At 54.9% G+C, this 115,343-nt stretch carries 104 protein-coding genes (2 of these 104 running past the window's edge); 55 read left to right on the top strand and 49 right to left on the bottom strand.

Features of this window, described 5'->3' with window-relative positions:
• The 8 genes from MWH02_RS01890 to MWH02_RS01855 form a co-directional block, all read right to left on the bottom strand.
• A protein-coding gene (locus MWH02_RS01890; RefSeq protein WP_101764391.1) for a hypothetical protein crosses the window boundary here: on the bottom strand, positions 1 to 155 show its beginning. The gene continues 277 nt to the left of window position 1, outside the view; 155 of the gene's 432 nt are visible here — the first part of the coding sequence; its start codon is at positions 153 to 155; its stop codon lies beyond the left edge, outside the window.
• Between the two features lie 94 nt (positions 156 to 249).
• The gene (locus tag MWH02_RS01885; protein WP_061718879.1) at positions 250 to 459 is read right to left on the bottom strand and encodes a YMGG-like glycine zipper-containing protein; all 210 of its coding nucleotides are present in this window, start codon (positions 457 to 459) and stop codon (positions 250 to 252) included.
• A 202-nt stretch (positions 460 to 661) separates the two neighbouring features.
• A complete protein-coding gene (locus MWH02_RS01880; RefSeq protein WP_192411833.1) occupies positions 662 to 1,393 on the bottom strand; it encodes a YoaK family protein in 732 nt (243 codons plus the stop codon).
• 195 nt (positions 1,394 to 1,588) lie between these two features.
• Positions 1,589 to 2,449, bottom strand: a complete 861-nt coding sequence (locus MWH02_RS01875) for a DeoR/GlpR family DNA-binding transcription regulator (protein ID WP_101764389.1) — start codon at positions 2,447 to 2,449, stop codon at positions 1,589 to 1,591.
• A gap of 186 nt (positions 2,450 to 2,635) precedes the next feature.
• Positions 2,636 to 3,583, bottom strand: a complete 948-nt coding sequence (locus MWH02_RS01870) for a D-ribose ABC transporter substrate-binding protein (protein WP_271459778.1) — start codon at positions 3,581 to 3,583, stop codon at positions 2,636 to 2,638.
• A gap of 73 nt (positions 3,584 to 3,656) precedes the next feature.
• The gene (locus tag MWH02_RS01865; RefSeq protein WP_101764387.1) at positions 3,657 to 4,712 is read right to left on the bottom strand and encodes an ABC transporter permease; all 1,056 of its coding nucleotides are present in this window, start codon (positions 4,710 to 4,712) and stop codon (positions 3,657 to 3,659) included.
• Between the two features lie 22 nt (positions 4,713 to 4,734).
• Positions 4,735 to 6,273 carry a sugar ABC transporter ATP-binding protein gene (locus MWH02_RS01860; RefSeq protein ID WP_217546622.1) on the bottom strand — a complete coding sequence of 513 codons (1,539 nt, stop codon included), beginning with the start codon at positions 6,271 to 6,273 and terminating at the stop codon, positions 4,735 to 4,737.
• Entirely contained in the window at positions 6,270 to 6,923 is a 654-nt protein-coding gene (locus tag MWH02_RS01855) for a DUF2291 domain-containing protein (protein ID WP_271459777.1), read from the bottom strand. Before MWH02_RS01855 ends, MWH02_RS01860 begins: the two co-directional genes overlap by 4 nt.
• Before the next feature lie 423 nt (positions 6,924 to 7,346).
• Here MWH02_RS01855 and MWH02_RS01850 point away from each other — a divergent pair, with 423 nt between their 5' ends.
• From MWH02_RS01850 to MWH02_RS01825, 6 genes are all read left to right on the top strand, one after another.
• The gene (locus tag MWH02_RS01850) at positions 7,347 to 8,894 is read left to right on the top strand and encodes an FGGY-family carbohydrate kinase (protein ID WP_271459776.1); all 1,548 of its coding nucleotides are present in this window, start codon (positions 7,347 to 7,349) and stop codon (positions 8,892 to 8,894) included.
• A 10-nt stretch (positions 8,895 to 8,904) separates the two neighbouring features.
• Positions 8,905 to 10,431: a glycerol-3-phosphate dehydrogenase gene (locus MWH02_RS01845; RefSeq protein WP_271459775.1), complete on the top strand. Its 1,527-nt coding sequence runs from the start codon at positions 8,905 to 8,907 to the stop codon at positions 10,429 to 10,431.
• A gap of 10 nt (positions 10,432 to 10,441) precedes the next feature.
• Positions 10,442 to 11,380 carry a sugar phosphate isomerase/epimerase family protein gene (locus MWH02_RS01840; RefSeq protein WP_271459774.1) on the top strand — a complete coding sequence of 313 codons (939 nt, stop codon included), beginning with the start codon at positions 10,442 to 10,444 and terminating at the stop codon, positions 11,378 to 11,380.
• Between the two features lie 148 nt (positions 11,381 to 11,528).
• Complete coding sequence (locus MWH02_RS01835; protein ID WP_271459773.1) at positions 11,529 to 12,482, top strand: sugar-binding transcriptional regulator; 954 nt, start codon at positions 11,529 to 11,531, stop codon at positions 12,480 to 12,482.
• Between the two features lie 165 nt (positions 12,483 to 12,647).
• Entirely contained in the window at positions 12,648 to 12,995 is a 348-nt protein-coding gene (locus MWH02_RS01830) for a helix-turn-helix domain-containing protein (protein WP_110866164.1), read from the top strand.
• The gene (locus MWH02_RS01825; protein WP_271459772.1) at positions 12,985 to 14,232 is read left to right on the top strand and encodes a type II toxin-antitoxin system HipA family toxin; all 1,248 of its coding nucleotides are present in this window, start codon (positions 12,985 to 12,987) and stop codon (positions 14,230 to 14,232) included. Before MWH02_RS01830 ends, MWH02_RS01825 begins: the two co-directional genes overlap by 11 nt.
• 13 nt (positions 14,233 to 14,245) lie before the next feature.
• Here MWH02_RS01825 and MWH02_RS01820 read toward each other — a convergent pair whose 3' ends face one another.
• The 3 genes from MWH02_RS01820 to MWH02_RS01810 form a co-directional block, all read right to left on the bottom strand.
• Complete coding sequence (locus MWH02_RS01820; protein WP_192411823.1) at positions 14,246 to 14,986, bottom strand: DeoR/GlpR family DNA-binding transcription regulator; 741 nt, start codon at positions 14,984 to 14,986, stop codon at positions 14,246 to 14,248.
• Between the two features lie 42 nt (positions 14,987 to 15,028).
• Entirely contained in the window at positions 15,029 to 16,291 is a 1,263-nt protein-coding gene (locus tag MWH02_RS01815) for a DUF1479 domain-containing protein (RefSeq protein WP_271459771.1), read from the bottom strand.
• Positions 16,292 to 16,469: 178 nt separating this feature from the next.
• Entirely contained in the window at positions 16,470 to 16,982 is a 513-nt protein-coding gene (locus MWH02_RS01810) for a P-loop nucleotide/nucleoside kinase family protein (protein ID WP_217546602.1), read from the bottom strand.
• Between the two features lie 378 nt (positions 16,983 to 17,360).
• Here MWH02_RS01810 and MWH02_RS01805 point away from each other — a divergent pair, with 378 nt between their 5' ends.
• From MWH02_RS01805 to MWH02_RS01765, 9 genes are all read left to right on the top strand, one after another.
• Positions 17,361 to 18,386 carry a substrate-binding domain-containing protein gene (locus MWH02_RS01805; RefSeq protein ID WP_271459770.1) on the top strand — a complete coding sequence of 342 codons (1,026 nt, stop codon included), beginning with the start codon at positions 17,361 to 17,363 and terminating at the stop codon, positions 18,384 to 18,386.
• Positions 18,387 to 18,396: 10 nt separating this feature from the next.
• Entirely contained in the window at positions 18,397 to 19,905 is a 1,509-nt protein-coding gene (locus tag MWH02_RS01800) for a sugar ABC transporter ATP-binding protein (RefSeq protein WP_271459769.1), read from the top strand.
• Complete coding sequence (locus tag MWH02_RS01795; RefSeq protein ID WP_271459768.1) at positions 19,902 to 20,897, top strand: ABC transporter permease; 996 nt, start codon at positions 19,902 to 19,904, stop codon at positions 20,895 to 20,897. Before MWH02_RS01800 ends, MWH02_RS01795 begins: the two co-directional genes overlap by 4 nt.
• 13 nt (positions 20,898 to 20,910) lie before the next feature.
• The gene (locus MWH02_RS01790; protein WP_271459767.1) at positions 20,911 to 21,900 is read left to right on the top strand and encodes a sugar-binding transcriptional regulator; all 990 of its coding nucleotides are present in this window, start codon (positions 20,911 to 20,913) and stop codon (positions 21,898 to 21,900) included.
• Positions 21,893 to 23,647 (top strand): glycerol-3-phosphate dehydrogenase/oxidase, encoded by a 1,755-nt coding sequence (locus MWH02_RS01785; RefSeq protein ID WP_271459766.1) that lies wholly within the window; start codon positions 21,893 to 21,895, stop codon positions 23,645 to 23,647. Before MWH02_RS01790 ends, MWH02_RS01785 begins: the two co-directional genes overlap by 8 nt.
• Complete coding sequence (locus MWH02_RS01780; protein WP_210080679.1) at positions 23,631 to 24,470, top strand: class I fructose-bisphosphate aldolase; 840 nt, start codon at positions 23,631 to 23,633, stop codon at positions 24,468 to 24,470. Before MWH02_RS01785 ends, MWH02_RS01780 begins: the two co-directional genes overlap by 17 nt.
• Before the next feature lie 60 nt (positions 24,471 to 24,530).
• Entirely contained in the window at positions 24,531 to 26,015 is a 1,485-nt protein-coding gene (locus MWH02_RS01775) for an FGGY-family carbohydrate kinase (RefSeq protein WP_271459765.1), read from the top strand.
• 117 nt (positions 26,016 to 26,132) lie between these two features.
• Complete coding sequence (locus MWH02_RS01770) at positions 26,133 to 26,615, top strand: Xre family toxin-antitoxin system antitoxin (protein WP_154193487.1); 483 nt, start codon at positions 26,133 to 26,135, stop codon at positions 26,613 to 26,615.
• Positions 26,615 to 27,115, top strand: coding sequence for an RES family NAD+ phosphorylase (locus MWH02_RS01765; RefSeq protein WP_271459764.1), 501 nt, complete (start codon positions 26,615 to 26,617; stop codon positions 27,113 to 27,115). Before MWH02_RS01770 ends, MWH02_RS01765 begins: the two co-directional genes overlap by 1 nt.
• Positions 27,116 to 27,161: 46 nt before the next feature.
• Here MWH02_RS01765 and MWH02_RS01760 read toward each other — a convergent pair whose 3' ends face one another.
• Entirely contained in the window at positions 27,162 to 28,424 is a 1,263-nt protein-coding gene (locus MWH02_RS01760) for an acid phosphatase (protein WP_271459763.1), read from the bottom strand.
• Positions 28,425 to 28,499: 75 nt separating this feature from the next.
• Positions 28,500 to 28,739 carry a hypothetical protein gene (locus tag MWH02_RS01755; RefSeq protein WP_271459762.1) on the bottom strand — a complete coding sequence of 80 codons (240 nt, stop codon included), beginning with the start codon at positions 28,737 to 28,739 and terminating at the stop codon, positions 28,500 to 28,502.
• Between the two features lie 250 nt (positions 28,740 to 28,989).
• On the opposite strand from MWH02_RS01755, the gene hpxO reads away from it, so the two are divergent.
• Complete coding sequence (gene hpxO, locus MWH02_RS01750) at positions 28,990 to 30,147, top strand: FAD-dependent urate hydroxylase HpxO (protein WP_271459761.1); 1,158 nt, start codon at positions 28,990 to 28,992, stop codon at positions 30,145 to 30,147.
• A 24-nt stretch (positions 30,148 to 30,171) separates the two neighbouring features.
• Here hpxO and dcp read toward each other — a convergent pair whose 3' ends face one another.
• From dcp to guaD, 5 genes are all read right to left on the bottom strand, one after another.
• The gene (dcp, locus tag MWH02_RS01745; protein ID WP_271459760.1) at positions 30,172 to 32,220 is read right to left on the bottom strand and encodes a peptidyl-dipeptidase Dcp; all 2,049 of its coding nucleotides are present in this window, start codon (positions 32,218 to 32,220) and stop codon (positions 30,172 to 30,174) included.
• Positions 32,221 to 32,292: 72 nt separating this feature from the next.
• A complete protein-coding gene (gene xdhC, locus MWH02_RS01740) occupies positions 32,293 to 33,075 on the bottom strand; it encodes a xanthine dehydrogenase accessory protein XdhC (protein ID WP_271459759.1) in 783 nt (260 codons plus the stop codon).
• Positions 33,062 to 35,428, bottom strand: coding sequence for a xanthine dehydrogenase molybdopterin binding subunit (xdhB, locus tag MWH02_RS01735; RefSeq protein ID WP_271459758.1), 2,367 nt, complete (start codon positions 35,426 to 35,428; stop codon positions 33,062 to 33,064). The genes xdhC and xdhB overlap by 14 nt, the downstream gene beginning before the upstream one ends.
• Positions 35,418 to 36,860, bottom strand: coding sequence for a xanthine dehydrogenase small subunit (gene xdhA, locus MWH02_RS01730; protein WP_271459757.1), 1,443 nt, complete (start codon positions 36,858 to 36,860; stop codon positions 35,418 to 35,420). Before xdhA ends, xdhB begins: the two co-directional genes overlap by 11 nt.
• On the bottom strand, positions 36,857 to 38,185 hold the full coding sequence (gene guaD, locus MWH02_RS01725) for a guanine deaminase (RefSeq protein ID WP_271459756.1): 1,329 nt from the start codon (positions 38,183 to 38,185) through the stop codon (positions 36,857 to 36,859). Before guaD ends, xdhA begins: the two co-directional genes overlap by 4 nt.
• 384 nt (positions 38,186 to 38,569) lie before the next feature.
• On the opposite strand from guaD, the gene ydfG reads away from it, so the two are divergent.
• Positions 38,570 to 39,316: a bifunctional NADP-dependent 3-hydroxy acid dehydrogenase/3-hydroxypropionate dehydrogenase YdfG gene (ydfG, locus tag MWH02_RS01720; RefSeq protein WP_271459755.1), complete on the top strand. Its 747-nt coding sequence runs from the start codon at positions 38,570 to 38,572 to the stop codon at positions 39,314 to 39,316.
• Between the two features lie 127 nt (positions 39,317 to 39,443).
• Here the strand turns inward: ydfG and MWH02_RS01715 are convergent, their stop codons facing one another.
• The gene (locus MWH02_RS01715; RefSeq protein WP_271459754.1) at positions 39,444 to 39,773 is read right to left on the bottom strand and encodes a YnfA family protein; all 330 of its coding nucleotides are present in this window, start codon (positions 39,771 to 39,773) and stop codon (positions 39,444 to 39,446) included.
• Positions 39,774 to 39,903: 130 nt separating this feature from the next.
• Here MWH02_RS01715 and MWH02_RS01710 point away from each other — a divergent pair, with 130 nt between their 5' ends.
• The 4 genes from MWH02_RS01710 (at position 39,904) to MWH02_RS01695 (ending at position 42,420) form a co-directional block, all read left to right on the top strand.
• Positions 39,904 to 40,239 (top strand): DUF1283 family protein, encoded by a 336-nt coding sequence (locus tag MWH02_RS01710; RefSeq protein WP_101764357.1) that lies wholly within the window; start codon positions 39,904 to 39,906, stop codon positions 40,237 to 40,239.
• 52 nt (positions 40,240 to 40,291) lie between these two features.
• Complete coding sequence (locus MWH02_RS01705) at positions 40,292 to 40,588, top strand: DUF1161 domain-containing protein (protein ID WP_271459753.1); 297 nt, start codon at positions 40,292 to 40,294, stop codon at positions 40,586 to 40,588.
• A gap of 130 nt (positions 40,589 to 40,718) precedes the next feature.
• On the top strand, positions 40,719 to 41,288 hold the full coding sequence (locus tag MWH02_RS01700) for a hypothetical protein (protein WP_271459752.1): 570 nt from the start codon (positions 40,719 to 40,721) through the stop codon (positions 41,286 to 41,288).
• Positions 41,266 to 42,420: an AIPR family protein gene (locus MWH02_RS01695; protein ID WP_271459751.1), complete on the top strand. Its 1,155-nt coding sequence runs from the start codon at positions 41,266 to 41,268 to the stop codon at positions 42,418 to 42,420. Before MWH02_RS01700 ends, MWH02_RS01695 begins: the two co-directional genes overlap by 23 nt.
• 41 nt (positions 42,421 to 42,461) lie before the next feature.
• Here MWH02_RS01695 and MWH02_RS01690 read toward each other — a convergent pair whose 3' ends face one another.
• Positions 42,462 to 43,922, bottom strand: coding sequence for an MDR family MFS transporter (locus MWH02_RS01690; RefSeq protein WP_271459750.1), 1,461 nt, complete (start codon positions 43,920 to 43,922; stop codon positions 42,462 to 42,464).
• Between the two features lie 384 nt (positions 43,923 to 44,306).
• Here MWH02_RS01690 and MWH02_RS01685 point away from each other — a divergent pair, with 384 nt between their 5' ends.
• The 4 genes from MWH02_RS01685 to osmV are packed head-to-tail and all read left to right on the top strand — an operon-like array spanning position 44,307 to position 47,759.
• On the top strand, positions 44,307 to 45,023 hold the full coding sequence (locus MWH02_RS01685) for an ABC transporter permease (RefSeq protein WP_101764354.1): 717 nt from the start codon (positions 44,307 to 44,309) through the stop codon (positions 45,021 to 45,023).
• A gap of 16 nt (positions 45,024 to 45,039) precedes the next feature.
• Complete coding sequence (locus tag MWH02_RS01680) at positions 45,040 to 45,966, top strand: glycine betaine ABC transporter substrate-binding protein (RefSeq protein ID WP_008108905.1); 927 nt, start codon at positions 45,040 to 45,042, stop codon at positions 45,964 to 45,966.
• Positions 45,967 to 45,975: 9 nt separating this feature from the next.
• The gene (gene osmW / locus MWH02_RS01675; RefSeq protein WP_064738719.1) at positions 45,976 to 46,623 is read left to right on the top strand and encodes an osmoprotectant ABC transporter permease OsmW; all 648 of its coding nucleotides are present in this window, start codon (positions 45,976 to 45,978) and stop codon (positions 46,621 to 46,623) included.
• The gene (osmV, locus tag MWH02_RS01670) at positions 46,623 to 47,759 is read left to right on the top strand and encodes an osmoprotectant ABC transporter ATP-binding protein OsmV (protein WP_217546578.1); all 1,137 of its coding nucleotides are present in this window, start codon (positions 46,623 to 46,625) and stop codon (positions 47,757 to 47,759) included. The genes osmW and osmV overlap by 1 nt, the downstream gene beginning before the upstream one ends.
• A 140-nt stretch (positions 47,760 to 47,899) precedes the next feature.
• On the opposite strand, the gene MWH02_RS01665 is transcribed toward osmV, so the two are convergent.
• The 4 genes from MWH02_RS01665 to MWH02_RS01650 form a co-directional block, all read right to left on the bottom strand.
• On the bottom strand, positions 47,900 to 49,273 hold the full coding sequence (locus MWH02_RS01665; protein WP_271459749.1) for a nucleobase:cation symporter-2 family protein: 1,374 nt from the start codon (positions 49,271 to 49,273) through the stop codon (positions 47,900 to 47,902).
• Between the two features lie 178 nt (positions 49,274 to 49,451).
• Positions 49,452 to 50,153: a dethiobiotin synthase gene (bioD, locus tag MWH02_RS01660; protein ID WP_271460167.1), complete on the bottom strand. Its 702-nt coding sequence runs from the start codon at positions 50,151 to 50,153 to the stop codon at positions 49,452 to 49,454.
• A 105-nt stretch (positions 50,154 to 50,258) separates the two neighbouring features.
• Complete coding sequence (mlc, locus tag MWH02_RS01655; protein WP_110866191.1) at positions 50,259 to 51,476, bottom strand: sugar metabolism global transcriptional regulator Mlc; 1,218 nt, start codon at positions 51,474 to 51,476, stop codon at positions 50,259 to 50,261.
• A 134-nt stretch (positions 51,477 to 51,610) separates the two neighbouring features.
• Complete coding sequence (locus tag MWH02_RS01650; RefSeq protein ID WP_271459748.1) at positions 51,611 to 52,507, bottom strand: LysR family transcriptional regulator; 897 nt, start codon at positions 52,505 to 52,507, stop codon at positions 51,611 to 51,613.
• Between the two features lie 94 nt (positions 52,508 to 52,601).
• On the opposite strand from MWH02_RS01650, the gene ynfM reads away from it, so the two are divergent.
• The 3 genes from ynfM to MWH02_RS01635 all read left to right on the top strand — a co-directional run bounded on the left by ynfM (position 52,602) and on the right by MWH02_RS01635 (position 55,834).
• Complete coding sequence (gene ynfM / locus MWH02_RS01645; protein ID WP_110866193.1) at positions 52,602 to 53,858, top strand: multidrug efflux MFS transporter YnfM/SxtP(Kp); 1,257 nt, start codon at positions 52,602 to 52,604, stop codon at positions 53,856 to 53,858.
• A gap of 168 nt (positions 53,859 to 54,026) precedes the next feature.
• Positions 54,027 to 54,284, top strand: a complete 258-nt coding sequence (locus tag MWH02_RS01640) for a hypothetical protein (RefSeq protein WP_101764347.1) — start codon at positions 54,027 to 54,029, stop codon at positions 54,282 to 54,284.
• Positions 54,285 to 54,649: 365 nt separating this feature from the next.
• The gene (locus MWH02_RS01635) at positions 54,650 to 55,834 is read left to right on the top strand and encodes a sugar transporter (RefSeq protein WP_101764346.1); all 1,185 of its coding nucleotides are present in this window, start codon (positions 54,650 to 54,652) and stop codon (positions 55,832 to 55,834) included.
• An 82-nt stretch (positions 55,835 to 55,916) separates the two neighbouring features.
• On the opposite strand, the gene bhsA is transcribed toward MWH02_RS01635, so the two are convergent.
• Positions 55,917 to 56,174, bottom strand: a complete 258-nt coding sequence (bhsA, locus tag MWH02_RS01630; RefSeq protein ID WP_101764345.1) for a multiple stress resistance protein BhsA — start codon at positions 56,172 to 56,174, stop codon at positions 55,917 to 55,919.
• A 294-nt stretch (positions 56,175 to 56,468) separates the two neighbouring features.
• Between bhsA and MWH02_RS01625 the strand changes: the two genes are divergently transcribed.
• Complete coding sequence (locus MWH02_RS01625) at positions 56,469 to 57,122, top strand: TetR/AcrR family transcriptional regulator (RefSeq protein ID WP_271459747.1); 654 nt, start codon at positions 56,469 to 56,471, stop codon at positions 57,120 to 57,122.
• 67 nt (positions 57,123 to 57,189) lie between these two features.
• Here MWH02_RS01625 and rhaM read toward each other — a convergent pair whose 3' ends face one another.
• Genes rhaM through rhaB form a run of 4 tightly spaced genes read right to left on the bottom strand, consistent with a single transcriptional unit; the run spans position 57,190 to position 61,068 of the window.
• Complete coding sequence (gene rhaM / locus MWH02_RS01620) at positions 57,190 to 57,504, bottom strand: L-rhamnose mutarotase (RefSeq protein WP_008108878.1); 315 nt, start codon at positions 57,502 to 57,504, stop codon at positions 57,190 to 57,192.
• Positions 57,494 to 58,336: a rhamnulose-1-phosphate aldolase gene (gene rhaD, locus MWH02_RS01615; RefSeq protein ID WP_101764343.1), complete on the bottom strand. Its 843-nt coding sequence runs from the start codon at positions 58,334 to 58,336 to the stop codon at positions 57,494 to 57,496. The genes rhaM and rhaD overlap by 11 nt, the downstream gene beginning before the upstream one ends.
• 10 nt (positions 58,337 to 58,346) lie before the next feature.
• Positions 58,347 to 59,603, bottom strand: coding sequence for an L-rhamnose isomerase (locus tag MWH02_RS01610; protein WP_271459746.1), 1,257 nt, complete (start codon positions 59,601 to 59,603; stop codon positions 58,347 to 58,349).
• Entirely contained in the window at positions 59,596 to 61,068 is a 1,473-nt protein-coding gene (gene rhaB / locus MWH02_RS01605) for a rhamnulokinase (protein ID WP_271459745.1), read from the bottom strand. Before rhaB ends, MWH02_RS01610 begins: the two co-directional genes overlap by 8 nt.
• A 290-nt stretch (positions 61,069 to 61,358) precedes the next feature.
• Between rhaB and rhaS the strand changes: the two genes are divergently transcribed.
• Positions 61,359 to 62,180: an HTH-type transcriptional activator RhaS gene (gene rhaS / locus MWH02_RS01600; protein WP_222182158.1), complete on the top strand. Its 822-nt coding sequence runs from the start codon at positions 61,359 to 61,361 to the stop codon at positions 62,178 to 62,180.
• A gap of 15 nt (positions 62,181 to 62,195) precedes the next feature.
• A complete protein-coding gene (gene rhaR, locus MWH02_RS01595; RefSeq protein ID WP_271459744.1) occupies positions 62,196 to 63,062 on the top strand; it encodes an HTH-type transcriptional activator RhaR in 867 nt (288 codons plus the stop codon).
• Between the two features lie 27 nt (positions 63,063 to 63,089).
• Here rhaR and rhaT read toward each other — a convergent pair whose 3' ends face one another.
• Positions 63,090 to 64,124 (bottom strand): L-rhamnose/proton symporter RhaT, encoded by a 1,035-nt coding sequence (gene rhaT, locus MWH02_RS01590; RefSeq protein WP_101764338.1) that lies wholly within the window; start codon positions 64,122 to 64,124, stop codon positions 63,090 to 63,092.
• 366 nt (positions 64,125 to 64,490) lie between these two features.
• Here rhaT and MWH02_RS01585 point away from each other — a divergent pair, with 366 nt between their 5' ends.
• The 3 genes from MWH02_RS01585 (at position 64,491) to aldA (ending at position 66,565) form a co-directional block, all read left to right on the top strand.
• Positions 64,491 to 64,814 carry a hypothetical protein gene (locus tag MWH02_RS01585; RefSeq protein WP_101764337.1) on the top strand — a complete coding sequence of 108 codons (324 nt, stop codon included), beginning with the start codon at positions 64,491 to 64,493 and terminating at the stop codon, positions 64,812 to 64,814.
• A 14-nt stretch (positions 64,815 to 64,828) separates the two neighbouring features.
• Complete coding sequence (locus MWH02_RS01580; RefSeq protein ID WP_137385834.1) at positions 64,829 to 64,927, top strand: YoaK family small membrane protein; 99 nt, start codon at positions 64,829 to 64,831, stop codon at positions 64,925 to 64,927.
• Between the two features lie 201 nt (positions 64,928 to 65,128).
• Positions 65,129 to 66,565 carry an aldehyde dehydrogenase gene (gene aldA / locus MWH02_RS01575; RefSeq protein ID WP_271459743.1) on the top strand — a complete coding sequence of 479 codons (1,437 nt, stop codon included), beginning with the start codon at positions 65,129 to 65,131 and terminating at the stop codon, positions 66,563 to 66,565.
• Positions 66,566 to 67,164: 599 nt separating this feature from the next.
• Here aldA and MWH02_RS01570 read toward each other — a convergent pair.
• Both MWH02_RS01570 and MWH02_RS01565 read right to left on the bottom strand, forming a co-directional pair.
• Positions 67,165 to 68,439, bottom strand: coding sequence for an MFS transporter (locus MWH02_RS01570; protein ID WP_271459742.1), 1,275 nt, complete (start codon positions 68,437 to 68,439; stop codon positions 67,165 to 67,167).
• Positions 68,436 to 69,857, bottom strand: coding sequence for a M20 family metallopeptidase (locus MWH02_RS01565; protein WP_271459741.1), 1,422 nt, complete (start codon positions 69,855 to 69,857; stop codon positions 68,436 to 68,438). Before MWH02_RS01565 ends, MWH02_RS01570 begins: the two co-directional genes overlap by 4 nt.
• A gap of 148 nt (positions 69,858 to 70,005) precedes the next feature.
• On the opposite strand from MWH02_RS01565, the gene MWH02_RS01560 reads away from it, so the two are divergent.
• Positions 70,006 to 70,932 carry a LysR family transcriptional regulator gene (locus MWH02_RS01560; RefSeq protein ID WP_137385838.1) on the top strand — a complete coding sequence of 309 codons (927 nt, stop codon included), beginning with the start codon at positions 70,006 to 70,008 and terminating at the stop codon, positions 70,930 to 70,932.
• Position 70,933: 1 nt separating this feature from the next.
• On the opposite strand, the gene MWH02_RS01555 is transcribed toward MWH02_RS01560, so the two are convergent.
• Complete coding sequence (locus MWH02_RS01555) at positions 70,934 to 72,529, bottom strand: ABC transporter substrate-binding protein (protein ID WP_271460166.1); 1,596 nt, start codon at positions 72,527 to 72,529, stop codon at positions 70,934 to 70,936.
• 126 nt (positions 72,530 to 72,655) lie between these two features.
• Between MWH02_RS01555 and pepT the strand changes: the two genes are divergently transcribed.
• On the top strand, positions 72,656 to 73,882 hold the full coding sequence (pepT, locus tag MWH02_RS01550; protein ID WP_137385839.1) for a peptidase T: 1,227 nt from the start codon (positions 72,656 to 72,658) through the stop codon (positions 73,880 to 73,882).
• A 34-nt stretch (positions 73,883 to 73,916) separates the two neighbouring features.
• On the opposite strand, the gene MWH02_RS01545 is transcribed toward pepT, so the two are convergent.
• Both MWH02_RS01545 and MWH02_RS01540 read right to left on the bottom strand, forming a co-directional pair.
• The gene (locus MWH02_RS01545; protein WP_110866208.1) at positions 73,917 to 74,696 is read right to left on the bottom strand and encodes a transporter substrate-binding domain-containing protein; all 780 of its coding nucleotides are present in this window, start codon (positions 74,694 to 74,696) and stop codon (positions 73,917 to 73,919) included.
• 16 nt (positions 74,697 to 74,712) lie between these two features.
• The gene (locus MWH02_RS01540; protein WP_271459740.1) at positions 74,713 to 75,879 is read right to left on the bottom strand and encodes a methionine aminotransferase; all 1,167 of its coding nucleotides are present in this window, start codon (positions 75,877 to 75,879) and stop codon (positions 74,713 to 74,715) included.
• A gap of 126 nt (positions 75,880 to 76,005) precedes the next feature.
• Between MWH02_RS01540 and MWH02_RS01535 the strand changes: the two genes are divergently transcribed.
• Positions 76,006 to 76,848, top strand: coding sequence for a LysR substrate-binding domain-containing protein (locus tag MWH02_RS01535; protein WP_192233938.1), 843 nt, complete (start codon positions 76,006 to 76,008; stop codon positions 76,846 to 76,848).
• On the opposite strand, the gene MWH02_RS01530 is transcribed toward MWH02_RS01535, so the two are convergent.
• Positions 76,845 to 78,512, bottom strand: coding sequence for a methyl-accepting chemotaxis protein (locus MWH02_RS01530; protein ID WP_137385842.1), 1,668 nt, complete (start codon positions 78,510 to 78,512; stop codon positions 76,845 to 76,847). The genes MWH02_RS01535 and MWH02_RS01530 overlap by 4 nt on opposite strands.
• Before the next feature lie 213 nt (positions 78,513 to 78,725).
• Positions 78,726 to 80,243, bottom strand: coding sequence for a carboxylesterase/lipase family protein (locus tag MWH02_RS01525; protein ID WP_271459739.1), 1,518 nt, complete (start codon positions 80,241 to 80,243; stop codon positions 78,726 to 78,728).
• A gap of 192 nt (positions 80,244 to 80,435) precedes the next feature.
• Here MWH02_RS01525 and MWH02_RS01520 point away from each other — a divergent pair, with 192 nt between their 5' ends.
• Positions 80,436 to 80,870, top strand: a complete 435-nt coding sequence (locus tag MWH02_RS01520) for a DoxX family protein (protein WP_271459738.1) — start codon at positions 80,436 to 80,438, stop codon at positions 80,868 to 80,870.
• A gap of 54 nt (positions 80,871 to 80,924) precedes the next feature.
• Here the strand turns inward: MWH02_RS01520 and hglS are convergent, their stop codons facing one another.
• Positions 80,925 to 82,262, bottom strand: coding sequence for a 2-oxoadipate dioxygenase/decarboxylase HglS (gene hglS / locus MWH02_RS01515; RefSeq protein ID WP_271459737.1), 1,338 nt, complete (start codon positions 82,260 to 82,262; stop codon positions 80,925 to 80,927).
• Between the two features lie 88 nt (positions 82,263 to 82,350).
• Positions 82,351 to 83,685 carry an MFS transporter gene (locus MWH02_RS01510; RefSeq protein ID WP_271459736.1) on the bottom strand — a complete coding sequence of 445 codons (1,335 nt, stop codon included), beginning with the start codon at positions 83,683 to 83,685 and terminating at the stop codon, positions 82,351 to 82,353.
• A gap of 322 nt (positions 83,686 to 84,007) precedes the next feature.
• Between MWH02_RS01510 and MWH02_RS01505 the strand changes: the two genes are divergently transcribed.
• Positions 84,008 to 84,928 carry a LysR substrate-binding domain-containing protein gene (locus MWH02_RS01505; RefSeq protein ID WP_271459735.1) on the top strand — a complete coding sequence of 307 codons (921 nt, stop codon included), beginning with the start codon at positions 84,008 to 84,010 and terminating at the stop codon, positions 84,926 to 84,928.
• Here the strand turns inward: MWH02_RS01505 and smrA are convergent.
• The gene (gene smrA / locus MWH02_RS01500; protein WP_110866213.1) at positions 84,925 to 85,491 is read right to left on the bottom strand and encodes a DNA endonuclease SmrA; all 567 of its coding nucleotides are present in this window, start codon (positions 85,489 to 85,491) and stop codon (positions 84,925 to 84,927) included. The two genes, MWH02_RS01505 and smrA, sit on opposite strands and share 4 nt — an antisense overlap.
• A 296-nt stretch (positions 85,492 to 85,787) precedes the next feature.
• Here smrA and fnr point away from each other — a divergent pair, with 296 nt between their 5' ends.
• Together fnr and uspE are read left to right on the top strand one after the other, a co-directional pair.
• On the top strand, positions 85,788 to 86,540 hold the full coding sequence (gene fnr, locus MWH02_RS01495; RefSeq protein WP_271459734.1) for a fumarate/nitrate reduction transcriptional regulator Fnr: 753 nt from the start codon (positions 85,788 to 85,790) through the stop codon (positions 86,538 to 86,540).
• 118 nt (positions 86,541 to 86,658) lie between these two features.
• Positions 86,659 to 87,615, top strand: coding sequence for a universal stress protein UspE (gene uspE / locus MWH02_RS01490; RefSeq protein WP_101764321.1), 957 nt, complete (start codon positions 86,659 to 86,661; stop codon positions 87,613 to 87,615).
• Positions 87,616 to 87,693: 78 nt separating this feature from the next.
• Here uspE and pntB read toward each other — a convergent pair whose 3' ends face one another.
• Together pntB and pntA are read right to left on the bottom strand one after the other, a co-directional pair.
• Complete coding sequence (pntB, locus tag MWH02_RS01485; RefSeq protein ID WP_101764320.1) at positions 87,694 to 89,082, bottom strand: Re/Si-specific NAD(P)(+) transhydrogenase subunit beta; 1,389 nt, start codon at positions 89,080 to 89,082, stop codon at positions 87,694 to 87,696.
• Positions 89,083 to 89,093: 11 nt separating this feature from the next.
• Positions 89,094 to 90,623, bottom strand: coding sequence for a Re/Si-specific NAD(P)(+) transhydrogenase subunit alpha (gene pntA, locus MWH02_RS01480; RefSeq protein ID WP_271459733.1), 1,530 nt, complete (start codon positions 90,621 to 90,623; stop codon positions 89,094 to 89,096).
• A 539-nt stretch (positions 90,624 to 91,162) separates the two neighbouring features.
• On the opposite strand from pntA, the gene ydgH reads away from it, so the two are divergent.
• Entirely contained in the window at positions 91,163 to 92,119 is a 957-nt protein-coding gene (ydgH, locus tag MWH02_RS01475; RefSeq protein ID WP_101764318.1) for a DUF1471 family protein YdgH, read from the top strand.
• A 224-nt stretch (positions 92,120 to 92,343) separates the two neighbouring features.
• Positions 92,344 to 93,735: an amino acid permease gene (locus MWH02_RS01470; protein ID WP_271459732.1), complete on the top strand. Its 1,392-nt coding sequence runs from the start codon at positions 92,344 to 92,346 to the stop codon at positions 93,733 to 93,735.
• Here MWH02_RS01470 and MWH02_RS01465 read toward each other — a convergent pair.
• On the bottom strand, positions 93,732 to 94,145 hold the full coding sequence (locus MWH02_RS01465; RefSeq protein WP_222182189.1) for a hypothetical protein: 414 nt from the start codon (positions 94,143 to 94,145) through the stop codon (positions 93,732 to 93,734). The genes MWH02_RS01470 and MWH02_RS01465 overlap by 4 nt on opposite strands.
• 176 nt (positions 94,146 to 94,321) lie before the next feature.
• On the opposite strand from MWH02_RS01465, the gene rstA reads away from it, so the two are divergent.
• From rstA to MWH02_RS01440, 6 genes are all read left to right on the top strand, one after another.
• Entirely contained in the window at positions 94,322 to 95,047 is a 726-nt protein-coding gene (gene rstA, locus MWH02_RS01460; protein ID WP_176971912.1) for a two-component system response regulator RstA, read from the top strand.
• Positions 95,044 to 96,354 (top strand): two-component system sensor histidine kinase RstB, encoded by a 1,311-nt coding sequence (gene rstB / locus MWH02_RS01455; RefSeq protein ID WP_271459731.1) that lies wholly within the window; start codon positions 95,044 to 95,046, stop codon positions 96,352 to 96,354. The genes rstA and rstB overlap by 4 nt, the downstream gene beginning before the upstream one ends.
• A gap of 12 nt (positions 96,355 to 96,366) precedes the next feature.
• A complete protein-coding gene (locus tag MWH02_RS01450) occupies positions 96,367 to 97,854 on the top strand; it encodes a carboxypeptidase M32 (RefSeq protein ID WP_271459730.1) in 1,488 nt (495 codons plus the stop codon).
• Positions 97,855 to 98,024: 170 nt separating this feature from the next.
• On the top strand, positions 98,025 to 98,495 hold the full coding sequence (asr, locus tag MWH02_RS01445; RefSeq protein ID WP_271459729.1) for an acid resistance repetitive basic protein Asr: 471 nt from the start codon (positions 98,025 to 98,027) through the stop codon (positions 98,493 to 98,495).
• A gap of 81 nt (positions 98,496 to 98,576) precedes the next feature.
• A complete protein-coding gene (ydgU, locus tag MWH02_RS23130) occupies positions 98,577 to 98,657 on the top strand; it encodes a small membrane protein YdgU (protein ID WP_455843913.1) in 81 nt (26 codons plus the stop codon).
• Between the two features lie 116 nt (positions 98,658 to 98,773).
• Positions 98,774 to 99,580 carry a trypsin-like serine peptidase gene (locus MWH02_RS01440; RefSeq protein WP_137385851.1) on the top strand — a complete coding sequence of 269 codons (807 nt, stop codon included), beginning with the start codon at positions 98,774 to 98,776 and terminating at the stop codon, positions 99,578 to 99,580.
• Positions 99,581 to 99,736: 156 nt separating this feature from the next.
• Here the strand turns inward: MWH02_RS01440 and hrpA are convergent, their stop codons facing one another.
• Positions 99,737 to 103,633, bottom strand: a complete 3,897-nt coding sequence (hrpA, locus tag MWH02_RS01435; protein WP_271459728.1) for an ATP-dependent RNA helicase HrpA — start codon at positions 103,631 to 103,633, stop codon at positions 99,737 to 99,739.
• Between the two features lie 230 nt (positions 103,634 to 103,863).
• Between hrpA and MWH02_RS01430 the strand changes: the two genes are divergently transcribed.
• The 3 genes from MWH02_RS01430 (at position 103,864) to MWH02_RS01420 (ending at position 105,965) form a co-directional block, all read left to right on the top strand.
• On the top strand, positions 103,864 to 104,463 hold the full coding sequence (locus tag MWH02_RS01430) for an FMN-dependent NADH-azoreductase (RefSeq protein ID WP_110866220.1): 600 nt from the start codon (positions 103,864 to 103,866) through the stop codon (positions 104,461 to 104,463).
• A gap of 89 nt (positions 104,464 to 104,552) precedes the next feature.
• On the top strand, positions 104,553 to 105,257 hold the full coding sequence (locus tag MWH02_RS01425) for a GNAT family N-acetyltransferase (protein WP_271459727.1): 705 nt from the start codon (positions 104,553 to 104,555) through the stop codon (positions 105,255 to 105,257).
• Between the two features lie 48 nt (positions 105,258 to 105,305).
• Positions 105,306 to 105,965 carry an NAD(P)H-binding protein gene (locus MWH02_RS01420; RefSeq protein WP_101764309.1) on the top strand — a complete coding sequence of 220 codons (660 nt, stop codon included), beginning with the start codon at positions 105,306 to 105,308 and terminating at the stop codon, positions 105,963 to 105,965.
• A 5-nt stretch (positions 105,966 to 105,970) separates the two neighbouring features.
• On the opposite strand, the gene MWH02_RS01415 is transcribed toward MWH02_RS01420, so the two are convergent.
• From MWH02_RS01415 to MWH02_RS01400, 4 genes are read right to left on the bottom strand one after another with little or no spacing between them, the layout of a single operon-like run.
• Positions 105,971 to 107,284 carry an MFS transporter gene (locus MWH02_RS01415; protein ID WP_271459726.1) on the bottom strand — a complete coding sequence of 438 codons (1,314 nt, stop codon included), beginning with the start codon at positions 107,282 to 107,284 and terminating at the stop codon, positions 105,971 to 105,973.
• Between the two features lie 35 nt (positions 107,285 to 107,319).
• Complete coding sequence (locus tag MWH02_RS01410; RefSeq protein WP_101764307.1) at positions 107,320 to 107,640, bottom strand: YdbL family probable chaperone protein; 321 nt, start codon at positions 107,638 to 107,640, stop codon at positions 107,320 to 107,322.
• Between the two features lie 11 nt (positions 107,641 to 107,651).
• Positions 107,652 to 107,840, bottom strand: a complete 189-nt coding sequence (locus tag MWH02_RS01405) for a YnbE family lipoprotein (RefSeq protein ID WP_008106429.1) — start codon at positions 107,838 to 107,840, stop codon at positions 107,652 to 107,654.
• Positions 107,837 to 110,455: a YdbH family protein gene (locus MWH02_RS01400; RefSeq protein ID WP_271459725.1), complete on the bottom strand. Its 2,619-nt coding sequence runs from the start codon at positions 110,453 to 110,455 to the stop codon at positions 107,837 to 107,839. Before MWH02_RS01400 ends, MWH02_RS01405 begins: the two co-directional genes overlap by 4 nt.
• Positions 110,456 to 110,626: 171 nt before the next feature.
• Between MWH02_RS01400 and MWH02_RS01395 the strand changes: the two genes are divergently transcribed.
• Positions 110,627 to 111,619, top strand: a complete 993-nt coding sequence (locus MWH02_RS01395) for a 2-hydroxyacid dehydrogenase (protein ID WP_192233964.1) — start codon at positions 110,627 to 110,629, stop codon at positions 111,617 to 111,619.
• Between the two features lie 16 nt (positions 111,620 to 111,635).
• On the opposite strand, the gene MWH02_RS01390 is transcribed toward MWH02_RS01395, so the two are convergent.
• Positions 111,636 to 111,908 carry a putative hemolysin gene (locus tag MWH02_RS01390; RefSeq protein ID WP_061718809.1) on the bottom strand — a complete coding sequence of 91 codons (273 nt, stop codon included), beginning with the start codon at positions 111,906 to 111,908 and terminating at the stop codon, positions 111,636 to 111,638.
• 189 nt (positions 111,909 to 112,097) lie between these two features.
• Between MWH02_RS01390 and MWH02_RS01385 the strand changes: the two genes are divergently transcribed.
• Both MWH02_RS01385 and nifJ read left to right on the top strand, forming a co-directional pair.
• Positions 112,098 to 112,754, top strand: coding sequence for an MgtC/SapB family protein (locus MWH02_RS01385; RefSeq protein WP_061718808.1), 657 nt, complete (start codon positions 112,098 to 112,100; stop codon positions 112,752 to 112,754).
• Between the two features lie 138 nt (positions 112,755 to 112,892).
• Positions 112,893 to 115,343: the 5' portion of a pyruvate:ferredoxin (flavodoxin) oxidoreductase gene (gene nifJ / locus MWH02_RS01380; protein WP_271459724.1), read on the top strand. Its footprint extends 1,077 nt past the window's final position; only the first 2,451 of its 3,528 coding nucleotides appear in the window; it begins with the start codon at positions 112,893 to 112,895; its stop codon lies off the right edge, out of view.

Below are 115,343 nucleotides of genomic sequence, written 5' to 3'. Positions count from 1 at the left end.
TAGATATCGTCATCTCGCAGATGCGCTTTGGCTAATTCAGCGGCTGCACCCCATGAACAGGCTGCAGCCTGATGCTCACCCAGCGAATCAAGTGAAATACCTCGATTCGCTAAATCGAAGGCTTTCTCATGCCAGTTTTTACGGTGGAACTCCATGTCATCACCTCATTTTGCGGTAGGAACAGTATTGATATCCTATGCAGCATAAATGAGAGTGAAATAAAGTTCATAGTTACGCGAGAATATTTCCTTACCTGCTAACTTCGTGTCCGATTAAACCACCGATCGCCGCGCCACCCAATGTACCGAAGGTGCTACCACCGGTAAGTACCGCACCGCCTACCGCACCAACACCGGCACCAATCGCGGTATTTCTGCCACGATGCGACATGCCACACGCGGTAACAGAAAACATGACCAGTACGACAATAGCAATATTACAGCTGCGTTTTAAAAGCATACAAAGCCTCACTGCCATGAATAGATGGCATGCAAAAGTGTTTATTTGATTGTTGTTAAAATACCCAATCTGTTGTGACTGGCACTGCTCGTCGGCGTGAATTTAAGGTGTTTTATGATGAGACGGAAGGTAAAAATTCTTATTTGCGGCTGGCACTAGCGAGGCGGCGAAAAAGTCGCCGCCTTGCACACGCTCCATCATGTCAGGAAGCCGCTCGCTTTACCCGTGCCACCGTTCTCACCATCGCCAATGTGGCAACAATCAGCAGTATGCCGCCGACCATCGACATGGCTTTAAAACCTAGATGTTTAAACATCATCAGGCCGACAATCCCGCCGATCAGGAAGGAAAATATCGTGGTCAGATGCGTCCACAGCTGACGTTTCTGACCCGACAGCTGTTTCGACGGATCGCGGCGGAACAGCGCGGCTAATACCGATGCCAGCGAAATTCCTGCATCGGTCAGCGTGCCGGTAATATGGGTTGAACGTACGCGGCCATTGGATAACTGCGTAGAGGTTGAATTATGTACGCCCATCAGGAAGCCCAGAATGACAATAACTTCCCGGTTGTTGGCCGACGAATAAAAGAACATTTCAAACAGCGATAACGCTATTAAGGCCAGCCCTTCAACCCACAATATTTGGCAGAATATAATGCGATTGCCATTGGCTAATCCGCTGATCACCACCATTCTCGCCGTGACCGCACCACAAACAAAGGCAAACAGGATGGTGGCTAAAAAGGTGATATCACGGAAATTAACGTTCGATACTTCACTGGATAATTGAGAGGTATTACCTGACATATGCGAGGGGAAAAAGCCAAACGCCCCCAAGGCGATTGCATTGAGCACACCGGCGGCCGTGGCGAGCCACATTGCCAGATTCCTGTCCTCATCATGCGTTCGTGTGCGTTTAAGTTTAATCAGCATCAGATACCTCATTATTCTGAACCAGGGCCGAATAATAACCATAGAGCACTACGCGGCGTACATAACCAGGAAATCCCCGAATAAGACGCTGAGCAGATTAAAGAAAGTAAAAAAAATCAACGAGGCGGGATATATTTAAATTAATGTAAAGATTGGCACGTCATATAAAGGTCGCCATTTAGGATGCCCGCCTTTTCAGGAATTAACCGAATGATTTATTTTCATCGGGGCGACCACCACATTCACGCCTAAATCCTGCATACGCCGCAAAATAGGCACTGGCGTGCCCTGATTAACAATTACCACATCGAATTCACTCAGATGCGCAAAACGGTGCAGCGCCCGGCGTTCAAACTTGGTGTTATCCATCATCAGAATGCGCTTCTGCGCGGCATCAAACATCGCGCGTTTGGTCTCCACCGTTTCTGCGGATTGGTGGAACACTGCATCATCGATAATCGCTGACATGCTGACGAAAAACACGTCGGCGCGCAGGCTGGCAATTTCATCCCGCGTCATGCGGCCCATAAAAGCATTGCACCAGTGATAGAACTGTCCGCCGAGGCCCATCAAAGTGATATCGCGGCCATTGCGCAGCTCGTTCATGAGGGTCAGGGAGTTGGTGATCACCGTCAGCGGCGCGCGCGCCGAGAGCAGCCGCGCCATCTGCTGCACGGTGGTGGAATCATCCAGGAAAATCGCCTGTCCCGGTTCGAGGTAGGTCGCGGCGACATCGGCAATCGCCTGTTTCTCTTCCAGCTGACGCGTGGCGCGATAGATATCGCTGGATTCAACCAGGCTAGTTGGCGTCGCGGACACCACGCCGCGCGATTTATGCAGCAGGCCACGCTCAACCATTTCGTCGATATCACGATGGGCGGTCATCAAACTGATGCCGAAGCGATCGGTGATGTCTTCGATGCGAATCGCCCCTTCTGCCATCACCGCTTCGGCGATTAACTGGCGACGGGCCAGTTGACGCGCCTGGCGGCTATCGCTGGGTAAGGTTTCGGCCATAAATACGCCAAGTGAAGAGTCCTGCGGGTTATGCGCCATATTTCATCCGGGAAAGTGAAGCGAGAAGCGTTTTCGGCACTCATTACAGCGTTTAATACGGATTTTGGCAAATTGCGACTAACGTTACACTGCGTGATAAATCGCGCCGCTACGAATACGTGCGTTTCAAAGGTGGTTGTTATAAAAAACGCACATAGCGTAGTGGCGCAATTTATTGCGCAACTTTTACTGCTTCAGAACAAACGGTGAAGCAAAGTTACCGGCGTTCTCTTTAATGATCAGGATGCAGTCAAACAGCTGCTTCTCCGAGGCCGCACCGGTCTTACCGGTTTTCAGGAAGCTATCCGCCTGCTCTACCGCTTTCTGCGCGAACTGCGCCACCGGCTGCATCACAGTGTAGGCCAGCGTACCGGCTTTCACAGCGTCAACCGCATCCGGTGAACCGTCAAAACCGCCGACTTTGATCTGATTCAGCTTGCCAGCTTCTTTCAACGCAGCGATCGCGCCCAGCGCCATTTCGTCGTTGCCGCTGATCACGCCTTTAATGTTTGGATTGGCTTGCAGCAGTGACTGCATTTTGTTGAAGCCTTGTGTGCGATCCCAGTTAGCCACTTCCTGACCGACTTTCTTCAGCGTGGGATATTGCGACAGCACCGTATCAAAACCGTTGGCGCGGGTAGCGGCGTTATTATCTGACGGCGGGCCGACCAGCTCGACATAGTTCGCACTATCGCCCACCTGCTTCACCCACTCCATTGCGCCAACCGCCGCGCCCTGCGCGTTGTTAGAAACCAACTGCGCTTTGGTGAGCCCGCTCTGGTTCAGTTCGGCATTGATGATAAATACCGGAATATTGGCGGCGATGGCCTTTTTCACCGAGCCGACCGAACCATCGGCGTTCGCCGGATCGAGAATAATCGCCTTCGATTTATTGGTGATCGCCGTATCAATCAGCTGACTTTCGGTATTGGTATCGCCTTTGTGCGCACTGACTTTGGCGCTGTAGCCCAGCTTTTCCGCCGCTTTCTGCGCTACCTGGCCTTCCGTTAGCCAGTAAGGGTTGGAAGGATCGTTAACGATGATGGTCATTAACCCGTTATCTGCCCAGGTGGGTGCAGCAAAAGTGGTGATGGCCATAGCCGCAGCCGCGATGAAGAGACGTTTAGTGAACATAGTTGGTGCTCCGTTATTATTTGGGGTACAGGTTTTACGGATATCCGCGCGCTGCTGAAACAGCGCGCGTGAGTTAGCGAGCGCGTCGTCCGTATTGCAAGGTGTTGAGCAATACCGCCAGCACGATCACGGCACCAGTGAACACCGTCTGCCAGTAAGCAGAGACGCCGATAATCACCAGGCCATCAGAGAGAAAACCAATCACGAACGCGCCAAGCAGCGTGCCGCGCACGTTGCCGCGTCCACCGGTCAGGGCCGCACCACCAATCACCACTGCCGCAATCGCAGTCAGTTCATAAGTGGTACCAGCAGTTGGGCCGGCCGAGGTGAGCTGTGAGGAGAGCACCAGCCCGGCGAGTGCCGCGCAGACGCCAGACAACACATAGACGCTGATTTTGATGCGCTTCACCGGCACACCTGACAGATCGGCCGCACGTTCGTTACCACCCGACGCGTACAGCCAGCGACCAAACGCTGAGCGGCTAAGCAGGAAACCACACGCCAGCGCCACCACGCCCAGCACCAGCACGCCAACCGGGATATTGAAGAGGCGATTAAAACCGAGCCAGTCGAAGCCGGTATTCCCCAGCGCTTCGCTGCCGGAGAGTTTGTTGTAGGTCAGACCATTAGTGATCAGCAGCGCAATGCCGCGCGCCACATACATCGTGCCGAGCGTGGCGACGAAGGCCGGAACGCGGAACCAGGCGATCAGCACGCCGTTGACTAATCCCACCAGCGCGCCCACCACCAGCGTCAAAATCGCCACCGCCCACACCGGCAGATAGAGCACCACGCCGAGCGCTTCGAGGTTGATGCCCTGCATCATAAATCCGGCCATCACTCCAGCGAGACCCAGCGTAGAGCCCACCGATAAATCGATGCCACCGTTGAGGATCACCAGCAGCATGCCGATCGCCGGCAAACCGAAGATCGCCACGTGCGACGCCATGGTGAGAAAGTTAGCGCCGGTAAAGTAGTTGGGCGACAACATGGAGAAGGTAGCGATAATCACCAGCAGCGCGATGAACGCGCGCCCTTCCAGCAGCAGACGCGCCACATTCAGCTGCTTGTCGCTTTTTTTCTTGTTGACCACCGGCGGCGTGTCCAGCGTTTGGGTTCTGTCAGTCATACCTTTTGCTCCACTTTTCATGTCATGCCACCAAAGACTCGCCTGAAGCGGCCATAATGCGTTCTTTACTGACGCTTGCGTCGAAGATGGCGGAGATGCGCCCTTTGCTCATCACCACAATGCGATGGGCAATACTCAGGCATTCGCCCACTTCCGAGGTGGTATACACCACCGCCAGCCCCTTTTTGGCGTTCTCCGCCAGCAGGCGAAACACTTCCGCTTTGGCGCCGATGTCGATGCCGCGGCTCGGCTCATCCAGCAGAATCACTTTGGGACGGGTGGCGAGCATTTTGCCGATCACCACTTTTTGCTGATTGCCGCCGGAGAGCGATCCAATCGCCGCATCGCCACCAGCGGTTTTCACCGTCACGTTACGAATGCTGTCGTTGACCAGCTGTTTTTCCCGGCTTCTGGAGAGCACCAGTCCGCGTACAAAGTCGCCGATGCTGGCCAGCGACAGGTTTTCACCCACCGACATGGTTTGTACCAGGCCATCGCGCTGCCGATCTTCCGGCACCAGCGCCAGCCCAATTTGAATGCGTTGTGAGATGGTAAGCGCGGAGATATCGGTGTCCTGCAATAGAATGTGACCGCTGCTTTGCTGCAGACGTCCGGCGATGCACTCCAGCAGCTCGGTGCGCCCCGCGCCCATCAGCCCGTAAATACAGACAATCTCCCCGGCTTGCACCGCCAGCGATAAGTTGTCCACCAGCCGAATGCCGGTTTTACTTTTCAGCGTCAGATCTTTTACCGTCAGCGCCGGCAGCCCGAAGTCGTAGCCCTGCGGCGGCGATCCCAGATCAAAGTGATCGCCAACCATGTTGCGCACGATCCATTCGAGATCGATCTCATCGCGTTTGGCATAGGCGGTCATCACGCCATCGCGTAGCACCACCGCCCGATCGGTAATCTCCAGCGCCTCTTCCAGGTGATGCGAGATATAGACAATCGCGACGCCCTGGCTGGTTAAATCACGGATCACCTGAAATAGCACCGCCACTTCTGCCGCGCTCAGAGCCGAGGTCGGTTCATCCATGATCAGAATCTGCGAATTCACCGACAGCGCGCGGGCAATCTCCACAATCTGCTGCTGTCCCAGACGCAGGTTTTCCACCGGCGTCAGCGGATCGATCTCCTCCTCCAGCGCCGCCATCAGGTGCGCCGTCACGCGCGCCTCTTCGGCATAATCGACGCCGCCCGGCTTCATGATTTCGCGGCCCATAAAGATGTTGTCGCGCACGTTCATATTCGGCGCGAGATTCAGCTCCTGATGGATAATCGAGATGCCACAGTCACGCGCTTCGGTGGCGGATCGAAAGGTCTTCTCCTCGCCGTGTAGCAAGATTTCCCCGGTTGTTGGCGTAATCACACCAGACAAAATTTTCATCAGCGTCGATTTACCCGCGCCGTTTTCACCAAACAGCGTGGTCACTTCGCCACGACGAATTTCGAAATTGACGCCCTTCAGCGCGTGCGTGGAGCCGTACACTTTGCTGACGTTGCGCGCTTGCAGGATCACTTCGCCTTTCAGCAAGGCGGGATTGAGGTTGAACGGTTTCATTTCACCTCCAAGCTGACCGGCGTCACCATCCAGTTTTTCGCGTTGAGTAAGCGGAACACGCCAACCACCTGCACGGTTTTGCCCGGCAACGCATCACGATCCAGCTTGTCGAGCACCGCGCTTTTCATCGCACGATTGATGGCGGAACCGGCATTTTGATATTCGATTTGGTTCGTGAAATCACCGAACTGGATCTTGCCGTTAGCGTCACGCAGATCGGTACCAGTGATCGCTGGACCGGTTTGCAGCCGCACCTGCATATCACCTGCTAATCCATCGATTTTCAGCGGGAAGATGCCCATCTGCCCGGCTTGCACCACGCCGGAGAACTTGACGGCAAAGACCGGCAGCGGTGCGCCAACGCCATATTTCTGCACCGCTTCCTGCTGATTAGTTTGCAGCGCATCGGCTAACGTTTTGGCGTCTACTGCGCGTGATGCCACATCCTGCTGGATAGTCGGGAAGGTTTTCTGGCCGTAACTCTCGGGCGAGAAGCCTTGCTCCTGCGCATCATCGGCGGAGCCAATTTTTACCACCTTGGTGTCGAGCGCCATCGCCGCGATCAGCGCAATCACCATCACGCCAAGGGTGGCATAACGCTGGACGCGCTTGCGGGAAATTTGCTGGGCCCGGATTGAGACATCGGACATAACGTGACCTCTCACTGACATCAGCTGCGATAATCGCGCCGATAATGTTATAAATGTGATAACTTGTGTGATGAGAATTGTGCTGATGTGACTAAATTGTCAACAGGTGACGCGCAATTTTTTCAGGAGAGCGATCTGGATCGCTTAATTGATGTCGGCCCCATCACAAAGCGCAATAAACCCCGCTCTATCAGCCTGTTCACCGTGTTATCTCATTTCAATCTGTAAGGTTTTGACGCCTGATTCGTGATCACAATCGCTATTTCAGGTGAAATTTATTGGTTTTATCGAAAAATAATACAGTTGATATGTTATCTCAGTGAGAAGTGGTGTAAGACATTATTTAGCAAATTCATCACAGCCCGTTAACACCTTTCGGTTTTGGCGGCGATGAATTGAACTCTTCTTCTTTCGGAGGTGTATGTGGACAGTGGCGATATCATTCTGGGTCTGGATTCCGGCACCTCAGTGGTTAAAGCGGTGGCGTTTGATCTGGAAGGCACGCAACTGGCATGCGCATCGGTGCGTAACCGTTATTACCGCAGCGAAGGCGGCGCAGCGCAGCAGTCAATGAGCCAAACCTGGCAGGATGCGGTCACAGCGATACGCAAACTGGGTGAACGCGTCGACAACCTGGCCGCGCGGGTGGTTGCGGTGGCCGTCACCGCACAAGGCGACGGCAGCTGGCTGGTGGGTGCCAACAATCAGCCGGTCGGCGATGCCTGGATCTGGCTGGATGCGCGTGCGGCACCAACGGTTGAAAAACTCAATCAGCACCCGTTAGCCGCCGAGCGCTTTCGCGCTACCGGCACCGGACTCAACACCTGTCAGCAGGGATCGCAGTTGGCGCACATGGATCACTTCTATCCCGAGCTGTTAGCTAACAGCGAAGTGGCGCTGCACTGCAAAGATTGGCTCTACCTCAATCTCACTGGCATCCGCGCCACCGACCCTTCTGAGGCCAGCTTTACCTTTGGCAACTTCCGCCACCAGCGCTATGACGATCAGGTGATTGCCACGCTAGGCCTGGAACAGCATCGTCATCTGCTGCCGGAGATCATTGAAGGCACAGAAACCACGCATCCGTTAACCGCGGAAGCCGCGCAGGCCACCGGTTTACGGGCTGGCACGCCAATCTGCCTCGGCTATGTCGATATGGCGATGACCGCGCTTGGCGCTGGCGTGCACACCGGCGAAGCCAATACCGCCTGCTCGATTGTTGGCTCGACCGGCGTACATCTGCGCAGCGTCACCATTGATGAGGTGTGGCTGAATCCGGCGCAAACCGGCTACGTGATTCCGCTGCCGTGGCCGGGCTATGTCACGCAGGTGCAAACCAATATGGCATCAACGCTCAATCTTGACTGGCTACTGAATCTCGCCAGCGATCTGCTTAACAGCTTTGGCTGTGAAATCGATCATGCCCGTTTGGTGGGCCATATCGATCGCTGGCTCAACGCGGCGAAGCCCGGCAGCCTGCTCTATCACCCGTATATCTCGATTGCCGGTGAGCGCGGGCCGTTTGTTAATGCCGAGGCGCGCGCCAGCTTTACCGGCCTGAGTTACACCCACAATTTTGGCGATCTGGTGCGGGCGGTCATTGAAGGCATCGGTTTTGCAGCGCGCGATTGCTATCAGGCGATGGGCAGTTTGCCGGGAGAAATCCGTTTAACCGGCGGCGCGGTGCGTTCGCAGCCGTTACGCCAGATTTTATCTGCCTGCATTGGTGCGCCGGTGCGCATCAGCCAGCGCGACGAAGCCGGAGCGGCCGGTGCCGCGATGATGGCGGCGGTAGCGATTGGCGCGTATCCGTCGATGGAGAGCTGCGTCAAAACCTGGGTAATGCCGCTGCTGGATGCGCCCGAAGCGCCAGCGAGCGAACTGATGCAGCGCTACAACCAGCTGTTCCCCACCTATCAGCAGCTGCGTAACGATCTTCCTGCCGCCTGGCACGCGCTAAAACAGTTTTAAGGAGTAAATCATGAGTGAACACATGCTGGATCTGTTTGTGATTGGCGGCGGTATCAACGGTGCCGGTATCGCGCGTGACGCTGCCGGTCGCGGATTGTCGGTAATGATGTGTGAGAAAGATGACCTCGCGCAGGGCACGTCATCGCGCTCCGGCAAACTGGTGCACGGCGGGCTGCGTTATCTGGAGTATTACGAGTTTCGACTGGTGCGTGAGGCGCTGATCGAGCGCGAAGTGCTGCTCAACGCCGCGCCGCATATCATCTGGCCGATGCGGTTTGTCTTGCCGCACAGCCCAACCGATCGCCCGGCGTGGCTGGTGCGCCTCGGCCTGTTTCTTTATGACCACCTTGGCGGCCGTCAGAAACTGCCGGGCACGCGTTCACTGGATTTACGCCGCGATCCTGAAGGTGCGCCGCTGCTGGACAGTTACAGTAAAGGATTCGAGTACTCCGATTGCTGGGTGGATGATGCGCGGCTGGTGACGCTGAATGCGCTGGATGCCGCCGAGCGCGGCGCCACCATTCTGCCGCGTACCCGCTGCGTAGCGGCGACACGTCATAACGGCAAGTGGGAAATCACCCTGCAGGATGCCAGCGGTACCTCACGCACCGTGTTTGCCAAAGTGTTGGTCAACGCCGCCGGACCGTGGGTGCTGGATATCGTTAATCAGGTGACACACACCAAAAGCAGTCGCAACGTGCGGCTGGTCAAAGGCTCGCACATCATCGTGCCGAAATTCTGGGAAGGTCAGCAGGCGTATCTGGTGCAGAACACCGACAAGCGGGTGATCTTTATCAACCCGTATGAAGGCGATAAAGCGCTGATCGGCACCACCGATATTCCGTGGCAAGGCAAAGCGGAAGCGGTTACCGCCGACGACAGCGAGCAGCAATACCTGATCGACGTGGTGAATCGCTACTTCAAGGTGAAACTGCGCGCCAGTGATGTGATCACGCGCTTCTCCGGCGTGCGTCCGCTGTTTGATGACGGCAAAGGCAATCCGTCGGCGGTGACGCGTGATTACGTGTTTGACCTCGACGATCAACAAAATGCCCCGCTGCTGCATGTGTTTGGTGGCAAGATCACCACCTTCCGCAAGCTGGCTGAACATGCGATACAAAAACTGGCACCGTTCTTCCCCAACATGGGCGCGGACTGGACGCGGGGCGCCACCTTACCGGGCGGCGATATGCCACACGCCGATTTCGACAGTTTCTTAGAGCAGGTCAAAGCGCGCTGGCCGTGGCTACCGCAGGCGCTGCGCAAACACTATGCGCGGCTTTATGGCACACGCATCGATAAGCTGATCGGTCATGCTAATGCGCTGGGCGATCTTGGCCGCCATTTTGGTGGGCAGCTGTACGAAGCCGAGGTGCGTTATCTGGTGGAAAACGAGTGGGCGCAGCAGGCCGAGGATGTGTTGTGGCGCCGCACCAAGCATAAGTTGCACCTCGATGACGCGCAGCAACAGGCTTTCACCCAGTGGTTCAACGCCACCTTTGCTGCTCCCGCGCCGCTGCGTGCGCATGCCGGATAAGAGGTGAATCATGCCGTTAACGCTGTCACTGAATACTAATCCGTTGGTGAACCGCTTTGCCGACCCGCAGGATTTGATTACCACCGTGGCGCAGCAGATCCGCATCCGTGATGTGCAGCTCACCCATGAATTTATCAATCCCGGCTGGCCTGCTGCGACCATCATGCGCATGACGCGCAAGATGCAGCAGGCGCTGCGCGCCACCGGCGTGCGCGTGACCTCCGGCATGACCGGCCCCTATGGTCGCCTCAACCATTTTGGTCATCCTGATGTCGAAGTACGCCGCTATTATGTTGACTGGTTTAAAACCTTCGCTGATATCACCGCCGAGCTGGGCGGCGACGCGGTGGGTTCGCAGTTCGCCATCTTTACCCAGCAGGATTTCAACGATGTTGCGCGCCGCGACGCACTGATAGACATCGCCATTGATTGCTGGGCCGATGTTGCCGAACACGCCAAAGCCGCCGGATTGAAATACCTGTTTTGGGAACCCATGAGCGTGGGCCGCGAGTTTGGCGAAACCATTCCGGCCTGTCTGGCGCTACAGCAGCGTTTGAGTGCTGCCTCAATGGCGCTGCCGATGTGGATGATGGCGGATATCGATCACGGAGATGTCACTTCCGCCGATCCGCGCGATTACGATCCTTATGCGTGGGCCGAAGCGGTGCCGCGTTACTCGCCGATTATCCATATTAAACAGAGCATGCTGGATAAAGGCGGACACAGACCTTTTACATTGCAGTACAATGCCGGCGGCCGCATTCAGCCGCAGCCGCTGCTGGACGCGCTGGCGCGCGGCGGGGCGCATGATAATGAGATCTGCCTTGAGCTGAGCTTTAAAGAGCGCGAGCCAACCGATAGCAACGTGGTGGCGGAGATCGCCGAAAGCGTCGCCTTCTGGGCCGGGCATATTGATACCGGCGTGCAGGATCTGCATTTGGCGGAGTGAGGGGCGCGGTTTCCCCCTCACCCTAACCCTCTCCCGCAAGCGGGCGAGGGAACTGTCCGCGCACGCTGCTCGAACGGCCCCTTCTCCCACTTGTGGGAGAAGGTTGGGATGAGGGCTTAAGCGCACCATATAAACCAAAGGACAACCCATGAAACCGGCACCAACCTCGACTGAACGCGACGAATCTCTGGCGCTGCGCGCCGCCTGGCTGCACTACGTCGGCGGTTTAACGCAGGCGGAAGTGGCGAAACGACTTGGGCTGCCGTCGGTAAAAACGCACCGCATGATTGCTAGAATGGTGGCTGAGGGCGCGGTGAAGGTGTCGATTGATGGCGATATCGTCGCCTGCGTCGAATTAGAAGATCGGTTGCGCGCGAAATTCGCGCTTAACTTCTGTCATGTCGCCCCCGATCTTGGCGAAGAAGGCTTGCCGGTGCGCGCGCTGGGCATGGCGGGCGCGGATTACCTGCGTAACCTGCTCACCGCGTCGCCTTCTACCACCTTAGGTCTGGGGCATGGCCGCACCCTTTCCGCCGCCATCCATCAATTGCCACGTATTGATGCGCCGCATATGCGCTTTGTCTCGCTGCTCGGCTGTTTAACCCGCAACTACGCGCTCAATCCTCACGACGTTATGCACCGCATCGCCGAGAAAACCGGTGCGCAGGCCTACATGATGCCCGTGCCTTTCTTTGCCAATACCCAGGAAGATCGCGAAGTGTTACTGGCGCAGCGCGGCGTGAGCGAGGTGTTTGCCATGGCGGCGCAGAGTGAAGTCAAACTGGTGGGAATTGGCACCGTGGAACCCGCGGCTCAGCTGGTTGAAGCCGGCATGATTGATGAAGCGGAGATCAATGATATCTCCTCATCCGGCGCGGTCGGCGAGCTGCTGGGCCACTTCTTCGATGCCAGCGGACAGATGATTCACACCAACTTAACGGCCCGCACGTTGTCAGTGGATCTCGATCTCTCGCATCGCGCAGAGATTGTCGCCCTGGCGGGCGGCGCCAGTAAGGTCGCCGCGATTCGCGCAGTGCTGGCCAGCGGTCTGGTGACCGGTTTGATCACGGATGAGGTCACCGCGCAGGCATTGGTGGGCTGAATTGCAATGATGAAATGTTCACTGTGTAGTACCAATAAGCGTAATTGGTACTACACAGTGAACATCTCTGACATTATGCGCCGTTGAAAAAACCCTTCACATCAGGCTAAGATGTTCCATATATAGTACAAATTACGTTTATTGGTACCCTGTATGGAACAAGTCATGGCTTCTATCACTTCACCCACCTCACGCTATGCTCAGGAAGCGATTGCCCTATTAGCTTCCTTGATTCGTGCTGAACGTATCGAGAAGCAAATTCCAGTATCTGAGTTAGCAGAAAGAGCCGGTATTTCGCGTGGGACTTTACATCGCATTGAGCAAGGCGACGTGAAATGTCAGATTGGCAGTTATTTCGAGATTGCGGCCATATTGGGCATTCCCCTGTTTGATGCAGAGGTGAGTTTGCCATCATTGGTCAGTCATCGAAATCGCGTTGAGGAAAAGCTCAAGCTGTTACCCAAACACACCAGTAAAAAAAAGAGTAGCAGGAAGGTGAAGGATGACTTCTGAAGCGCGTTTTAGAGACGCTTACGTATGGATATGGCTGCCAGGTGAAACATCACCAGTGGTGGCGGGCAGGCTTGAGACTGAAGGCGATACGCTGCTTTTCAACTATGGTCGTAGTTATCTGCAGCGAGAAAACCGCATTCCGCTCAATCCCAATGAACTTCCTCTGCGGACTGGCGTTATTCCGCCGCTGAATGGGTTAAACATTGCGGGCTGTATCCGTGACAGCGCACCTGATGCCTGGGGACGCCGGGTCATTATCAACCGTCGAATGGGACGGAAAGGCGCCAACGTCGATACCGGAATACTCGATGAGCTGACGTATCTCATTGAGTCCGGTTCAGATCGCATTGGTGCCCTGGATTTCCAGCACTCAGCAACGGAATACATTCCGCGCTCAACTGCAAATGTCACCCTTCCTGAATTACTGGAGTCGGCTGATCGGGTTGAAAAAGGCGTGCCGCTAACACCCGAACTGGATCAGGCGCTTTTCCATGGGACGTCGATCGGTGGCGCGCGGCCAAAAGCGCTGATCGAGGCCGAGGGAAAAAAATACATCGCGAAATTTTCTGCCAGTGCGGATATCTGGAACGTGGTGAAAGGCGAATTCCTGGCGATGCGGTTGGCGCAGTTGGCAGGATTGCATATCGCTCCGGTGAAGTTAGTCAAAGCAGCTGGACGCGATGTGATCATGATTGAGCGCTTTGACCGCGAACATAAAGCCGATGGATGGACGCGAAAAGTGATGCTTTCGGCGCTGACCCTATTTGAACTCGACGATATGCTGGCGCGCTATGCCAGCTATGAAACACTCGCTGAAATTATTCGTCAACGTTTTGCCGCGCCCAAAGAGACTTTGCTGGAGCTGTATAAACGGCTTTGCTTCAATATTCTCTGCGGCAATACCGATGACCATGCCCGCAATCATGCCGCCTTTTGGGATGGTAACAACTTCAGTCTTACGCCTGCGTATGATATTTGCCCGCAAGGTCGTGCTGGCAATGAAGCCTCGCAGGCGATGCTGATTAGTGGCAACAATAATCTGAGTCGTATGAGCAGCTGCCTGGATGCCGCTCATCACTTTGCTTTGAGTCGCGCTGACGCGCATGCGCATTTCATGCTGATAAAAACGTCGATTGAAACCTATTGGCATCATGTTTGTGATGAAGCCGATTTGAGCAAGGTGGATCGGGAAAGCTTGTGGCACAGGCAGTTCATCAATCCTTTTTCACTTGAATAGCTGATTGCGTGAGCTAGACCAAACTCACTTCCACGCCCTTCTCGCGCAGCGCTTTTTGATAGCTCGCCTCCAGTTCGGCATCGGTGATCAGTTGGTTAAACGGCTGAAGCGGTGCCAGGGCAAACGGATGAATCTGGCCAAACTTTGAGGAATCCGTCAGCGCGATGGTGTGTGTGGGTTTTTCCATGATGGCGTTGACCACGTCACAGCGCAGCATATCGCGGCCGGTAAAGCCGGTGACCGCATCCCAGCCATCAATACCGATAAACGCCTTGTGGAAATTGAGGTGCTGAATACACAGACGCGTTAGCGGCCCCACCACCGATTCACTGCTTTTCTGGAACAGGCCGCCAAGGATGATCACATCGCCGCCCTTTTCGCGCAGCAATCCGGCGATGTAATGGCTCACGGTAATGATGGTGATATCGTTGCGTTCACTCAGTTCACGCGCCAGCAAGGCGTTAGTACTGCCGCCTTCGATAAACACCGTTTCACCGCTGTTCACCAGCGACGCCGCGTACTCGGCCAGACGCTTTTTCACCGCGAAGCGGGTTTGCATACGCGCGCCAACATCATCACTTTCTGGCGCCACGGCGGAACCGTGTACGCGGCGCAGAAAGCCGCCTTTCTCCAGAAGATTGAGATCCTGACGCACCGTCACTTCTGAGACGCCGGTGGTGTGCGCCAGCTCATTTACGCTGACGCTGCCGCGCTCGCTAACCAATTGGATAATCTGCTGATGACGTGCGTTCATAACACCCGCTGCTGTGAAATTTTTGCCAAGCTTACCAGAAATTTAGCCCAATCCCAGACTGCGGCGACCATTGGCATTCAGCGCGTCGAGGGTGAAGCGATCGCGCCACTGCGTTTCATAATCCTCCTGCGGGAAATCGCCAGGCGACGCACCGCTGGCCAGCGCCTGCGCCACTTTTGTCGCGTAGGTGGCATTTTTCTCACACAGCGGTGCGGCGGGAATGTACATCACATTGCCCCAGCCTTGCTGATTTTCTACCGGCGCGACCGAGTGGATCACATCACAATGCCACCAAACCGAATCGCCCGCCTGCAGCGCGGGAATCGAACACAAGCCCTCAATCAGTTCCGGATGCCACTGCGCTGAAACCGGCAGCACTTTGCCCGGCGCAACGCCGCAAAGCTCATCTTCCGGTACATCTTTCAACAACGGACGCAGCAACAAATAGGCCATCGCTTCCGGCACCGGCACCACATGCAGCAAGCCTTGACCAATCTGCATATCCGACAGCGCGGTCCAGCCCTGGAAGGTACGGAATACCGAGCACTTGGTGGTAGTCCCCGATTGATACTCATTCACTTCAGTGCGATGCGCCGCATCCCAGGGATTGTATTGATCAAACTGATTGGTGAAAATTTTGCTGAACACCTGCTGATATGCCGGCAGTAACCAACGCTCCAATGCGCCTGAATCGGTGTGCGCGCCAAGACCTTTGGAGGTGGTGCCCGGCAAGCGGCGACGAATACGATCGGGATAAATGATGCTGACGTCAGGATCAAACCAGCGCGTGCCGCGCGACTCAAACGTCCACAAGCGATTGAGGAAAGATTGCGTCTGGGCCATGGCCTCGCTTTGACGCGCTGACATCTGCGCATCGCTCCAGTAAATCGGATAGATTTCCGGACGTGACGCATCAAGATTGCCAAAGAAGTTATCGCCCGGCCCTTGGTAGACGTTGTCGAAATCATTGTCATCGAGGTATTTGAGCATTGATTCATCCCAGGCCAGCGCCTGATCGCGCGGGAATGTCTGCTTCACCACTACACAACCGCGTCGACGAATATGATCCTTCACCTCATCGGTGATACGTCCCGCCGCAATATCCTGCTGACTCACCTGCGGCCACGCGCTGCCGTTTTGCGCCTCTTCCGCGCGAGCAGCGGCAATTTCGCTGACGATTTTGCTTCTGACTTGTTCAAACAGACCTTCGACATCGCCGATCTGCTCTCTTAACACCCTTTTCATCAGGCGAACGTTATGTTTGAAATCATCAGGTTGTTGCAATGAAGTGAAAGTATGATTCATGACATGCTCCGATTCGTTAACTTGATCGTTTCATTCGAAACTAAAGTGCGCTTCATTCATAACAAATGCGCAGCAATAAACAATAATGCAACCGCCGAATCCGGAGGTTGATCACATTAAGATCGAAGAATGGGTTTCAGGTGAAAGTGGCGGCGCGTTTTACGCCACCACTGAAAGATCAGGATTGTGACGTTTTAGGCAGCGCTTGTAGAATGGCATCCACGCACTGCTGCGCCGAGAGTAAGGCGCTATCAAGCTGCAGATGATCGCGCTCCCAGGCTTGATATTCGCGCTGTTCAACTGCCTGCCAATCCGGCAGTTTCAAACCTTTAATATCGGAAGCGCGATTTTCGACGCGAAAGCGATGTTTGTTATGATCGGAACAGATTACTTCGACTTCCAGCAGCGGCGCACCGCTCAACAAGGCGATATCGCGATAAGCGTTGCGGATCAGCTGCAGGTCGTTAACCGAGTCGGTAATAACGGTGGAACCGAGCAGCAAATTGTCGCGTGCCAATCCGTAGATAACGAAATATCCTTCCGGCCCGATCGCTTTCTCGCTCTCTTCACCCGATCGCAACGCCTGTTCGATAGTATCGACGCGTAAATACACCGCACCGATCTGCTGCGCTAATAAGCGCGCAATGGTGCTTTTGCCGGTGCCGGGTAATCCACTAAACGTGATGAGCATTAATTAATTCCTATTTTGCATTGATGTTCAATCGTGATTAGCCTGACGGTGAATGCGATTTTATTATCACTGCAGGCCAGGTTTCCTCTTTCCTGGCTGAACGTCCCAGTTGGCACGTTTGTAGCGCTGGATGCGTAAATAGCTTTCGTCATTAAATGTGTAAAACGGTAAGAGCCCCTTGCGCAATTAGTGAACGCACTCACAAGTCAGAAACAATTCATTAACCAACGTTTGATCTTTTCCCCGCCAGCTTTTATACCTTTTGAAAATTATTTCATGCATAAGAAATAATTTTCAAGGTTAACCCCGGCTCGTTTTTCCGCGTTTTGTCGTCACGGCTGAGCCATACACATTCAGCGTCAGTTCCGGGGAATAAACATGAAAAAAATCACTTTTCTACTCGCCAGTTTATTCATGGCGGGCAGTTTCACCAGCATCACGCAAGCAGCGGATGCGCCTCAATTTCGCTGTAAACCCGGCGAAACTTACTACATGAACGTGATGGTGACAGGCGTAGAGTATTGGTTCCCGGTTTACGAAATGTTCAAGCAGGCTGCGCATCAGCTGGGCTGTAAGACCGTATACGGTGGCACACCCGCTTATGACGTTAACCAGCAACTCTCAAGCTTTGAACAAATCCTGGCACAAAAACCCGCCGGTATTTTTCTTCATCCGATGAATCCTGACCCCTTTATTGAGCCCATTAATCGTGCTGCTGAAATGGGCATTCCAGTGGTGACGTTTGCCGCCGATTCACCTAACAGTAAACGCGTTGCTTATATCACCTCAGACAATTTCCGTGAGGGTAAAGCTGCAGCCGACGAACTAGGGAAAGCAATGGGTAAAGGTGCCGAATTTGCGGTGCTGGAAAACCCCGGTCAGGATAATCACGATAGGCGTGTCACTGCGTTTATTAATGAGATGAAAACCGCCTTTCCTGACAGCAAATTAGTCGCACGCGCTGCGACGAATCAGGACCCTTCGAAAGCCTATAACGCCGTACTCTCAATGTTGCAGGCGAACCCCAATCTGAAAGGCATCTTTATGCCGGAAGCCAGCTCTGCGATTGGTGCTGCGCAGGCAGTGGCTGAAAACGGCGGCAAAGTGAAAGTGATGACCGTGGATGTCAACGCTAAGGTGCTGGATATGATTAAAAGCGGTCAGGTATTTGGCGCAATCAATCCAAATCAGGGCATCCAGGGCTATATGGGTTTTATGACCTTGTTCCTTGCTGCTCATCCTGAACTGATCGATCCGATGAATGACGCCAAACGCAACGGGACCAATCCTTTTGCCTTCCCAATCCTTGATAACGGTTATGCGGTGGTGACTAAAGACAACGCCGATGATTTCCGCTGGGATGCTTATCTGAAACGCCGCGGCACTAAAGGCATCAATGAGTAAGGCGACGATTATGACAGCACTATTGGAATTACGTGGCATCACTAAAAGTTTTGGCGCGGTACGGGCTTTACAGGGGGTAGATCTCACCCTCCGCGCGGGAGAAATTCATGCGCTGGCCGGAGAGAATGGCGCTGGAAAATCAACGTTGATGAACATTATTGATGGCATTTTGCGTCCAGATGGTGGCGAGATATTGCTGTGTGGCAAGGCCGTGACCATTCGCTCACCACGTGAAGCACAGAGTCTTGGCATTGGTCTGGTACATCAGGAAATTGCTCTTTGTCCTGATATCAGCATTTATGAAAACATTTGGATGGCGCATGCCGCTGGCCAGCGCGGCGTGCTCATGCCGCATAAAATACTACGTGAAAAAGCGCAGCAGGTGATGAATCGACTCGCGCCGATAGCGGTGACTAAAAAAGTGGGTGAACTTTCTCTCTCTCAGCAGCAACTGGTGGAGATCGCCAAAGCGCTGACGCTGGATTGTCGCCTGCTCATTCTGGATGAACCCACCGCCGCGCTAACCGAACCAGAGGCTCAAACGCTGTTTACGATTGTGCGCCAGTTGCAGGCGCAAGGTATTTCAGTGGTCTATATCAGCCATCGCATGGCAGAGATTTTTGCGCTATGCCAGCACGTCACCATTCTGCGCGATGGCCTTACGGTACACAGTTCATCGCTGCAAAACATGACGCCCGATGAAGTGATTACACGTTTGGTCGGACGAGAACTGTCGCAACTCTATCCTGATAAACGCCCAGTTAGCGCCGCTTCACCATTGCTTGAAGTGCGTGAGCTTGGCGATGGCAAACACTTCCACGATATCAATTTTGATTTGCGTCCCGGCGAAATCCTTGGCATTGGCGGTTTGATGGGGGCAGGACGCAGCGAAATTGCGCAGGGTATCTGCGGTTTACTGCCCATCAAACGTGGCGCAATCCGTATCAAGAGCAAAGCTGTGACATTGAGGGATTACGCCGCGAGTATTGCGCTGCGCATGGTCTATTTGTCGGAGGATCGCAAAGATGCCGGACTTTTTTTAGCGATGCCGATCGAATGGAACATTTCGGCTCTGGATGTCAACGCAGTCAGTCATCATCGTTTGTTGATCAGTCCGCAGCTTGAGCGTCAGCAGGCAGAGGCGCTGGCAAAGCAAGTGAAACTCAAGCTTGCCAAATTAAGCGATCCGGTGTCGTCGCTATCAGGTGGGAATCAGCAGAAAGTCGCGCTAGCACGCGTATTATCGGTACAGCCGGAAATTGTATTTCTTGACGAACCAACACGTGGCGTGGATGTCAGCGCCAAGGCTGAGATCTACAGTATTCTCGCCAAACTGGCGGCCAGCGGTGTGGGTTTAATCGTGATTTCATCAGAGTTACCGGAACTCATTGGCCTGTGTGATCGCATCATCGTGATTCATGAAGGGCGCATGAGCGGAGAAGTGACCGGTGAGGCAATGAATGAAGAGAACCTGATGCGGCTAGCGGCTGGCATCATTCCAGAAGCGGAGGCTGTATGACAATGAATACCACCTTGCCTACACTGCAAAAATCGCGTTGGTCTCTGTTTGGCGGCATTCATAAACAGCGCGAAGTGGGACTGATTGCGATCATTGCACTGATCTTCGTGGTGATGAGTTTCACTTCCCCCTACTTTCTCACCTGGGCCAACATGAAGGCGATGCTACTGTCGTTTTCAATTGAAGGCATTGTGGTGATTGGCATGACTATTCTGCTAATAGTTGGCGGTATCGACCTTTCGGTTGGCGCAGTGGTTTGTCTTTCAATGGTGGTCGCTGGGCAGCTATTTCTTAGCGGCGTGGATCCCTGGCTGGCGAGCGTAGGCGGCATTGCGGCGGCGGCGCTGGTTGGCTTTTTAATGGGGCTGACGGTAACAAAAATCGGCCTGAGTCACTTTATCGCTTCGCTGGCGGCGATGGTTATCGTGCGCGGCCTGTGTATGATCGTCACTCAGGGAACGCCGCTATCATTATTTACCCTGCCCGTGAGTTTCAAATTTATCGGCCAGGGCGCTCTGTGGGGCGTTCCGTTCGTTATCCTGCTGTTCTTCGTGCTGGTCGCACTGTTCGACTTCTTGCTGCGTAAAGCCACGTTATTTCGCAAAGTGTTCTACACCGGCAGTAATGAACGTGCCGCCGCCTATTCCGGCATCAACATTAATCGCATCAAATTGTGGGTCACAGTACTGACCTCTACGCTGGCAGGACTCGCCGGCATTATTTATATGGCACGTCTTGGCTCTGCAACGCCAACCTTTGGTGTCGGTATGGAACTGAATGTCATTGCAGCGGCGGTCATTGGCGGCGCGAGTCTGAAAGGTGGCACTGGCTCAATTCTTGGCGCGGTGCTTGGTGTTGCATTGCTGTCGATCGTCACCAGCTCGCTAATATTAATCAACGTCTCCGTTTACTGGCAGGAGTTGATTAAAGGTTTGATTTTACTGGCCGCCGTCTCAATCGATCACTTACTGAATAAATACCGTGCTGCATAAGGAATTATCGCCCATGGAATTCGCTAATGAGCACCCTGCGTTTCATAGCGCGCGTCAGATTTACCAGGTTCTGGTGATGTATTACCTCGATGGCAAGAAACAGTCGGAGATTGCGGTTGAAACCGGCTTATCGGTTGCCAGTGTTAATCGTCTGATACGTCAGGGCAAGGAGAGCGGCATGGTGGAAATCACCATCAAATCCCCTTGGCTTTCAGCACATCAACTGGAGAGCGATCTGGCTGCCCTCGGTCAGTTGCAACAGGTGGTGGTGGCGCCGAACGTTGCACGCAGTGAGGAGCATAGTCTGCAAATGGTCGGCGCAGCGGCGGCAGAATATTTGTTATCACGCTTAAAGGATGGCGATGTCATTGCTATTACTGGTGGCAAAGGTGTAAGTGCGCTGGTTGAAGCATTACAACCCTCACGTAAATACGATGTTCAAGTGGTACCCGCGCTGGGCTGCGTGCAAGGCAAACATTACACCGACGTCAATCATGTGGCCTCGGAAATGGCGGCGCGTCTTGGCGGACACGCATGGCAGATTCACGCCCCGCTTTTTACTGATTCTGCCGATGAACGCGACATGCTGATGGGCATTAGCGCCGTCGACCAGGTGCTGGATAAAGCGCGTAACGCCACGTTAGCGGTAGTGGGTTTAGGATCAATTTATAGCGACAACTCCAGCTACTACGATCTTAACCTCTCGGCGCGCCATGCTTCCTCCAGCATTGAAACCAGCGGTGCGCGCAGTGAACTGTTAGCCTGGCTGCTGGATGCTAACGGCCAACCGGCTCCGTTCGATGCCAACCGGCGTTTGGTTGGCCTGACGTTGCCTGAACTGCAACGCATTCCCTTCTCAATGGCGGTGGTGGCTGGTCGTGACAAAGTGGACCCGATTGACTGCGTGCTGCACGGTCAGTGGCTGAAAGGCATGGTCACTGATGAATCGACTGCGGCAGGCGTACTGGAATTGGCCCTGAGCCGAGGAGCATCTCATGGATAACATTAAAACCCGCGAACAACGCCTGAGCGCCCTGCGCCTGCGTTCATCGACACCGGTGTTGATTGTCGGCGGCGGCATCAACGGCATCAGCACTTTTCGTGAGCTGGCGCTGCAGGGCATTCCGGCGATTCTGGTGGAAAAAGGCGACTGGTGTCAGGCCGCCAGCGGTGCGCTGTCGCGCATGATTCACGGCGGTTTGCGGTATCTGGAAACCGGTGAATTTACGCTGGTCAAAGAGTCGGTCACCGAGCGCGATCGCCTGCTGAAAAATGCTTCGCACTATGTTTTCCCCCTACGCACCACGGTGCCGATCGATAATCTCGCTGGCGGTTTAGTGAATGCTACCCGCCGTTTTCTACGCCTGAGCGATAAACCGACGCGGCGCGGGGCGTTGCTGATCAAAACCGGGCTTAGCCTGTATGACATTTACACCCGCCAATATGGATCGATGCCGAAGCATCAGGTGCGCAATGAAGCCGCCACGCGTGACCGCTGGCCAGGATTCGCGCCTTGGGTGAAATACAGCGCCAGCTATTACGATGCGTGGATCAGCGCGCCGGAACGGCTGGGATTTGAGTTGATTGATGATGCCGAAAAAGCCTGTCCAGAGGCGCTGGCGCTCAATTATCTGCAGCTGGTCAGCGCTGAGGGCGAAACGGTTATTTTGCAGGATGCGTTGAGCGGTGAGCGATTTAGCCTGCAACCGCATGTGCTGGTGAATGCCGGTGGCGCATGGATCGACCAGCTTAACCAACGCATCACCTCCAACCGCGATCTGCCCAAGCTGATTGGCGGCACCAAAGGATCGCATCTGATCCTCGACCATCCCGAATTGCTGCAGATGCTGGATGGCGAAATGGTCTATTTCGAAAACCAGGAAGGCCGCGTCTGCATCATGTTTCCGTGGTTTGGCAAGGTGCTGGTGGGTTCCACCGATATCCGCGTGGATGATCCCGATGCGGTGGTGTGCGAAGAGGAGGAAAAGAGTTATATCCTGGAGTCACTGCGCTTCGTCTTCCCACATATCGAGGTGGCGGATTCCGCCATCGTTTACACCTTCTGCGGCGTGCGTCCGCTGCCCGCCAGCGAGGCCAAACTTAACGGCCAAATCTCGCGCAATCACTCGTTAGTGGTGTTGCCGGCTGACGCCAATCGCGCCTGGAGCACGCTCTGTTTAGTCGGCGGCAAATGGACCACTTTCCGCCAGTTTGGTGAAGAGGCGGCAGATCGCGTGCTGCGGCTGCTCGGCGAAAAACGTCAGGTCTCGAGTGGTGATGTGCCGATTGGCGGCGGACGTGATTTCCCCAAACCTTCAGGACAAACCGCGTGGCTGGCGCAACTGGCGCAGCGTTATGGCGTGCCGCTGCCGCGCGTGATGCAACTCGCCAAACGTTACGGCAGCCGCGCCCTGCCGCTGCTGGCGCTGATCCAGCAGCACGGCGAGCAAATGTTGCAGCATCACGCCGCCTACAGCGATGTCGAATTGCAGTATCTGATTGAGCACGAGCAGGTTTGTCAGCTGGAGGATTTGCTGGTGCGCCGCACCTCGCTAGCGATTTGCGGTGAACTAAGCGCGCCGCTGGTGCAGGAGATCGCGCAGATCATGGCCGCGACGCTCGGCTGGAGTGATAGCGAACTCGCGCAGCAGCTGCAACGCGGCTGCGCCAATCTGGCACGGTTGCACGGACTTACCGGCCTTTACCCCACGGTTTTTCAGGAGGAAACACGACATGTTAGTAACCAATAAAGTGCGCATGCAGCGTCTGTTTCAGCACGGTAAATGTCTGGATGTCGCCATTGATCACGGTATCGCCAACGAGCCCGATTTTCTCATCGGACTGGAGAATATTGAGGGCGTGATGGATAACCTGATCGCCGCGCAGCCGGATGCGATTCAGGTCAACTACGGTCAGGCTGATCTGCTGCAGCGTGTGGCGGGACGTAAACCGGCGCTGGTGATGCGCACCGATGTGGGCAATGCCTATAACGCGGCGCGTCACCGTGAAATGTGGGCAGTGCTGCACAATCCGGACGAACCGATTCTTGCCGCGTTGCAGATGGACGCCGCCGCAGTGGTAGTGAATCTCTATCTGATCCCGGATGAACCGGGCATTTTCCGCATGTGCGTCGAAAATATTGGCCGCTTGCGCCAGGCTTGCGATCGCTACGCCATGCCGCTGATGATTGAGCCGCTGGTGATGGCCCCCGCCGGACAAGGCGCGGCTTACGGCTCACTCGGCGATGTCGAGAAAATTGTGCCGCTGGTGCGGCTGGCGCGTGAGTTAGGTGCCGATATCATCAAAGCCGATCCCACTGAGAACGTGGAAGATTTTCATCGCGTGGTGGAAGCGGCGCGCTGTCCCACGCTGGTGCGCGGCGGCGGCAAAGGTGAACTGGCTGGCGTGCTGACGAAAAGTGCTGCGCTGATGGCGCAAGGTGCCAGCGGTATGGTGTATGGCCGCAATGTTTATCAACACGATAATCCGTCACGCGTGGTGAAAGCGCTGATGGCGATTATTCATCAGGGCGTCAGCGGCGCGGACGCCCTGGAAATCTATCAGCAGGGTTGAGCCTTACCTGCACCGGCGCTTAAGCGGTGCGCCGTCTTCGCCAGTTGCACGGAGTCGGATATGAAGATAGTTGGTATTGATGCCGGAAACACCATGATCAAAGCGGTGCTGTTTGATCTCAGCGGTCGCGTATTGTCGGTGGCCGAGTGCGCGGGAGAAACCCATCGTCCGCAGGAAGGCTACGCCGAACGGCCGGTGGCGGATATCTGGCATGGCGTCAGCGATGCGGTGAGCCGTTGTCTGCAGCAGGCGGAGACGCCCGCGAGCGATGTAATTGCGGTTGGCGCGGCCGGTCACGGCAACGGTTTGTACGCGCTGGATAAGCATCAGCAGCCACTGTTTGGTATTCAATCTATCGATCATCGAGCTTGTGACAAGGTGCACGCGCTGGAAATGAGCGGCGCGGATAAGCGCATCTACCAGATTTCGCTGCAAAAACCCTGGCCTGCGGCAACGCCGGTATTGATCAGCTGGATTAAGCAACATCAACCCGAGCGCTGGGCGCAAGTCGGACATTTATTGCTGGCGAAAGACGTTATCGCCCATTTTCTCAGCGGTGCGATTAGCGCTGATTTTTCAGATGCCGCCGGTGCCGGCTTAATTGATTATCGTGCGCGCAGCTACAGCCGTGAATTGATGGCGCTGTACGACATCGAAGACGCGCTCGCCCTGCTGCCCGCACTGCATGAATCCTGCGAGGTGGTTGGCCATGTCACGGACCGGGCTGCTCAGCTCACCGGATTACCGGCGGGCATTCCGGTGGTGGCGGGCATATTTGATGTGGTGGCCAGCGCCGTGGGTTCTGGCGTGGTGAACAGCGGTGAAGCCTCGATTGTCGCCGGTACGTGGAGCATCAATCAGGTGGTGGTGGATAAACCCGATTATCTGCGCCCGGTATTTATGAACTCCATTATTGAGTCCGATCGTTATATGGCGATTGAGGCCAGCGCCACCTCGGCGGCGAATCTCGACTGGTTCCTGCGCGAATTTGACGATGGTCGCGGCGGTCAGGGCGCGGCGCGCAGCAGCGATAGCGTGGCGCACGTGCAACCCAATGCCCAGCTACCGCTCTATCATCCTTATCTTTATTCCGGACGCAAATCGGAACCGGCCAAGGCCGGGTTTTATGGCTTAGGCGGCTGGCATACACGCGCCGATATGCTGTTTGCGCTGTTTGAAGGCGTGACCTTTGCCCATCGGGCGCATATTGATCGCTTGCGTGCGGCAGGCATCCCTTTTACGCAGGCCATTTTGTCGGGCGGCGCGGCGCGCAGTTGCATCTGGCCGCAGATGTTTGCTGACGTGTTAGGCATACCGATTCGCGTGGCGGAGTGCAAAGAGACCGGCGCGCTGGGCGCCGCCTTGTGTGCCGGTGTGGGCGTCGGCGCGTGGCGCAATCTTGCCGAGGCCGCGCAGCAGGCGGTGCAGATCAATCCCGGCAAATTGTTGCCGCGACCAGAGCGCGTTGCGTTTCACGACGTACGTTATCGGGTGTTTAAAAAGCTGGAGCTGGCGATGCGCGAGATGTGGCAGGAAGCCAGTTGATTATTGTTTATTAACAATGCATTAGTTTTAAGATCGTATAAAAAATGACAACCCCTGCGCAGTGATGTACACTTGAGCTATCAAAATGTTCAAATGAACATTGTTCAGGAGGTTGTTATGACAACTGCATCCCCATTCAATCACGGCAATGCCGCACGCGTCTTCGATCCCACGCTGATCCAGCACGCTCAGCAATCGTTTATGGATCAAATGGGCTTACCGCGTAATCCGCTGAAAGCGCACCAGTTGATCACCGAAGGTCTGGATGTCGGCATCGTTGAACGCGCGGCCACGGTGCTGAAAGCAACGCCGCTGGATGTGGCCCAGATGGTGTCTATCGATCGCAATACCTATCGCCGCCGCGAGAAAGCCGGATCGCAACTCTCGGTGGAGCAAGGTGCGCGCGTGTATCAGGTGTTCGAAATTCTGGATGCCGTATTGCAATTATTTGCCGGTGACGTTGACGCTGCCATGCACTGGATGTATCAACCTGCGTTGGCACTGGATGATGCATTGCCGATGGAGATGCTGAGCACGCCTGCGGGTTGTGATGCGGTGTTAACGCTGATTGGTCGCCTGGAACACGGAGTGATTGTGTAATGACGCAACGGAAGGAACCGGATGCTCCCTTTCGGCTGTTTTATCGACTCGTGAAAGAAGAGCACGCCAGCGAGGCATTTAGCGGCGCTGGCGCTGAAAAATGGGGCGGACGCTGGAATCCGCCCGGCATTAAGACGGTGTATCTCAGCAGTTCAAAGGCGCTCGCCACGCTGGAACTGGTGGTGCATGCCGGTAAAGCGATGCTGGAGAAAAGTCGCTTTGTGATTTTTACTCTGCCGATTCCTGAGAGCGAAATCATGGCGCTGGACAGCAATAAACTGCCCGACGATTGGCAAAAGTATCAGCAGCAAGAAGAGACACAGGCGATTGGCGCCGCATTCCTCGATGTGCAAGGCGGCTTTCCTTTGCTATTAACGGTACCCAGCATTTTGACCGGCGAAGACAACGCCATTCTCAATCCCGACCATCCCGCCGCTGCGGCCCTCCTGGCACAAGCCACGTCATCGCCCTTCGCGCTTGATCGCCGGATTAAAGGATGACAAGGCTTTCGCTTTTGCAGGATAGCCATTCATGGCGAGCGACCTATCAACGCGCCGGTTTCGCTAAAGCATACGCCGCCGTTAAATCCACACGTTGCCAGAATGACTGATCTGCATCATTGCCAGACAGCGGATAGCCGTTTGGCAGCGCGCTTTTCACCATCAGGCTACGAATCTGCGCATCAGACAGCTGCGGCAACGCGGTTTTTAGCAGGATCTCCGCGCCCTGCGGGACTTTGACAGGCGCGTTCTGCACATTGGCTCTCGGCAGGTTGTAACTCATGGTGAAACGATAGAACTGCTTCATCGCCGGTGAGCGATACGGATCGTCATTGCCATTGCTGCGCGCACACTCTGCCAGCGACGTGCCACACTCTTTTTCCAGCGCGGCACGCAACTGATTACGCGCTTCCCTAAACAGTGCCTGATAGCGCGCATCGTTGAGATAATTCGCCACGTTGCGCTGCGCTACCATGCGCGAACCCATCACATCCAGCGGGTAATGCACGCCCAACACTAAACGCGAATAACCGTAGCGTGCGCCGCGCGTCACCAATGCTTCAAAACGTTCCGGCACCATTTCGGCCAGCAACAAAGCATCGGTATAACCGGTGTTGGTGTGACCACTCGGGAAAGAGCCGCCGTCGGCGGTGTAACGCACGTTATCCTTCACCACTACATCGTCCGGCACCAGATGGATGCTGTTGCCTTCACGCAGGAACGGCCGCGGATAGTTAAAGTGCTTTTTCGCCGCGCTGGTGCTGACTTCACTGGCTTTAATTAGCGCGGCGGCCTTACCTATCTCACCTTTGTCGTAAGCGGCGAGGAAGGCTTTGCCAAGGCGCGGACCAAGCGCATCGGAGAGGAAATAGAGATAGCTGATGGCTTCTGCATCGGCCAGAGCCTGATGACGCACATTTAGCGTGGCGTTCAGATTGATGTGGGTAACGGTGGCTTGACTGGCATCAAGCACGCTAGCGGGCAACGTGCTAAAGCCTGAAAGCAGCGCAATTCCGGCCTGCTGGTTCTCTTTCATTTTGAAATCGTAGCCGCTGTTTTTCAGCCACTGCGTGTCAGCTTGTTTCGCGGTCTGTTTGGCTTTTTCCAGTTGCTCGCGCGTCAACGTGCTGCTATCACCTTGCAGCGCCTGACGTTCAGCCTGTAGCGATTGCTGCTCGAGATCGCTATAAGCGGAGGTGGAACCGGTAGAGGTTAAGCCTGCCAGCGCGGCCGCATCGGGCAGTGAAACCGCATGTGCTTGCTGTGCCAGCAGAATAACCGTTGCAATCAGTGTGAAGCGGGTTTTCATTATTTTCCCCTGTTATCAGAATATTACCTTGCCGGGGAAACACGCTAGCACTCGGTTATGACAGATTTATTTCATTTAACGACACTGACTGGCACAGTTTTGTACGCAAATTTGTGCCAGCGAGCCGCAGCCGCCGTTATGGTCATTTTTACACTGTGATTGCTGCACATAGCAGTTTTGCTGACAGGCTGAAACATCGCACTTCGCGGCAATCGGCGTCAGCTGCACCACCGGTGCTTTTCGCTCCGGCTGCCATTGCGGTTGTGCCAGCACGCTGGCGCTGAACAGCAAGGTAAAAGCCATTATCCATTTCATGATTGAGTCCTCGCAGAACGGGTGTAATGAGTATGGCTGCTGCGGGGCCAATTACCATGCTGAAACAATCGATTCACTCTTTCACAGAAGTTGCTCTGCTGCAGTGCATGGACGTGCGCCACTGTAGTGCAGAGCGGCAAGATCAGATGCTGCTTCGTTGATTTCAAATCAATGAGTTAGCCTCCATTCGGCCAATCTTCCAACCTGGTACAAAAGTTGCAGTCTTTAATGCATAGCAAAGGAGACGGATATGAAAGCGATTGTGATTGGCGCGGGCATTGGCGGTATGAGTGCTGCGATTGCGCTGGAGAAAGCGGGTTTTGACACCGCCGTATTTGAAGCAGTGAAAGAGATGAAGCCGGTGGGGGCGGCGATCTCTATCTGGCCCAACGGCGTGAAATGTCTCAACGCGTTGGGCATGAAAGAGCCGCTGCGCGCACTGGGCGGCAACATGGCGTTTATGGCCTACAACGATGCGCACAGCGGCAGCACGCTCACCCGCTTCAGCATGAAACCGCTGGTGCAGCAGGTGGGGGAATATCCCTATCCGGTGGCGCGCGCCGAATTGCAGGCGATGCTGATCGATACCTACGGACGTTCGCGCATTAGCTTTGGTAAACGCGTCACGCAGGTTGAGCAAACCGAGCATGGCGTCACCGCCTGGTTTGATGACGGTAGCCAGGCCGAAGGTGATTTTCTGATTGCCGCCGATGGTACGCACTCGGTGATCCGCCACTATGTGCTGGGTGAATGCGTGGAACGTCGTTACGCCGGTTACGTCAACTGGAACGGCCTGGTGACGATTGATGAAGCGATTGCGCCCGCCGATCAATGGACCACTTTTGTCGGCGAAGGCAAACGCGTGTCGCTGATGCCGGTCAGCGATAACCGCTTCTACTTCTTCTTTGATGTTCCGCTGCCAAAAGGCTTGCCGGAAGATCGCGCAACGTTGAAAAACGATCTCAAAGGCTACTTCAGCGGCTGGGCCGAACCGGTGCAGCGTCTGATTGAACGCCTCAATCCGGAAACCACCAACCGCGTGGAAATCCACGACATCGAACCGTTTAGCCGCTTTGTTAAAGGTCGCGTGGCGTTGCTGGGCGATGCCGCACACAGCACCACGCCGGATATCGGGCAAGGCGGTTGTGCGGCGATGGAAGATGCGGTGGTACTGGCGCAGACGCTGGCGTCACACTCTTTAGGGATTGAGGATGCGTTGTTGCGCTATGAAGCCCGACGCGTTGAGCGCACCAAAGATTTGGTGTTGAAAGCCCGTAAGCGCTGCGATGTGACGCACGCTAAAGACGCGGAAGTGACGGCGGCGTGGTATGCGGATTTGAAAAACGAAACCGGCGAGCGCGTGCTGGCCGGCATGTGCGATACCATTGAAGGCGGTCCGCTGGGTTGAACCAGCTCGCCATCAATGGCGGTTCTACGACTCTAATCCACGATTTTTCAGCATAGGGCCGATCTCCGGCTCTTTGCCGCGCCACGCCAGCCACAGATGCTGCAAATCGGTGCTGTTACCGCGTGACAGAATATGTTCGCGGAACTGCTGACCGTTTTCACGTGTTAATCCACCGCGTTCAACAAAGGCTTGATAGCCATCATCGGCGAGCATCTGCGTCCAGATATAGGCGTAATAACCGGCTGCATAGCCGCCGCCCCAGATGTGGCGGAAATAGCTGGAGCGATAGCGAGGCGGAACCGTCGCCAGCGCAATGTTTTCGGCGGCCAGCGCCTGCAGCTCGAAGTGGCTGACGTCCTGCGGATTGTCGTGCGTGGTCAGTGAATGCCACTGCAGATCCAGCAGCGCGGCGGCCAGCAGCTCGGTCATGTCGTAACCTTTGTTGAACTTTGCGGCGCGAACCATCTTGTCGCGCAGCTCAGCAGGCATCGCCTCTCCGGTTTTGTAATGGCGCGCATAGTTGGCAAACACCGCTTCGTTGCTGGCCCAATGCTCATTAATCTGCGACGGGAACTCGACAAAGTCGCGCGGCGTGGCGGTGCCCGACAAGCTCGGATAGCGTTGCGTGGCGAACAAGCCGTGCAGCGCATGACCAAACTCGTGGAACAGCGTGATCACTTCATCCCAGCTCAGCAGCGCCGGCTGGCCTGCCTGCGGCTTGGTGTAGTTGCACACGTTGTAGATTACCGGTTTGGTGCCGAGCAGCGTGGTTTGGTCGACGAAATTACTCATCCACGCGCCGCCGCTTTTATTATCACGCTTAAAGAAATCGGTGTAGAACAGCGCCAGCGGCGTGTCGTCGGCATCGAAAATCTCGTAGACGTTAACGTCCGGATGATAAACCGGCAGATCGTGGCGCTGGCTAAAGCGAATGCCAAACAGCTGGCTGGCCGACCAGAACACACCTTTTTCCAGCACGTTATTCAGCTCAAAGTACGGGCGGATTTGGCTCTCATCCAGCGCGTATTGGGCTTTACGCACCTGCTCGGCATAAAAACTCCAGTCCCAGGCGCGCAAAGGAAAACTGTGATGCACGGCTTCGATGGCCTGCTGAATGTCGGCGGCTTCGCGTTCCGCGCGGGCCCGCGCGGCAGGGACAATATTGCGCATAAAGGCAAAAGCCGCCTCCGGCGTTTTCGCCATCTGATCCTGCATGCTCCATTCGGCATAGGTTTTGAAACCGAGCAAACTCGCCTGCTGCGCGCGCAGTTGCGCCATGCGTAACACGATGTCGCGCGTGTCGTTATCATCGCCCTGCTCGCTGCGTGTTAGCGCCTGCTGGAACAGCGCTTCACGCGTGGCGCGCACTTCCAGCGCCTGCAGCGCCGGTTGCTGCGTGGTGTTTTGCAGCGCAATCAGCCATTCGCCGTGCAAGCCGCGTGCATCGGCCGCCGCTTTGGCATGCGCCAACTCTTCTTCACTTAATCCGGCCAGCGCCGCAACATTGCTCACCACATAAGCACCGGCTTTGGTGGCCGCCAGCAACTTATTGCCGAAGCGGGTGCTGAGGCTGGCCAGCTCCTGATTGCAGGCGCGCAGCTGGGTTTTATCCGCTTCGCTCAGGCTGGCACCGGCCAGCTGGAAATGCTGCCAGGTGACTTCCGCCAGCCGCATCGCTTCGGCATCCGGGCACTGCGAGCCGCGATGCTGGTAAACGGTATCGAGGCGAGCAAATAGCTGGCTGTTCAGGTAGATTTCATCATTGAGCGCGGTGAGTTGCGGGGTAATCAGTTCATCGATTTCCTGCAGGCGATCGCTGGTGTTGGCGGAAGTCATGGCACCAAACACCAGATTCACGCGCTTCAGCAACTGGCCGCTGCGTTCCAGCGCCTCAAAGGTGTTGGCGAAGGTTGGCGCGTCAGGATTGCTGGCGATCGCCGCCACTTCGCGCCGTTTCTCTTCAATCCCCGCTTCCAGCGCCGGTAGAAAATCCTCTTCCTGAATCTGGTCAAATGGCGGGGTTTGATACGGCAAGGTGCTGGCGGTGAAAAACGGATTAGCTCGTGAATTCATTATCGCTCCTGATAATCAGCAACGCCGCACGGTGGCGGCGGGATGGTTCTATCCTGGCAGTTTCCTCGTCACTCAACAACTTATCGCCTGCTGTTGATAAACGCTGATGATTTCTCCCGCCACCGCGACGGCAATTTCCGCCGGTAACTTGCCCTTCACATCCGCTAAACCAATTGGGCAGCGCAGACGCGCGAGAGTATCTGCCGCAATGCCTTTGCCCTCTAAGCGATAGCGAAAGCGTTGGGCTTTAGTGGCAGAACCAATCACACCGGCATAGCGAAAATCGCCGCGCCGCAAGATCGCTTCGCTAAGCGCCAGATCAAGTGGATGATCGTGCGTCATCACCACAAAATAGCTGTCGGGTGCGGCTTCCTGCACGCAATCAATCGGATCCTCAACCTGACGCACCGTCACGCCGGGCGGCACGGCGCGAAACTGCGCGGCGCGGCTATCAATCCACGTAATGCGGCACGGCAAAGTGGCAAGCAGATTCACCAGCGCCTGGCCAACGTGACCTGCACCGTACACCTGGATTTCCGGCTGCTGCTGCATCAGCGGTTCAAACAGCAAAGTGGCGTGACCACCGCAGCATTGGCCGAGACGCGCAGCCAGCGCAAACTCTTCACTGCGCGGCTGGGTGCAGCGCTGCTGCAGCATCTCTCGCGCCTGCGCAATGCATTGATATTCGAGATGGCCGCCGCCAATGGTGAGAAAAGTGTCAGTGGCGCTGACCACCATTTTGCTACCGCGATCGCGCGGCACGGAGCCCCGCTCACTGAGCACGGTAATTAATACGCAGCTTTCGCGTTTTTCCCGCAGGCTGTGCAACACGCTGATCCAGTCATGATAAATCATGTTCCGCTCCCGATAAGCGCTGAATCCCCCAGAATACCCGCTCCGGCGTGGCGGGCGCGTCCAGCTGCGGATGGCGACGATAGTTATCAACGCTGGCAACCGCATCCTGCAATGCGCACCACACGGCGATGCCCAACATGAACGGCGGTTCGCCGACAGCTTTGGAGTGAAACACCGTGTCCTGCGGGTTTTTGCGGTTCTCTACCAGCGTGACGCGCAAATCACTGGGTACGTCGCTGATCGCCGGGATTTTGTAGCTGGCCGGGCCATCGGTGAGCAATTTGCCCTTGTCGTTCCACACCAACTCTTCGCAGGTGAGCCAGCCCATGCCCTGCACAAAACCGCCCTCAACCTGGCCGATATCAATGGCCGGATTCAGCGACGCGCCCACGTCATGCAAAATGTCGGCGCGCAGCAAACGGTATTCGCCGGTCAGCGTATCCACCAGCACTTCGCAGCAGGCCGCGCCGTAGGAGAAGTAATAGAACGGTTTGCCGCGTCCGGCGGCGCGATCGTAATGGATGCCCGGCACTTTGTAGAAACCGGTGGCAGAAAGCGGCACCTGATTAAGCCACGCTTGCTGTGCAACCTGGGCGAAGGTGAAGTGCTTCTCGCCGACGCGCACGATACCGTTGCTGAAATGCACCGCGTCTGCCGCGCATTGATGTTGCTGACACAGCATCTCGGTCATGCGATCGCGCAGGATTTGCGCCGCATTTTGCGCCGCTTTGCCGTTGAGATCGGCCCCGCTGGACGCTGCGGTTGGCGAGGTGTTGGGCACTTTGCCGGTATCGGTGGCGGTCACCTGAATCTGGCTGATATCAATCTGCAGCACTTCCGCCACAATCTGCGCCACTTTGGTGTTTAAGCCCTGGCCCATTTCGGTGCCGCCGTGATTGAGCTGCACCGTGCCATCGGTGTAAATCAAAATCAGCGCGCCGGCCTGATTGAGGAAGCTGGAGGTAAATGAGATGCCGAATTTCACTGGCGTCAGCGCCAGTCCGCGTTTCATAAAACGGTTGCTGGCGTTAAATGCGCTGATGTCACGACGCCGCGCGGCGTATTCGCTGCTGGTTTCTAATTGCTCCGTCATCTCATCCAGCAGATTGTCTTCCACCTGCTGGTGGTAATGGGTGATGTTGCGATCGGTTTTGCCGTAATAGTTACGTTTGCGCAGTTCTAGCGGATCTACTCCTACTTCGCGCGCAACGTGATCCATGATCTGCTCAATCGCCACCATGCCTTGCGGCCCGCCGAAGCCACGGTACGCGGTGTTCGAGGCGGTATGTGTGCGGCAGCGATAGCCGGTAATCAGTGCATCGCCGAGGTAATACGCGTTATCGGCGTGGAACATCGCGCGATCGACAATCGATCCGCTGAGATCGAGTGAATAACCGCAGTTGCCGGCCAGATCGATCTTCACGCCGCAGAAGCGACCATTGTCATCGACGCCGACATCGTAGCGGACAAAAAACGGATGGCGTTTGCCGGTGATCTGCATATCGTCGCGGCGCGCCAGACGCATTTTTACCGGTTTTCGCAGCTGACGCGCGGCGATGGCACACAAACACGCCACGCCCGCCGCCTGCGTCTCTTTGCCGCCAAAGCCACCGCCCATGCGCCGCATATCAATGGTGACTTTGTTCATGGTGATGCCCATCACTTCCGCCACCAGTTTCTGCACTTCTGTGGGGTTTTGCGTCGAGGAGAACACCTGCAAGCTGTCATCTTCGCCGGGGATCACCAGCGCCGTCTGGGTTTCCAGATAGAAATGTTCCTGACCGCCGATGTGAAATTCGCCCTGAATACGGCGTGACGCCCGCGCCAGCGCAACGTCGGCATCACCGCGTTGGTGAATATGCGGCTGCTGCACAAAGAAACGCTGTTCCAGCGCTTCACGCACGTCGAGGACGGCCGGTAGCGCTTCATACTCAACGATCGCCGCTGCGGCGCCGGCACGCGCCGCTTCCGGTGAATCAGCGGCGACGGCAATGACGATTTGACCGAAATATTCGATTGTGTCCTGCGCCAGCAGTGGATCGCCCGGTTCGAGCGGACCGACATCGTTGAGGCCCGGCACATCGCGCCACGTCAGCACGCTGACTACGCCCGGCACCGCGTAACATGGCTGCACATCCAGTTTGGTGATGCGCGCATGCGCATGCTCGCTCAGACGCGGACAGAGATGCAGCAATCCCGGCAGATCCGGCTTGTCGTCGATATACAGCGCTTCACCGGAGACATGCTTGTCAGCACTTTCATGTTTATTGCTGCGCCCAACGCCCGTTTGCATGTCGGTGGCAAACTGGGCTTTCAGCAGCGTTTCGTTCAGTTCCGGACGGTTATGAGACATAGCGCGATACCTCAGTAATGGTCAGCTCGCCAGACGCTTGTGCGTAGTAGCGGCGCAACAGATTGCGCGCCACCTGCAGGCGATAATCGGCGCTGGCGCGGAAGTCGCTCAGCGGCTGGAAATCCTCACTCAGCGCGGCGCAGGCTTTTTCGATGGCGCTGAGATGCAGCGGTTGGCCCAGCAGTTGTGCTTCAGCCGCCAGCGCGCGTTTCGGCGTGGCGGCCATCCCCCCAAAGGCGAGCCGCGCTTCCACAATTACCCCTTCCACGATGTGCAGATTGATAGCGGCGAAAACGGCGGAAATATCATCATCCAGCCGTTTAGCCACTTTCCACACCGCAAAGTTGGGTGACACCGTCACTTTGGCAATAGTGATGCTGGAAATGAATTCTCCCGGCAGCAAGACCGTTTGACGATAAGCAGTAAAGAATTGATCGAGCGGGACTTCTCGCTGCTTGTTGCCCTGCTGCAAGACCAGACGCGCATTTAAAGTCAGCAGCATCGGCGCGCAATCACCAATCGGCGATGCGTTACCAATATTGCCGCCGAGCGTGCCCTGATTACGAATTTGCAATGAGGCAAAACGCTCCAGCATGCTGCTAAACGCTGGAATGTGCTGTGCTAAAAACTGATAGCAATGCTGCAATGAGGCGGCAGCACCGAGATATAGATGCGTTTCATCTTCGTGGCAGACCTTCAACTCATCGACCTGCTCCAGCGCGATCAGCAGCGGCAAGCGCTGATATTGCTGAGTGATTTGCAGCGTCAGATCGGTACCGCCGGCTACCAGGCGGGCTTCAGGATATTGCTGATAGAGCTCGGCGAGTTGCGCTACTGTTTTCGGCAGATAGCAGCGGCTGCCCGCGGCTTCGATGATCTGTACTTCATCGTTGCTGAGCGCCTGTAAACGCTGTACTAGCGCGGGTGCATTGGCGCTGAAGGCATCTGCATCAGGTTGTTCACACGCCTGCTGCGCCGCATCCATGATCGGACGATAGCCGGTGCAACGACATAAATTACCCGCCAGCGCCTGTTCCGCCTGATGTCGATCCCAGCCAGCGCTGTTTTTCTGCAGAGTAAACAGCGACATCACAAAACCCGGCGTGCAGTAGCCGCATTGCGAGCCGTGGCAATCCACCATCGCTTGCTGCACGCTGTGCAGTTCGCGGCCCTGCTTGAGATCTTCCACGGTAATCAATTGCTTGCCCTGCAGGCTGCTGACCAGCGTCAAACAGCTGTTCACCGCCTGATACTGCATCTGACCATCGACGACTTTACCAAGCGTGACGGTGCAGGCACCGCAGTCGCCAGACGCGCAGCCCTCTTTGGTGCCGCGACGCTGCTGCTGGCCGCGCAGGTAGTTAAGCACGGTGAGATTGGGATCAAGCTCGTGTTCTGTGACTAAACGATCGTTGAGTAAGAATTGGATCATGCGATTTGCTCCTCACTTTCGCGCTGCCAAACCGGCTTGCCGCTCACCCAGGTTTGCGCGATGTTGCGGTCGTCGCCAAGCGTCATCATTACAAACAGCCGCTCCCAGATGTCTTTGCTGTTGGCATTGCGCAGCTTCTGCAGCGGCGACACCGCCGCATCGAGCACCACGAAATCGGCCTCTTTGCCGGGATTGAAGTTGCCGATAACGTCATCCAGATCGAGCGCGTGCGCGCCGCCTAAGGTGGCGTGATAAAACGCTTCGCAAGCGCTGAGTTTGTATTGCTGTAGCTGGCCGACTTTGTAGGCTTCGCCCAGCGTTTGCAGCAGATTAAAGGTGGTGCCTGCGCCCACGTCGGTGCCAATGCCCATGCGCACGCCCTGCTGCCAGCAGCGTTTGATGTTGAATAATCCGCTGCCGAGGAACAGGTTTGAGGTCGGGCAGAAGGCAATTGATGAATCGGTGTCATGCAGGCATTGCCACTCTTGATCTTCGAGATGCAGGCAATGCGCGAACACGCTGCGTTTGCCGGTAAGTTGGTGATGATGATAAACATCAAGATAGCCTGCGCGCTCCGGGAATAGCGCTTTTACCCAGGCGATCTCCTGCTGGTTTTCACTTAGGTGCGTGTGCATCCAGACATCAGGAAACTCCTCGCGCAGCTGGCGCACTTTATCCAGCAATTCCGGCGACGAGGTCGGCGCGAAACGTGGCGTGAGCGCATAGCTCAGGCGACCGCGCTGATGCCAGCGCTCAATCAGTTCACGCGTGTGCTGATAACTCTCTTCCGGCGTTTCGGTCAGGTATTCAGGCGCGTTGCGATCCATCATCACTTTGCCAGCGATCAGTCGCATATCCAGCTGCTGCGCGGCGCTGAACAGCGACTCGACCGACTGCTTATGCACGGTGCCGAATACCAACGCGGTGGTGGTGCCGTTCGACAGCAGCTGGTGCAGGAAGAACGCCGACATTTTTGCCGCGTGATCGGGACAGTGATATTGGCTCTCCACCGGGAAGGTATATTGGTTGAGCCACTCCAGCAGCTGTTCGCCAAAGGCGCCGATCATCTCGGTTTGCGGATAATGAATATGGGTATCGATAAAGCCGGGCACGATCAGTTTACCGCGCAGATCGGTAACGCGCGTGGGATCAACGCGCCCTTCCGCGATTTGCCAGCTTTCCAGGCTGACCACTTTGCCGTCACGCAGCGTTAATAAGCCATCTTCGAGATAGCGTGCATTGGCAGCGATGTCGTCTGGCTGCGCGGCCAGAGCGGTGAAATCAAAGAAGCTGGCGCGCAGCAGCGTTTCGGGTGCGTAAGGCATAATGGTTCCTTGGTGCTTTTTTATGAGTGCAGGTGATTGCCTTAAAGATAGTTTGCAAAGCGCATGCCAATGCAAAGAACAAAAAATACTGTTTACTTTCAATATAATAGGTTGTTCCGATGCGTTTTTGTGTCAATCTTGACGAGCAAACGTATGCGCAACCGGTTGCCTGCTATCGCAAACGGTTGCGATTTAACATTGCGGCGAGTTTTACTGCGCATGGCGTGATTATCGCCTGTTGGGATGCGTCTTTGTGGTGCGCCATTGCACTCGTAATGTGCAGGAAAAATCCTGCAACACGCTGCTTTGGGTTTTCATGAGCATGGGTTCGAGGTTAATGCTAAGGTGTGGCTGATAACCTGAAATCGTTTAAGGAACAGTGAGATGATTATTTTTGTTACTGGCGCAACTGCTGGTTTTGGTCAAAGTATCACCCGCCGCTTCATTGCTACAGGTCACAAAGTGATCGCCAGCGGACGTCGCGCTGAGCGTTTACAAGAGCTGAAAGATGAGTTGGGCGACAATCTGTATACCGTTCAGCTGGACGTGCGTAATCGCGCCGCCATCGATGAAGCGATCGCCTCCCTGCCGGCTGAATGGCGCAATATTGATGTGCTGGTTAACAATGCTGGCCTGGCGTTGGGTGTGGAACCGGCGCACAAAGCCAATATCGAAGACTGGGAAAATATGATCGACACCAACAACAAAGGTTTGGTGTACATGACGCGTGCGGTGCTGCCTGCAATGGTTGAGCGCAATGTTGGTCATATCGTGAATATCGGTTCGATTGCCGGCAGCTGGCCTTATTTGGGTGGCAACGTGTATGGCGCAACCAAAGCGTTCGTGCGCCAGTTCAGCCTGAATCTGCGTACCGACCTGCACGGCACCGCGCTGCGCGTGACCGATATCGAGCCAGGTTTGGTGGGCGGCACCGAGTTCTCAAACGTGCGCTTCAAGGGCGATGACGATAAAGCGGGCCAGGTTTATGAAGGCACCACCGCGCTGACGGCGGAAGATGTCACCGAAGCGGTTTATTGGGTGACGACGCTGCCGAAGCACGTCAACATCAATACGCTGGAGATTATGCCGGTGACGCAAACCACCGCAGGACTAAAGGTGCATAAAGGTTAATCGCGGTTACACGCTGTTTGATCGAAATACCCGGGGCGACCATCCTGTGAGGCGCTCCGGCGGCTTTCGCCGCGACGACCTCATCGGGATGTTTCCCCCTGATATCGCACGCCAGTGTGGCCGATGATTACGCGCGGCCCCAACCGGTCACGATAATCAACATGCCGCTCAAGGCAACCAGCGCGCCGACCCAATCCCACGTACTCAGTTTTACACCATCCACCACGCGCAACCAGATTAGCGCCGTCAGCACGTATACGCCGCCATAGGCCGCATAAACGCGCCCGCTCGCGGCGGGATGCAACGTCAACAACCAGACAAACAGCGCCAGACTTGCCGCGGCTGGCACCAGCAGCCACGCCGTCATGCCCTTCTTCAACCACAGCCACGGCAGGAAACAGCCAACAATTTCCGCTATCGCAGTGATAAAAAACAGCAAGGCGGTTTTGATCAGCATAGAAAATCTCTCGCTAAGCTAAACAAAGCGCTCACCGCTGGTGAGCAAAGAAGCAGCGATGATATACTAGCGGCCATGGTTGTTACAGCCGCGATCCCGGCTGTGCTGGTGTTAACTGAAGGAAATGACGATGAAAAAACTGTTTTCCGCCCTGCTGGCTACCGTGGTGACGTCGAGCCTGTTAATGGCTGCGCCCATCGCTGCGGCCAAAACCGATCGCCTGATTATTGAAGATGGCAGCAGCGCCTCCAGTAATGAAGCCGCGCGCCAGAGCAAAGAGCAGTGGAACGATACCAAAAACCTGCGTAATAAGGTCAATACGCGCGTTGAGAAAGAGTTCGATAAAGCGGACAAAGCCTTTGATACCCGCGACTCCTGCGAAAAGAGCTACAACGTTAACGCCTATTGGGAACCGAATACGCTGCGCTGCCTCGACCGCCGCACCGGACGTCCAATTGCACCTTAATCGTTTATCACTGCTATAGTTTTGACAGGATTTCTGACCAAAGGAGTGAATGATGAAAAAACGTAATGCAGTTCTGCTGATGGCGATGTTGTCGCTGCCGGTATTGGCGCAAGCTTCTTGTGAAAGCGTCAAAGCGGACATCAGCAAAAAAATCATTAACAACGGCGTCGCCGAATCGGATTTCACGCTGGATATCGTGGCCAATGATCAAGCCGATCAGGTCGGCGGCCAGGTTGTGGGTCATTGTGAGAACGACACACAGAAAATCGTCTACAAGAAAAATGGCCGTGATGGTGACAGCACCGTGCCAGACAGCGCGGGCAGCTCTCAGGACGCGCCAGCGCAATAGTTGTTGAGTCTTAAATTTTATTTATGATTAAGAGCCCATGATGGGCTCTTTTTTTATTTGCTTTTTTTTATGTGTAGTTATAATGACTTCCATTTAGCACAACGTTAAAATCTTAAGGAAAAGTTTATCTATGCATAAAATCGTACAAGCCCATCTTGAAAATTTTTCGAAAAGTTTCGGTCTTGAATCCTATGGTGAGGATGTACAGTTTGAGATGTTTTCAAACAAATCAATATTGACCCCTCATATTTGTACAGACTTTGAACTTGAAGATGTCACAACCAGCAATGGTGATAATGGCACCGATGGATTGGCTATTATCATCGATGAAGAGCTTTGCATGTCGCCAGAAGATGCATCCTCAATTTTCTCAAAGCCTAAACGAAATCATGATGTCGAATTATTTTTCATTCAGTCAAAAACAAGTGAGTCTTTTGATTTAGGGGACTTTCTAAAATTTAAAGAGTCAGTTCTAAAGCTCATTAACATTGAAGAACCGTATGATTCAAATGATGAACTACAACGTAATGCTAGAGAGATATTCGACATAGTCATTAAAAACGTACCTAAAATAAGAAACGGAAAGCCAAAGATTTATGCTAAATACGTTACAACTGGTATGTATAAAAAGCCTAAAGAATTAGAGGCGGCAAAAAGGAGATTTAAATCAGAGATTGATGAATACGGATTTTTTTTCTGAGGTAAATATAGAATTCATTGATAGAGATCAATTAACTAAACTATGGATAAATACATATTCTAACGTCACTGCAGAATTGCCAACTTTCAGTTTAGCACCACTCCCATCCATTAATGGAATTGATGAAGCCTACTTAGCTGTTGTTAAAGCTGAAGATTATGTAAAAAATCTTCTCTTAACCGAGGATGGTACATTAAGAGGTCACGTTTTCTTTGAGAATGTTAGATCATTCTTAGGGATAGAAAATAACGTAAACGCGCAAATTGCAGAAACCATTAAGAACAAAGATGCTGCGTCAAGATTCCCTGTGCTAAACAACGGTATAACCATCGTAAGCCCGGATGTAAGGGTACAAAATAATAATATTCATTTAGAAAATTTCCAAGTGGTAAACGGGTGCCAGACCTCAAATGTTCTATACGAATGTAGAGATCTTTTAGACAGCAACATGATGCTAAATCTCAAAATTGTTGAAACGTCTAATGAAGATGTATTTTCTGAACTTGTAAGAGCTACAAATAGTCAAACTAAGGTCGATGAAACCCAGTTTCTTTCTTTAAAACCTATTGCAAAAAAAGTAGAGGCTTACTTTGATGCTTATGATGGACAGGACGCAAGGTTATTCCTAGAGCGTCGTGATAGACAATTTGCAGGGCGCGATATCCCAGCAATCAGAATATTCCCTCTTAACTTGGCTGTAAAATGTGTTGCGTCTGTTTTTTTTAAAAGACCTGACTTAGCTTATCGTTACCCACAAAGAATGTATGAACAGTTAGCTGATAAGATCTTCGCTGATGACATTAAAGAGTCTGTTTTTTATACGTCATGCTTAGCTTTATATAGATTCAACCTTTTAACGTCTAATGCTGATATACCGCAAAATATGCGTAAGTATAAATGGCATATTATTTCAATTGCTTGTTTTTTGGTTGCAGGAAAGGATTTACCTAAGACAAACACTAAGAGAATTGATACATATTGCTCTAAAATAATAAATAAATTCTCCAAGCACGATGCCGATGTTGTGAAAATATTCAATCAAGCAGTTAATATAGTTACAGGAATTGATGAGCTCTCCGATGATAAAATGAAAAGGCAATCAACAATCGAGGAATTATTAAGAAAAATTTAATTTTTTGGGCTGTTAATAAAATAATTAGCAGCCCAAATATTTTACTCCGCTTCCGGCCTTTGCCGCGGCATTATCCACGCCACCCACAACGTTAGAAGCGCAATCAGCAACGACACTACAAACACCCAATGTAAAGAACTGGCGATTTGTCCGGTCCAGTCATGCAACGTCGCCTCCGACAGCGCCTGGCGGCTTTCAGGCGACATGATTTTCTGCATCGGATCGTCAGCCTGCGGCAGACGCAGCGACAAGTTGAGGTTCAGCACTGCGCCCAATAACGCGGTACCAATCGCCGACCCGATCATGCGGCTGAACATGATTGAGGCGGTGCAAATGCCGCGAATATCGTAATGCGCATGGTTCTGTACCGATACCAGAAATGTGGTGCTGGTCATGCCCATGCCGGTGCCAATCACAAAGGCGGTGAATCCGGCCTGCACGATTGAGCTGTCGCTGCGCAGTAGCAGCAGCAACGCGCTGCCCGCAATCAGCAGCAGCGCGCCCAACTGCGCGGTGAAGCGATAGGAGGTGATAAGCATCAACCTACCGCTCAATGTACTGGCCAGCGGCCAGCCAATCGACATCATCGCCAGTGCGCTGCCGGCCTGCAGCGGCGTGCCGCCGGTGATGCCCTGAATCCAGGTTGGTAGAAAGGCGCTGATGCCCATCATACTGGCACCGATGATCAGGTTGCCGATGTTGCCAGCGACGATAAGCCGGCTGCGCCAGATTTCCAGCGGGAACAGCGGCGCATCAGCACGCTGTTCATGCTGTTTTAAACGCCAGGCAGCAATGACAGCCAGCAGCAGGAACGGCACCAGCCAGAAACCGAGCACTTCTGCCTGTAACAGCGCGACCAGCAACGCCGTTACGCAGATCATCAGCCAGCAGCTGCCGGTGAGATTGAGCGTGGTGGCCTGATTTTGTTCGCGCGATGGAAGAAAACGCGCCAGCAGCAGTATGGCGATGGCGCCAATCGGCACGTTGACCCAGAAAATCACCGACCAGCTAAAGTGCTGCACCAGCCACGCGCCGCTCAGCGGACCAATGATTGCCGCCACGCCCCAGACGCTGGAGAGCCAGCCTTGTACGTTGGCGCGTTCGCGCGGCGGATAGACGTCCGCCACAATGGTGGACGTTAGCGGCATAATCGCCCCGGCACCTAACCCCTGAAAAGCGCGAAACAGGATCAGCCACGCCATGCTGTGGGCAAATCCGCACAGAATCGATCCCAGTAAAAAGAGCGAAACACCGATAAACAACAGCCGTTTGCGGCCCCACATATCTGCCAGTCGGCCATACAGCGGCACGCTAACGGCTTGCGTCAGTAGATAGATGGAAAATACCCAGCCAAACTGCGAAAAGCCGCCAAGATCGGCAATAATGGTCGGCATGGCGGTGGCTACGATTGTGACTTCAATCGCCGCCATAAACATGGCGAGCATGCAGCCGATAAGAATCCAGTGGCGATGTTCCGTGTTCAATTCTGCAGTTTCAGTCATACGTCTCCTTAATTTCTAACAAGGCTAGCTCAAAATTCGCCAGACCAGTTTCCTCTGCGTGCGACCTATCTGTGACGACGTCACTTATTTCGATGAATATTTTTTATTGTCGGATGATGCCTTATTCCACGCGGGTTAGATGGCGTTTTTTATTATTTCTATCTGTCTGATTTTGCCGCAAAAACTAGCGCTTATCGACAAGCATTGCTATAGGTCTAAGCGGTGCTTTCCAGATATTCACTGAAAAAGCATCTGATAACAGTCATTTTAACTGCAATTTAACGGGGTGAAGGATTTTCGTATGTGTGCGTTTTAACACTGCGCCGTCATCCTGGGAATGACATTACCTATCGAACGATTTCTTGAATCAGGGAGACACTGGCTATGCAAAATGCATCGCTCGCCCGCCGCGCTGGGCTGGCTCTGCTCGCGATTGTTGCGGTGATTGCCCTGCTGGTTTGGGGGCTGGGGCTGAATACGCTGCGCGACCGGCGGGAAGATTTGGTTTATCTCGGGCAGCAGCATCTGTTTTTAGTGTTTTGGTCAATGTTCTTTGCGTTACTGGTGGGCATTCCCAGCGGCATCCTGCTTAGCCGTCCGTTCGCTCGTCGCTGGGCAGAGTACGTGATGCAAATTTTCAACGTGGGTAACACGCTGCCACCGCTGGCGGTATTGGCGCTCGCGATGGTGATTGTCGGTATCGGCGATCGTCCCGCGCTGATTGCCCTGTTCCTCGCCTCGCTACTGCCGATTGTGCGTAATACTTTTGCCGGTTTAAGCGCGGTACCGCCGTCGCTGATTGAAGCCGCCAACGGTATAGGTATGACGAAGTTTCAGCGTTTGCGTCAGGTGGAAATTCCCAATGCGCTGCCGGTGATTCTGGCAGGCGTGCGCATCGCCACGGCGATTAACGTCGGTACCGCGCCATTGGCGTTCCTGATCGGCGCCAGCAGTTTTGGTGAGCTGATCTTCCCCGGCATCTACCTCAACGACTTCCCTACGCTGATCCTCGGCGCTGTGGCCACCGCGCTGGTTGCGCTGGTGCTCGACATGCTGCTCGCGGCATTGGGACGTTATCTCAGCCCGCACTCTGCGGCTTAACACAAGGAGTTTTGTGATGGCCACTGCCAACAAACTGGCGCGCTGGGTTAAACGTACTGCGCTGGCACTCACCGCGACGCTGGCAATCAGCCAAAGCGCCGCGGCTGCAACACCGATTACCATGGCAACCAAGAGCTTTACGGAGCAGCACATCCTCTCCGCGATGACAGTAATCTGGCTGCAAAAGAAAGGTTTTCAGGTGATTCCCAAGACCAATATCGCCACCACTATTGGTCGTAACGCGATGATCAATAAACAGATTGATATGACATGGGAATACACCGGTACTTCGCTGATCATCTTTAACCACATCAATAAGCCTATGTCGACCGAAGACGCGTATAAAACGGTAAAACAGCTGGATGCGAAATTGGGCCTGGTGTGGCTTAATCCTGCACCGATGAACAATACCTATGCGTTTGCCATGCAACGCGATCGTGCGGAGAAAGAAGGCATCAATACCATGTCGCAACTGGTGGCGAAGCTGGAAGAGGTACGCAAGAACGATCCGGATCATAACTGGAAACTGGGTTTGGACCTGGAATTCTCGGGCCGCTCCGATGGTCTTAAGCCATTGCAGAAAGCCTACAACATGCCGCTCGATCGTCCGCAGATTCGCCAGATGGATCCCGGCTTAGTTTACAACGCGATTCGCGATGGCTTTGTTGACGCCGGTTTAATCTACACCACCGATGGCCGTGTGAAAGGGTTCGAACTCAAAGTATTAGAAGATGATAAGCACTTCTTCCCAAGTTACAACGTCACGCCCGTAGTGCGTCAGGATGTGCTGGAGAGCCATCCGGGCCTGGATACGGCGCTCAATCAGCTCTCCGCGTTGATTAATGACGAAGCGATCACCGAGATGAATAAGCGTGTCGATATTGATCATCAGTCGCCGCAACAGGTGGCGCGTGATTTCCTTCAATCCAAGAACATGCTGTAAGGAGGCGCTGTGGATACCTTGCATTACATCATGAATAACTGGCATACCTTGATGACGCTCACCTGGCAACACACGTGGCTGGTACTGGTGGCGGTCGGTTTCGCCATTATCGTTGGCGTACCGCTGGGCATTTTGATTGTGCGCTTTAAGTGGCTGGCCACGCCGGTGCTCGGCATTGCCACCATTGTGTTAACCATTCCCACCATCGCGTTGTTTGGTTTGATGATTCCATTGTTTTCTATGATCGGTCAGGGCATTGGCGCCCTTCCCGCTATTACCGCCGTGTTTCTCTACTCGCTGCTGCCGATTGTGCGTAACACCCACACCGCGCTGGAGAATTTGTCTCCCGGACTGCGTGAAGCCGGTCGCGGGATTGGCATGACCTTCTGGCAGCGTCTGCGCTGGGTAGAAATTCCGATGGCGCTGCCAGTGATTTTTGGCGGTATTCGTACAGCGGTGGTGATGAATGTCGGCGTGATGGCGATTGCCGCCGTGATTGGTGCGGGCGGTTTGGGCCTGCAACTGCTCGACGGGATCAGCGGCAGCGATGTGCGCATGCTGATTGCCGGTGCCTTAATGATTTGTTTGCTCGCGATTGTGCTTGATTGGCTGCTGCACCGTTTGCAGTCGGCGCTGACTCCTAAGGGGATTCGATAATGATAAAACTGGAAAACCTGACGAAAACCTTTACGCAAAAGAACGGCACATCACTCAATGCCGTGGACAACGTCAGCCTTGAAGTGCCTGCCGGGGAAATGTGCGTGCTGCTCGGCCCATCGGGTTGTGGCAAAACCACCACCCTTAAGATGATTAACCGTTTGATTCCCTCCTCAAGCGGCAGGATTTTGATCAACGGTGAAGACACCAGCGGACAAGATACCGTCACCCTGCGCCGCAATATTGGCTATGTCATCCAGCAGATTGGTCTGTTCCCGAATATGACCATCGAGGAGAACATTACCGTGGTGCCACGCATGTTGGGTTGGGATAAGAAGCGCTGCCGTGAACGCGCCACGGAATTGATGAGCATGGTGGCGCTCGATCCGACCAAGTTCCTGCATCGCTATCCGCGCGAAATGTCTGGCGGTCAACAGCAGCGTATTGGCGTGATTCGCGCGCTGGCTGCGGATCCACCGGTATTGCTGATGGATGAACCTTTCGGTGCGGTCGACCCAATCAACCGTGAAGTGATTCAGAACGAATTCCTTGAGATGCAGCGCCAGTTAAAGAAGACCGTGATGCTGGTTAGCCATGATATTGATGAAGCGCTGAAGCTCGGCGACCGCATTGCGGTGTTTGGTCAGGGGAAAATTGTGCAGTGCGCCAGCCCGGATGAGCTGTTAGCCAAACCGGCGAACGACTTTGTTGGCTCCTTTGTCGGTCAGGACCGTACGCTGAAACGTTTGTTGCTGGTGCAGGCCGGCGATGTCACCGATCAGCAGCCCACCATCACCGTGCAGCGTATTACGCCACTGCAGGAGGCCTTCGCCACCATGGACGATAACGATATGCGTTCGGTGACGGTAGTTGATGAAGATGGCAAGCCACTGGGATTTGTGAAGCGGCGTGAAGCGCGCGGCGCCACTGGCCGCTGCGAAGAGATGCTGCATACCTTTAAAGTGACCGGCAAAGCGGAAGAAAACCTACGCGTGGTGCTGTCGAAGCTGTATGAGCACAACACGGTGTGGATGCCGATCGTCGATGAGGAAGGTCGTTATAGCGGCGAGATATCGCAGGATTACATTGCCGATTATCTCAGTTCTGGACGTACGCGCCGTCGGTTGAATCCGTAAACCGCACAATGCCTGAAACGCAGGAAGAGGCGGCAGAGGAGTAAAGTGTCCCGCGCCATGGATGGCGCGGGCCAAGCCCCAGGGATGGTTTATGGCGTCTTTACGATCTGCCGCCTCTTCTTGCGTATGCACCCTGCACGTTAGTGCGACTCTTCAGCCGTTTTTGCCGCCACTGCTTCGCTGCGCTCTGAAGGCAGCACGACATTCAAAATAATCGCCAGCATCCCGCCGGTAGTCACTGCGTGACCAAACAGGTTGCTAATCAGCGTCGGGAACTGTTTCAGCACCTCAGGTACCGCTTCGACACCCAAACCGATACCAAACGACACGGCAACAATCAGCATCTCGCGACGGCCAAGCGGCGTTTGCGTCATCACGCGGATGCCGGCAGCCACCACGCTACCAAACATCACAATGGTCGCGCCGCCCAGCACCGACGGTGGAATCTGCTGCAGCATATAGCCAATCGCCGGGAACATACCGAGCAGCACCAGCATCACGCCGATCACCATGCCAACATAACGGCTGGCAACGCCGGTCATTTGGATGACGCCATTATTTTGCGCAAAAGTGGTGTTGGGAAAGGCAGAGAACACGGCGGCGAGCAAGCAGCTGATGCCATCGGCGAAAATACCGCCCTGCATGCGGCGCTCAAACGCTTCGCCTTCAATCGGCTGCTGCGACAACATGCAGTTCGCCGTGAGGTCGCCCACCGCTTCAATCACGGCTATCACCGATACCAGCGCGATGGGAATAAAGATGGTCCAGTCAAAGGCAAAACCAAAACGGAATAGCGCCGGCATTACCAGCCACGGCGTATCACCCATTGGCTTGAGGGTGAGATGGCCGGTTAACGCTGCGGCGATACAGCCCGCAGCAATGCCGGCCACCACCGCAACCAGCCGCGTCCAGCGATTTTGCGAACGGTTAAGTACGATAATCACCAGCAGCGTCAAGGCACCGAGCGCCAGATTGCCGGGCGCGCCAAAATCGCTGGCGTTATGGCCGCCAGCCCAATCGGTGATGCTGACTTTGATCAGGCTGATACCAATTAAGGTAATAACGGTGCCGGTAACCACCGGCGTCAACACTTTGCGTAATGGCGCGATGCAGCGGCTGATCAACATCGGAATCATCGCCGCTACTAAGTTGCAGCCAAAGATCATCGCCATGATCTCTTCTGGCGATCCGCCGCGCGCTTTGACCATCAATCCGCCCGACAGAATCACCCCGAGAAAGGCAAAGCTGGTGCCCTGCAGGCAGATCATGCCTGCGCCAATGCCCATAAAGCGGCGCGCCTGCAGGAAAGTACCGAGACCGGAAACGAGCATCGACATGCTGATCAGATAAGGGATCCATGCCTGTAATCCCAACACGGAACCAATAATCAGCGGCGGCGTAATGATGCCCACTACGCTGGCCAGCACATGTTGCAGTGCGGCACAAAATGCAGGCAATGGACCGATGCGGTCATTCAGCCCATACAACAAACCTTTCTCATCTGATTGCGACATACAGGTGCTCCGGCAAGATATTCATCAGAGCTGCTGATGCATGAATCACGCCAGAACAAGGGGTTTATTAAAAATTGGAAATAAGATATTGAATATTCTGGCAATTAATTCAGTAAAGAGGAGGGCTGAATCTGAAATCTTAGATTCAGCCATTGATCATTTGCGGCTTTTTGTTTCATCAAGCCGCAGGCTTTGCACTGTTGTCGTGCGTAAAATTTTCATCGAGCAGTGAAACATCCAGATAACCACTCAGTTCCCGCTGTTCTGCGCGCGGCAGATAAGGCAACTCGCCTAGTAAAGGTGCGCCTAGCTTTTCTCTCAAAACATCAATAATTTCAGCGTAATGCGCCAGACCGGGATTAATACGGTTGGCTACCCAACCCACGAGTCGCAATCCATCCTGCGCAATCGCCTCGGCGGTCAGTAAAGCGTGGCTGATGCAACCTTCTTTAATGCCGACTACCAACACAACGGGTAAATGTTCCTGCCGCACCCAGTGGGACAAAGGCTGTAAGTCGTTCATTAAACTGCGCCAGCCGCCGGTGCCTTCTACCACCACGCGCGCGGCGCGCTGCTGCAAATCGTTTAGACTGCGGCTGAGCAACGGATAATCTATACGCTGCGACGCGCTGGTGCTGATTTCATCCTCTTGTAAGGCGATAGGATTGACGGCGGAATAATCGAGAGCGAGACCTGAAGCCTGCTGTAATAACAGGGCATCTTTATTACGTAAGCCTTCAGATGTGAGTTGCGCGCTTTTGGCGACAGGTTTGAAGCCTGCGGCGCACAGATTCGCCTTGGCAAAGCACTGTAATAACGCGCGTGATACCACGGTTTTACCCACCGCGGTGTCGGTACCGGTGACAAAAAGCGTTTTCACCATTCTCCTCCTTCATTAAAGCGATGTGTAACGTGCGAAGGAGGCAGTTTAAGGAAATGTTTTCACGGGCAGATTGCGTTAGGACAAACTTAAGGTGAGCTGTAATTATCCCTGCAACAGTTTTACCAATAAATGGCCGCTATAGAGCGCGTCTTTTATCAGTGCGGCGCCGCCAAAGGTGCCGGGATCGCTGAAAGCCGTTGGTGTGAGCTGGATTTCACTGCTATATGCGGGCAAGGCTTGTTGTCGAATGGTACTGCTCACCGCAGGGAACAGCACATCGGCGGCCTGATTCAGCGGCGAACCGATAAGGATTTGTTGAGGATTAAAGATATTCACCATCATCGCCAGCATGCGGCCAATATGGTGTCCGACGCCCGCAATCACATCACGCGCCAGGCGATCGCCCTGCTGCGCGGCTGCGCATAAGCTCTCAATCGTCAACGGCGTCTGATGCAATACACTGTCCGGCTGCGACGGCAAACGCTGGGCGGTGAGAGTGAGCAAGCTTCCGATGCTGGCGACGGTTTCCAGACAGCCGTTATTGCCGCAATAACACTGCTGGCCGTAAGGATCGATTTGCGTATGACCAATTTCCACCAGCGTACGACCATTTTTGTGCAGCAGTTGTCCGCCGCTGATCACGCCCGCGCCGACGGTTTCATCAATCACAATCTGAATCACATGTTGCGCGCCACTGGATGCGCCAAACAGCGCTTCGGCTAACGTCCAGGCGGAAATATCATGCTGCACGAACACCGGCAAACCGGTGCGCTGCGCCAGCGTTTCTCCCAGCGGCATATCCTGCACGTCATAACCCGGCATGCGATGGACCACGCCAGAAGCGGCGTTAATCAATCCCGGCAAAGTAATGGCGATGGCGGTCAAACGCTCCAGCTTGCTTTGATGACGAATAAAGAAGTCATTCACTGTCTCGTGCAAGGTTTGCAGCAGTGGTTTGTCGGCGCTGGCGTACAGCGGCAGGCGATCTTCCTGCAGCGCGCGGCTGCTGAGATCGCGCAGCGTCAGCGTAATAAATCCGGGCTGAATGCGAACGGCGAGATAGTGCCAGGCGAGCGTATCGAGGATCAAACCAATCGCGGGACGACCGCGACTGCCCGGCTCCTGAAATTCAGTTTCCTGAACCAGATGGGCATCGAGCATTTCACGCACGATTTTGGTAATGCTGGCGGGTGCTAACTGGGCACGTTTAGAAAGCTCAATACGCGAAATCGGGCCGTAAAGGTCAATCAGTCGGTAAACCACACCTGCGTTGGTCTGTTTTATCTGATCAATATGACCAGGTTGACTGTACAGATTCACGCCCAGCTCCCATTATTTTCGCGCTTCTAAATAAACAGCAGCTATGGTGATGCAGATTGACCAGCAGCGTCAAATATTTGATTAGAAATGTGATTTATCGCACATAAAGTTTGGGCCCTCATTCAACTGCGGACTCAATTCTCTGCATTTTGCAGCATCAGCGACATCATATTGGTCATTTGCGCCGTTGGTTCTCGCGTCGCTGACCAGACCAGCCAAACTTCAGAAATCGCGTCGCTCTCCTGCAACGGGATCCACACCACATCGACCAGACGTGCACGGCTGAATGACGCCGGCAGAATAGACACGCCGAGTCCGGTCGCCACCAGACCAAGAATGGTCATCGCCTCGCCCACTTCCTGCGTAATAAAAGGTTTGATTTGATAGCGATGCAGCAGCGCCAGGATTTCACCGTATAACGCAGTGCCGCCTTGCGGATCGAAAAATACAAACGGCTCGTTGGCTAATGCCTGAATGGAAATCGACTCTGCATCGGCCAGCGGATGCGCCCAATGCACTACCGCGCATAGCGGCTCACGCAGTAACACGCGGTGCTGCAGATCGCTGGGGAGCGGCGTATTGCGCATCACACCAAGATCGAGTCGAGCATCATGAAGTGGCGCAAGCTGCTGCCGCGTGTTGTTCTCCTGCATCTGAATGTGTACTTCTGGCCAACGCTGACGGAATTGGTACAGCGCGTCAGAAACCAGACCGGTAAACGGCGCTGAGGAGGTAAAGCCGATGCGCAACTCGCCCTCCTGCCCGCTATGCACGCGTGCGGCGCGGCGGGCGGCCTGCTCGACCTGTAACAAAATGGCACGCGCATCCTGCAAAAACAGTGCGCCGGCGGGCGTGATCTGTACGCTGCGATTGGTGCGGGTAAACAGCTGCGCGCCAATTTCCTGCTCCAGCTGCTGAATCTGCTGACTCAACGGCGGTTGCGAAATATTCAGGCGCTGCGCGGCGCGGCCAAAATGCAGTTCCTCCGCGACGGCAACGAAATAGCGTAAATGACGCAACTCAACATTCATACTTTAAAAGTCTCATTTGAGATTATTAATATATTGTACAACCTATTCGCCCTTTCCTACAGTAACGGCATGATTGTTCAAACGAGGATGTTCCGTGAGTCGCTCTTCTCAGGCGGTGATACTCGATGAAGACGAGTTGTCCGTAAAGCCTGCTCCAGCTGCAACCCCTTCAGAATGGATTGAACGCGGATCGCCGCAGTTTATGCGCGTGACGCTGGCGCTGTTCTCTGCCGGTCTTGCCACTTTCGCCCTGCTGTATTGCGTGCAGCCCATTTTGCCGGTGTTATCGCAACAGTTTGGTGTTTCTCCAGCGCAAAGCAGTATTTCTCTCTCGCTATCGACCGGCTTAATGGCATTGGGGTTGCTGTTTACCGGGCCGCTGTCAGATGCGATTGGGCGTAAATCGGTGATGGTTACCGCGCTGTTGCTCGCGGCTATCTGTACCTTGATTTCCGCCACCATGAGCAGTTGGCAGGGGATTTTGCTGATGCGCGCGCTGATTGGCTTATCGCTGAGCGGGGTTGCGGCGGTTGGCATGACCTATCTGAGTGAAGAGATTCATCCACGCGTTATCGCCTTTTCCATGGGGCTGTACATCAGCGGTAACTCGATTGGCGGCATGAGCGGACGCCTGTTGACGGGCGTATTGACCGATTTCTTCTCGTGGCGCGTTGCGGTGGGCGTGATTGGCTGTTTCGCGTTGGCGGGCGCGCTGATGTTTTGGAAAATCCTGCCTGCGTCGCGTCATTTCCGTCCAGCTTCGCTGCGTCCGCGTAGTTTGCTGATCAACTTCCGTTTGCACTGGCGCGATAAAGGATTACCGCTGCTGTTCGCTGAGGGCTTCCTGCTGATGGGCGCGTTCGTCACGCTGTTCAACTACATCGGCTATCGCCTGCTGAGTGCGCCCTGGTCGCTGAGCCAGGCGGTGGTGGGATTGCTGTCGGTGGTCTATCTGACCGGCTCCTGGAGTTCACCGAAAGCCGGCGCGATGACCAGCCGCTTTGGACGCGGTCCGGTGATGATTGGCGCAACTGCGATTATGCTGACGGGATTGCTGCTGACGGCGTTTAACTCACTGTGGCTGATTTTACCCGGCATGATGTTGTTCACCGCCGGATTCTTTGCGGCGCACTCTGTTGCCAGCGGCTGGATTGGCCCGCGTGCGCGTCGGGCTAAAGGCCAGGCATCGTCACTCTATCTGTTTAGCTATTACGTTGGATCCAGCGTGGCGGGTACATTGGGCGGCGTGTTCTGGCACAGCTATGGCTGGATGGGCGTTACGGCATTCATTAGCTTGCTATTATTAATGGCTTTGCTGGTCGGCTGGCGCTTGCAGTGCCGGAAACTGTAATACCTTTCATCTGTTAAACGGGGCTAATGCGCCCCGTTCTCTCATCAAGTCCACGCCATCCGGTGATCTCACAGTCCCAGATAAAACAAAACGGCCATTCGTCGCTATAATTCATTCCATTCCAACAATAGTTAGACTTTTATTATTTCACAGCAATGAGGACGATAGATGGGACTCTATTATTACGTCGATAAGCATGCCGGCTATAACGACAACCATGTAGTACACGCAACGGGATGCCCGTACCTACCCGCCGATGAGGCACGCCGTTTCCTTGGAACTTTCTACACGCCAAATGCCGCCATTCAGCAAGCGCGTAAATTTTATGCCAGCGCGCTGGGCTGCGAGCACTGCTGTCCGGTGGGGTTAAAAAAAAACATGACGACTCAAAATAGTGTGGCACTAAAACATATGGTGCGACTCTGATAATCATGATGTGAGAGTGGTCAGCAGACCTAACTCTTTTGTTAAGCAGCACTGCGGCGTTTCATAATAATTATAAATTTAAGTGTAATAATAACTGGACCTTAAGGCGCTCAAAGTGGCGTCAGGTCCAGTCGCCTCTATCTCCCCCGTTGTTAATCTTGCTCGCGCTCGTATTGATGACAGAAAGCGTAAAAACCTCAGGCTATTAATTACGCCACTCTTGATAAAAAATATTCAGTAATAAAAGCCCGACAAACGGTTTCCCTCCGCTCATTAATGCTCCACAATAGCGGCAATTTGTGACTCCGGTCACTTTCTGGGGTGCTTTTTGCCCTTTCATTTGCCGTCTGACAGATTTGAACTCCATGCAATCTACTACTGTTTCCCGTAAAACGGCCTGGCTACGCGTTGTACTGCTGGCTATTGCTGCTTTTGTCTTTAACACCACAGAATTCGTGCCTGTCGGTCTGCTGTCGGATATCGCCGCCAGCTATGACATGAAGACTGCCGATGTTGGCATTATGCTGACTATCTACGCGTGGGTTGTCGCGCTACTGTCGCTGCCGCTGATGCTGTTAACGCGCAATATTGAGCGTCGCCTGTTATTGGCGGTGTTGTTCATCGTGTTTGTAGCCAGCCATGTGCTGTCATCTTTGGCATGGGATTTCACCTCACTGGTTATCTCGCGCATCGGTATTGCCTTAGCGCACGCCGTGTTCTGGTCAATTACCGCTTCGCTGGCCATTCGCGTGGCGCCTGCAGGTAAGAAAACTCAGGCGTTGAGTATGCTGGCAACCGGTACCGCGCTGGCGATGGTGCTGGGCGTGCCGATTGGGCGTATCGTCGGTCAATATCTTGGCTGGCGCACTACTTTCGGCATGATCGGCTTGTCTGCTTTGGTGTTGCTGATTTTGCTGATGCGCATACTGCCGCGTCTGCCGAGCGAGCACACGGGTTCACTGAGCAGCGTTCCGATGCTATTCCGCCGTCCGGCGCTGGTGGCAATGTACGTTCTGGTTACCGTGGTGGTGACGGCGCATTACACCGCTTACAGCTACATCGAACCGTTTATGCAGGTGGTGGCTAATGCCGATGATAATTTCACCACGCTGCTGTTACTGCTGTTTGGATCAGCGGGTATTCTCGGCAGCGTGCTGTTTAGTACGCTGGGCAATAGATTCCCTTCTGCGATGCTGATCGCTGCAATTGCGATGATCACACTAAGCATGGGCTTGCTGGTGTTTGCCGCAGTACGTCCCGCTGCAATCACCGTGTTGTGCATCGTTTGGGGCATGGCAATGATGATGATTGGTCTGGCGATGCAGGTGCGCGTTTTGGCGCTGGCACCGGATGCCACCGACGTCGCGATGTCGCTGTTCTCGGGTATCTACAACATCGGTATCGGCGCGGGCGCGCTACTGGGTAATCAGGTCAGTTTGCATATGCAAATGTCGGATGTCGGTAACGTCGGCGGCATTATTGGCCTTGCCGCACTGTTCTGGTGTATCGCTATCTTCCGCCGCTATCCTCAGCTGCGTTCAAACGGATAAGAAAAAAGGCTTCAGAAGGTTATCTTCTGAAGCCTTTTATTCACTTCCTGCGGAATGCTTAATTGCCCTCCGCTCAATTCTCTTAGTTATAAATTACTGCTGTGCCATTTAGCTTGTTGTTGCCAGAGGTCGAAGTGATGCGGAATGACTTTGCTCCGGCAGCACTGGCCTTTTCCGCTAGCTGATTCTCCAGCGATGTCAGGTTAGTGCTACCTGATGCGCTAACTACACCAATTTGTTGTTGATTCAGCGGCGCTTCGTTTACTAAGTCTGCAGCCATGCTACCAAACGCGATTGAAGACAATGCTACAGCGGCCAAAGTCAGTTTGATGCTTTTCATAATTTTGCTCTCTTAAACAGATGAATTGGGGTCGGTCGCGATTAAGTTAACAACCGTTAATTAAATGCTACTGCCGAATGGGTCCGCGCGTCAATCATTTTATTAACGGTCATTATTTTAATCGGAAGTGGCGTGATTATGGGCTTCCCAGCCCTTTTTGACTTATCCATTTGGGTGCTTTCGCCAGCCAAAAGCACAAACGGGCAAAGACGAATAGACTCATTCCGGGCTGCGCTTGCATATTTATTTAATGATCGGTAATTTAATGGGGTGTTTTACGCTTTGAGGTGCCCAATGACCGAAGTTATCGATGTGGTGAACAGGAAAACGCGCGGCCGTCCGAAAGTGTTTGATCGCAACGATGCCCTGGACAAGGCAATGATGTTGTTCTGGGCGCATGGCTATGAAGGCACTTCGCTGTCCGATTTGGTTAACGCTACCGGCGCTAAGGCCCCAACTCTTTATGCTGAGTTTGAAAATAAAGAAGGGTTATTCCGTGCGGCGATGCAGCGATACATTGAAACGTTCAGCGCGCAGCGCAACGCCGTGCTAAATGATGATGCTTTAGACGTGAAAACGGCCATTGAAGCCTATTTTCGCGCAACCGCCGCATGCTTCACCGAATGTGATAAGCCTGCTGGCTGTTTCTTCATTTGTACCTCGAGCGCGCTGTCTTCCGGCTCAGAAGAAGTGGCGCAAATGCTGGCTCAACAGCATCACGCGCAGGAATCAGCGTTAAAAGCATTTCTTGATACCCGGCAGCAGCGCGGCGAGTTACCGCAATGTGCCAATAGTGCAAGGTTAGCCCGCTACCTGGCGTGTTTACTGCAGGGAATGTCGGTGCGTGCGCGTGAAGGCGCTAATCGTGAGGACCTTGACCAGATCGTGGATACGCAGATGGCAATCTGGCCCGCTCTGGCGGGATATTGTGAATTGAGCACCAAATAAAATTCAGGCCGACTTCCGTGTCGGCCTAAAATTATTGCCTCCGTACAAATACTGAGGTGAGCGAGCGTTAAGGCAGGAAAAACATCGGTTTCAACGCTGCACTCACCGGACTATTATCCGGATTCGATGGCATTAAATCCTTCATCGATGCCCACCAGCGCTGACACACTTCCGTTTTTGCCACTGCTTCCCAGCGCGCTTCAGACTCAATTTCCACGCTGGCAAACAGCAGATTGCGTTCAGCATCCAGCCAGATAGCGTAATTGTGCGCGCCATGCGCTTTTAGCGTCTCAGCCAGCTCCGGCCAAATTGGCGTATGACGGCGCAGATACTCATCGTGGCAGTGTGCATGCACCTGCATCACAAAGGCTTTACGCAACATCGCTGCGCTCCGCCTGCAGCGCGGCTTGCCACGGCTTAACGTTGAAGCGTTCACCCAGCGCGATCAGCTGCTCAGTAGTGATGCTTTGACGAATACCGCCCATTGACAGCGCTTTTACCACCACTTCGGAGGATTTCTCCGCCGTATCGATCAGGCCGAAAGTCTCGTCGAGGTTTGGACCCGCGCCAAAGATGCCGTGGAACGGCCACATCACAATGCTGTGATTTGCCATTGCGTCTGCCGTTGCCTGACCAATTCCATCGGTACCGGGCACCATCCATGGCAGAATACCTACGCCATCCGGGAACACCACCAGACATTCGGTGCTGCCTTCCCACAACAGGCGTGTGAATCGTGCGGAATCCAGATTTACCACATAGCTCAGCGCCATAAAGTTGGTGGCGTGGCAATGCATGATGACGCGATCAATGCCGTTTGAGACCTGCTTGCGCACGCTGTGCGACTGGAAGTGGGCTGCCAACTCTGATGTTGGCAGGCCGCCGTTACTCAAACCCCAATGGATTTTGTATGACAAGCCTTTGTCATCCACCTGCAGCAGCGCCAGACAGTCGGCCGGGTCGAGCTGAACGTTACGGAAAAACTTACCCGATCCGGTGACCAGGAACCAATCATTGGCCAGCGCTGGAGCAGGTTTGGTCAGCTCAATACAGCGCGGCTCGGCATAGAAATCACCGGCGAAATCTTTAACTTCTTCCGGCAGTAAACGTAAGCTGACGTTGCCGCCATTACGCTCATCCCAGCCTTTCAACCACATGTCGCTGGTCGCTTTAACCATTCCCTGAACAAAAGCGGAAGAGAGGATATTTTGCATGGTGTGTCCCTTAACGTTGACGCAGTGTTTGTTGTTCATAATGACGGACTTCGCTCAGCCAGCTGGCATCAGCAGGGACATCGTGGCGCAGACACCAGGCTTCCCACACCGCTTGCCACGGCAACGATTTTTGTTCTTCCAGCATCGCCAGGCGGCCGGTGTAATCCCCTTCGTTCTCCAGCTTGCGTAACTGGTCGGTAGGTTCCAGCAGAGCACGCAGCAGCGCTTTTTTGGCATTGCGTGTCCCAATTACCCACGCCGCGATGCGGTTGATCGACGCATCGAAGAAGTCGAGACCGATGTGCACCTTGTCGAACAATTTGTGGCGCGCGATCTCGGTAGCGATGGCCTGGGTTTCATCGTCGAGAATCACCACGTGATCGCTGTCCCAGCGCACCGGACGACTTACGTGCAGCAGCAGGCGCGGCACATAGAGCATGGCCGTGGAAATTTTGTCGGAAATCACTTCGGTTGGATGGAAGTGGCCGGCGTCCAGAGTCAGCGCGGTCTGGCGGCTGCTGGCATAACCCAGGCAGAATTCATTGGAACCCACGGTGTAGCTCTCTGCGCCGATGCCAAACAGTTTGCTCTCTACCGCATCAATGTGGTGCGCAGGATTGAGTTTTTCACTGATCACTTCATCAAGCGCACTCGCCAGGCGTTGACGCGGTCCTAAACGATCGACGGTGAGATCTTTCATTCCGTCCGGCACCCAGATATTCATAACGGATGCGGTACCCAGTTGCTCACCAAAGTGTGCAGAGATACGACGGCTGGCCTTACAGTGATCGATCCAGAACTGACGAATCCCTTTGTCGGCGTGTGACAAGGTAAAGCCATCGGCGCTCAGCGGATGGGAGAAACAGCTTGGATTAAAATCGAGGCTCAGCTTGTGCGTTTTGGCCCATTCCACCCAGTTGCTGAAGTGTTTCGGTTCAATCGCATCACGGTCGACCGGCTTATCGCTCTCCAGATAAATCGCATGCAGGTTGAGGCGTTTAGCACCCGGAATGAGTGACATCGCTTTTTCAACATCAGAGCGCAGCTCATCAGCATTACGTGCACGTCCCGGATAGTTGCCGGTAGCCTGAATACCGCCGGTCAGTTCACCGTTCGGATTTTCGAAGCCGCGCACGTCATCACCCTGCCAGCAGTGCATCGAGACCGGAATGCCATCCAGCTGCGCCATTACCTGTTCCACATCCACACCGATGGCGGCGTAACGTTGTTTGGCCAGTTCGAAGGCCTGTTCAATCAGCTTAGTCATATGCAAGTTCCTTAGCAGGTTGGCTGAGCGCGGCAAAGCGTGCCTGATGGGCAGCGAAGGCGCTGTTGTTCAACGGATCAAATTTTTCTAACGGGAAGTTTTGGCTAATGCAGCGGCGTAAATCGCTGACGTCACGCAGTTCGCCCAAAGCAATGAGCTGGCAGCCGACGTTGCCGAGCGTCGAGGCTTCAATCGGCCCCGCCAATACCGGCAGCTGACAGGCATCGGCACACAATTGATTTAACAGCGGGTTCTGACTGCCGCCGCCCACCACATGCAGTTGACGCAGCGGTGCCGCGCGCAGTGTGGCGAGTTCGCCAATCACCTGACGATAGAGCAAGGCCAGACTGTCAAAGATGGTGCGAGCCAGCGCAGCCGGCGTCTGCGGTACGGGCATGTTCTGTTCGGCGCAGGCGTTTTGAATCTCCTGAACCATGCTGTCTGGATTGATAAAACGGCTGTGATTGGGGTTAACCAGCGCACGACAGGCGGGTTCTTTTGCGGCTTCTTTGATCAGCGAACAGAGATCGGTGATTTGCAGCTCAGTGCAGACACGTTGCAGCAGCCACAAACCCATAATGTTTTTCAGAACGCGGTAGCCTTCTGCTCCACCTTCATTGGTTACGTTGGCATTGAGCGCCGCCGTGCTGACACAAGGCTGCAAGCTCTCAATCCCCATCAATGACCAGGTTCCCGAGCTGAGATAAGCGGCATCATCCTGCATTAACGGGGTGGCCAAAACCGCGCTCGCCGTATCGTGAGTCGCAACCGCGATCACCGGAATGTGATTGCCGCTGGCGCTGGTCCAGTAACCGACAGTGTTACCTGGCGATGTTGGTTTGCCGAACCACTTAGCTGGCACGCCAGCCCACGCAAGCAAATCGCTGTCCCATTCGCCGCTGTGAATATTAAGCAGTTGTGTGGTGGTGGCGTTGGTGTATTCCCAGTTCATCTGGCCGGTAAGGCGATAGTGCAGATAGTCAGGAATCATCAGCGCATACTGCACTTTTTCCTGCCAATCTGGCTGCTGCTGATGCAGTGCGTGCAGTTGATAAAGGGTGTTGAACGGCAAGAATTGAATGCCGGTGCGCTGATAGATTGCTCCTTTACCGAGATCGTTAATGGCCTGAGCCATGTGCCCTTCTGTACGCTTATCTCGATAACTTACCGCCTCGCCGACGCGTTTACCGTTGGCATCCAGCAACACCAAATCAACGCCCCAGGTATCGATGCCAATGCTGTCCGGCACAATGCCTTCATCATCAAGCTGGGCCAGCCCTAAACGAATCTCTTGCTCCAGTCGCTCCAAATCCCAACAATCATAATCTGCACGGCGCACACGCTGATTGGTGAAGCGACGCACTTCGCGCAGGCTGATCTGCTGATTCGCTGAACTCCATTGTGCGAGCATCACGCGCCCGCTGGATGCGCCTAAATCAATGGCAACAATGTTACGCATACTCATGGCGTGTTCTTCCTGTAATGAGATGACTACAGATTAGAAATCTCCGCTTTTTGCCACCTTCCCCTTACTGCCAGTGCGTAATAGTCACTGGCAGGCTGACAAAGAAGTTCGTGAGAAAGCTCACAGAACCACACAAGTGGCGAGATGTGAGCCTTGCCGCATTTCTGTCAATCGCCGGTGAGATCTTGAAAAATTAGCCATTTTCCTGCGTCACTAAGATGAAAATTCAAGGTAAGGTGCGGGGCGCCTGCGTAGACTCGGCAACGGTTGAGTTAATTAAGAGGCGAATCATGACCGTTCTACATAGCGCAGATTTCTTCCCTGAAGGGAATTACGCCATCGCCATCGAGCCGCGTGTGCCGCAGCAGGCATTTCCGGAGCACCATCATGATTTCCATGAAATCGTGTTGGTGGAACACGGTTCTGGCATTCATGTGTTTAACGGTCAGCCACAAGCTTTATCCGCAGGATGCGTATGCTTTGTGCGCGATCACGATCGTCATCTTTATGAGCAAACGGAAAATTTGTGCCTGACCAACGTGCTGTATCGCAGTCCGGCGTCATTTCGTTTTCTCTCGGGTTTGCAGGCGCTCCTGCCGCGCGAAGAAGAGGATCACTACGCGTCGCACTGGCGCATTAATCACAAGGTGATGGCGCAGGCGCTGCAAATCGTTACACAGATGAAGCAGCAAGATGTGTGGTCACTGGAACGTCACGCACGCCAGGAGCAACTTTTTCTGCAACTGCTGGTGTTGTTGCGCGAAGCGGCTCACAACGATCAATTACAGGATCAGGAAGCACGCTTACATCGGTTGCTCGACTGGCTCAATGAGCACTACAGTGAAGAGATTGTGTGGGATGCATTAGCCGATCGTTTTTCATTGTCGCTGCGCACTCTGCACCGCCAGATGAAGCAGCAAACCGGTAATACACCGCAGCGTTACCTTAATCGGCTTCGCCTGTTACAGGCGCGGCATTTACTGCGTCATAGCGATATGCGCATAACAGACATCGCCTACCAGTGTGGATTTGGTGACAGCAATCACTTCTCCACGCTGTTCCGGCGGGAATTTGGCTGTGCGCCCAGAGCGGAGCGCCAGCAGATGCTATAACTGGAGCGTTTCCTCATGTCGCTGATCTTAACGCGGGAAGACTATTTTCCGGCCTCCAATCTGCCGATTGCGGTGGCCGAGCGCATGCCGCAGCCCTCCTTTCCTCCGCACCGTCATGAATTCAGTGAAATCGTTATCGTCTGGCGCGGTAACGGCCTGCATGTGTTGAACGATCGTCCATGGTTGGTAACCTGCGGCGACGTTTTTTACATTCACGATAACGACTGCCACAGCTATGACAGCGTCAACGATTTGGCGCTGGATAACATTCTTTACTGCCGCGATCGCTTTCGTCTTGGCCTTGACTGGAGCCAGTTGTTGCCGCCGCAAGAAGAAGATTCGCCGGGCTGCTGGCGTTTGACCACCCGCGGGATGGCGTTAGCGCGCGGTGTGATTAGCCAGCTGGAACGCGAAAGCCGCAAAAGTGATTCGCTATCGATTCAACTCTCTGAGGCGCTGTTTTTGCAATTAGCATTGATTCTGCGCCGTCACGGTTATGCTGCCGATCGGCCCTGGGCATTACCTGAAGGAGAACAATTAGATCTGCTGATGTCGGCGCTGCAAGGTGCCATCAGCCGTCCATTCGATTTGGCAGTGTTCTGCCAGCAGAATCAGTTGAGCGAGCGTGCGTTGAAGCAACTGTTTCGCCAGCAAACCGGTATGACCGTGGGACACTATCTGCGGCAACTACAGCTGTGTCAGGCGAAATATCTGCTGCGGACGCAGGATTGCTTAATCAGTGAAGTGGCCGCGCGTTGCGGCTTCGATGACAGTAACTACTTTTCGGTGGTGTTTACGCGGGAAACCGGTTTAACGCCGAGCGCGTGGCGGCAGCGTTTCCTGCCGCAGCGTGAATTCTCAGCAGAGAAAGTGAAGGCCTGACGTGCCGTAGCGGCGTCAGGCTTTACATCAGGCTGCCATGCCTAATCCAACGATGTTGGCAGCAATGATAATCACCACACAACCCAGCGAGAGAACGCGAACCGGACGTTGACCCGCCGATTTCCACTCTTTTAGTACCAGACCAACCAAACCACCGCACAGCACGTAGAGGCTCATATGCAGCATCCAGCTGATGAAGTCATACTGTGCCGGAATTTTGGCGTGTCCCCAGGCATAGAAGAAGAACTGCAGATACCACATGGTGCCGCCCAGCACGGCAAACGCGATATTGGCCAGCAGCATTGGTTTGGCGACTGAGAAATCACGGCGTACTGAAATATCGGTTTTTACCGCCAGACGGATGAAGCAGTAAGCCAGATTGATTAACGCACCACCGCCCATGATCACCACATAGCTTGGCAACGCAACATAGAGTGGATTGATACCCAGATTGGCTGCAGCTTCATGCATCGGCTTGGCGGCATCCATCGCAAACGACATGCCGGCCGAAAAGATGCCGCACATTACGGCCAAAATCAGCCCTTTTTTCAGGTTGAACTCTTCGGCATTGATGCCCAGCGCCCGCTCTTTTAACAGACCGGCACGCGATACAATCCCTACGCCGATCAGCGCAACTAACACGCCGAGCAGTGTCATACGTCCGCCTGGTGAGCTGAATAGCTCGACAAAGCGGCCCTGCAGCAGCGGCGTCATCAAGGTTCCCACCACTAACGTGATACCGATGGCAATACCAATGCCCATCGACATCCCGAGGTAGCGCATGGTCAAACCATAGTTGATGTTACCGATGCCCCACATGGCACCAAACAGAAATACTGGCATCAGTTGAGAGAAACTAAAGCTGCCGTAATACGCCCAGAAGTTCGGCAGTAATACCGCACTGACTGCCCAGGGAAGAATCAGCCACGACATAACGCCGCCTACCGACCACATCGTTTCCCAGGACCACTTTTTCACCTGCTTAAATGGAGCATAAAAACAGGCGGCACTGGCGGCACCCACCAGATGCCAGAAAATACCTGCAATGATGGCACTGTTCATTGTTATTCCTTCGTAAGGTTGAGGCCAACAGGAAACCGGCGGTTTCCCGATTACCGGCAGTCTACGGTGGGCAGCTTTTCGTCAGCCTTTGGATGGCTGCCGGAAAGCGGAGGTTGCTGGCAAAATTCGGTGGGTCGTCAACATAAGGATCACAAAATCGCATTTGCAGGCAGGTCACGGGGTGATTTTTATAAGTGGCTTATTCTTCAACATATTTTCCTATTATGCTGTGCCGATCAGCACAGTTTTTGATTCACTGCCACTGCAACAGTTAACATGGCAGTCACACAAAGCCGCGTACCAGACTTTCCCCTCAGGCGTTTAATCCGTATAACGTTGGGAAAATCATCAGGACGAAGGATTGAGATGAATACCAAAAGATTGCGGCTGTTGCTGTCACAATCGGTGAGCCGCGTGATGCTGGATGACATCCGGGCCATCGTGCCGGCGCAGGCGCTGAACGTCTTTATTAATGGATTAGATGAAGCACATTACGCCACGCTGGATTGCGTGCAGAGCGAGGAGAATTGCGCCCTGCTGGCTTCGGTGATTGTGGTGTGGCGACAGCTGGGTCACGTTCATGCGATTCATTATCAGAAAGGTGAGCATCTGCGTCAGGTCGACGACGCCACGCAATTCCAGCTGTTCAGTATGATGAAAACCCATCGCGCGATCGTGCAGATCGCTTAACTCTCGGGATGACTATGAAAATCGGACTGCTTTTCCCTATTGCCATCATCATTGCTGGCGTCAGTTTTTTGGCGTGGTTTATTGTCAGCGGCGCGGCGATGCCAGGTTCCTGACATTTTTTAACATACCTTAAATCACTACTAAGCCGCTGAAAGCGCGGCATTTCGCCAGGAATGCTGCGTCTGTCGTGTTGTTCTTCCCTTCTTTGCCATCCCTCAAGTTGCATTGGCAATAGCAAAAAGGTGCTATGCCCTGATCTGTTTCACTCTGCAATTCACAAATCTTTAACGAAACCGATCGCGGAGAACCTGCACATGACAACACACCATAAACATTATATTAATGGCGCGTTTGTTGCCGATCAGAACGATAATTGGATAGAAGTGATTAACCCGTCAACTGAGGTATTACTGTCGCGCGTGCCGGAAGGCAGTAAACACGACGCCGCACAGGCCATCGACGCAGCTGAAGTGGCGCAGCCGAATTGGGAAGCGATCCCCGCCGTTGAACGCGGCAACTGGCTGCGCAAAATTGCCGCTGCTATTCGTCAGCGTGAACCGGAACTGACCGCCACTATCGTCGCCGAAGGCGGAAAAACCCAGGGTCTGGCGCAAACTGAAGTACTGTTTACCGCTGATTATCTTGAGTACATGGCCGAATGGGCACGCCGTTATGATGGCGAGATCGTTAATAGCGATCGTCCCAACGAAAATATCTTTGTATTCAGGAAAGCGATTGGCGTCACCACCGGCATTCTGCCGTGGAACTTCCCCTTCTTCCTGATTGCACGTAAAGCCGCGCCCGCGCTGGTAACCGGCAATACCATTGTTATCAAGCCAAGTGAGCTGACGCCTAACAATGCGGCGATTTTTGCGCACATCATCCATGAAATTGGTCTGCCGAAAGGCGTGATCAACTTTGTTTACGGCTATGGCCCGGAGATTGGTCAGGAGCTGGCAGGCAACCCGAAAGTCGGCTTAGTCAGTCTGACCGGCAGCGTCAACGCCGGTATAGCCACCATGGAAGCCGCAGCGAAAAACGTTACCAAAGTCTCGCTTGAACTGGGCGGAAAAGCGCCAGCCATCGTCATGGATGATGCCGATCTCGATCTGGCGGTCAAAGCGATTGTTAGCTCTCGCGTGATCAACACCGGACAGGTGTGTAACTGTGCTGAACGCGTTTACGTGCAGGAAGGCATCTACGACCGCTTTATCAGCGCGCTGACTACCGCCATGCAGCAGGTGAAGTTTGGTAATCCGGCCGAGCAAAACGATATCGATATGGGGCCGCTAATCACTGCGGCCGCGCTGGAACGCGTTGAGCAGAAAGTGGCGAACGCGGTCGCGGATGGCGGCAAAGTAGTGCTAGGCGGGAAGCGTGCAGGCAGCAAAGGCTTCTATTTTGAACCAACCATTATCACGGGCGTGCGTCAGGATATGGAGATCATGCAGCAGGAGATTTTTGGTCCAGTGCTGCCAGTGATGACCTTTAAAACCCTTGATGAAGCCGTAGCGCTGGCGAATGACTGTGAATATGGTCTGACCTCATCGATTTACACTCAAAACCTCAACACCGCGATGGTTGCCCTGCGTAAGTTGAAATTTGGAGAAACCTATATCAACCGCGAGAACTTCGAAGCGATGCAAGGCTTCCATGCGGGCTGGCGTAAATCGGGCATTGGCGGCGCTGATGGCCGTCACGGTTTGGAAGAGTTCTTGCAGACGCACGTGGCGTATTTGCAGTTCTCGTAGATAGTGATCTCCAGAAGCCATGAACAGCGAAATGCTTGTTAGTAAGAAAGCATTTTTCTTCAGGATTGCTATTCGTGCGGGCACTGACACATCTGCTGCGTCACGGGCCGTCCTCGCGCCGCTAACGCGGTACCTTCGGCTTCCACGTTGTGCCAACGGACCGTTCGCGGATCGGCCATCCATGGCCGGCCCCGAACTGCCTCACGCATCCCTGCGTGAGGCTCCTGGCCCAACGTAAAAGCCTCAGCGCTGCGAATAGCCCTTTTGCCGCAGCAGACGCGCCAGCGCCTCTGGCAAATGAGCCCTTTTCAATAATACGCACTGAAGTTGATGAGCAGGCCGGGGCCGCTTTTGGGCCGGCAATCCGCAGCGCTGAACGAAGCGAGGAAGCCAGGAGAGCCCGCAGGACGCGGGCGAAAGGCGGAGCCGGGACAAGGACGTCCCGTCTCCGCCGGTCCGTCAGGCAGACGAGTGAAGTGAAGGTACCGCGCTAGCGGCGCGAGGACCGCCGGCCCAAAAGTGGCCCCGGCCAGCACACTCGCCGTTGCCTTAGCTGACAAGCATTACGCCATAAGTGGCGACCTGTAACCCTGAAACCTTTATAAAACCCGCTTCTGGCTGCGCAGCAGCGCCAGGCCGCTTAACACCGACATCGCCATCAGATAATAACCGGGCGCCAGACTGGTGCCGGTCACGCTAATCAACAGTGTACAAATCAGCGGGGCAAAGCCACCAAACACCGTAACCGCCACGTTATAGCTGATCGCCATGCCGCTGGCGCGCGTACCCATTGGGAACAGATCCGCCATCACCGACGGCACCGTTGAGAAGTAAATCGACTTCAGCAGCGCCATCCAGCACACCAGCAAAATCAAGGTAGTCGGCGTGGTGTGATCAACCACCAGCTTAAAGGCCGGATAGATGGTGACGATCAGCAAAAGCAACGATCCCCACATCAGCGGCACGCGCCCCACCCGCTCGGCCCATAACCCCATAATGGGCGTGACCACCGTCAGAATCACGCCCGCCAACAAGGTAGCAGTAAACGCCACGCTGCCCGACAGGTGCAAATTTTTGGTGGCGTAAGTCGGCACATAGTTCAGCATGTAGTTCACCGCAGTTGAAATCACCATCAGGCCGATCGCCAACAGCATCAACTCTTTCTGGCGGCCAAACAGGCTTTTCAGCGGTGCGGCTTCCGGTTTGTGCTCAGCAAAGCTCGCCGGTTCATGTACGTGACGTCGAATATAGATCCCCAGCGGGCCAATCAGCAGGCCGAAGGCGAAGGGAACACGCCATCCCCAATCCTGAATCTGGCTTTCGCTGAGAATCTGCGTCAGTCCGAGGCCAAACGCCGATGCCATCAACGTACTGGCGCCCTGCGTGGCGAACTGCCAGCTGGCGATAAAGGCTTTGCGCTCCGGGAAATGCTCAACCAGGAACGCCGTCGAGCTGCCAAATTCGCCCCCGGCAGAGAAACCCTGCACCAGACGCGCCAGCAAAATCAGCAGCGGTGCCATCAGGCCAATGCTGCTGTAGCTCGGCATAAAGGTGATGACCGCGCCGCCGAGCATCATTAGGTTGATCGATAACAGCAGCGCTTTTTTTCGACCGTGACGATCGGCATAGTTGCCCAGCACAATCGCGCCCAGTGGACGAATCAGGAATGACACACCAAAACTGCCAAAGGTGAGCAACATTGAAACCGACGGATCGCTGGTAGGAAAGAAGGCATGCGCAATATAGCTGGCAAAAAAGCCGTACACGGCGATATCAAACCACTCCAGCGCGTTACCGATACAGGTCGCGAACAGCGTTTTGTGCAAATTAGGCTTCGCTGCGTTCAACGGCATCGTGGTATTTAATGTACTCATTGGCCACCTCCAACGTGCGCACGATGCTGCGCCACCAGTTCCGTTCCCTGCTCGCCGAGATCCCACAGCAGACGCGTCATAATCTGCAAACCTTCGCGGGCAATCGATTTCAACATATGCTCATTGACGCCATGCTGGCCACATGCTGGATACGAGTGCGGCACCCACAAGGTTGGCAAACCGAGAATATCGGAGAACACGTCATTGGGCAGCGAACCGCCGAGGTTAGGCAGCAGCGCCGGTTTCTTGCCGCTGGTTTCCGCCATGCTGGTCAGCACCCAATTGACCAGCGGATCGGTGGGATCAAGGCGTGTCGCGGGCGATCCGCGCATAAACTCCACCTCCACATAGTCAAAACCGTGCTGATGCAGATGGGCGCGCACATGCTGGGCGAGATTTTCCCAGTCGGTACCCACCACAAAACGCAGCTGACACACGGCGGTGGCGCTGCCCGGAATAGCATTCATTGGACGCGCCGGATTGCCGGTGAGAAACGACAACACTTCCAGCGTGTTCCAGCCATACAGGCGTTCGGTTGGCGTCAGTCCCGGCTCGCCCCAGTGCACATCGATATCGGGATCGCCCGGCATGCCGCCCACCCCGATATCGCCGAGAATATCGCGCACCTGCGGCGTCAAAGAGTTGGGTTTCAGCGCCTCAACCTGCAACACGCCCTGCGCGTTGACCAGCGAGGCGATGGCGTTGGCCAACTGCGTACCCGGATTGCTCAACAATCCGCCCCAGTTGCCGGAGTGATAGGCGTTGTCACGCGCGTTAACGGTCAAACGGAAATTAACCGCGCCGCGTGAGCCCAGGAACAGCGTCGGACGAACCGCATTGAGACGCGGACCGTCTGAAGCAATAAACAGATCGGCTTGTAGCAGCTCGCCATGCTGCTGGCACAAATGCGCCAGCCCCGGCGAGCTGATCTCTTCACCCATCTCGAACAGTATTTTGCAGTTAAAGCCCAGGCTGCCACCGCGCAACGCAAACACCTGCTCCAGCGCCGCCAGATTGACGCAGTGCTGGCCCTTATTATCTGCGCTGCCACGCGCATACCAGCGATCGCCCTCTTCAACCATCTGCCATGGCGATAAGCCGTCGCGCCAGTTTTCATCATCACCAAACACCACATCGCCGTGACCATAGCTGAGCAAGGTTGGCAGCATGGGATCTTCAATGCGTACCGCCACGAGGAACGGTCGATTAGCGGCTTCCGCGTTGTCGATGAAATGCAACGTGAAGCCCAGAGCGATCAGCTGCGGGCCGATCTCATCCTGCAAATAGCGCTGTAATTCGCTGTCACGATCGTCGCGCTGGCTTTCGGTACGTTGCGCCACGCGACGCGCCAAAATTCGTTGAAACTCCCCGCTGTCAAAATAAGCGGTGGCTTGTTGAACCGCCTGTTGTGCTGTCATGTTTGCCCTGTCTTTTATTGTTTTGTCGTTAAGGCATCTTTGCGGAAACACTGCTTTGCCACAATTATCAATTTATCGAGTAAGATTTGCTTTTATAGCAAAGCTAGCCTGCCCGATTTCGAGGCATGCACCACCATGAGGCATCCGCATGTTAAGCAGTGAAATCCGCTATTTTCTCGCCGTCGCTAATACTGGCTCGCTCAGCGCCGCCAGCGAACAGCTGTTTGTGGCGGTGTCGGCGATCAGCAGGCAAATTCAGCGGCTGGAAAATCAGGTTGGCGTGCCGCTGTTTGCGCGTCACGCGCGCGGCATGGTGTTGAACGAAGCGGGCGAAATTTTTGCACATCACGTACGAAAGAACCTGCTGGATATGGAGTATGCGCTGGCGGAAATTAAGGGACTGAAAGCGGTGCGCCGCACGTTGATTCGCGTGGCCTGCACCGATGGGCTGGCATTTACGCTGCTACCGCGTTTGATCGCAGATTTTCGCAATGATAATCCGGGCGTGCTGTTTGATGTGAAAGTCGCCAGCACGCAAGGCGTGGCGGAAGCGCTGCGCAACGGCGAGTGTGACGTGGCGCTGCAATTTAGTCTTCACGCTGAGCGCGGTGTGGAAGTGATGGGTTCGTGGCCGGCACCGGTATTAATCGTGATGCATCAAACGCATCCGCTGGCCAACGCGCCGCAGGTCACGCTCGCCGATCTCAGTCACTATCCGCTGGCCTTGCCGCAGCAAAACACCACCGTGCGGCAACTGTTTGAGCTCGCCAGCCATATGAACGGCAGCCTGGTTGAGCCGGTGATGACCTGCGATACCTTTTCGATGCTGTTTCAATTCCTGCTGCGTACGCCGCAGGCGGTGACAATTTGCAGCGCCTTTACCGTGCTGCAGGAAGCGGAAACGCACGGTTTGATTTTGCGCTCGGTAGGCATCGATCAGCTGAGCCAGCGCACCTTGCAGCTGCAGACGCAATCAGGGCGACCTCGCAGTGCCGCCCTGAATGTGTTTCTCACCTTTATGCTGCAACAGCTGGATGCGTTAGAGGAACCGCTGCGCCAGCGCTGGAAGCCGTGACTCAGTTCTTGATATCCACCGGGTAGAAGATGTGTTTACCGAACGGATCGACCTGATAACCACTCACCGATTTGCGCACCGGCTCGAAGATGGTTGAGTGAGCAATCATCACCGCTGGCATTTGATCATGCATAATCTGCTGCGCTTGCTGATACAGCGCCACGCGTTTGTCGTGATTTTGCTCGGCGCGCGCTTCGGTAATGATCTTCTCAAACGGCTGATAACACCATTTCGACGAGTTGGAGCCGCCATTTGCCGAGGTGCAGCTGTAAAGCGGACCGAAGAAGTTATCCGGATCGCCGGTCGCCGTGGTCCAGCCCATCAGCGCCGCCTGATGCTCACCGCCTTTCACGCGCTTGAGGTATTCGCCCCACTCATAACTGACGATATTGGCTTTGATACCCACTTTGGCCCAGTCCGCCTGAATCATCTCCGCCATTCGTCGCGCATTCGGGTTATACGGTCGCTGTACCGGCATTGCCCACAGGGCGATTTCGGTGCCCGGCTTAATCCCCGCTTCCTGCAGCAGCGCTTTGGCTTTCTGCGGATCGTAGTCGTAATCCTTAAGATCTTTATCTGCACTCCACACGTCCGGCGGCAGGATGTTTTTCGCTACCGTGCCAGTACCTTTGAAGATGGCATCAATGATCGCCTGCTTATTGATCGCCATCGCCAGCGCCTGACGCACCTTGACGTTATCCAGCGGTGCTTTGGTGGTGTTGAACGACAGGAAACCGGTATTCAGGCCTGATTTCTGTTCCAGCGTTAAATCGGGATTGGTGCGCATCTTCTCCAGATCGGCCGGATTGGGGAACGGCATAATCTGGCATTCATTTTTCTCCAGCTTGGCATAACGCACCGAGGCGTCCGGCGTGATCGAGAAGACAATACGATCGAGCTTCGCCTTGCCCTGCCAGTATTCCGGGAAGGCTTTATAGAGAATGCGCGAATCTTTTTGATACTGCACCAGCTCAAACGGCCCGGTGCCAATCGGCTCCATATCGACCTTCTCCGGCGTGCCGGCTTTCAACATCTGGTCGGCGTATTCAGCCGAATGGATCGAGGCAAAATACCAGGCTAAGTCGGCGAGGAATGGCGCTTCAGCGTGAGCTAAGGTGATGCGCACGGTATTTTCATCGACCTTCTCAATGCTGGTGATCAGCCTCGCCAGCTCGAGGCTTTCGAAGTTGGCATAGTTACCGCCGGAGACATTGTGGTAGGGGTTTTTGGCATCCATCTGGCGCATAAACGAGAAGATTACGTCGTCGGCGTTAAAATCGCGCGACGGCTTAAACAGCTTGTTGCTCTGGAATTTAACCCCTTTGCGCAGATGAAAGGTGTAGACCTTGCCATCCGGGCTGATATCCCAGCTCTCGGCGAGGCTCGGCACCAGTTCGGTGGTGCCGGGCGTGAAGTCCACCAGGCGGTTGAAAATCGGTACCGCGCTGGCATCGACGCTGGTTCCCGACGTGTACAACTGCGGGTTAAAGTTCTCTGGCGATCCTTCTGAACAGTACACCAGCGTTTTTGCCGAAACCCCGCCCGCGACCGCCAAGCCGATTGCAGTGAGAGTGAGATTTGCCATCATTTTTTTCATCATGATCCTCGCTTTTTATTGACTTCCATGAGTCTGCTTCGTTATGTAATGTTCATCTGATTAATAAATAACATGATTTAACCAGCACGCGTACTACAGACGCCGCAATGCTAATAAGGAATTGTGATGACAGACCAACTTGCCAGCCAATTGACCCAGCGTTTCTACCGTTATCTGGCGGTTTCCAGCCAGAGCGATGCCAAATCAACCACGCTGCCGAGTACGCCGTCCCAACATGCGATGGCGGAGTTACTGGCAAAGGAGCTGGGCGAACTGGGTTTGCAGGATATCGTGATTGACCAGCACGCCACGGTCACTGCGGTGAAACCCGGTAATCGCCCTGATGCGCCGCGTATCGGTTTTATCACCCATATTGATACCGTGGATGTTGGCCTGTCGCCGGATATCCACCCGCAAACCCTCCGGTTCACCGGGGAAGATCTGTGCCTTAACAGCACGCAGGACATCTGGCTGCGCGTGGCGGAACATCCGGAGATCAAACCTTATCTCGGGCAGGAGATTATCTTCAGCGACGGCACCAGCGTGCTGGGCGCCGATAACAAAGCAGCGGTGACGGTGGTGATGACGTTGCTGGAGAACCTGCGCGGCGATCACGGTGATATCGTGGTGGCGTTTGTGCCCGATGAAGAGATTGGCCTGCGCGGCGCTAAAGCGCTGGATCTGGAGCAGCGCTTTAACGTCGATTTCGCCTGGACTATCGACTGCTGCGAGCTGGGTGAAGTGGTGTATGAAAACTTCAATGCCGCCGCCGCTGAGCTGGTGTTTACCGGCGTGCCGGCGCATCCGATGTCGGGCAAAGGCGTATTGGTCAATCCGCTGCTGATGGCGCATGACTTCATCTCCCGCTTCGATCGCTTAAAAACCCCCGAACACACCGAAGGCCGCGAAGGCTATATCTGGTTCAACGATATGAATGCCAACGCCAGCCGCGCGGTGTTGAAAGCCTCAATTCGTGATTTCGATTTGCAGGGTTTTGATGCAAAGAAACAGCAACTGGTGGAAGTGGCCGATGAAATCGCCGCGCGTTATCCCACCGGCCATGTAGCGCTGACGATTAACGATACTTACAGCAATATCAGTAATGCAATTGGTGAAGACCGTCGTGCGATTGACCTGATTTTTGCCGCGTTAGAGCAAGTGGGCGTGGAACCGAAGGTGATCCCGATGCGCGGCGGCACCGACGGTGCAGCGCTGTCAGCGAAAGGGCTGCTGACGCCGAACTTCTTCACCGGCGCGCACAATTTCCATTCGCGCTTTGAGTTTTTGCCGGTTCCCTCGTTTGTGAAGTCGTATCAGGTGGCCGAAGCGTTGTGCTATTTAGCCGCGAAATAAAAAAAGGTCGCCATTCATGGCGACCTTTTTTAGGTTATTTGCTCGCTGAAACATCAATCCCAGGGAAGAATTTCGCCGCCAGCTTAGTGACGGTACCATCGGCTTGCACCTTAGTGATTGCCGCATCCAGCTCTTGTTTCAGTTTGTCATCGCCTTTACGCAGACCAAAACCGATACCGGTGCCGAGAATGGTATCATCTTCTACCGGCTTGCCGGCAAAGGCGAAACCTTTACCCTGCGGCTTTTCGAGGAAGCCCGATTGACCGGCAGCTGACATCACCAGCGTGCCGTCAAGACGACCGGCAACCATGTCGTTGTAAACCTGGTTCTGATCCTGATAAGAGGTCACTGTAACGCCCTGCGCTTCCCAGTGTTTCTTGGCATAGGTTTCCTGGATCGAACCCTGCAGCACCCCGATGTTTTTCCCTTTCAGTGATTCGGCGGTTGGCAGCAGCTTCTCGCCCTCTTTCACGATTAACATAGTCGGAATGCGGTAGATCGGCTTAGTGAAGTCAATGCTTTTCGCCCGCGCTTCGGTGATGTTCATCGCAGAGTTAATGGCATCAAATTTTTTCGCCTGCAGCGCCGGAATCAACGCATCAAAGCTGCTTTCCACCCACTTACAGTCGAAGTTGCCTACCTGACAAATCGCTTTACCCAGTTCGATATCGAAACCTTCCAGTTCGCCCTGCGCGTTGCGGCTCTCAAATGGCGGATACTGCGATTCAAGACCATAGCGTAAGGTTTCCTGCGCCAGCGCGTGCGCCGAAGTCAGCATGCCCAAAGCGACAAACAGTGCGTTCAATTTTTTCATTATATTTACCCCTAAGTTACCCTTTGACCTGGCAGAGCGCTTCTGCACCGGCCTGAAGTGTTGCGTCGTCTTTTGCGAATGACAGGCGAATTAATTTATTGTCAGTGCCGTCCATATAAAACGCCGACAACGGAATGGTGGCCACACCGTGATCGACGATGAGACGTTTTACCATTTCGCTATCACTTTCGTCACTGAAATGTCCGTAGCTGGCTAACATAAAGAACGAACCGGCGCTCGGCAGCAGTTTAAACGGCGAATCCTGCATCAAGGTCAGCAGGCGATCGCGCTTCTCCTGATAGAACGGCGACAGCTGCAGATAGTTCTTCGGATTTTGCAGATAGTGAGCAAAACCGACCTGCATCGGCGTATCGGCGGCATACATCATGAACTGATGGACTTTGACGATCTCTTCCATCAGCGCTGCCGGTGCCAGCGCATAACCCACGCGCCAGCCGGTGACATGGAAGGTTTTACCGAAGGAGGAAACCACCACGCTGCGCTGCGCCAGTTCCGGATGCGTTGCCATGCCGCAGTGCGTACGGCCATCAAACAGGATGTGTTCATAGACTTCGTCAGACAGCACCACAATATCGGTATTGCGCGTCAACGCGGCTAACTGATCCAGATCCGCAGCTGACAGCACCTGCGCGCTGGGGTTGTGCGGCGTATTGATGATGATCATGCGGGTGCGCGGCGTAATGGTGGCGCGCAGTTCGTCCCAATTGATGGCGAAATCCGGCACCTGCAACTTCAGGCCAATTGGCGTAGCGCCCTGCAGACGGACCACCGGCGCGTAGCTGTCAAACGCCGGCTCGAAGAAGATCACTTCATCGCCTGCGTGGACCAGCGCGGAAATCGCCATGTAAATGCCCTGGCTGGCGCTGCCGGTGATCAGCACTTCGCTGCCGGCATCATAGTGCTGGCCATACAGCGTGTGAACTTTCTCCGCCAGCGCTTCACGCAGCGACGGCAGGCCGGTCATTGAAGCGTATTGGTTATGACCGTCACGCATCGCCTGGCTGACCAGCTCAACCAGCTGTGGATCACACGGGAAGTTGGGTGCGCCTTGCGACAGGTTAATGGCTTTATGCTGCGCCGACAGCTGGCCAATGACGCTAAAAATCGTCGTGCCGACATCGGGCTGTTTGGAAGAGATGTTCACACTGCTGTTCAAGGTCATCGGTGCCTCGTAAGGTTGCATAACCACGTATCGAAAGTAGATTTCTATTCAACGGTGTGCGGCTTGAGTCGACAAGCGAATTGTTGTCATAATAGCCATGATTAAAAATCATAGCTTGAGGTTGTTATGTCCCGCTCTGCTCTGCCGCTCAATGCCATCCACGCGTTTCTGGTCACCGCGCGCCATCTCAATTTGACGCGTGCCGCCAGCGAGCTGTGCATCACCCAAGGCGCGGTGAGCCGTAAAATCGCCACGCTGGAGAGTTGGCTGGGCTTCGCGCTGTTTACCCGCCACGCACGAGGTCTACATCTCACCGAACAAGGTGCCGCGCTGCTGCCGGAATTGCAGCAAGGTTTCGCCATGCTGGTGAATGCCACAGAAAAAGCCAGCCGCAGCAACGCCTCGATTCGCCTGAAAGCGCCTACCTGCGCCATGCGCTGGCTGGTGCCGCGTCTGGTGGCGCTGGAACAGCAGCGGCCAGATATTCACGTAGCGTTGACCACCACACTCGATCATGGCTCGCAGCTCGATAATTTTGACGCGGCGATTGTGTTTGGCCCGTCGCCAGCCGGTTCGATTTGCCTGTTTGAGGAGCGTTTAACGCCGGTGATGGCCAGCAGCGTCACGCCGCCCACGCAGATTGGCGAACTGGCGAAGTTTACTTTTCTGCATCCCACGCCGGATTCACGCGACTGGCAGCTTTGGCTGGCCGGGCTGGATGCCGCGTTACCAATGGCGCGCAATCAGCATTTCGCCACCATGGATCTCGCGATCAGCGCTGCGATTCAGGGATTTGGCGTCACGGTGGCGGATGTCACCTTGGTGCAGAACGATGTGGTGAATGGGCGACTGATTGCGCCGTTTGCCACCAGTGTGGCGACCGGCGCAAGCTACAGCCTGTTACAGCGGGCGGAAAAAGATGCGCCACCGTTCCTGCCGGAACTGGTGGCGTGGTTATCTGAGGTTTAGAACGAGACCCATTCGTCAGAGGCTGATTTCGGCTGTGCGAGGCCTGCGCCGGTCAACACCGGCCGACGCAGCGCGGTTGGCGATACCACGGCCTTATTTACCGGCGCGCTGTCCGATAGACGGAATTTCGCCACCGAGGCCTGCAGCTCCTGCGTCTGGCGCTCCAGCGCGCTGGCAGCGGCAGAAACTTCCTCAACCAGCGAGGCGTTCTGCTGAGTGACGCTGTCCATCTCGGTGACGGCGGTACCGACCTGCGAAATCCCTTTGCTCTGCTCTTCTGACGCCGCAGCGATGTGCTTCATGATTTCATTTACATCCTGCACCGACTTAAGAATGTCGTGCATGGTGCTGCCCGCGCTGCTCACCAGCGCCGACCCTTTTTCCACGCGCTGCACGGAATCTTCGATCAATGTGGCGATCTCTTTCGCCGCACCGGCGCTGCGCTGTGCCAGATTGCGCACTTCACTGGCCACCACGGCAAAACCGCGGCCCTGTTCACCGGCGCGTGCGGCTTCTACCGCGGCGTTTAGCGCCAGGATGTTGGTCTGGAAAGCGATACTGTTAATCACGCTCGTGATCTCAGCGATCTTCTTCGAGCTGCCTGAGATGCCTTGCATGGTGGTAACCACTTCGCCTACCAACCGTCCGCCCTGCTGCGCGGTACCGGTAGCGGTTTCGGCCAGCGAACTGGCCTGTCGCGCGTTGTCGGCGTTGAACTTCACGGTAGCGGTTAACTGCTCCATGCTGGCCGCGGTTTGCTCCAGCGCGGCCGCCTGCTCTTCGGTGCGCGATGAGAGATCGTTGTTGCCAGAGGAGATCTCCGCTGCGCCGCGATAGATGTTTTCAGTGCCGCTGCGAATCGCGCTTACCGCTTCGCGCAGGCTGTCCTGCATGGCACGCAGCAGCGGCACCAGTTTGCCGACGCAGTTACGGCCAAAATCTTCCACCGGCTGGCTGAGGTCGCCCTGCGCAATAATCGTGAAATGGTTACGGATACGCTCCAGTGGTTTCACCAGCATCGCCACCAGATAGCGATCGGTAAACAGCAAGATAAACAAGCCAATCACCACCGCCACCAGAATAATGACTTTAGTGATGCTGGTGAGCTTATCGACGGTGACGCGCGTCTCATCCAGTTTGCTGCCTGCGGCTTTATTGAAAGCTTCCGCGCTGGCACCAAACGCACGACTAAGCGGCGGCGTGACGTTATTGGCTTGCGCACGATAGGCTTCAAGCGTGCCCTGCTGCGCCAGCGAAACCTGCGGTGCGATGCCTTCATCGAGCAGTTTTTGCCAGTTGGTGATGACGCTATTGGCGGTCTCCGCATCCATCGGACCTGGCGCCATGGTTTTAAACTGCGCCAGTAGCGTTTTCATATTGTCGAGCGCTTGTTGCACCGGGGTAAAAGCATCAGCACCGACTGCGCTGCCTGAGGCGCGGCCTTCCATCACGCGAGACAGACGCGTAACGACACGAAAATATTGATCATTTCCTTTGCTTAAAATGGTCATTTGATTGACCAGTTGGCGGTCAATCTCGTTGCCCTCGCCGAGGGCGTTCAGTGAGTGGACGCTAAACAGCCCAACGGCACACCACAGCAGGCAAAACAGCCCAAGAATGGTGAGCAATACGGCGCGGATGGTGAAATTTTTTAAGATACCCATACATAATCCCTTGGTGTGAAACGCGAAGGAGGCCCGATAAAATCGGGCATATTGCGTTTATCGGCATCGGATCGGGAAAATGTAACGGTTTTGTAAGCTAATTAATTGCTTACTGACGCGGGTGAGGAATATGCGCTTTTAAGATTTATCAGCAAGATAGGCGAAAATTTGCCTTATAAATTGATTTGCCAGATTACACCATTAGCACGCTCATTAAAGCTTAACGTGGCTGCGCATCATCAAACGGAACAAACGCAGCCGTCCACGCATAAAGCGCGCCTTCACCACCGCCTGGGCTTTGCCCTGATCGCCCAGCGCCAGCGTCAGATCGTCGCCCGGTCGCCAGGCTGGCCAATCTACTTCACCCGCTAAGTGCGAGCTGAACTCGCTGGCTTCACGCGCGAAGGTGACCCAATAAGCGCTGACTGTGGAGGCGAACGCTTTATCCTGCTCGCTGTAGCTGCGTTCCGCTGGCGGCGCTAGCGTATCCAGCGTGTTAAAGACATAGGGAATTTCGTTGCCGTGCCAGGTGCCGTGCGGGTAGAGATCGCGCGCGTTTTCGGAGACGTAATCGAACCAGTAACGCCATGCGGGCAGGCCGATATTGTGCTGCGCCTGCGCGATGATTAACGGTAACACCGTGAACGCCATATCGCGCGCCACCGCACGTCCCAGCAGCGCATCATCATGAATGTCGTACAGCCACTTCATCAGGCGATAACTGATGCGGTTTTTGCTGCGCATCTGTCGCAATACTGCCGTGGCATCCACGCCAAAATAGTCCAGTACGCTGGCTTCATCGCTGTTGCTGCCGATCATTAACGGAATGCGATGCTGCTTGCCGGAGATAAACGTGGTTAACATCGGTTTCGGCAGTACCGCATCGCCGCTGATGGGCACCGGGCCGAGCGCCAGCGGGCGTTCTAACGGCCAGAATTGTTCGGCCGGTAGCTCGCGCAGCTGCTCGGCGCTGGCATCTTCGGGTAACGCAAAATGCGCCGCGACCTGCAAACCGATTTGTTGTGCCTGCTTTTGCTGGATGTCGGGCAGGCTGTAGGCGCTTTGTACGATGCCTTTGTGAAACAGCGCCTCGGAGAGCGGCGAGCAGCACAGCGATAACACACTACGCGCACCGGAGGATTCACCAAACAGCGTCACGTTATGGCGATCGCCGCCAAAGGCAGGAATGTTGCGCTGAATCCACTGCAAAGCAGCAATTTGATCGAGTAAGGCAAAGTTGTTGATTACGCGCCCGTCGGGGTATTGCGCATCCAGCGCCGGATGAGAGAAAAAACCGAAGTGACCAAGGCGATAATTGAGCGTTACCACCACCACACCTTGCGCCGCCAGCGCTTTACCGCGATAAGGATCAAGATTACCGGCGCCGATGGAAAATCCCCCGCCATGCAACCAGACCATTACCGGCAACGGCCGCGAAGGCTCAACATCCGGCGTCCAGATATTCAGGTAAAGACAATCCTCACTAAAGCGACCGGGATCGCCACCGCCGGCGGCCACGCAATAGTCACGATTTTGCCAGCTTGCTGCGCCCCATTCGGTCGCATCACGCACCTCTTGCCACGGCTGGACCGGCTGCGGCGGTCGCCAGCGTAAAGCGCCAGTAGGTGCAGCTGCGTACGGTATTCCTTTAAAGACAAAAAGATCTTCGTCCATCAGGCCTCTGAGTTCCCCTTCTGCGGTCATGATCCTCAGACGTCGTTCATTTTTCATCTCGGGTTCCCTGATAATGCATCGTTCCATTATTTGCAGGCCTTGGACGAATGTCCATGTTCTGAAAGCATTTGCAGATTAAGCCGAAACGCGGCGCGATTCTTTGAACAACTCCATCAAATATTTTGGCTAACCCCATCGAGGCCATTTGTTTTAAGGTTGCAAGTTAACCTGGCGCGACGGAGAAACACCATGTTTGGTGGCATTAATCAAATGTTCAACCGGATGTGCGATCACCCGGACCTTGGCAAACTGCTTTTGCGCCTGACGTTTGGCGGATTGCTGCTGTTTCATGGGGCGTTCAAATTGGTGCATGGCGTGGGTTGGATTGCGCACATGCTCGCCGTCAAAGGAATGCCAGGTTTCATCGCTTACGGTGCTTACATCGGGGAAATAGCGGCACCTGTAATGGTGATCATCGGATTTTTGACGCGCCCTGCGGCGTTCATTATTGCGGTGAACATGATTGTTGCGACACTGCTGGTAAAAATGGGCGCTGTCTGGCATCGCACCGACGTCGGTGCGTGGGCGCTGGAGACAGAAGCGCTTTACCTGCTGGGTGCGCTCGCCATTATGTTTTTAGGTGCCGGGAAGTACACACTGGTGCGTGACGCGCGCTTGCAATAACCATAAGAAAAGCAGCCGGTCTGCTGAATTTCAGACCGGCTGGAACATTTCTCCTCAGGCTACGCCACAGCGTTCCAGACTGCGCTGCTGCATCTGCTGGTACAACGCCATTTCATCCTGCACCGCGCAACCTAACGCGCTTTCAAAATCCGCTCGGCTGGCATTCCCCGCGCTGCGTGTTTGCGCCACGTCGCCCAAATTCGACTGGAAAATCCCCGCGGCACTGACCGGCAGGAAATCTTCATAAACGATCGGTTCGGCGCTCAAACGCTCTTCAGCCAGCAACTGCGTCACGCTTTCGCCCGCGCGTGGCGGCAGATGCTCGCCTTTTTCGGTCAGGCGATAGCGGAACCACGCCAGCTGTCGCTCGCGCAAAGACTCTTCGTCGTCGGGGAAATCACTAAACACCGCGCTAAGATGTTGCTGGTGATGCTGGTTATCGCTGCCGGTACCGGCTTCGGCCAATAGACGATCGTAAAGTTCGCGTCCTTTCGGGGTGAGCGCCGCGCCGCGCTGTTCAATCTCACCAAAGCGCGCGGTGTGCGTGCCCGGCGTGCCATCGTTAAAGTGCACCGCTTCTTCCAGCGCTTTGAAGCTGGTCTGGCGCAGCAGAATCGGTACTTTACGCTGCGGCGGGCCTTCAATCAGTGTTTTGGGATCGATGCCGCGCGAAGGCATCAACGCTTGCACCCGATCAATATCCAGCGTGCGCGGCGTCAAATGGTTGATGTGACAACCACGGAAACACACCACATCGGCAATCAGACGATGCTGCTGGCTCAGTGCGCGATAAGTGGCGCTGTCTACGGTGGTGTGCGCATGCCAGCGGAAGGTTTCCAGCGCTTCCTGCACGAAAGTGGCGGCATCCGCGGCGTTCAAACCGCCCTGCTGATGATGCTTAGCGATCAACGCGCGGCAACCTGGCGTAAAGATATCGCGCGCGGCGAGAATTGCAGCGGCCTTCTCGCGCAGCGCCGCATCATCAATCAGTTCCAGACGCAGCAACGAAGTGAAAACGCGGAATGGATTATGGCGCAACGCGCGATCGCTGACCGGACGAAACGCCGTGGAGTGCACCGGCACACCGGCTTGCGACAGGTCGTAATACCCCACCGCTTCCATGCCCATCACGGCGAACATCTGGCGCAACGTGCTGAGTTCATCAGCCTTGCCGACGCGAATCGCACCGTGACGCTCGACGCTCAGGCGACTCAGTTCATCGGCGGCCGACAAGCGGTTTTTTAACTCGGGATTGGCTTCCAGCGTACGTTCATTAACAGCGGTGACCAACTGCGTCAGCGTGCCGTATTGCGGCACTTCCTGCTGATACAGGGTCGACATTGCCTGCGAGAACAGCGTGCGGATGGCATCGCTGCTGAGAAAGTTTGGCATCATCATCACCTTGGGCTAACGGGTTGTTGCTACTGTAGATCAACCCTTTAGCGGCGGGTAACAATTTCATGGAACTGTGATCGCCTTGTCACTCGGTGAGGTTTGACTGGTCACCAAAGCGACATTTCAGCACCAGCATGATGGTGGTTAACACGGCGGGAATCGCCAGCAGCAGGAAGATCTGACTGAACGTCCAGCCAAGCGTTAACAACTCGGCACCAACAAAGGCGCTAATGATGGCGCCGATGCGCCCTATGCCGTGCATCCAGCTGGAGCCGGTGGCACGCGCGTGAGTTGGGTAATAACTAGCGGAGAGCGCATTCATGCCGGTGTTGGCGCCGTTAAAACAGAAGCCGCTGCAGAAAGCGATGGCGCTCATTAAGCCGACCTGCGCGGGTGAAAAACCCAGCGCCACAATGGCAATGCCACCGCTGAAATAGATCACCGCCAGCGCCAGATTGGCGTTGATGCGGTCCATCAACCAACCCGCAAACAGCGAGCCAAGGGTTCCGCCGGCCTGATACATCGCCGTGACAATCGCCGCTTCCGTCACCGACATGCCGAGCGTGCTGATCAATGAAGGCATCCAGCTGCCAATCAGGTAAACGAGGAACAGCCCCATAAAGTAGCCGCCCCACAACATCAAACTGCCGAACAGATAGCGGCGCGACACCACGGTCGCCACCGAACCTTTTCGCGCGGTGGGCAGCTCAGTGCTTTGATAATGGCTATCCGGCTGCACGCTGCCGGGCAGCATACGTTCGAGGATGGCGTGAATATGTGCGGCAGGCGCGCGACGGCTAATCAGAAAACGTACCGATTCCGGTAAGCCGCGCACTAAAAAAGGCAGCACCAGCAGCGGCAGCACGCCGCCCATCAGCATAACGGAGTGCCAGTCATAGCGCGGCAGCAGCCACGAAGCGGCAAAGCCTCCCGTCGCGGCACCAAAGGTAAAGCCACAGAACACCACGGTAATAATAAATGAGCGGCGACGTTCGGGCGCGTATTCGGCCACCAGCGTGCCCACGTTGGGCATCGCGGCCCCAAGCCCTAAGCCGGTGAGAAAGCGGAACAGCATCATCTGTTCGATGTTTTGCGCCATCGCCGTGGCCAGCGTCCACAGACCGAAAAACAGCACGCTGATGAGGATCATCACGCGGCGACCATAGCGATCGGCCAGCGGTCCGGCGACCATCGCCCCTAATGCCAGTCCAATCAGCGCCGCGCTGATCACCATGCCGAGTTGATGATTCGTGACGCCCCAACTGGCTTTCAGCGTGGGCGCAATAAAGCCCATCAGCGCAATGTCCATGCCGTCCAGCGCCACTACCACGAAGCACAGCGCGATTAAGCGCTTCTGCCAGCTGCTAAGCGCACTCTTATTGATAAGCTGGCGAACGTCTACTGCTTCAACGCTGGTCACGTAACGACTCCTGCACTTTTAACCGTTTAGGGCATCAGTTTTAGTAAAAAAAACGGCGCTTATCATAGCTCATCGTTAACAATAACAGGCACTCTTTTTGGATGTAATTGAGAACTATTCAACTTTTTACGCTGTATGTTATTGATTTTAGAGCGCGCGAATATGCTGCAAAAAGTGTCTTTTTCAGCTTTACTCATAAATACATCAGGTTAGCGGCGAAGCTTGCATAGCGGTGTTTTTGTTAATATAAATTTGCAGGCAAGTTAACATAATTAACGTTTCCTTATTGCTGCTCCTCGGCATAACTCATTATGTTGGGCGTATGGACAAAAATATCCTTTTCAATCAGCGCATTCGCTTGCGTCATTTACATACCTTTGTGGCGGTGGCGCAGCAAGGCACGCTCGGTCGTGCCGCTGAAACGCTCAATCTGAGCCAGCCCGCTTTATCGAAAACACTGAATGAGCTGGAAGAGTTGGCGGGCGCGCGACTGTTTGAGCGCGGACGACTCGGCGCGCAGCTCACTACGCTGGGCGAACAGTTTCTGGTTCATGCGGTGAAAGTGCTGGATGCGCTTAATCATGCTGGTCAGAGCTTCAACGCGCCCCAGCCGGGCCGACCGGTGGTGATTCGGCTCGGCGCGCTGACGACTGCGGCGATGGGCATGCTGCCGCAAATTCTCGATCGCTTCCATGAACAGCAACCTAACACCACGGTGCAGGTTGCGACATTGCATAACAACGTGTTGTTGGCCGGTTTACGTGCCGGTGAGTTTGATGTCGGGATTGGTCGTATGGCGGACAGCGATATGATGGCCGGACTCACTTATGAATTGCTGTTTCTGGAATCACTCAAACTGGTGGTGCGCCCCGATCATCCGCTATTAAGCGAGAACGTTATGCTGTCGCGCGCGATGCAGTGGCCAGTAGTGATTTCGCCGGAAGGCACCGCACCGCGCCGTATCGCGCAGCATATGCTGAATGAGCAAGGTTGTACCTTGCCACCAAACTGCGTCGAAACCTCATCGACATCGCTGGCGCGGCAGTTGGCACTGCGTTACGACTATGTGTGGTTTGTGCCTTCTGGCGCCATCAAAGAAGACTTGAATCACGATGCGTTGTGCGCGCTACCGATTGCCTCGCCGGGGCCAGGCGAACCGGTGGGCATAATTACGCGCAGCGGCAGTCCATTAAGCCTGAGCGCCGAAGTGTTGATGGCGACCATCCGCAAATTCCACAGCTAGCGACTGTGTTTTGCATGACGCTCACGGTTCTCAAGGCGCGCCTGTTCGGTTTTTCGTAAACCGACATAGAGCGCGCCCGCCCCACCATCTTTCGGCTGCGCCGTACAAAACGTCTGCACTTCTGCAAACTCCGGCAACCATCGCGCCACATAGCTGCGCACGATATTGGCGTGCGACTCATCGTCACGCCCTTTGCCATGAATAATCAATAGATTGCGCAACCCATGTTTATTGGCCTGCTGCATAAAGCTGAACAGCGCCTGACGACAGGTTTCCACCGGCTGACGCAACAGATTAAGGCTGGCTTGAGGCGGATATTTGCCCAGTCGCAGCTTATCCAGCACGCCTTGCTGTACGCCTTCAACTTTAAATTCCAGCGGTGTTGTCAACGGAACGATGTCGAGATAGCCACGCGTGAGGAAATTTTCCTGCTCGTCACTTTCCTGCGGCGCACGCGGCGCTTTAGGCGAAGGTGCGCGTAGCCATTGGGTATTAGCGCAATTTTTTAATGGTGTCACATCACCCATGGCATCACGGAAAAGGTCTTCATCATCAAGGTTCATGGTGTTTCCTCTCGCCTGGTGTTTGCCTGCGCGTCCAATTCGACGCTAAAGCAAAAGAGTAGCAAAGGATTATGGGCAAAACATCTGTCACTTTTTGCGCTGTAATAAGCGCGCTTTAGCTGTAAACCTGGCAACAAAACGTTCCAGATCAATAAATACGCTTCAGTCAGACCAGCGCAAACCCCGTAATACCTGACATTTGTGGGGTTTTAAGGACATTTACTGCTCGGATGAGTTCCCTTCGCTTAGAAAAATGTTAAAATTGACCGCAGTCAATAATCATCGAGCGTAACTATATGATCCAGGAAAAACGCAGCATTCTACGTATTCAGTCTGGCGGTTGTGCCATCCATTGTCAGGATTGCAGTATCAGCCAATTGTGTATTCCCTTCACGCTGAACGAGCACGAACTGGATCAGCTGGATAACATCATTGAGCGTAAAAAGCCGATTCAAAAAGGCCAGACGCTGTTCAAAGCCGGTGATGAACTGAAATCTCTCTACGCTATCCGCTCCGGCACTATCAAAAGCTACACCATCACTGAACAAGGCGACGAGCAAATTACTGGCTTCCATCTGGCAGGCGATTTGGTGGGTTTTGACGCCATTGTTGGTGCCAAACATCCAAGCTTTGCGCAGGCGCTGGAAACCGCGATGGTGTGCGAAATCCCGTTTGAAACGCTTGACGACCTCTCCGGTAAAATGCCGGCGCTGCGTCAGCAAATGATGCGTTTGATGAGCGGTGAAATCAAAGGCGATCAGGATATGATTCTGCTGCTGTCGAAGAAAAATGCCGAAGAGCGTTTGGCGGCATTTGTCTGGAATCTGTCGCGTCGTTTCGGTCAGCGCGGCTTCTCACAGCGTGAATTCCGTTTGACCATGACGCGTGGCGACATTGGTAACTATCTGGGACTAACCGTAGAAACAATCAGCCGTCTGCTGGGTCGCTTCCAGAAAAGTGGCATGCTGGCCGTAAAAGGCAAATATATCACTATTGAGAACCACGCTCTGCTGGCAGAATTAGCTGGCCAGACCGAACAAGCCGCGTGATTCTGTGCCGGGTTAATAAAAGTTATTTTATTGATCCGGCAACAACTTTTCCGCTTCTGCCCTGTCCAAACTTAGGCTATCTTTAACCCAACTTGCTTTGGTTTTAGGAGATCGGCTTATGTCCCGGTACCAAAATATTCTGGTGGCTATTGATGCCCAGCAGGACGATCAGCCCGCGCTGCGTCGTGCGGTTTATCTCAATCAACGTATTGGCGGAAAAATCAAAGCTTTCCTGCCTATTTACGACTTCTCATATGAAATGACCACGCTGCTGTCGCCCGACGAGCGCTCCAATATGCGCAAAGGGGTGATCAGCCAACGTACCGAATGGATCCGCCAACAGGCCCAGGCATATATTGAGGCTGGCGTTGAAATTGAAATCAAAGTGGTTTGGCATAACCGTCCCTATGAAGCCATCATCCAGGAAATTCTGGCACATCAGCATGATTTAGTGTTGAAAATGGCGCACCAGCACGATCGCCTCGAAGCGGTAATATTTACGCCGACGGATTGGCATCTGCTGCGTAAATGTCCATGTCCGGTGTGGATGGTGAAAGATCAGGCGTGGCCTGAAGGCGGCAAAGCGGTGGTAGCGGTCAACTTAGCCAGCGAAGAGCCGCATCATGATGAGCTGAATCAGAAGCTGATTCGTGAAACCACGCTGCTTGCCGAGATGGTGAATCACACCGAAGTGCATTTGGTCGGCGCTTACCCCATCACCCCGATCAATATTGCTATCGAACTGCCCGACTTTGATCCCAGCGTTTATAACGACGCGATTCGCGGCCAGCATTTAGTGGCGATGAAAGCGCTGCGTCAAAAATTCTCCATCAGTGAAGAGTTTACCCACGTGGCGAAAGGTTTGCCCGAGGAAGTGATTCCGGATATTGCCTCGCATCTGGACGCCGGCATTGTGGTGCTCGGCACCATCGGCCGTACCGGTTTGTCAGCCGCGTTCCTGGGTAATACTGCGGAGCAGGTGATTGATCATCTGCGTTGTGATTTGCTGGCGATCAAGCCAGACGATTTCAAATCGCCGATTGATCACGATGACGAAGAAGATGAAGACGATTGATTAAAAAAAGGGCGGCTCGTCATGGCCGCCCTACTTATTTCTACTCAGGGCGGTGAATCACATCACCGCCCTGCTTTTTTACAGCGCGCGCAGAATGCCTTCCACGCTCGCTTTTGCATCGCCAAACAGCATCTGCGTATTGTCTTTAAAGAACAGCGGATTCTGGACACCCGCATATCCGGTGCTCATCGAGCGTTTAAATACAATCACGTTCTGCGCTTTCCACACTTCCAGCACCGGCATGCCAGCGATTGGACTGCGCGGATCTTCCAGTGCGGCTGGGTTAACGGTGTCATTTGCGCCAATCACCAAAACGGTATCGGTATCGCTGAAGTCATCGTTAATCTCGTCCATTTCCAGCACCACATCGTAAGGCACTTTCGCTTCCGCCAGTAGTACGTTCATGTGGCCCGGCAAACGACCGGCAACCGGGTGAATACCAAAGCGAACTTTGATACCGCGCGCGCGCAGCTTTTCGGTAATCTCCGCAACCGGATACTGCGCCTGCGCCACCGCCATGCCATAACCCGGCGTGATCACTACAGAAGAAGAGGCTTTCAGCATTTCTGCCGTCTCTTCCGCCGTAATTTCACGGTGCTCGCCCACTTCATCGCTTTCGCCGCCTACGCTTACGTCGGTACCAAAACCACCGGCGATCACGCTAATAAAGGAGCGGTTCATCGCTTTACACATGATGTAAGAGAGGATGGCACCCGAGGAACCGACCAGCGCACCGGTAACGATCAGCAAATCATTGCTCAGCATGAAGCCTGCCGCCGCCGCCGCCCAACCGGAGTAAGAGTTCAGCATCGAGACCACAACCGGCATATCCGCGCCGCCAATTGACGCCACCAGATGCCAGCCAAACACCAGCGCAATGACGGTCATCAGCAGCAGCGCAAACACCTGCGCACCGGTGCTATCAGTTTGTACGAACCACAGCATCAGCAGGAAAGAGACCACCAACGCCGCGAGGTTCATTTTATGACGATGTGGCAGCATCAGCGCTGATGAGGAGATCTTGCCGCGCAGTTTGCCAAACGCCACCAGTGAACCGGTAAAGGTCACCGCACCGATGAAAATGCCGAGGAACACTTCGGTCAGATGGATATTTTCCATCACCGGCGCGAGGCCCGGCGCGTGATCGATGTAGCTGTTGAAGCCCACTAACACCGCCGCCAAACCCACGAAGCTGTGCAGAATGGCAACCAGTTCCGGCATTTCGGTCATTTCGACTTTTTTCGCCAGACGCAAACCAATCGCACCGCCGATCACCATCGCCAGCAGAATCCAGGCAACGTTCCCGGTGTTCGGGCCAAAAATGGTGGCGAGCAGCGCAATCGCCATGCCGCTCATACCAAAAATATTACCCTGCTTTGAGGTCTCGTGTTTCGAGAGACCGGCAAGGCTGCAAATAAACAGAATCGCGGCAACAATATATGCTGCAGTAACTAATCCGCCAGACATGTTGCTACCCCTTAATTCTTACGAAACATTTTCAGCATGCGCTGGGTGACGGTGAAACCACCGAAGATATTGATGCTGGCGATCAGTACGGCGATAAACGACAGAATCGTGACCCAACCGCCGTGGCCCATCTGCAGCACCGCCCCCACCACAATAATGCCGGAAATGGCGTTGGTGACGGCCATCAACGGCGTGTGCAATGCGTGACTCACGTTCCACACCACGTAATAGCCGACCACGCAAGAGAGCGCGAACACGGTGAAGTGTGACAGGAAGTCCGGCGGCGCGACGTTGGCCAGGCAGGCAAACAGCACCACCGCCAGCGCCAGCAGCAGATACTTGCGCCATGGCGAAACCGGTTTGGCTGCGGCCTTCGGCAGCGGCTGTGCGGCGGGTTGCGCTTTCGGCGCGGCGGAAACCTGAATCGGCGGCGCTGGCCATGTCACTTCGCCATCACGAATCACCGTCACCCCGCGCACCACCACGTCGTCGAAATCCACGGTAATTTCGCCGTTTTTCTCTTTGCACAGCAGTTTCAGCAGGTTGACAAGGTTGGTGCCGTAAAGCTGTGAGGATTGCGTTGGCAGGCGACTTGGCAAATCGGTGTAACCAATAATCTTCACGCCGTTAGGGGTTAAGGTCACCTGATCGGCCACCGTCAATTCGCAGTTACCGCCGGTTTGCGCAGCCAGATCGACGATTACGCTGCCTGGTTTCATGCTGGCAACCATCTCGGCAGTAATCAGCTTCGGGGCCGGACGGCCAGGAATCAACGCGGTGGTGACGATAATGTCCACTTCTTTCGCCTGCGCGGCAAACAGCTCCATCTCTGCCTTAATAAAGGCTTCAGACATCACTTTGGCATAACCATCGCCGCTGCCCGCTTCCTCTTCAAAGTCCAGCTCAAGGAACTCGGCGCCCATACTCTGCACCTGCTCTTTCACTTCAGGACGCGTATCGAAAGCACGCACGATGGCGCCTAAACTGCCTGCCGCACCGATGGCCGCTAATCCCGCGACGCCCGCACCGATCACCATCACTTTGGCTGGCGGCACTTTACCGGCAGCGGTGATTTGACCGGTGAAGAAGCGGCCGAATTCATGAGCGGCTTCAACGATGGCGCGATAACCCGCGATGTTCGCCATTGAACTCAACGCATCCAGCGCCTGCGCCCGAGAAATACGCGGCACCGAATCCATCGCCATCACGGTGACGTTGCGTGCTGCCAGCTTTTCTAACAGCGCGGGATTCTGCGCAGGCCAGATAAAGCTCACCAGCGTGCTACCGGCGCGCGTCAGTTCAATCTCCTGATCGTCCGGCGCATTCACCTTCAAAACGATGTCCGATTTCCACACATCGTGAGTGTTAGTAATAGTGGCGCCGACGGCGATAAAGCTTTCATCATCAAAGCTGGCGCGAAGTCCTGCGCTCTGTTCAACGGTGACGCTAAATCCCAGCTTGATCAGTTGCTCAACGGTCTTTGGCGTGGCGGCCACGCGCGACTCGTTGGCTAACCGTTCTTTGGGTATCCCAATTAACATACTGTTTCCTTTCAACAATTAAAGGATGAGGTTCTGTAAGTGGCAAAAAGCTCAAAAGCCGAAACAGTGTTTCAGCTTTTTATGAGCAAAATGCACAATGTAACAAAGTCTTTATAACCTACTGAAAATATGAAGAGTGATCCACAGCGATAACGCCCACTTATGACATTCACACAAATATTCAGACACAAAGATTGAATGCCATGTTTTGCCACTGCATTTGGTGTTTATTAAAAAATATTCTGCTGCGCAAAATCGTGTCATGTCGAATTAAGTGTTTTTAAAAACCTTTAATTAACAATGCTTTAACTATTATGGCACTAAGTGTTACCAGAATAAGTGGTTATCTGTGCAAAAAAGAGCCGTAACAGAAGTCAATGACAGGTCGATGAATAAACGGCAGAGATTGTCAATGTTATGCGCTTAAATTGGCTGAGACAGGCCGATTATTACATGCAATAATCAACGGCTAATCTGTTATACATCAAGAGTCCAGCACGTTTTCGTACTCATTTTGCGTAAGGCGAAGGATCATTTTTATGAAGCTGAAGAACACCATTCTGGCGTCAACCTTGTTATCACTGCTGGCAGCGAATGCGTTTGCTGCTAAAGAGTTAACGCCAGAGCAAGCGGCCGCGTTGAAACCATTCGAACGTATTAATATCAGCGGCCGTTTCAATGCGATTGGCGATGCAACCGATGCCATCTCCAAACAAGCCGATGCCAAAGGCGCTGACTCTTTCTATGTTCAGGGTATTAATGATAGCAACGGCAACGGCGGTAACTGGCGCGTAACGGCTGATTTGTATAAAGCTAACGCACCGAAAGCGGATGACTCCACTAAATATCGCACCTTCTCAGGCGTGAAAGAGCTGCCGAAAGCAGAAGCCTATCGCCTTGAGCCGTATGACACCGTATCGGTAAATGGCTTCTTCTCCAGCCAGCCAGATGTTAATGAAGCGATTGCCAAGGCAGCCAAAAATAAAGGTGCGGCATCGTTCTTTATCGTGCGTCAGGTTGATGCGAACAACGGCGGCAACCAGTACGTGACCGCGTATGTTTACAAGGCTGATGCGCCAGAGCGTAAAGTACAGAATACCTCTGATTCAATCCCAGCAGATTCTGAAGCCGGTAAAGCAGCACTGGCCGCTGGTGGCACCGCCGCCACTAAAGTGGCCATTCCTGGCGTGGCCTCTTCGGATACCCCAAGCCGCAACGTTGGTCGTTTCTTCGAAACGCAAAGCTCAACCGGCCAACGTTACACGGTGAAAACTGCCGATGGCCGTAGCGTGCAGGAAGTGAATGCGATTACTGCTGCGCAGATGCAGCCGTTTGACACCATCACCTTCTCCGATCACTTCGGTACCCCAACCGAAATCTCGGAAGCGGTTGGCAAACGCGCAGTGGAAAAAGGCGCTAAGTACTACCACATCACACGTCAATGGCAGAACCAGAGCGGCGGCAACCTGACCGTCACCGCCGATCTGTTCAAGTAATGGCGATTAAGGGCGGCGTCCGTCGCCCTTTTCAAAATCTCCTTGATACTAACTGCATAATCTGTGCGCAGATTTGCATAGTCTTGCATTGCCTTCCCCGTTTGCACTCCGTAAAATCTGCCGCCTGTTTTTAGGGGATTCCGTTTCAAAGTTGGCTCATTGCCACGCGACACTCCAGCGGAATCGTCACCACCCAGCATACTCTGCTGTTTAGGATGGGCGTTTTGGATAAAAAATTAGGTCTTAGTGCGCTCACCGCGTTGGTACTCAGCTCTATGCTGGGCGCTGGCGTGTTCAGCCTGCCGCAAAATATGGCAGCGGTTGCCGGCCCGGCGGCGCTGTTGATCGGCTGGCTCATCACCGGCGTTGGCATCATCTTCCTGTCGCTCGCCATGCTGTTGCTGACGCGGCTGAAACCAGAGTTGGATGGCGGCATCTTTACCTATGCGCGCGCCGGATTTGGCGAGCTGATGGGCTTCTGCTCGGCGTGGGGATATTGGCTGTGCGCGGTAATCGCCAACGTCTCTTATCTGGTGATTGTCTTCTCGGCGCTGAGTTTCTTTACCGACACGCCGGATCGCGTGGTGTTTGGTGATGGCAATACGTGGCAGGCGATGCTCGGCGCGTCGGTGCTGCTGTGGCTGGTGCATTGTCTGGTGCTGCGCGGCGTGCAAACTGCGGCCAGCATTAATCTGCTGGCGACCCTGGGAAAACTGGTGCCGCTGTTGCTGTTTGTGGTGCTGGCGCTGCTGGTATTCAACTACGATCGCTTCCGCTTTGATTTCAGCGGCGTGGAACTCGGTCAGCCGCTGTGGCAGCAGGTGAAGCAAACCATGCTGATCACCTTGTGGGTATTTATTGGTGTGGAAGGCGCGGTGGTGGTTTCTGCGCGTGCGCGTAATAAACAGGATGTCGGACGCGCCACGCTGATGGCGGTGCTGGCCGCGCTGCTGGTCTACTTGCTGGTTACGCTGCTGTCGTTAGGCGTGATTCCGCGTGCCGAGCTGGCGCAGATGCGCAACCCTTCTATGGCGGGTTTGATGAAGCATTTGCTCGGTCATTGGGGCGATGCGGTGATTGCGGTCGGATTGATTATTTCGGTGTGCGGCGCTTATCTGAGCTGGACGATTATGGCCGCTGAAGTGCCGTTCCTCGCCGCACAACAAGGTGCCTTCCCGCGCAGCATCGCGCGTCAGAACCGCCACAACTCGCCTTCGGCGTCGTTATGGCTGACCAACGGCAGCGTACAGGTTTGCCTGATTTTGATCGCCTTAACCGGTGCGGATTACAACACGCTGCTGACCATCGCTTCAGAAATGATTTTGGTGCCCTATCTGCTGGTGGGTCTGTATCTGATTAAGGTCGTGCGCGGGCAGAACAAACCCTGGGCGATGTTTACCGGCGTCGGTGCCAGCGCGTATGGCATTTGGCTGCTGTATGCATCGGGTCCTTTGCATTTGCTGCTTTCAGTCGTGCTCTATGCGCCCGGATTGCTGCTGTTTCTGTACGCACGACGCGGCGGCCGTGGCGACAAAATGTTGTCACAGCTGGAGCGCATCGCGATTGTGTTGTTGATTGCGGCGTCACTGCCCGCGTTGTGGCAGCTAACGAATTAGTGCGGCTGAACCGGAATGGAAACGCACAGCAGGTCATCCTGCTGTGACAAGTTGAGCGGCTTACGGTATTCCTGATGAATAGCGTCAAGCTGCTCGGTTGACAGCGGATACGGCAGCTGAATATCAAAGCGGCTGATGTGTTGTTGTTCGGCCAGGGTGATCAAACGCGCGATATTAATCTCGTCGCTCACCTGTGTTGAAATGATTTGTAATGCTAATTCTTTCAGATGGTCGTCGCTGGCCTGAAGGTTGTGCGCCGATTTACGCGTCACCATGCCAAAAATAGGCATCACGCCATAAATGGCATCGACAAAACTCCAGCGTTTTTTGCAGGAAGCGGAGAGAAAATCACTGTAATTGAAGCAGATGCGATCACTGTATCCGGCTGAAGCCAGCTCTTTATCAGACACTCTCGCACTCCTCCTGTTTTTCGTTACGGTTCCGAACCTTGCGCGACAACGCGCCGCTAATGATGGCACATTTCACGGTATACATACCAGTCACGCAGGGATATTTCGTGCGATAGCGTAGAGCTCAGGACCAGGAAAAGCTATGCTGCTGAGATTCTCATCCGTCACAGTGAATTATGAACAAAATCGTCTATGTGGAAGATGAGCCAGAAGTAGGCGAACTGATCGCCGCTTATCTTGGCCGCCACGATATTGAAGTTATTGTTGAAACGCGCGGTGACCGCGCCGAAGCCACCATCGCCCTGCACGATCCCGATTTAGTGATGCTGGATATCATGTTACCCGGCAAAGATGGCATGACACTGTGCCGCGATCTGCGTGCTAGCTGGCAAGGTCCGATTGTGCTGCTCACCTCGCTCGATAGCGACATGAACCACATTCTGTCGCTGGAGATGGGCGCTAACGATTACATCCTCAAAACCACGCCGCCGGCGGTGTTGCTGGCGCGCCTGCGTTTGCATCTGCGTCAGGCGCATGTCGGTCAGCCGGAAGTGACGCCCGCCCTACAAAGCTCACAACGCGTGCTGCGTTTTGGTTCCCTGACCATTGACTCGCTCAATCGTCAGGTGACGCTGTTTGAGGAGAATATTGTGCTGTCCACCGCCGATTTCGATCTGCTGTGGGAACTGGCGAATCACGCCGGACAGATCCTCAATCGCGATGCGCTGCTGAAAACCCTGCGCGGCGTGACCTACGATGGCATGGATCGCAGCATCGACGTGGCGATTTCTCGCTTACGCAAAAAACTCTACGACAGCGCCACCGAGCCATTCCGCATCAAAACCATCCGTAACAAAGGCTATCTGTTCGCGCCGCAGGCCTGGGATACCCGTTCCGCATGAGAAAGCTCTTTATTCAGTTCTATTTGCTGCTGTTCGTCTGTTTTCTGGTGATGACGCTGCTGGTGGGGCTGGTGTACAAATTCACCGCCGAACGCGCCGGGCGCCAGTCGATGAACGACTTGATGGCCAGCTCGCTTTTTTTGATGCGCAGCGAACTGCGCGAGATCCCACCGCGCGACTGGAGCAAAACCATTCGCAGCCTCGATCTTGACCTGTCGTTTGATCTGAATATTGAACCGATGAGCAAATATCAGCTGGGTGATGCAGACATGAAGCGCCTGCGCGCCGGGGAAATCGTGGCGATTGACGATCAGTACACCTTCTTACAGCATATTCCGCGCAGCCACTATGTGCTTTCCGTTGGCCCGATTCCGTATCTTTTCTATCTGCATCAGATGCGCATTCTGGATATCGCGCTGCTGGCATTTATCGGGATGTCGCTGGCGCTGCCGGTGTTTATCTGGCTGCGTCCGCACTGGCAAGAGATGCAGCGGCTAGAGAAAGCCGCGCAGCGTTTTGGCCGTGGCGAACTCGACGTGCGCACCCATTTTGAAAGCACCTCCAGCCTGCACAGTCTTGGCGTGGCGTTTAATCAGATGGCGGAGAACATCAACACGCTGGTTGCCAGTAAGAAACAGCTGATTGACGGCATCGCGCACGAGTTGCGTACGCCGCTGGTGCGACTGCGCTACCGGCTGGAGATGAGCGATAACCTCACCGCCACGGAATCCGCCGCGCTGAACCGCGATGTGGGCCAGCTGGAGAGTTTGATTGAGGAGTTGCTGACGTATGCGCGCCTCGATCGTCCGCGCGTTGATCTTCATCTGCAATCCTTCGATCTGGCGCAATGGCTGCGTGTACATATTGAAGACGTGCAAACCATGAATCCGCAGACGCAGATTTCGCTGGATATCCCGCAGCTGGAGAACGTCGGCAGCGCTGATACGCGCCTGATGGAGCGTGTGCTGGATAATCTGGTGAATAACGCCCTGCGTTATGCGCAACAGCGCCTACGCGTAAGCTTATGGTTTGATGGCGCGCTGGGCTGTTTGCAGGTGGAAGACGACGGTCCGGGCATTCCGCAGGAAGAGCGCGCCCGCGTGTTCGAACCTTTTGTACGCCTCGATCCAAGCCGCGATCGCGCCACCGGCGGTTGTGGTTTGGGTCTGGCGATCGTGCACTCCATTGCGCTGGCCATGCAGGGAAATGTCTCGATTGAGAGCAGCCCGCTTGGCGGCGCCAGCGTTCGCTTTTGCTGGCCGGTTGATCTACCCTTGCGGGACATTGCGCCACGCTTACCGTCATAAGGAGCTTTTTACGTGACTTCAGCTTATCAAGAACTTAGCCGCACTTTTCAGCGTCTCTCCCGCTTTGGCCATTTAGGCGCCATTGCCGGTGTCGATATGCAAACCACTATGCCGCCGGGCGGCAGCCAGGCACGCGGTGAAGCGATGGCCGAACTGAGCGTGTTCATGCACGAAGTGCTGACCGATAAACGCCTCGGCGGGCTGTTTGATGCCGCTCAGCAGGAATCATTGAATGATGTCGAACAGGTTAACCTGAGCGAGATGCAGCGCGCCTGGCAGCAAGCAACGCTGCTGCCCGCCTCACTGGTGGAAGCCAAGTCGCTGGCCGGTTCGCGCTGTGAACACGCCTGGCGTCAGCAGCGTCCGGCGAACGACTGGCAAGGTTTCTCCGCCAATCTGAAAGAAGTGGTGAAGCTGAGTCGTCAAGAGGCGCAGCTGCGTGCCGATGCACTCGGCGTATCGCGCTACGACGCGCTGCTGGATGTGTTTGAGCCTGGCATGACCAGCGCGCAGCTGGATCAAACCTTTGGCGATCTGAAAAGCTGGCTGCCCGACCTGCTCCAAAAGGCAGTGGCGAAGCAGCAGCAAACCCCGATCGCGCAGCCGGTGGGTCCGTTCGCTATCGAATCGCAGAAACAACTCGGCCTGAGCGTGATGAAAACGCTGGGCTTCGATTTCAATCACGGCCGTTTAGATGTGAGTGCGCATCCGTTCTGCGGCGGCGTGCCGGAAGATGTGCGCATTACCACGCGTTACAACGAGAACGACTTCCTCAGCGCCATGATGGGCGTGATCCATGAAACCGGCCATGCGCGCTACGAGCAGAATTTGCCAAAACAGTGGCGCGGTCAGCCGGTGGCGCAAGCGCGTTCTACCGCAATTCATGAGTCGCAAAGCCTATTTATGGAGATGCAGCTGGGGCGCAGTAAAGCCTTCCTGCAGCATATTCATCCGCAGGTGGTGGCGCTGATGGGCGATCAGCCTGCGCTGGCGCTAAACAACTTTATCCGTCAGGCGCAGCGCGTGAAGCCGGGCTTTATTCGTGTCGACGCTGATGAACTGAGTTATCCGGCGCACGTGATTTTACGTTACGAAATCGAGCGCGCGCTGATTGAGGGCGAGATTGAAGTTGAAGATATCCCGGCGCTGTGGGACGAGAAGATGCAGCAATCGTTGGGCGTTGATACGCGCGGTAATTATCGCGATGGCTGCATGCAGGATATTCACTGGACCGACGGTGCGTTTGGCTATTTCCCAACCTACACCTTGGGTGCGATGTATGCAGCCCAGCTGTTCCAGGCGGTGATGCGTGCCATTCCGCAGGTTGAGACGCTGATCCAGCAAGGTGAGTTGCAGCCAGTGTTTGACTGGTTGCAGCAGAACATCTGGCAGCATGGCAGCCGTTTCCCAACGCAGCAGCTGCTGATCAATGCCACCGGCGAAGCGCTGAATCCGCACTATTTCCGTCTGCACCTTGAACAACGTTATCTCTCTGAGTAAACTGCGCGGCGGCCGATGCGGCCGCCCTTTTCGCTTCCTTTACGCCGCTTTGTACAATCCGTTACACGCCGATACCAATGCCTCACGGAAAGCCTGAATTGTTTTTCATATAGTGTTTTCACCGGCCCCGCAGTGGGCTACACATGAAAAAATAGTTCGAGGATTTTGCAATGAAAAAATTATTTGCACTGGTGATCGCCGCTGCTATGGGTATGTCTTCTGTTGCTTTCGCTGCTGAGACCACAGCTGCTCCAGCAACGCCAGCAACCACTGCAGCGCCAGCGAAACACAAAGCAGTACATCATAAGAAACCTGCTGCTCAGAAAGCGCAGGCTGCTAAGAAGCACAAAAAAGTAGAGAAGAAAGCGCCAGCTGCACAGAAAGCTCAGGCCGCTAAAAAGCATCATAAAAAAGCAACCAAGCCAGCTGCACAGAAAGCCCAGGCTGCTAAAAAGCACCACAAAAAAGCAACCAAGCCAGCTGCACAGAAAGCCCAGGCAGCTAAAAAGCACCACAAAGCAACCAAACCAGCTGCACAGAAAGCTCAGGCTGCTAAAAAGCACCACAAAGTAACTAAGCCAACTGCGCAGAAAGCTCAGGCTGCTAAAAAGCACCACAAAGTGAAAAAAGCAGCTAAATAAGATCGCCTTTAGCGCCAACACCGTATTGATGATTGAAAACACCCGGTTATGCCGGGTGTTTATTTACTGGAGTAGCGAAAAATGGTGCGTCGCTATCGCTTCGAAATTATTCTGATTGTGATGATCCTCTGTGGCATAGTTGCAGCCAGCTTTTTTATCTAGTCGTTGTAGCGTGCTGATTACTCCAATATTTCTCCCTTTTTCACCGCTCACCGACTATAGTTATCGCTCAAGCGTGATGACAACAACTTCTACTTATTCTCGCCATTGAGAGAACTATGCGCCTGGCTATCCTGTTACTCGTTGGTCTTTTCAGTTTTACCCACACAGCACATGCCGATGATGAAGATGGGCCAAGCCCGGAAGACATCAAAACGTTGTTCTTTGGCAAAGATCATCGCCAGGCGATTAGCGACGTGAGCGCCGCGCCCTGGGATGCCATCGGTCAGTTAGAGACCGAAAGCGGTAACCTCTGCACTGCCACCTTGATTTCTGCCCATCTGGCGTTGACCGCCGGACACTGTTTATTGGCTCCGCCCGGCAAGTTTGATAAGCCGGTGGCGCTGCGTTTTATGGCCAGCGCGAAAGGTTGGCGCTACGAGATTCATGATATTGATGCGCGCGTTGAACCCTCTTTAGCGCGCCGGTTGCAGGCAGACGGCGAAGGCTGGATCGTGCCGCCGGGAGCCGCACCCTACGATTATGGGCTGGTTATTTTGCATAATCCGCCCTCCGGCATTGTGCCGATTCCATTGTTTGAGGGTTCGCGTGGCGATTTAACCGCCGCATTGAAAACCACGCAACGTAAAGTGACGCAAGCCGGATATCCGGCCGATCATCTGGATACGCTCTATTCGCACAGCGATTGTTTAGTGACCGGTTGGGCACAGCGTGCAGTGTTGTCGCATCAGTGCGATACCTTGCCGGGCGACAGCGGTTCGCCGCTGCTGTTGAAGAACGGTGATGAGTGGCAGTTGATTGCGGTACAGAGTTCAGCACCCGCGCCGGCCGATCGTTACCGTGCCGATAACCGCGCGATTGCGGTGCCGTCCTTTAAAGATAAGCTGGAAGAGTTAGCCCAGTAATTCTGCGCTCTCAGGCAAAAAGGCGGGGCCGCTACGTAACGTCGTCGTGGACCCATCCCTGGGGCCTCTGCACCGTCTTGCCGTTTTCTTCGCGAATTTTGCGATGTTAAAACCGCGCTGTTTCGTAGCGGCGCGATTTATCGCGCCATCTAACAATTAACTCAACTGCTCCATCGCCTGCAGAATACGCTTATCCGAAATTGGATAAGGCGTGCCCAACTGCTGGGCGAAATAGCTAATTCGCAGCTCTTCCAGCATCCAGCGAATCGCCTGCACGTCGGCATCATCCTGACGCTGGGGCGGCAATTTATTCCGCCACGTCTGCCAGGCTTGCTCCACCGCCTGCACTTTCAGCATACGCGCACGATCGCTGTGAGGATCGACCGGCAGCTTCTCGAGACGACGCTCAATACCTTGCAGATAGCGCAGCGTATCACCGAGACGCGACCAGCCATTGCCGGTGACGAAACCGCGATACACCAGGCCATTCATTTGCGCTTTGATATCGCCTAACGCCAGCGCCAGCGACATATCCACGCGTCCTTTAAGGAACTTGTTGATATTGAACACGCAGGTCAGGATCTGTTCGACCTGTTTGGCGATGGTGACCACGGTTTCATTCAAATCAGCACGCACTTTGTCGCGCAGCTGTTCGAAGTTTTCCTGTTGCCACGCCGGGCCGCCCGCCTCCGCCATCAGCTTATCCACGCCGCAGGCGATGCAGTCATCGATCAGTTCCAGCACTTTGCCGTAGGGATTGAAGTACAAACCGAGTTTGGCTTTGTTCGGTAGCTTCTCGTGCAGATACTTGGTTGGCGACGGAATGTTGAGCAGCAGCAGGCGACGCTGACCGCGCCACATCATTTTCTGCTGTTCCACTTCGCTATCGAACAGGCGAATCGCCACGCTGTCCTTTTCATCCACCAGCGCCGGCCAGGCTTTGACCTGATAGCTGCCGCGCTTCTGTTCGTAGCTTTGCGGCAAATCGCCAAAGCTCCAGATGTGCAGACCGCTCTGTTCCAGGCCATCATCCGCCACTTTCGACAGCGTTTCCTGCACTTTGCCTTTCAGCAGCAGCCGCAGCTGATGCAGATTTTTGCCTTCCTGCAGCTTACGGTTGTGCTCGTCAACCACCCGGAAGGTCATTTTCAGGTGATCGGGTACCTGATCCCACTGCCAGGCTTCCCGGTCAATGGTGACGCCGGTCATGCGGCGGAATTCGCGTTCCAGCGCATCCAGCAACGGCAGTTCCATCGCCGTAACGCGACCGAGAAACGCTTCGGCGTAGTTGGGCGCGGGTACCAGATTGCGGCGCACCGGCTTGGGCAGCGATTTGATCAGCGCGATAACCAGTTCGCGGCGCACGCCAGGAATTTGCCACTCGAAACCGGTCTCTTCGATTTGGTTCAGCAGCGGCAGCGGAATGTGCACCGTCACGCCATCGGCATCCGCGCCCGGTTCAAACTGATAGCTCAGTTTGAGTTTCAGGTTGCCTTGATGCCAGAAGTTGGGGTAATCGAGCTGGCTGACTTTGTCCGCGCCGTCTTTGATCAGCATTTGCTTATCAAAGCTCAGCAGATCCGGATTCTCTTTGCTGGCCTGCTTCCACCAGCTATCGAAATGGCGTGCAGACACCACGTCGCTGCCGATGCGGCGATCGTAGAAAGCAAACAGCGTTTCATCATCGACCAGAATGTCGCGACGACGCGATTTGTGCTCCAGATCTTCAATTTCGTTGCGCAGTTTCAGGTTATTGCGGAAGAACGCGTGACGCGTCTGCCAATCGCCCTCCACCAGCGCATGACGGATAAACAGCTCGCGGCTCAGTTGCGGATCGATGCGGCTGTAGTTAACCTTACGCGCCTGCACAATTGCCAGGCCGTAAAGCGTCACTTTTTCCGTCGCCATCACCGCGCCCTGTGCTTTTTCCCAGTGCGGTTCGCTGTAACTGCGTTTAATCAGATGCTGCGCCAGCGGTTCGATCCATTCCGGATCGATACGGGCGGCAACGCGGCCCCATAAACGGCTGGTTTCCACCAGTTCCGCCACCATGGTCCACTTCGGCGGCTTCTTAAACAGCCCGGAACCGGGGAAGATGGCGAAGCGCGCGTTGCGAGCGCCGGTAAACTCTTGCTTGTCGTTATCTTTCTGACCAATATGCGACAACAAACCGGTAAGCAAAGCGCAGTGCACTTCACGATACGGCGCAGGTTCGCTGTTGACCGGCATCCCCTGTTCCCGCACCACCTGACGCAGTTGCGTGTAGATATCCTGCCATTCACGCACGCGCAGATAGTTAAGGAACTCGGTTTTACACAGGCGACGGAAGTGATTGCTGGAGAGCGCTTTTTGCTGCTCCTGCAGGTAATTCCACAGATTGACGAAGGCGAGGAAATCAGACTCTTTATCCTCAAAACGACGATGTTTTTCGTCAGATGCCTGCTTTTTATCCGAAGGACGCTCGCGCGGGTCCTGAATCGATAGCGCCGCGGTGATGATCATCGCTTCGCGTACGCAGCCAAATTTTTGCGCTTCCAGCACCATGCGCGCCATACGCGGATCGACTGGCAACTGCGCGAGCTGGCGGCCCGAAGGCGTCAGCTTGTAGGTTTCGTCTTCACTCAGCGTGATGGCACCCAGCTCTTCCAGCAGGCGCACGCCATCCTGAATATTGCGCTTGTCCGGTGCTTCGACAAATGGGAAGGCAGCAATATCGCCCAGTCCCAGCGCGGTCATCTGCAGAATCACCGAGGCGAGGTTAGTACGCAGAATTTCGGGATCGGTAAATTCCGGGCGGCTGAGGAAATCATCCTCGGAATAGAGGCGAATACAGATACCTTCCGAAACGCGGCCGCAGCGCCCTTTTCGCTGATTAGCGGAAGCCTGCGAAATCGGCTCAATCGGCAAGCGTTGCACTTTAGTGCGGAAACTGTAGCGGCTGATACGTGCGGTGCCAGGATCGATAACATATTTGATGCCAGGCACGGTCAGCGAGGTTTCCGCCACGTTGGTCGCCAGCACGATGCGGCGTCCACTGTGCGACTGGAACACGCGGTTTTGCTCGGCGTTCGACAGGCGCGCATACAGCGGCAGAATCTCGGTGTGCGCAATATCGCGCTTCATCAGCGCATCGGCAGTATCGCGGATTTCGCGCTCGCCGCTCATAAAGATCAGGATATCGCCGCGGCTCTCTTTTCCCAGCTCATCGACCGCATCGAAAATCGCCTGCAGCTGATCGCGATCGGTGTCGTCAGCCTCTTCCACCATTGGGCGATAACGTACTTCGACCGGATACGTCCGGCCGGACACTTCAATCACCGGCGCATTGTGGAAATGGCGTGAGAAGCGCTGCGGATCGATGGTCGCTGACGTGATAATGACTTTTAAGTCGGGACGACGCGGCAACAGTTCGCGCAGATAGCCGAGCAGGAAATCGATGTTCAGACTGCGTTCGTGTGCTTCATCGATAATGATGGTGTCGTACTGCAGCAACAGGCGATCCTGCTGGATTTCCGCCAGCAGGATACCGTCGGTCATCAGCTTAACCTGGGTGGTTTCGCTCACCTGATCGTTAAAGCGCACCTTGTAACCGATGGTGCCGCCGAGCGAGGTTTCCAGCTCATCGGCAATGCGGTTGGCCACGGTGCGCGCCGCCAGACGACGCGGCTGAGTGTGACCAATCAGCCCTTTAACCCCGCGCCCCAGCGCCAGGCAGATTTTCGGCAGCTGCGTGGTTTTACCCGATCCGGTTTCACCCGCGACGATTACTACCTGATGCTGACCGATCGCATCAGCAATGTCCTGCTGCTTCTGACTCACCGGCAGGTTGTCAGGGAAAGTGATGCGCGGTGTCGCCGCCGTGCGCTGCGCCAGGCGTTGCTCCGCCGCGACAAATTCCGGCTCCAGTTCAGCCACAATGCCCTGCTGCGCCGCAGGATTTTTCACCTTTGCAGCGCCCAGCAGTCGACGTCGCAGACGTTGACTGTCGCGCAGCGTCAGATTATCGAGCCGCGGCCAAAGGGAGGCTAAAGGTGAAGAGTCGGATGATGACATAGCGATGCGTACCTGTTGTTGCAGCGGGCAGATGATTTCCCGGCGGATTCAAGCAATTAATGGTCGGCATCATAGCACAATTTGGAACACCTGCCTGAACGGGACGTGCGAGGTTATTCAATTATTTCGAACATTGATCTCGAAATATTGCGCTTTTACCTCGCGGGCTAACTCCGTACAGTGTAAAGCATTGAGCGGTAAGCCAACCGCGTAACGCACAGGAAAATACCATGAGCAAAGTTTTAGTTCTGAAATCAAGCATCCTCGCTGGTTACTCTCAGTCAAATCAACTGGCTGACTTCTACGCTGACGAAGCACGCGCTAAAGGTGACTCGGTTACCGTACGTGATTTAGCCGCGCAGCCGATTCCGGTGCTGGATGGTGAGCTGGTTGGCGCGCTGCGCCCATCCGATGCCCCACTGTCACCACGTCAGCAGGAAGCGCTGTCTCTCTCCGATGAGCTGATTGCTGAACTGCAAGCCCATGACACCGTGGTTATTGCCGCACCCATGTACAACTTCAACATTCCAACTCAGTTGAAAAATTACTTCGATCTGATTGCCCGCGCTGGCGTGACCTTCCGTTACACCGAAGCAGGCCCGGAAGGTCTGGTGACCGGCAAACGTGCGGTGATCCTCTCCAGCCGTGGTGGCATCCATAAAGATACGGCCAGCGATCTGCTGACGCCATACGTGAAGCTGTTCCTCGGCTTCATCGGTATCACTGACGTGGAGTTCGTGTTCGCGGAAGGCATCGCTTATGGTCCAGAAGTGGCGACCAAAGCGGCTAACGATGCAAAAGACGCCATCAAACAAATCGTTGCTGCGTAATCATTTTTTTCGCATGATCAATGCCCGCCAGGCTTAACTGGCGGGCATTTTTTTTGCTGTTATTTTTCAGCACAGCGAAAGGAGATGAAGTGACACAACACAATCAATATGGTCAGCCTATCGGTTTTGCGCTACCCGACTGGCAACCCGCAATCTTCCCGCCCGCTGCTATTCTCACTGGCCGCTTTTGCCATCTCACACCGCTTCAACTCAATCACGCGCCCGCCCTGTTTGCCGCCTTTTTGCTGGCACCCGACGATCGCGACTGGACCTGGCTTGGCGCATCGCAGCCGCAATCGTTAGCCGAGATGAACGATTGGATTGCTAACAAAATAGGTGACCGTGGATTGGTCAGTTATGCGGTGATCGATCAGGCTAATCTGCAAGCGGTTGGCGCGGTCTGTTTCGCCAATATTGACGTGCAGAACGGCGCGATTGAGATTGGCCATGTGACCTGGTCGCCGCTGATGCAGCGCAACGTATTGGGCTCTGAAGCGTTATATCTGCTGTTGCAGCATGCCTTCGCGCTCGGTTATCGCCGCGTGGCGTGGCGTTGTGATTCCCTAAATCGGGCTTCCCGACGCGCCGCTGAACGCATCGGCTTTAGCTTTGAAGGTCGTTTTCGTCAGGCGATGACGCGCAAACAGCGCAACCGCGATACCGATTGGTTATCGATCATTGATGGTGAATGGCCGCCGATTCAGCAGGCTTTAAGCCAATGGCTGGCGGTGGAGAATATGGATCAGCACGGACGCGAAAGGCAAAAGCTGCGCTGCTTTTTCTCCGCAAATTGACGTTGTCTATACTGACTCGCTGTTATCCACGCAATTTAAGAGGTACTCATGTCCAAGGTATTTATCATTGGCGGCGCAGGCAACATTGGCCGTCGTCTGGCATCACTGCTGGCCGCAAACGGGCACGTTGCGCGCCCGCTGTTTCGCAAAGCGGAACAGGAGCAGCCTTTGCGTGAACGGGGTGCGGAGCCGGTTAACGGCGATTTAACCGCGCTGGACGCAACATCGCTGGCCGCGCTGATGAAGGGCAGCGATGTGGTGGTCTTTACCGCCGGTGCCGGTGGCAAAGGCGGTGAAGAGATGACGAACGCCATTGATGGCAAAGGATTAACTACCGCAGTTGCTGCCGCGCAGCAGGCCGGCATCTCACGCTTTCTGCTGGTTTCGGCTTTCCCTGAAGCCGGCAGAAACAAAAACCTCTCCGCCAGCTTCGAAAACTACATGCGCGTGAAGAAAGCAGCAGATGTCGAGCTGGCGCAAAGCGATCTGGATTGGGTGATTTTACGCCCCGGCACGCTAACGGATGAGCAAGGCCAAGGCCGGGTGCGTGCTGGTTTGGCCATCCCGTATGGCGATATTCCTCGCGATGACGTGGCGGCGACGCTGGCTGAAATCATTGATCAACCGGCGGTCAGCCGGGTGATCATTGAGTTAACCGGCGGTGAAGTGCCGGTGCATGAAGCGGTTAAGCAACTGGCAACACGCTAGCGTCTTCAACCATCTGCTTCATCCAGCGAACGCAGATGGTCTTTTTTGTTTAGCGTCATCAGCGCCGGAATACTGATTGCAGCCGTGACCATGATGTACCAGGCGGGGATATCCAGATTCCCCGTTTGCTTAATCAGGGAGGTGATAATCAGTCCGGCACACCCCGAGAAAACTGCGTTAGAGAGTGAATAGGCCAGCCCCAGCCCGGTATAGCGGACGCGCGTGGGGAACATTTCAGCTAACATTGCCGGGCCCGGTCCTGCCAGCAATCCCACAATTCCACCCGCCACAAACACCACCAGCGCCTTGATCAACAGCGTTGAGGACTCGGCCTGCAACACTTTCAATAACGGTAATGCCAGCACCAGCAACAAACATGCCGCGATAACCATCACGCTGCGGCGTCCGATTTTATCGCTAAGCATGCCCGCTGGAATGATGGTGGCGGCAAAGCCAAGATTGGAGATCACCGCAATCAATAGCGCCTGGTTAAAGCCGGTGTGCAGCGAAGATTGCAGATAGGTTGGCATGATCACCAGATAGGTATAGCCCGCCGCTGACCACACCATCACGCGGCTGATTGCCAGCAAGATAATCCTGAGCGTCGCGCCAAAACTGGCGCTGACCGCCATTGGCTGATGCGCTTTTTGCGTTTGCTGCTGACGCACGAAGCTGGGCGTTTCTTCCATGCTGTAGCGCAGCCACAGCGCCACCATCCCCATCGGCAAGGCGAGGAAGAAGGGAATGCGCCAGCCCCAACTGTGCATCTGATCCACACTCAACACCGCCGACAGCAACGCGACAATGCCAGCGCCCGCCAGCAGGCCCAACGCCACGGTGAATGATTGCCAGGCACCGTAACGTCCTCGCTGCCCTTTGGGGGCAAACTCTGTCATCAGTGACACCGCACCGCCGTATTCCCCCCCAGCAAACAAGCCCTGCAGAATACGCAGACCGGTAATGATCAGCGGCGCCGCCACACCAATGCTGGCATAGGTGGGAATAATGCCGATCGCGGTCGTCACCAGCGTCATCATGATCAAGACAAAAATTAGCGTCGGCTTGCGCCCAATACGATCGCCCATGCGGCCAAAAAATATTGCGCCCAACGGACGGAAGAAAAAGGCAATGGCGAAGGAAGCGTAGGTCAAAATAATGCCGGTCAGCTCGGCTTCGCCTTGCAGGCGAAAGAAGTTCTGCGCGGTCACCGTCGCGAGAAAGCCATAAACCGCAAACTCGTACCACTCAATGAAATTGCCCACTGAACCGGCGATTAAGGCGCGCTTCTGTGCATCCGTTGTCGTTTGAGGCATTGGCATTTTAAGCTCCCAAAAAGATTATCTGCGGATAAACCTTACTTACGCAGCCACTGCCCATTGATGCCGCGCACATACTCGCCGCTACCTGCGCGGTTCACCAGCTTTTCGCCGGCGATGCGCGCCACTTCGCTGGCAGTCAGGTTATTTTGCTGCGCCACGCGCTGATATTGCTGCAGGCGGCCATCGTTGATGCGCTTGACCAGCGCCAGCGTTTCTTCGTCCTGCTGACGCGCCGCCACATAGCCGCTGAGCGTTTCGCCCACGCGCCCCTGTTGACGCGCCTCATCCAGCGTGAGCGCCCAGGCAGACGGCATCAGCAGCAGCGCCGCAAGCAGCGCGATCCCCTTGCGTTTCATCATGCTTCTCCTCAAAACAGTCCGCTCTGATTCTTCAGCAGCGCTTCCACATCTTTATCCACCTTGATGTGAATCTCATGCTCAATTTTGACGTTCATATTGATGGTGATGGGCTCTTTCGGCGCCGCAACTTCAATGCGCGGCACGCAGCCAATCAGCGGCAGCCAGGCTGCCAGCACCAGTAATGCCCTGAGGCTCATGGTTGTGGATCCTTCTTCGAGGGTAAGGTGGCATTTTGCTCCACCCAGGATTGCAAATTATCGCCAAAGCGCAGGCTGCGCCACAGCTGGAACAAATTTTCCTGATGCCGGTAGTTCAGATTAACGGTCTGTCGGCGGTTACTGAACTGGCTGACGCCTTTCACTTCCGATTGCATGATCAGATTGCCGAAGTTATCCAGATCGATAGTGGCCCATGAACGCGAGATTTCCATGTAGCGCAGCCAATCCAGCGCCGCTCCGGCCGCAAAGTTATTGCTGACAATCGCGTCCGCCATATCTTTATCCAGCCTAAAAGTGAGCGGACCGCTGTTGGCGATCCAGCCCTTTTCAACCAGCCATTGCGGATTATTCACCCACAGCGGCAATTCGCCATTGACCTTGCCAGACATGGCAAACTGCTTGGGTTTGATCGCGCTGACCAGCTTGCTGAGATTGATCTCCTTCAGCGAGACGCGCGCCGCTTGATGCTGTGGCATGCGCAGTTCGGGCATGCTGACGTGTCCGCCTAACAGATCCAGATTGACGTTGCTGAGCGTTAACGGCTGGCGCTCCTGCCATGGATAGTGACCTTGCAAATCGGCGGTGATGTTTTGCAGCGAGAACTGATTTTTTACTTCGGCGATACGCAGTGAAACCGGGCCGCGCCGTCCAAGCTGCCATTGATGATCCTTCAGCCGGAACGGCAGCGAGAAATCGATGCCGTTGATTTCACTGTCCGGCATCCACAGGCTGCCGTTTTTCACCGTCCAGTGACCGCCCGCTTCAAAGCCCTGCTCGCTAGCCGCCGAGAATGCCACCTGCGCGCGCAGTTCACCCGACTGGATACGCATTTTTAAATCGCTGCTGAGCAGCGGCTGGAACACCGTCAAAGATTGCGCCGGCCACCAGGCTTCGCCGCGCAGACGTTCGCCGTCCCAGCGGCCATGCACGCGTACCGGGCCAATATCCTCCGCCGTCAGCTGACCGCGCCAGATAAACTGGCTGGGATCGCTGCCTTTGGCTTCAAAATTAAGTTCTGATGGCGGCAGCCAGCCGCCGTAGCTGAACTGGGTTTGACCGGATTTTAGTGTGAAGCCACCGTTAAACGCCGGATGCGCAGGATCGCGTTGCCAGCGCACCGGCGCATTGAGCGTCAGGCGCGGTTTAGCCACTTGCACCATGCCGTACGCCAGCTGATCGAAACCGGTATTCAGCGTGTCGAGGCTGATCAAGGTGTCCTGCCAGCTGCCGGTGCCCTTCACGTCCCATTTGGCGGTGAGCGGCTCGATCAGGCCGTCCCCCCAATAACGCCAGTTCCACACGCCGCTGTCGGGCCAGAAATCGCTGGCGCGGCCATCGAGATGCAACCTGAAGCGACCAAAGCTGGGATCGTGTGCCTTAAGTATCGCCTGCAGGCGACCATTAATTCCGCTCGACGCCACCGTCACGCCCGCCAGCGGCCAGCGCGCTTCATCCACTTCCAGCGTTGAGAGCAAGCGACCGCGCAAACGCAGCAGCGCGCCTTGTTTCAGGGTCAATTGCGGATCGGTCAGCACGCCGTGCAGTAAGCCCGGCATGCTGCCAAACAGCTGCAGATCGGCGAATTTGCTCTCGCCGGTCAACTGGAACGGCAAGGCGCTATCGACCATGCTCAGTTTGCCAGGGCCAACGCTTAATACCAGATTGCCTTTACCGCCGCGCCCTTGCGTCAGCAAATTAAATCGCCCGCTGACCAGCGTGTTTTCCAGTCCTTGCTGCCAGTTTTCAAGCGTTACTGCCACGCCACCCGATAGCGGCTGATCGGCCTGCGGCCAGCGCCATTGACCTTGCGTAATACGAATCTGCCGCTCATCGACCTGCCACGGCAGCTGCAGCAGCGGCTGATCGTCATCCTGCTGCTTCACCGTCAAGGTGCCTTGCTGTTGCTGCCAGTTGAGCGCCAGCGCCAGCGGCTGCGGCCACTGCACAATATTGAGGTCAGCGCTGAGTTCGCCCGCTACCGGCAAACCATCGGCAAAGGTTGGCAAGGTGACATCGCCATGCAGGTTGAGCGGTTTGGGCAGTAAAGGATGACTGAGCTGCAGCTGGGCAATCTGCAGCAGCTGGCCTTGCAACCGCGCATCCACACTCAGGTTGTCGCCCTGATAATGCAGCCGCTGCACATCGTTATTTAAGGTGAGATCGAAACGTCCGGCATATTGTTGCCACGGCAGAATGGTGATTTTTTGCAGGTGGACATCGGCGCCAGGCAACATCTTCTGCCAGTCAGTCAGGCTGCGCGGCGCACCGCTCGCTTCGCTGTGCGGCAGCGATTGCAGGCAGTCGCTATTGAGTTGGACTTCTCCCGCGCTAAGTTGCCAGCGCTTTTGCTGCCAGCCGAGCGCCGCATCGCTGACGTTTGCCAGTACACAATCGCCCGCCAGATAGCGCACCGCCGGGAAATGCAGCGCGCCTTGCTGCCAGCGCGGCGTGCCGTTAAGTTCCACTCGGGTGTTTTCAGGCAGCCAGATACCGGCCAGACGCGGCAACCATTGCGTGAGCGTCAGCAGCAATCCCAATAGCAGCAGTATCAGCGCCAGCAGCGCAGCAAGTGTTCGGCGAAGGCCACGCGTCATGGCAGTTAACGTTCCTGTTCTTTACACAATCCTGACGAGGAGCCAAATGATGGCATGTTACGTCCGGCAAATGAAGGTGTTAGCGACATAGTCTGGCTGAAGCACAGCAAAATGACGCGGAAAACGTTATCCTGTTGTGATACCGACGTTGCATTTTTCAGGAGCGAAACAATGAAAGTTGCGGTTTACAGCACCAAGCATTACGACCAAAAATACCTTGAACACGTCAACGACAGCTACGGATTTGAGCTGCAGTTTTTTGACTTCCTGCTGACACCGGCGACGGCAAAGAACGCCGCGGGCTGTGATGCGGTGTGTATTTTCGTCAACGATGATGCCAGCAAAGCGGTGCTGGAAGAGTTGGCGGCGCTGGGCGTGAAGCACGTTGCGCTGCGCTGTGCCGGTTTCAATAACGTCGATCTGGCGGCGGCGAAAGCGCTCGGCTTAAACGTGGTGCGCGTCCCGGCGTATTCGCCAGAAGCGGTGGCGGAACATGCGGTTGGCCTGATGATGACGCTGAATCGTCGCATTCACCGTGCCTATCAACGCACGCGCGACGCTAACTTCTCGCTGGATGGCTTAACCGGCTTCAACATGCATAACAAAACCGCGGGCGTGGTCGGAACCGGCAAGATTGGTATCGCGGCGATGCGTATTCTCAAGGGATTTGGCATGCGCCTGTTAGCGTTCGATCCCTATCCAAGCCAGGCGGCGCTGGAGCTGGGCGCGGAATATGTCGATCTCAAAACGCTGTTCGCTGAAGCCGATGTGATTACGCTGCACTGTCCGCTTACGCCGGAAAACCACCATCTGCTCAACGCGCAGGCGTTCAGCCAAATGAAAGATGGCGTGATGATCATCAACACCAGCCGTGGCGGTTTGATTGATTCACAAGCGGCAATTGATGCGCTTAAACAGCAGAAGATTGGTTCGCTGGGGATGGATGTGTATGAAAACGAGCGCGATCTGTTCTTTGAAGACAAATCGAATGACGTGATTCAGGATGATGTGTTCCGTCGTCTGTCGGCCTGTCACAACGTGCTGTTCACCGGCCATCAGGCTTTCCTGACCGCCGAAGCCTTGACGGCTATTTCAGAAACCACGCTCAGCAACTTACAACAGCTGGAACGCGGCGAAATCAGCCCGAATCAGGTCACCGCCTAACCCTTCTGCGCCTGCCTTAGCGGGCGCAGCTTCCACCCATCAGCGCCTGTTCGTCACAGCGACGACCATTCGCCAACTGGCACATACCGATGCGTGAACCGTCTAACTGACGCGAAAACGCCAGCGATCCCCCGGCATTACTGCAATTCACTTCAGCCATTGATGACATCACAACGCGCGGTTGTACGTGGGCGGCAGTAGCTTGTTGCGGCGGTTCGTTGTCACTGTTGCTGCTGCAGGCAGAAAGTAACAAGGTGGCGCCAGCCAGCAGGAAGAGAGCAGCTTTCATCGATGGGGCTCCGGGGATTGAGCGAAAAAGTCGCACCAGCATATGTCAGGTGCGCTGAGGGATCGATAGGCGACACAGCTTTTTACAAAATTTAATTTCATTGTTTGCAAGCAGAATTATCCTGTTTGAGTTATTTCCGCCCTTTTCGCCCGGCGGAGGGTTTGTTTTTCAATAACTAAGGAGAGAACGATGTTGACGGATATGCTTATCCGCATCGCGCTGGCTGGAATTCTCGGCGGACTGATTGGGCTAGAGCGGCAGCTGCGCGCCAAAGAGGCCGGTTTGCGCACCCATATCCTGGTCGGTATCGGCAGCGCGATGTTTATGCTGGTATCGAAATATGGCTTTGCCGATATGTTAGTCAGCGACCATGTAGCGCTCGATCCCAGCCGTATTGCGGCGCAGGTGGTGAGCGGCATGGGCTTCCTTGGCGCCGGTACCATCATTATTCAGAAGCAAGTGGTGAAAGGTCTTACTACCGCCGCCGGTTTATGGGTCACTGCGGCGATTGGTCTGGTGATCGGTAGCGGCATGTATGAAATCGGTATCTACGGCACCGTGCTGGCGCTGGTGGTGCTGGAGACGTTCCGTCGCATCAGTCACTGGCTGATTGGCCGTCACCATACGCTGCTGGTGCACCTCAAACCGAAAAGCGTGCCGCTGGTGCTGCTGGTGCTGCAACGCGAAAATGTGCGCTACGGTCACATCGCCGTAGTGAACCGTGATGAAGAGGTTGGTCTGTGCGAACTGAGCGTTGAGGTGACGTTGTCACGACGTACACCAATGCATAATATCTATGACAAAGTGATGGAAATCAAAGGCGTTCAATCGCTAGAGATGATGTAAAAATCATCAATGTTAGATTGCGGTGCGCTGCCATCTCGCTAGCACACAGATGAAAAAGTCGCGTCCAAGCCCTTTGCTAAACTGAACTGATAACCCCCGTAAAGTTTGCGGGTTTCTCAGCGTAGCAAAGGACGATTTATGATTACCGTCGACGGTAACGGTGCAGTGGCTTCAGTCGCCTTCCGCACCAGCGAAGTGATTGCCATTTATCCCATCACGCCCAGCTCAACCATGGCCGAGCTGGCGGATAGCTGGTCCGGCGAAGGCCGCCGTAATATCTGGGGCGATGTGCCGCGCGTGGTCGAGATGCAATCTGAAGGCGGCGCGATTGCCACGGTGCACGGCGCGCTGCAAACTGGCGCACTCTCAACCACGTTTACCTCTTCGCAGGGATTGCTGTTGATGATCCCGACGCTCTACAAACTGGCGGGCCAGCTGACGCCGTTTGTGCTGCACGTCGCGGCGCGGACCGTGGCGACGCACGCGCTGTCGATATTTGGCGATCACTCCGATGTCATGGCAGTACGACAAACCGGCTGCGCGCAGCTCTGCGCCTCCAGCGTGCAGGAAGCGCAGGATTTTGCCCTGATTGCACAAATCGCCTCACTGAATAGCCGCATCCCGTTTATCCACTTCTTCGATGGCTTCCGCACCTCGCACGAGATCAACAAGATCGTGCCGATCAGCGATGAAACCTTGCAGGCGCTGATGCCCGCCGAGGCAATTAACGCCCATCGCGCTCGTGCATTAACGCCGGATCGCCCAACGATTCGTGGCACATCCGCCAATCCTGATACCTATTTTCAGTCACGCGAAGCCACCAACCGCTGGTATGACGATTGCACCCAGCACGTTGAGGCTGCAATGACCGCGTTTGGCGAAAATACCGGCCGCCATTATCAGCCGTTTGAGTTTTACGGCCATCCGCAGGCCGAGCGCGTAATGGTGATGATGGGCTCCGGCTGCGGTACGGCTGAAGAGGCGATTGATGAGATGCTGCAGTGCGGCGAGAAAGTCGGGCTGGTTAAAGTGCGCCTCTATCGTCCGTTTTCGGCGGTGCACTTGCTGCAAAAGATCCCCGCTTCCGCCCAGCGGATTGCGGTGCTCGATCGCACCAAAGAGCCCGGCGCGCTCGGCGAACCGCTATTCCTGGATGTGATGACCGCGCTGGCTGAAGCTTACAGCCGTGGCGAGCGTGGGTCGCTGCCGAAGGTAATCGGCGGTCGCTATGGTTTGTCGTCGAAAGAGTTCGCACCCGATGCGGTGCTGGCAGTGTTTCGTGCCTTGCTGCGCGAAACACCGCCAGCGCGTTTTACCGTCGGCATTTACGACGACGTCACCCATCTTTCGCTGCCACTGGAAGCCAATATCGTGCCGAATCGCGCACGGCTTGAAGCGCTGTTTTATGGTTTGGGCAGCGACGGCAGCGTCAGCGCCAGTAAAAACAACCTGAAGATAATCGGTAACGCCACGCCGTGGCAGGTGCAGGGCTATTTCGTCTACGACTCGAAGAAAGCCGGCGGCCTGACGGTTTCCCATCTGCGCGTCAGTGAATATCCGATTCAATCCGCCTATTTGATTCAGCAAGCCGACTTCATTGGCTGCCATCAGCTGCAGTTTATCGATAAGTATTCGATGCTCGATCAGCTTAAACCGGGCGGGATTTTTCTACTCAATACGCCCTACAGCGCTGAGGAAGTGTGGCCGCGCCTGCCGCAGGAAGTGCAGAGCCAGCTCAACGACAAACAGGCGCGATTTTATGTGATCAACGCTGCACGTATCGCGCGCGAATGCCAGTTGGGCGCACGCATCAACACCGTGATGCAGATGGCCTTTTTCCAGCTGACCCAGATTTTGCCAGGCGATAGCGCATTAACTGAACTGCAAAACGCCATTGCGCGCAGCTACAGCAGCAAAGGCGAAGAGCTGGTGCAGCGCAACTGGCAAGCGCTAGCGATGGCACAACAAGCGCTACAGAGGGTGCCGCTGCAACCGGTAGACGATCGCAGTCCGCATCGCCCGTCGGTGGTAGCCGATAGCGCGCCGGATTTCGTCAAAACCGTCACCGCAGCGATGCTGGCCGGCCTTGGCGATAAACTGCCGGTTTCGGCGCTGCCGCCTGATGGAACCTGGCCGGTTGGCACCACGCAATGGGAAAAGCGCAATATCGCCGAAGCCGTGCCGATCTGGCAGCCCGATCTCTGTACGCAGTGCAACCATTGCGTCGCCGCCTGCCCGCACTCGGCCATTCGCGCCAAAGTGGTTGATCCTGGAGCGCTGGAAGATGCGCCAGCTTCGCTCGCTTCACTGGATGTTAAATCGCGCGATATGCGCGGACAGAAATACGTGCTGCAGGTGGCGCCGGAAGATTGCACCGGCTGCAATCTGTGTGTGGAAGTGTGCCCGGCCAGCGATCGCCAGCATCCGGAAATCAAAGCCATCAACATGAAATCACGCCTGGAGCATGTTGAGACGGAAAAGGTCAATTACGCAGCCTTCCTTGCGCTGCCGGAGATCACCGCCGAGCAGCTAGAACGTATTGATATCCGCACCTCGCAGCTGATTACGCCGCTGTTTGAATATTCCGGT

This window comes from Pantoea leporis (assembly GCF_028048155.1).
Taxonomy (GTDB): Bacteria; Pseudomonadota; Gammaproteobacteria; order Enterobacterales; family Enterobacteriaceae; genus Pantoea; species Pantoea leporis.
Note: the sequence above shows the minus strand (reverse complement) of the source record. Positions and strands in the feature narration are given on the sequence as shown.

Excerpts from the sequence above, each read along its gene's own strand:
- MWH02_RS01885 (WP_061718879.1), bottom strand. The coding sequence starts at position 459 with ATGCTTTTAAAACGCAGCTGTAATATTGCTATTGTCGTACTGGTCATG.
- MWH02_RS01880 (WP_192411833.1), bottom strand. The coding sequence starts at position 1,393 with ATGCTGATTAAACTTAAACGCACACGAACGCATGATGAGGACAGGAAT.
- MWH02_RS01875 (WP_101764389.1), bottom strand. The coding sequence starts at position 2,449 with ATGGCGCATAACCCGCAGGACTCTTCACTTGGCGTATTTATGGCCGAA.
- MWH02_RS01870 (WP_271459778.1), bottom strand. The coding sequence starts at position 3,583 with ATGTTCACTAAACGTCTCTTCATCGCGGCTGCGGCTATGGCCATCACC.
- MWH02_RS01865 (WP_101764387.1), bottom strand. The coding sequence starts at position 4,712 with ATGACTGACAGAACCCAAACGCTGGACACGCCGCCGGTGGTCAACAAG.
- MWH02_RS01860 (WP_217546622.1), bottom strand. The coding sequence starts at position 6,273 with ATGAAACCGTTCAACCTCAATCCCGCCTTGCTGAAAGGCGAAGTGATC.
- MWH02_RS01855 (WP_271459777.1), bottom strand. The coding sequence starts at position 6,923 with ATGTCCGATGTCTCAATCCGGGCCCAGCAAATTTCCCGCAAGCGCGTC.
- MWH02_RS01845 (WP_271459775.1), top strand. The coding sequence starts at position 8,905 with ATGAGTGAACACATGCTGGATCTGTTTGTGATTGGCGGCGGTATCAAC.
- MWH02_RS01840 (WP_271459774.1), top strand. The coding sequence starts at position 10,442 with ATGCCGTTAACGCTGTCACTGAATACTAATCCGTTGGTGAACCGCTTT.
- MWH02_RS01835 (WP_271459773.1), top strand. The coding sequence starts at position 11,529 with ATGAAACCGGCACCAACCTCGACTGAACGCGACGAATCTCTGGCGCTG.
- MWH02_RS01830 (WP_110866164.1), top strand. The coding sequence starts at position 12,648 with ATGGCTTCTATCACTTCACCCACCTCACGCTATGCTCAGGAAGCGATT.
- MWH02_RS01825 (WP_271459772.1), top strand. The coding sequence starts at position 12,985 with ATGACTTCTGAAGCGCGTTTTAGAGACGCTTACGTATGGATATGGCTG.
- MWH02_RS01820 (WP_192411823.1), bottom strand. The coding sequence starts at position 14,986 with ATGAACGCACGTCATCAGCAGATTATCCAATTGGTTAGCGAGCGCGGC.
- MWH02_RS01815 (WP_271459771.1), bottom strand. The coding sequence starts at position 16,291 with ATGAATCATACTTTCACTTCATTGCAACAACCTGATGATTTCAAACAT.
- MWH02_RS01810 (WP_217546602.1), bottom strand. The coding sequence starts at position 16,982 with ATGCTCATCACGTTTAGTGGATTACCCGGCACCGGCAAAAGCACCATT.
- MWH02_RS01805 (WP_271459770.1), top strand. The coding sequence starts at position 17,361 with ATGAAAAAAATCACTTTTCTACTCGCCAGTTTATTCATGGCGGGCAGT.
- MWH02_RS01800 (WP_271459769.1), top strand. The coding sequence starts at position 18,397 with ATGACAGCACTATTGGAATTACGTGGCATCACTAAAAGTTTTGGCGCG.
- MWH02_RS01795 (WP_271459768.1), top strand. The coding sequence starts at position 19,902 with ATGACAATGAATACCACCTTGCCTACACTGCAAAAATCGCGTTGGTCT.
- MWH02_RS01790 (WP_271459767.1), top strand. The coding sequence starts at position 20,911 with ATGGAATTCGCTAATGAGCACCCTGCGTTTCATAGCGCGCGTCAGATT.
- MWH02_RS01785 (WP_271459766.1), top strand. The coding sequence starts at position 21,893 with ATGGATAACATTAAAACCCGCGAACAACGCCTGAGCGCCCTGCGCCTG.
- MWH02_RS01780 (WP_210080679.1), top strand. The coding sequence starts at position 23,631 with ATGTTAGTAACCAATAAAGTGCGCATGCAGCGTCTGTTTCAGCACGGT.
- MWH02_RS01775 (WP_271459765.1), top strand. The coding sequence starts at position 24,531 with ATGAAGATAGTTGGTATTGATGCCGGAAACACCATGATCAAAGCGGTG.
- MWH02_RS01770 (WP_154193487.1), top strand. The coding sequence starts at position 26,133 with ATGACAACTGCATCCCCATTCAATCACGGCAATGCCGCACGCGTCTTC.
- MWH02_RS01765 (WP_271459764.1), top strand. The coding sequence starts at position 26,615 with ATGACGCAACGGAAGGAACCGGATGCTCCCTTTCGGCTGTTTTATCGA.
- MWH02_RS01760 (WP_271459763.1), bottom strand. The coding sequence starts at position 28,424 with ATGAAAACCCGCTTCACACTGATTGCAACGGTTATTCTGCTGGCACAG.
- MWH02_RS01755 (WP_271459762.1), bottom strand. The coding sequence starts at position 28,739 with ATGAAATGGATAATGGCTTTTACCTTGCTGTTCAGCGCCAGCGTGCTG.
- hpxO (WP_271459761.1), top strand. The coding sequence starts at position 28,990 with ATGAAAGCGATTGTGATTGGCGCGGGCATTGGCGGTATGAGTGCTGCG.
- dcp (WP_271459760.1), bottom strand. The coding sequence starts at position 32,220 with ATGAATTCACGAGCTAATCCGTTTTTCACCGCCAGCACCTTGCCGTAT.
- xdhC (WP_271459759.1), bottom strand. The coding sequence starts at position 33,075 with ATGATTTATCATGACTGGATCAGCGTGTTGCACAGCCTGCGGGAAAAA.
- xdhB (WP_271459758.1), bottom strand. The coding sequence starts at position 35,428 with ATGTCTCATAACCGTCCGGAACTGAACGAAACGCTGCTGAAAGCCCAG.
- xdhA (WP_271459757.1), bottom strand. The coding sequence starts at position 36,860 with ATGATCCAATTCTTACTCAACGATCGTTTAGTCACAGAACACGAGCTT.
- guaD (WP_271459756.1), bottom strand. The coding sequence starts at position 38,185 with ATGCCTTACGCACCCGAAACGCTGCTGCGCGCCAGCTTCTTTGATTTC.
- ydfG (WP_271459755.1), top strand. The coding sequence starts at position 38,570 with ATGATTATTTTTGTTACTGGCGCAACTGCTGGTTTTGGTCAAAGTATC.
- MWH02_RS01715 (WP_271459754.1), bottom strand. The coding sequence starts at position 39,773 with ATGCTGATCAAAACCGCCTTGCTGTTTTTTATCACTGCGATAGCGGAA.
- MWH02_RS01710 (WP_101764357.1), top strand. The coding sequence starts at position 39,904 with ATGAAAAAACTGTTTTCCGCCCTGCTGGCTACCGTGGTGACGTCGAGC.
- MWH02_RS01705 (WP_271459753.1), top strand. The coding sequence starts at position 40,292 with ATGAAAAAACGTAATGCAGTTCTGCTGATGGCGATGTTGTCGCTGCCG.
- MWH02_RS01700 (WP_271459752.1), top strand. The coding sequence starts at position 40,719 with ATGCATAAAATCGTACAAGCCCATCTTGAAAATTTTTCGAAAAGTTTC.
- MWH02_RS01695 (WP_271459751.1), top strand. The coding sequence starts at position 41,266 with ATGAATACGGATTTTTTTTCTGAGGTAAATATAGAATTCATTGATAGA.
- MWH02_RS01690 (WP_271459750.1), bottom strand. The coding sequence starts at position 43,922 with ATGACTGAAACTGCAGAATTGAACACGGAACATCGCCACTGGATTCTT.
- MWH02_RS01685 (WP_101764354.1), top strand. The coding sequence starts at position 44,307 with ATGCAAAATGCATCGCTCGCCCGCCGCGCTGGGCTGGCTCTGCTCGCG.
- MWH02_RS01680 (WP_008108905.1), top strand. The coding sequence starts at position 45,040 with ATGGCCACTGCCAACAAACTGGCGCGCTGGGTTAAACGTACTGCGCTG.
- osmV (WP_217546578.1), top strand. The coding sequence starts at position 46,623 with ATGATAAAACTGGAAAACCTGACGAAAACCTTTACGCAAAAGAACGGC.
- MWH02_RS01665 (WP_271459749.1), bottom strand. The coding sequence starts at position 49,273 with ATGTCGCAATCAGATGAGAAAGGTTTGTTGTATGGGCTGAATGACCGC.
- MWH02_RS01650 (WP_271459748.1), bottom strand. The coding sequence starts at position 52,507 with ATGAATGTTGAGTTGCGTCATTTACGCTATTTCGTTGCCGTCGCGGAG.
- MWH02_RS01640 (WP_101764347.1), top strand. The coding sequence starts at position 54,027 with ATGGGACTCTATTATTACGTCGATAAGCATGCCGGCTATAACGACAAC.
- MWH02_RS01635 (WP_101764346.1), top strand. The coding sequence starts at position 54,650 with ATGCAATCTACTACTGTTTCCCGTAAAACGGCCTGGCTACGCGTTGTA.
- bhsA (WP_101764345.1), bottom strand. The coding sequence starts at position 56,174 with ATGAAAAGCATCAAACTGACTTTGGCCGCTGTAGCATTGTCTTCAATC.
- MWH02_RS01625 (WP_271459747.1), top strand. The coding sequence starts at position 56,469 with ATGACCGAAGTTATCGATGTGGTGAACAGGAAAACGCGCGGCCGTCCG.
- rhaM (WP_008108878.1), bottom strand. The coding sequence starts at position 57,504 with ATGTTGCGTAAAGCCTTTGTGATGCAGGTGCATGCACACTGCCACGAT.
- rhaD (WP_101764343.1), bottom strand. The coding sequence starts at position 58,336 with ATGCAAAATATCCTCTCTTCCGCTTTTGTTCAGGGAATGGTTAAAGCG.
- MWH02_RS01610 (WP_271459746.1), bottom strand. The coding sequence starts at position 59,603 with ATGACTAAGCTGATTGAACAGGCCTTCGAACTGGCCAAACAACGTTAC.
- rhaB (WP_271459745.1), bottom strand. The coding sequence starts at position 61,068 with ATGAGTATGCGTAACATTGTTGCCATTGATTTAGGCGCATCCAGCGGG.
- rhaS (WP_222182158.1), top strand. The coding sequence starts at position 61,359 with ATGACCGTTCTACATAGCGCAGATTTCTTCCCTGAAGGGAATTACGCC.
- rhaR (WP_271459744.1), top strand. The coding sequence starts at position 62,196 with ATGTCGCTGATCTTAACGCGGGAAGACTATTTTCCGGCCTCCAATCTG.
- rhaT (WP_101764338.1), bottom strand. The coding sequence starts at position 64,124 with ATGAACAGTGCCATCATTGCAGGTATTTTCTGGCATCTGGTGGGTGCC.
- MWH02_RS01585 (WP_101764337.1), top strand. The coding sequence starts at position 64,491 with ATGAATACCAAAAGATTGCGGCTGTTGCTGTCACAATCGGTGAGCCGC.
- MWH02_RS01580 (WP_137385834.1), top strand. The coding sequence starts at position 64,829 with ATGAAAATCGGACTGCTTTTCCCTATTGCCATCATCATTGCTGGCGTC.
- aldA (WP_271459743.1), top strand. The coding sequence starts at position 65,129 with ATGACAACACACCATAAACATTATATTAATGGCGCGTTTGTTGCCGAT.
- MWH02_RS01570 (WP_271459742.1), bottom strand. The coding sequence starts at position 68,439 with ATGAGTACATTAAATACCACGATGCCGTTGAACGCAGCGAAGCCTAAT.
- MWH02_RS01565 (WP_271459741.1), bottom strand. The coding sequence starts at position 69,857 with ATGACAGCACAACAGGCGGTTCAACAAGCCACCGCTTATTTTGACAGC.
- MWH02_RS01560 (WP_137385838.1), top strand. The coding sequence starts at position 70,006 with ATGTTAAGCAGTGAAATCCGCTATTTTCTCGCCGTCGCTAATACTGGC.
- MWH02_RS01555 (WP_271460166.1), bottom strand. The coding sequence starts at position 72,529 with ATGAAAAAAATGATGGCAAATCTCACTCTCACTGCAATCGGCTTGGCG.
- pepT (WP_137385839.1), top strand. The coding sequence starts at position 72,656 with ATGACAGACCAACTTGCCAGCCAATTGACCCAGCGTTTCTACCGTTAT.
- MWH02_RS01545 (WP_110866208.1), bottom strand. The coding sequence starts at position 74,696 with ATGAAAAAATTGAACGCACTGTTTGTCGCTTTGGGCATGCTGACTTCG.
- MWH02_RS01540 (WP_271459740.1), bottom strand. The coding sequence starts at position 75,879 with ATGACCTTGAACAGCAGTGTGAACATCTCTTCCAAACAGCCCGATGTC.
- MWH02_RS01535 (WP_192233938.1), top strand. The coding sequence starts at position 76,006 with ATGTCCCGCTCTGCTCTGCCGCTCAATGCCATCCACGCGTTTCTGGTC.
- MWH02_RS01530 (WP_137385842.1), bottom strand. The coding sequence starts at position 78,512 with ATGGGTATCTTAAAAAATTTCACCATCCGCGCCGTATTGCTCACCATT.
- MWH02_RS01525 (WP_271459739.1), bottom strand. The coding sequence starts at position 80,243 with ATGAAAAATGAACGACGTCTGAGGATCATGACCGCAGAAGGGGAACTC.
- MWH02_RS01520 (WP_271459738.1), top strand. The coding sequence starts at position 80,436 with ATGTTTGGTGGCATTAATCAAATGTTCAACCGGATGTGCGATCACCCG.
- hglS (WP_271459737.1), bottom strand. The coding sequence starts at position 82,262 with ATGCCAAACTTTCTCAGCAGCGATGCCATCCGCACGCTGTTCTCGCAG.
- MWH02_RS01505 (WP_271459735.1), top strand. The coding sequence starts at position 84,008 with ATGGACAAAAATATCCTTTTCAATCAGCGCATTCGCTTGCGTCATTTA.
- smrA (WP_110866213.1), bottom strand. The coding sequence starts at position 85,491 with ATGAACCTTGATGATGAAGACCTTTTCCGTGATGCCATGGGTGATGTG.
- fnr (WP_271459734.1), top strand. The coding sequence starts at position 85,788 with ATGATCCAGGAAAAACGCAGCATTCTACGTATTCAGTCTGGCGGTTGT.
- uspE (WP_101764321.1), top strand. The coding sequence starts at position 86,659 with ATGTCCCGGTACCAAAATATTCTGGTGGCTATTGATGCCCAGCAGGAC.
- pntB (WP_101764320.1), bottom strand. The coding sequence starts at position 89,082 with ATGTCTGGCGGATTAGTTACTGCAGCATATATTGTTGCCGCGATTCTG.
- pntA (WP_271459733.1), bottom strand. The coding sequence starts at position 90,623 with ATGTTAATTGGGATACCCAAAGAACGGTTAGCCAACGAGTCGCGCGTG.
- ydgH (WP_101764318.1), top strand. The coding sequence starts at position 91,163 with ATGAAGCTGAAGAACACCATTCTGGCGTCAACCTTGTTATCACTGCTG.
- rstA (WP_176971912.1), top strand. The coding sequence starts at position 94,322 with ATGAACAAAATCGTCTATGTGGAAGATGAGCCAGAAGTAGGCGAACTG.
- rstB (WP_271459731.1), top strand. The coding sequence starts at position 95,044 with ATGAGAAAGCTCTTTATTCAGTTCTATTTGCTGCTGTTCGTCTGTTTT.
- asr (WP_271459729.1), top strand. The coding sequence starts at position 98,025 with ATGAAAAAATTATTTGCACTGGTGATCGCCGCTGCTATGGGTATGTCT.
- ydgU (WP_455843913.1), top strand. The coding sequence starts at position 98,577 with ATGGTGCGTCGCTATCGCTTCGAAATTATTCTGATTGTGATGATCCTC.
- MWH02_RS01440 (WP_137385851.1), top strand. The coding sequence starts at position 98,774 with ATGCGCCTGGCTATCCTGTTACTCGTTGGTCTTTTCAGTTTTACCCAC.
- hrpA (WP_271459728.1), bottom strand. The coding sequence starts at position 103,633 with ATGTCATCATCCGACTCTTCACCTTTAGCCTCCCTTTGGCCGCGGCTC.
- MWH02_RS01430 (WP_110866220.1), top strand. The coding sequence starts at position 103,864 with ATGAGCAAAGTTTTAGTTCTGAAATCAAGCATCCTCGCTGGTTACTCT.
- MWH02_RS01420 (WP_101764309.1), top strand. The coding sequence starts at position 105,306 with ATGTCCAAGGTATTTATCATTGGCGGCGCAGGCAACATTGGCCGTCGT.
- MWH02_RS01415 (WP_271459726.1), bottom strand. The coding sequence starts at position 107,284 with ATGCCAATGCCTCAAACGACAACGGATGCACAGAAGCGCGCCTTAATC.
- MWH02_RS01410 (WP_101764307.1), bottom strand. The coding sequence starts at position 107,640 with ATGAAACGCAAGGGGATCGCGCTGCTTGCGGCGCTGCTGCTGATGCCG.
- MWH02_RS01405 (WP_008106429.1), bottom strand. The coding sequence starts at position 107,840 with ATGAGCCTCAGGGCATTACTGGTGCTGGCAGCCTGGCTGCCGCTGATT.
- MWH02_RS01400 (WP_271459725.1), bottom strand. The coding sequence starts at position 110,455 with ATGACGCGTGGCCTTCGCCGAACACTTGCTGCGCTGCTGGCGCTGATA.
- MWH02_RS01395 (WP_192233964.1), top strand. The coding sequence starts at position 110,627 with ATGAAAGTTGCGGTTTACAGCACCAAGCATTACGACCAAAAATACCTT.
- MWH02_RS01390 (WP_061718809.1), bottom strand. The coding sequence starts at position 111,908 with ATGAAAGCTGCTCTCTTCCTGCTGGCTGGCGCCACCTTGTTACTTTCT.
- MWH02_RS01385 (WP_061718808.1), top strand. The coding sequence starts at position 112,098 with ATGTTGACGGATATGCTTATCCGCATCGCGCTGGCTGGAATTCTCGGC.